Genomic DNA, 113,683 nt, shown 5'->3' with positions numbered 1-113,683 from the left:
GAAGAGCGGTTTTACCGCTGCACGCCTTTTACATAAACTCGGGGCTTTCGTGACGGTCAATGATTCCAAGCCCTTTGAAGAAAACCCTGAAGCCCAGGAACTATTGAATTTGGGTGTCACGGTCATTTGCGGGCGTCACCCGGAAGATTTATTGGATGAAGGTTTTGAGCTGGTCATCAAGAATCCGGGGATTCCTTATCGCAACCACCTGATCCAGAAAGCATTGGAAAAAGGCATCCCGGTATGGACCGAAATCGAACTGGCTTACCGCATCAGCGAAGCGCCGTTTATCGGCATCACGGGGTCGAACGGCAAAACCACGACGACGACTTTGTTATTCCATATGCTCAATCAAGATGGTAAATCACCGCTTATTGCGGGGAATATCGGCACAGTGGCAAGCGGAGTGGCAGAAAAAGCGACAGCTGACCACGTCATTGTCACAGAACTTTCTTCATTCCAACTAAAAGGGACGGAATCGTTCCGCCCGCATATCTCGATTATCACCAATTTATATGAAGCGCATCTTGATTATCATGGATCGCTGGAAGACTATATCGGATCGAAAAAGAAAATCACGGAAAACCAGACGGCTGATGATTATTTCATTTACAATGCCGACCAGCAAATGCTCGTGGACCATGCCAAGACTGTCAAAGCACAAGGCATTCCTTTCACCTTGAAAGGCCGCACCGAAGAAAGCATCAGCGCAGACAGCGACTATATTTATTGGCAAGGCGAACCGCTGATCGAGCGCAAGCGGATCATGCTGGCAGGTGAGCATAATCTTGAGAACATTTTGTCCGCCACTGCGGCAATGCTTCTTTCAGGAGGAACGAAAGAAACCATCATTCGCGTATTGACTTCTTTCACTGGGGTTAAGCACCGTTCCCAATTCGTTGGGGAATGGCAAGGAAGACGGTTCTATAACGATTCAAAGGCAACGAATGAACTTGCCACCAAGAGTGCGCTGGAAGCTTTCAACGACAACATCATTTTGCTTGCGGGGGGACTGGAGCGCCAGCATTCCCTAGAAGAATTGCGTCCCTATATGGACCGCGTGAAAGTGCTCGTCACTTTCGGCGAGACGGCAGACCGTTTTGCTGAATTTGCAGAAAGCTGCCATGTCCCGACGGTCATCAAAGCTGGATTGATGGACGACGCGGTCGAAAAGGCGGTCAGCCACTCCTCTGCGGAGGATACAATCCTATTGTCTCCTGCTTGTGCGAGCTGGGATCAATACGAAAGTTTTGAAGTCCGTGGCGATGCGTTCATCGAAGCGGTACGGAAATATACAGAAGCGAACGAATAAGGCGAAGGAGCGGCGGATATGGACAAAGTTATAGACATCGAAGAACGCATACCAACGCTCCGGGAGCGGCGCAGAAAAAGGTCGAACCGCAAGTTTGCGGCATTATTGACCGTTTTCGTTTCGTTGCTGTTCATTCTTTTATACAGCCAGTCCACTTACAGCGAAATCCGCGACATCAAAGTCACAGGTGCTGAATTGTTCGATGGCGAGAGTTATAAGCAGGCCAGCACTTTGGCTGTGGGGGAATCGATGTGGTCATTTGACAGCGGGGAGATCGAACAAGAAATCGAATCGCTAGAGTGGGTTGAATCGGCAACTGTCGAAAAGAAATGGCTGAGCTCTGTTGAAATCGAAATCGAGGAATTTGTCGAGATGGGGTATTTGGACCAAGGCAATAGCTATCAGGTGGTCTTGTCGAATGGCGTCGTGCTCAATCAGCCAATCAGCGTTGTGGAAGGACCGATCTTTTCGAATTTCGAAGATGAAGCGAAACGGGAAGCGCTGATTGAACAATTGGTCAAAACCGACCCGGAAGTGCAGAATCTCATCTCGCAAGTTATTTTGGATACAGAACAGGAACGTGCGGATTACATCACAATCTATATGAATGACGGAAACGAAATCAAGGCGATTTTATCGACTTTAGCAGAGAAGATAAATTATTATCCGTCTGTTACCGCTCAATTAGAAGACCGCAAAGGCATCATCGACATGGAAGTGGGCATCTATTTCCGTTCCTATAACGATGTGTTTGGATTGGCGGAAGCGGGTGAGGAACTTGAAAATGTCGAAGAACAATGACCGCAAAAGCATCAGCAAGTCGATCATCTTCTCGCTCGTTTTCTTAGTTCTCGGGTTTATCATGGCCTATTCCTATAGTTTATCGAACCAGCGGGAAGCGGAAAATGATTTTACGGGAGCCAGCTTTTTCGAGCAAAAAGAACAATACCGGAAAGAATTAATCGAACAGCAAGAGCGTAATAAAGAATTACGCGCAGAGTTGGATGATAAGCAAAAAGCCGTCCAGGAATTCGAACGGTCAGTGGTGGATGGCGAGGAAAACTATACGGCATACGCCCGGGAAGCAGAAGAATTGAGACGCTTCCTCGGGCTTGTTCCGGTTAAAGGGCAAGGCTTGAAAGTGACTCTCGAGGACGGCGAGTACACGGCTGACCATGTGAACCCGAACGATTATATTGTCCACGAAAGCCATGTGTTTCAAGTAATCAACGAACTCTATATTTCAGGAGCCGAGGCGATTGCGGTGAATGGCCAGCGGATTCACGGCAATTCCCATATAGTTTGTACAGGCCCTGTCATTACAGTCGATGGCATCCAGCATCCTGCGCCTTTTACCATCGAAGCGATTGGGAGTCCGGAAGTATTGGCTGCCTCCATGCAGCTGTCAGGCGGCGTCCAGGACCAGCTCGTCAACGATAACATCATTGTAACGCTTGATTCAGGGCAAGCCATCCGCATGCCGGCACTTTTGTCGGAGTTGGATACAGGGGGATGACGATGAAAAAACGCATTACTGGCCGTTTTACGGTCATTCTTTTTGTCATCGGTTTTATGACTGCAACACAATACAATACTGTGAATACGGATGACAGCCGGGATTCCCGGGATACATGGGAAATCCGTCAGCAATTATCGCGGGAAAAGCAACTTCATTCGGAATTGCTGTCGGAAATCAGCCTACTGGATGAGACACTCGGCAAGTATAGCGATGAAGCGACTCAAGATCCGGAGGCGGTTTTGAAAGAGACGGTCGAAGATTTGCGGATCTCTGCCGGCCTTTCGCAAATGAGCGGGCCGGGAATTGAACTCGAGATCAGCCCTTCGCTTGAAGCGATTGCGCTAGGAACCGAAATAACAGAAATTCCACCGGATTTATTGATCCGCTTGGTGAATGAAATCAACCGCTTTGACGGCATCGAGCTGGCGATTGCTGGGGAGCGTGTCATCAACACGACCGCGATACGCGATATCAATGGCTACACCACAGTGAATACTGAGCCTATCTCGACGCCACCGTTTGTGATTACTATTACGGCAACGAGCATGGAAGAAGCACGGAAACTTTCTAGTTATTTAACGGCTTCTGCAATTCACGATGATTTTTACATAGACGATTTGACGATCACTATTTCGGAGCCGCAGGAAGAATTGACGCTGCCGGCTTTCGATGAAGAAATCAACATAGATCATCTTCAAGCCGAGGAGGGGGAGTAGGAATGTGGATATCGATTCTTGGATTGCTGTTGGGCATTTCGCTCGGCTTGTTGACAGATATCCAAATACCGCCTGAATATGCCAGTTATTTGTCAATAGCAGTGCTGGCTTCACTGGATACGCTGTTCGGTGGTATACGGGCCCACTTGCAGCAAGTTTACGATGATAAAGTGTTCGTTTCAGGTTTTTTCTTTAATATCGTACTGGCTGCAGGCCTCGCTTTTCTCGGCGTCCATTTAGGTGTAGATTTGTATTTGGCAGCCATTTTCGCGTTCGGTGTGCGGCTATTCCAGAATATAGCGGTGATTCGCCGCATTCTGCTTGCGAAATGGGCCGAAAAAAAGAAGCTTGGTGAGGCAAATTGACGAATTGCAGGAAAATTTTCTAAGTTTCGCTATTTTACTTAGACAAGGTGTGTATTTTACAATAGAATGTAATGTAGAGAAGTTTTATAAGGAGGTGCCACGAGTTGAGTCAATCAGAATTATATGTGAGTTTGGATATCGGGTCTTCCTCCGTCAAAGTATTGATCGGGGAAATGACCAATAAATCGTTGCACGTCATCGGCGTTGGCAACGTCAAATCTAATGGAATCAAAAAAGGTGCGATTGTTGATATAGATGCAACTGTCCAGTCCATTAAAAAAGCTGTCGATCAGGCAGAGCGCATGATCGGCAAAGAAATCCATGAAGTCGTGCTGGGAATTCCAGCCAACCAAGTGGCATTACAGCCGGTTAAGGGAATCGTTGCAGTAAACAGCGAGAACCGTGAAATCACGGATGAAGATTTGGAACGCGTTTTGGAAGCGGCACAAGTCATGTCGATCCCGCCAGAACGTGAGCTAGTCAACATCATTCCTGAAGAATATGTCGTCGACCACTTAGGCGAGATCAAAGACCCTAGAGGCATGATCGGCATCCGCCTTGAAATGGATGGTACAATGGTGACGACTTCGAAAACGGTCTTGCACAATGTGCTTCGCTGTGTTGAGCGTGCTGGCCTCGAAATCCGTGAGATTTATGTCCAGCCTCTAGTAGCCGGAAGCTATGCGTTGACGGAAGATGAAAAAAACCACGGAACGGCCTGCATCGATATCGGCGGTGGATCGACTTCAATCGCAGTATTCCGCGATGGCCACTTGCGTGCGGCATCCGTCATTCCAGTGGGCGGGGATCACGTAACGAAAGATTTGTCGATCGTTTTGAAAACGCCGACAGAGCAGGCTGAAAAAATCAAGCTCGAACATGGCCACGCATTCTTCGACGATGCTTCAGAAGAAGAAGTATTCGAAGTGCCGGTGATCGGTTCGGACTCAAGAGAACAATACAGCCAAAAATACATATCTGAAATAATCGGAGTTCGCATGGAAGAACTTTTCGAATTGATTTTGGATGAGTTATATCGCCTCGGCGTCGATGAGCTGCCTGGTGGTGTCGTATTGACAGGCGGAATGGCCAAAATGGATGGCCTTCCAGAACTGGCAAGAAGCATTCTCCAAACGCGTGTGCGCCTGTTCACGCCTGAATTCATCGGAGTTCGCGAGCCGCAGTATACAACAGCGGTCGGATTGATCCAATACGCTTACGCAGAAGATTTGTTCTATGGAAACGTCGGCCATAGTTCAGCAGCAGCACATTCGCAGAAACCTGAGTATGTGGAGCAGCAGCCGAAAAAGCAGAAGCAGCCGAAACAACCGAAACAGGATAACGAAGGTGTCGTAAGCAAAGCCAAAAAAATGTTTGATCGTTTTTTTGAATAAAATCATCATTGTGTCCGGCTTATGTTCAAAAGCTGAGCAATCTTAGGAGGAAAAAAGAATGTTGGAATTTGATACAAATATCGATGCATTAGCCGTAATTAAAGTCATTGGTGTCGGTGGCGGCGGAAACAACGCAGTCAACCGGATGATCGAACATGGAGTTCAAGGGGTGGAATTCATCGCTGTCAACACAGACGCGCAAGCCTTGAACCTTTCGAAAGCGGAAACACGCCTGCAAATCGGCGGAAAATTGACGCGCGGCCTTGGCGCTGGCGCTAACCCGGATGTCGGGAAAAAAGCAGCAGAAGAAAGCAAAGAACAGATCGAAGAAGCTTTGCGTGGAGCCGATATGGTCTTCGTCACTGCCGGTATGGGTGGGGGCACTGGTACGGGTGCGGCACCTGTCATCGCAGGCATCGCCAAAGAACTTGGCGCTTTGACAGTTGGCGTTGTTACTCGCCCGTTCACATTCGAAGGACGCAAGCGTTCGACTCAGGCTATCGGCGGAATCGCGACGATGAAAGAGTCAGTCGATACATTGATTGTTATCCCGAACGACCGCCTACTTGAAATCGTCGACAAAAATACGCCGATGCTAGAAGCATTCCGTGAAGCGGATAATGTTCTTCGCCAAGGTGTACAAGGCATCTCTGACTTGATCGCAGTTCCTGGTCTTATCAACCTTGACTTTGCCGATGTGAAAACGATCATGTCGAACAAAGGATCAGCACTTATGGGCATTGGTGTCTCTTCTGGAGAAAACCGTGCTGCCGAAGCAGCGAAAAAAGCTGTATCGAGCCCATTGCTTGAAGTATCTGTCGATGGGGCGAAAGGCGTCTTGATGAACATTACAGGCGGTTCGAACTTGAGCTTGTATGAAGTGCAAGAAGCAGCCGATATCGTCGCTTCCGCTTCTGATGAAGAAGTGAACATGATCTTCGGTTCCGTTATCAACGACAACTTGAAAGATGAAATCGTCGTTACGGTTATTGCTACTGGATTCAACGAAGAACAATTGAACCCTGCTGGACGTGCACCACGCGGATCTGGATTGAACGCAAACCGTATCCAATCGATCCAGCAGCAAAACCCGGCTCCTTCCATTCGTGAAGCACGCCGCGAAGAACAGTCCCAGCGCCGCGAAGAACAAACTCCTTATTACAACCAGGAGCCTCAGCGCCAGGATAAGCAAAGTGAAGATGCGTTGGACATTCCGACATTCCTTCGCAACAGACAAAAACGCCGTTAATACGAAAGCAGCTGCCAATTTGGCAGCTGCTTTTTTGTTTTTGGAAGGCTGTAGAATTTCTTTTAACGGCGGTTGCCACGGTTCCTTCATAATTTTGTTGAAAAATCGGCGGCTTTATTGTTTTAATGCCAGGCTGAATTGATAAATCAGCTTCGGCTTGGTACAATAAAGTGAACGTCTATAGAAAAGTTGTGAGCAGATGAAAGCGATTAAACCGAAGTTTGAAGAAATGGCCCATACATTAAATCAAATCCATAGCGGCATTGAAATCGTCGCAGTCACAAAACAAGTCGGAATCGATAGAACCCAGGAAGCCGTCGATGCGGGCATCCGCCATCTCGGTGAAAACCGTCCGGAAGGCCTCAAGATGAAGCATGGGGAGATAAAAGGCGATGTCGTTTGGCATTATATCGGTACGCTTCAGTCGCGGAAAGTCAAGGAAGTGATCGGTCTGATCGATTATCTTCATTCGCTGGATCGACTGAGCCTGGCGAAAGAAATCCAAAAACGTGCCGATAAGCCAGTCAATTGCTTTATCCAAGTCAATGTTTCCGGCGAAGATTCCAAGAGCGGCTTTTCTGCTGAGGAAGTTCCCGCATTTATCGAATCCCTAAAGGATTTCGATAAAGTGCATGTGGTCGGTTTGATGACCATGGCCCCGAACACAGAAGATGAAGCTTTATTGAGAGCGACTTTTAAAGGTTTGAAAGACTTGCAGCTGCAAATCGCAGCGAACAACTGGGAGCACGCCCCTTGCACAGAATTGTCGATGGGCATGTCCAATGATTACCTGATTGCGGCTGAAGAAGGCGCGACGTTCGTTCGCGTCGGGACCGCATTGGTAGGGTCGGAAAGTGAGGCGGAAAGATGAGCATGAAAGATAAATTCAAGAATTTCTTTTATCTGGACGAGTACGAGGAAGAGCCCGTCCAGGAAGAACGCAAGCAGCGGCCCGCGCAGCGCTATGAGAAGCCTGCCCCGGCAGCTGCCGAACAGCCGCAGAAGAAAGCACCGAAAGCACCAAAGCCAGTGAAAGAACGCCGTGAGAATTTGGAGGAACCTACCGTGCAGAATTTAGTCAATTTGCAGAATTCATCTGCTTCTTCATCGAAAGTCAGTTTGGCGGAACCGCGCGTCTATGCGGAAGCGCAGGACATTGCAGAAAGCTTGAAAACAAAACAGGCCGTCGTGGTCAACTTGCAGCGCATTGAACGGGACCAAGGCCTTCGGATCATCGATTTCCTGAGCGGCACTGTCTATGCACTAGGTGGGGACATTCAACGTATCGGGACGGACATTTTCCTATGCGTGCCGGACACGGTCGAAGTGGATGGCGCCATCTCCGATTATTATCACGACGATCAACAATAGAAAGGTGCTAAAAATCGAATGTATCTTCTTGTAAATTTATTATTGAGCGCTATTAACATCTACTTTTATATCCTGATTATCAGCGTCTTCATGAGCTGGGTGCCGAGCATCAAGGAATCTGCATTCGGTCAGATGATCTCCCGGATTACCGATCCTTATTTGGATATTTTTCGCCGCTTCATCCCGCCGATCGGCATGATCGATATCTCGCCGATTGTGGCTATTTTCACATTAAGTCTCGCAAGCCAAGGAATCATTACATTGGCTGAGTACCTTCTCTGATAAGAAGCTGAATAAAGAACAGCTGATATAGGAAGACGGAGAATCCATTTCTCTGTCTTTTTTATTTGCGGCAAACTGCGAAAGGGTTTTTCTGCTGTTTGTAGAATGCTTGTTAAACAAAGAACGAATCCAAGAACCGGAGGGAACGGCCTATGGAAGAGATATTCCAGCATTTTCGCAAAGACGAACAACAATTTATCGAGCAGGCATCGGACTGGCTGCGAGATGTAGAAGATATGTATGCGCCGAAGCTCACCGATTTTCTGGACCCGCGCCAGCGCTTTATCGTCAAATCGCTGATCGGCGGCAGGGAAGTGGAAATGGCTGCTTCCGGCTTGTTCAGCCAGGCAGAGCGGCAGCGCGTCTTGCTGCATCCTTCATATTACGTTCCGGAAGAAAGTGATTTCCAAGTGACTATGTTCGAGCTGCGCTACCCTGTGAAATTCGTTACCTTGAAGCATCCCGACATTCTCGGCGCACTCATGTCGCTCGGTTTGGAACGGGGGAAATTTGGGGATATCCGGATCGGTGAAGGCACCGTGCAGCTCGCAGTGATGGAGGAAATAGCGCCGTATTTGCGCGCCAATTTTATCAGCGCCGGCAAAGTGAAAGTCCAGCTCGAAGAAGTGACCGACCCCGCCGACTATCTCCCGGTCATCGAGGAGTGGGCGGAAGAGGCGCATACGGTCAGTTCGCTGCGGCTCGACACGGTCATGAGCTCGGTCTATAAGATTTCCCGCCAGAAAGCAGCCGCATTGATCGGCGGCGGTAAAGTGAAAGTCAATTGGACAGCACAAGAAAGTGTCTCGTTTGAACTGCACGAATCCGATTTGATTTCAGCGAGAGGGCTCGGTCGCGTGCAAATCATCGCAATCGAAGGACGAACGAAAAAGGACAAGATCCGCCTGCAGGTCGGCAAATTGGAACTGAAAAAATAAAACACCTGCGAATGTGGTGAATATTACTGAAATTTCTCGCCATGACAGGTATAATGAGTGTAAACATGCAGAGAGTAAGGAGAGATACGATGCCTTTATCACCATTAGATATACATAATAAAGAGTTCAGCCGCGCATTCCGCGGTTATCAAGAAGATGAGGTCAATGAATTCCTCGAGCAGATCATGAAAGATTACGAAAAAGTCATTAAAGAACGGACTGAAATGGAAGAGCGCATGAAATCCACGGATGAGCGCATGGGCCATTTCACCAATCTGGAAACGACTTTGCAAAAATCGATCTTCGTCGCTCAGGAAGCGTCAGAAGAAGTCCGCCGCAACGCCCAGAAAGAAGCGGATTTGATCGTTCAGGAAGCGGAGAAGAATGCAGACCGCATCGTCAATGAATCTTTGGCGAAAGCGCGCCGCATCGCGACCGAAATCGAAGAGTTGAAAAAGCAGTCGAAGATTTTCCGCAATCGTTTCAAGATGCTGGTGGAAGCGCAGCTTGATTTGATTGAAACGGAAGACTGGAACACCTTACTTGAATACGACCTGGACACGGAGAATATCGACCAGATCGAAAAGAAAGAAGCCGGAAGCGCAGCCAAGGAATAAGCCCGCTCTTGACTGAGGCCCATTCTGCTTCTATAATTACGACATACTTACAAACGCATTGATGGAGACAGTACAAAACGGAAATCCGATCGAGCGAGCCGGGGGCGGTGGAAGCCTGGCGCGGGTCCGTCTTGGAAAATCACTCCTGAGCTGGACCGGTGAACGCAAGTAACCGGGCCCGTCCCCGCCACGTTACGGTGTAGAGTTGGCAGCACACAGCTGCAACAAGGGTGGTACCGCGAGCTTCTCGTCCCTTTCCAGGGATGGGGGCTTTTTATTATGCTTACAGGAGGAATGGAAAATGGATTATAAAGATACATTATTGATGCCAAAAACCGAGTTTCCAATGCGCGGCAATTTGCCGAACCGGGAACCTGAAATGCAAAAGAAATGGGAAGAAATGGACATCTATAAAAAAGTCCAGGACCGCACAAAAGGCCGTCCGTTCTTCGTGCTTCATGACGGGCCGCCATATGCGAACGGCGACCTTCACATGGGACACGCTTTGAACAAAGTATTGAAGGACATGATCGTCCGCTCGCGCAGCATGATGGGCTTCCATGCCCCTTATGTCCCAGGCTGGGATACACACGGTTTGCCGATCGAGCAGGCATTGACCAATAAAGGCGTGAACCGCAAAGAATTGTCACTCGCGGAATTCCGCAAGCTATGTGAGGAATACGCATACGAACAGATCGACAGCCAGCGTTCACAATTCAAACGGATCGGCGTACGCGGTGACTGGGAAAACCCATATGTTACATTGAAGCCTTCTTATGAAGCGCGCCAAATCGAAGTATTCGGCAAAATGGCCAATAAAGGCTATATCTATAAAGGCTTGAAGCCGGTCTACTGGTCCCCATCCAGTGAATCGTCGCTTGCTGAAGCGGAGATCGAGTATCACGATAAAAAATCACCATCGATCTATGTATCCTTCCCTGTTACAGACGGAAAAGGCGTTTTGGATGAAGGCGTCAAGCTGGTCATCTGGACGACGACGCCTTGGACGATCCCTGCCAACCTCGGAATCTCCGTTCATGCGGATCTGGATTACGTGGAAGTCTCTCACGGCGGTTCAAAGTTCGTCGTTGCGAAAGATTTGCTAGAAGAAGTGGCAAAAGAGCTGGAATGGGCGGATTATGAAGTGGTCCGCACAGTGAAAGGCCAGGAACTGGAGCATATCCAGGCGAAACACCCATTGTATGACCGTACGTCACTCGTCATGCTTGGCGACCATGTTACGACCGATTCCGGTACAGGTTGTGTCCATACCGCTCCTGGACACGGGGAAGATGACTTCTTGATCGGCAAAAAATATGGTTTGGATGTATTGTGTCCAGTCGATGAGCGCGGCGTCATGACAGAAGAAGCGCCAGGATTTGCGGGCGAGTTTTACGACAAAGCGAATAAATCGATCACTGAAGCATTAGATGAAGCAGGCGCACTAGAAGCCTTGTCATTCATCACCCACTCGTACCCTCATGACTGGCGTACGAAAAAACCGGTCATCTACCGTGCGACTGCGCAATGGTTCGTATCGATCGATGCGTTCCGCGACCAAATCTTAAAAGCAATCGATGAGACATCGTTCACTCCGGCATGGGGCGAAACACGCCTTTACAATATGCTGCGCGACCGTGGCGACTGGAACATCTCCCGCCAGCGCGTATGGGGCGTCCCGATTCCGGTATTTTATGCGGAAAACGGCGATCCGGTTATCACAGAAGAAACGATCGCGCACATCGCCGATCTATTCCGCGAGCACGGATCAAACATCTGGTTCGAGCGCACGGCAGCGGAATTATTGCCGGAAGGCTTTACGCACCCGAGCAGCCCGAACGGCATCTTTACGAAAGAAATGGACATCATGGACGTTTGGTTCGATTCCGGTTCGTCCCATCAGGCAGTGCTCGATGAGCGCGAAGACCTTCAATACCCGGCTGACCTTTATCTCGAAGGCTCTGACCAATACCGCGGCTGGTTCAACTCCTCGCTTACAACGAGCGTCGCCATCAACGGCATCGCTCCGTATAAAGGCGTATTGAGCCACGGCTTTACATTGGACGGCAATGGCCGCAAAATGAGTAAATCGCTTGGCAACGTCATTGTGCCGGCAAAAGTCATGAACCAAATGGGAGCGGACATCCTGCGCCTATGGGTTTCTTCTGTCGACTATACAGCGGATGTGCGCGTATCGGATGATAACTTCAAGCAAGTATCTGAAGTGTACCGCAAAATCCGCAACACGCTGAAATTCCTTCACGGCAACTTGGCTGATTTCGATGAAACAAAAGACCGTGTAGCGTTTGAAGACATGCGTGAAATGGACCAGTACATGGTCATGAAATTGAATAAATTGATCGAAACAGCAACTAAAGGCTATGAGAATTATGAATTCGCATCTGTCTATTTGGCATTGAACAGCTATTGCGCCAATGATCTCAGCTCGTTTTATCTCGATGTCGCAAAAGACGTCGTCTATATCGAACGCGCTGACCATCCGCACCGCCGCGCGATGCAGACAGTGATGTTCGACAGCTTGATGGCACTCGTCAAGCTTGCATCCCCAATCTTGCCGCATACAGCGGATGAAATGTGGTCGTATCTGGAATCCGCTTCAGAAGAAAGCGTCCAGTTAACCGACTTCCCAGAAGCAGTAGAGCGTCCTGAATTCAAGGATCTTGAAGCGAAATGGAGCCGTTTCATGGATGTCCGCGACGATGTCTTGAAAGCTTTGGAAGAAGCGCGTGCTGCGAAAACGATCGGGAAATCGCTTGAAGCGAAAGTAACGGTCTATGCAAGTGACGAGTTGGCGAACTTATTGCCAGCTATCGATTTCAATCTCGCGCAATTGTTCATCGTTTCTGAATATGAATTCGGCGGTGCGAGAGAACAAGCGCCGGAAAATGCGCTTTCACTCGATGAAGTATCAGTCATCGTAGAAAAAGCACAAGGTGAGAAATGCGGCCGTTGCTGGACGATCTCCAAGCATGTCGGCGAATCGGAAGCACATCCTGAGCTTTGCCCACGTTGTGCAGAAGTCGTTGAAATCGAATACGCTTAAGTTTGAACGGTCCGAAAGCCGGTTATCCGGTTTTCGGACTTTTTTCTTTTTTCGCCCGCTCTGTGTTAAAATGAATAGACTGATGAATGACGGAGGAAATACAAGTGATTTATTATGGGATTGCTCTACTAATTATTGCATTGGATCAATGGACCAAATGGCTGGTCGTCAAAAATATGGAGCTCGGGGAACGGATTCCTGTGCTCGAACCGTATCTGGGATGGCTTTCCCACCGCAATCGCGGCGCGGCTTGGGGAATGTTAGAAGGGCAGATGTGGCTGTTTGCCATCATCACTGTCGTAGTGATCGTGGCGATTCTGTATTATTTCCATAAGCATGCTGGAGGGCAGCCGCTGTTTCAATTGGCGCTGATGGTGCTACTAGGAGGCGCGATTGGTAATTTCATCGACCGGATGTACCGCGGGGAAGTGGTCGATTTTGTCGATGTGCTGATTCCAGTAATCAATTATGATTTTCCGATCTTCAATGTAGCGGATGCTGCATTGACCATTGGTGTCGTCTTAATGGTCATTTACGTGATCATGGATGAAAAACAACAAAAGAAAAAGGTGTCTTAATGGAAGAACTGACGATAAACATTACAGAAGAACAAAAAGGCGAGCGGATCGATAAAGTGATCTCTGCCATCGATGAGGAATGGTCGCGTTCGCAGATCAGCAATTGGGTCAAAGATGGCCATATCAAAGTAAATGGTGAAACGGTGAAGCCGAATTACAAAGTGCGTTTGGAAGATGAGATCCTCATCACGCCGCCACTATTGGAAGAATTGGATGCAGAACCGGAAAACCTGAACCTTGATATCGTTTATGAAGATGAAGACGTGCTCGTCGTCAACAAACCGAAAGGCATGGTCGTCCACCCGGCTCCAGGACATGCGAGCGGGACGCTCGTCAACGGCCTCATGTACCATTGCACCGATCTTTCGGGCATCAATGGCATCGTGCGCCCGGGAATCGTCCACCGTATCGATAAAGATACTTCTGGCTTATTGATGGTCGCGAAAAACGATCTCGCCCATGCATCTTTAGTGGATCAATTGGTCGAAAAATCGGTGACGCGCAAATACATCGCACTTGTCCACGGGCATATCGCCCACGACAAAGGCACCATTGATGCACCAATCGCGAGAGACCCGAAAGAGCGCCAGAAGATGGCTGTTGTCGATAAAGGCAAGCATGCGGTGACGCATTTCACTGTGCTTGAGCGTTTCGGTGATTTCACATTAGTGGAATGCCGACTTGAAACGGGACGCACGCACCAAATCCGTGTCCATATGCGTTATATCGGCTTCCCGCTTGTCGGCGACCCGAAATACGGACCGAGAAAAACGATGGATATCGGCGGCCAGGCCTTGCATGCCGCCGTTATCGGTTTTATCCATCCACGGACGAAGGAATACCTGGAGTTCTCGGCTCCTTTACCGACAGAATTCGAGGAACTTCTCGAGACTCTCCGCTAAGGGGGTTGACAAACGAAATGGCTGTTCTTTATACTTAGACCAGTCAACTGAATACGCATCACCTTTAAGAACAGTCCAGAGAGGCTGAAAAGGGATATTCGCAAAGCCGGAAGTGTGTCTTCCGGAAGGTTTTTTTCTGCGCTTATGCACCCTTCGCCTCTTCGGCGGAGGTTTTTTTTATGCAGAAATTTCGATGCAATCATAAAGGAGTGGAACACATGGCAGAAAAAGCGGTCATTCTCGATGATAAGGCAATCGGACGTGCGATTACACGCATCGCCCACGAAATCATCGAGCGCAATAAAGGAATCGACGGGTGCATCTTAGTTGGGATCAAGACAAGGGGTGCATTCATCGCCAAGCGTTTGGCGGAGAAAATCGAACAAATCGAAGGCAAGCCCATTCTGACAGGGGAACTGGACATCACGCTTTACCGGGATGATTTAAGCCAGAAAAACCCGGGCCAGGAACCGCTTGTCCAGCAAGTCGATATCGAACACAGCATTAAAGACCAGAAAGTCATCCTGGTCGATGATGTTCTCTACACGGGCCGCACTGTCCGAGCAGCAATGGATGCGGTCATGGATCTCGGCCGTCCGGCGCAGATTCAGCTCGCCGTCCTGATCGACCGTGGACACCGGGAGTTGCCGATTCGCTCCGATTATGTCGGGAAAAACATCCCGACCTCGAGTGAAGAACGAATCGTGGTCGAGATGACAGAAAGCGACAGCACCGACCGCGTCACCATCAACGACTAAGAATTACTACAGAGACAGGGGAGAAACAACTTGAGCAATGCCATTCTAGACATACACGATAAACCAAAAACGGGGCAATGGATTTCCCTTAGCCTGCAGCACATGTTCGCCATGTTCGGCGCAACGATCCTGGTGCCGCAGCTAGTTGGCTTGAGCCCCGCGATCGCGCTATTGACGAGCGGCATCGCCACCATCATCTTCGTCCTCATCACGCAATTCAAAGTGCCGGCTTACCTCGGATCTTCATTCGCCTTTATTGTCCCGATACAGATCGCCACGGAAACAGGCGGCATCGGTTCGGCGATGATCGGCGCGATGTTCGTTTCACTCGTCTACGCAATCGTCTCGCTGATCATCTGGAAGACCGGCTACAAATGGCTCATGAAACTCTTGCCACCGATCGTCGTCGGCCCGGTCATCATTGTCATCGGGCTGGCACTGTCCGGCACAGCGGTCGACATGGCCATGAACATCCCGACAGCAGACGGCGGCTCTGAATACAGCCTGCTGCATTTCTCAGCCGCTTTGGTCACGCTCGCCACGGCCATCATCTGCAATATTTACTTCAAGAACATCATCTCGCTTATGCCGATCTTGATTGGCATCATCGCGGGTTACGCTTACTCGGCACTCATCGGCATTATCGACTTTGCTCCAGTGGCAGCGGCTAGCTGGTTCCAAGTACCGGAATTTTTGCTGCCGGGAATTGATTACTCTTTCCAAGTGACACCGACTTTGTTGTTCGTCATGGTGCCAATCGCCATCGTCACAATCTCTGAGCATATCGGACATCAGCTCGTACTCGGCAAGATTGTCGACCGCAACTACATAAAAGACCCGGGACTTCACCGCTCGATTTTGGGCGACGGCATCGGGACGTTCATCTCCTCGCTTGTCGGAGGCCCGCCGAAAACGACTTACGGCGAAAACATCGGCGTACTTGCCATCACGAAAGTGTTCAGCGTCTATGTCATTCTGGGTGCTGCGGTATTCGCCATCCTGTTCTCGTTCTTCGGAAAATTGATGGCAGTCATCGACACGATTCCGACAGCAGTGCTCGGGGGCATCTCGATCCTGTTGTTCGGCATCATCGCTTCGTCCGGACTACGGATGCTGGTCGATAACGGCATCGACTTCGGCAATAACCGCAACTTGGTCATCTCGTCGGTCATCCTGGTCATCGGGATCGGCGGCGCGAAACTCGAGTTCAGCGAATCGTTCGCGATCGAAGGAATGGCGCTAGCCGCCATCGTCGGCGTAATCTTGAACTTAATCCTGCCTGGGCTTGATAAACAGGAATTGGATGATGGAACTGAATAAACTTACCTTTTAAGGAATGTCCAGAGAGGCATGGAAAGGGTTATGGATAGGGGTGCAGTCTACCCTTATTTCCTTACACCTTCCTGCCCCTGGGAAGGTGTTTTTTTGTACAGTCAACGAAAGGGCGTGAGCAAATTGCCGAATCTGTTAACGATGAACAATCTTGAAAACGACAAAATCATGAATTTGCTGAAGCGAGCCGAGCAGTTCGAAAAAGGTGAAAAAGCGTCACTCGAGGGGGCGGTCGTCAATTTATTTTTCGAACCGAGCACACGGACAAAAATGAGCTTTGAGATGGCTGAACATCGTCTTGGGCTATCCGTACTGCCATTCGAAACGGCCTTTTCCAGCATTCTAAAAGGCGAAACGCTCTACGACACGGTGAAAACGATGGAAGCGATAGGCGTCAAGGCGGTCATCATCCGCCACGAGGAAGAAGAATATTACCAGCAGCTAGCAGGCTGCAAAGTAGCGGTCATCAACGGCGGCGACGGCTCGGGCCAGCACCCGACGCAATCGCTGCTCGATCTGTACACGATCCATCAGGAGTTCGGCCGCATCGATGGCATCCATGTAACGATTGTCGGGGATATCGCCCATAGCCGTGTCGCCAAGTCGAATGCAGCCGCACTGAAACAACTCGGTGCGAAAGTCAGCTTCGTGTGTCCGGAAGAGTGGAGCGGCGACTACGACACAACCGATGATTTGGATGCCTTGATCGGCGAAACGGACGTCGTCATGATGCTCCGCGTGCAGCATGAACGGCACGCCGTCTCCGCATTATTTTCCAAAGAACGCTACCATATTAAATTCGGATTGACAGAAGCACGCGAGCGCAAAATGAAAAAAGACGCCATCATCATGCATCCGGCACCAATCAATAGGGGAGTGGAGATCGCGGATTCGCTCGTCGAATGCCAGCGTTCAAGAATCTTCAAACAAATGGAAAACGGCGTTTTCGTCCGGATGGCTGTACTTGAATATGCAATGAAAGGGAGAGAATAAAATGGGATTATTCATTAAGAACGTAAAGATGTTGAACGGGGAACAATTGGAGGAAACGAATATCCGCGTCAAGGATGGCCGCATCGAGGAGATCGGCGCACAGTTGAACGGGCAGGGAGAAACGGAAATCGACGGCAAAGGCCGAATGATCGCACCAGGATTTGTGGACGTCCATGTCCATCTGCGTGAACCGGGGGGAGAAAAAAAGGAAACCATTGAAAGCGGCACGAAATCAGCGGCACGCGGAGGCTATACGACCATCTGCGCCATGCCTAATACACGGCCGGTACCCGACACGAAAGAAAATCTCGATCACGTCAATAGCTTGATCGAAAAAAATGCGCTCATCCGGGTTTTGCCGTATGCATCTATCACGATCCGCGAAGCGGGCAAAGAACGGACCAATTTGAAAGAACTGAAAGAACATGGCGCCTTTGCGTTCACAGACGACGGTGTTGGCATCCAGGAAGCAGGAATGATGCTCGAGACGATGAAAGAAGCCGCAGACCTCGATATGGCTGTCGTCGCACATTGCGAAGACAATAGCCTGATCTACGGCGGCGTCATGCATGATGGCAAGCGAAGCCGCGAGTTGGGCTTGCCTGGAATCCCGTCTGTTGCAGAGTCGGTCCATATCGCGCGCGACATCCTGCTTGCTGAAGCGGCAGGCGCACATTATCACGTCTGCCACGTCAGCACGAAAGAGTCGGTTCGCGTCATCCGCGACGCAAAACGGGCAGGCGTCCGCGTCACGGCGGAAGTGACGCCCCATCATCTATTGCTAACGGAAGATGACATCCCAGGCGACGACGCGAATTACAAAATGAACCCGCCGCTTCGCGCGAAAGAAGATTACGAAGCGCTTCACGAAGGGCTGCTCGACGGCACACTTGATTTCATTGCGACGGACCACGCCCCGCATGCGGCGGAAGAAAAAGCGAACGGCATGGAAAAAGCGCCATTCGGCATCGTCGGATTCGAAACGGCGTTCCCGCTCCTGTATACGGAATTTGTCCAAAGCGGCAAATGGACTCTCGGGCAATTGATCGGCTGGTTGACGAAAAAGCCGGCGGATGTGTTTGGCCTTCCATACGGGACGATTGAGGCAGGACAAGCAGCCGACCTGGTGCTGCTCGACTTGGACAAACAGCAGGAAATCCGCACGGAAGATTTCCTTTCCAAAGGAACGAACACGCCATTTGGCGGACAAACTTGCACCGGCTGGCCAGTAATGACCATTTTCGGCGGTGACATCGCATGGCAGGAGGAAAACTGATGAAACGTTATTTGATCTTAGAAGACGGCACAGTATTCGCAGGGGAAGCATTCGGCGCACAAACGGCATCATTCGGGGAAGTGGTGTTCAACACGAGCATGACCGGCTATCAGGAAATCCTCTCCGACCCATCCTATTGCGGGCAGATTGTCACGATGACTTACCCGCTACAAGGCAATTACGGCATCAACAGCGATGACTTCGAATCGATCGACCCAGCCGTCAAAGGCATGGTCGTCCGGGAAGCTGCTGATTTTCCGTCGAATTTCAGAAGCACCATGAGCTTGAGCGAATTGCTTGAGAAAAAAGGCATCCCGGGCATCGCGGGAATCGATACGCGAAAGCTTACACGATTGATACGCGTCAACGGATCGATCAAAGGCATTTTGACGGCTGCTGGGGAAGAGCCGGATGTGGAACAAGTGGTCGGGAAGCTGAAAGAAACCCCTTTGCCGACTGACCAAGTAGCGCAAGTGTCGATTACACGCCCTTATCCAAGCCCGGGACGCGGCAAGCGCGTCGTCTTGATCGATTACGGCATGAAGCACGGGATTTTGCGCGAGCTGAACAAACGCAAATGCGATGTTATTGTCGTGCCGCATAATACGAGCGCTCAGGAGATCCTTGCTTGGGGACCGGATGGCGTCATGCTGTCAAACGGACCAGGAGACCCGAAAAACGTGCCGGAATGTGTGGATGTTGTCGGAGAATTGCTTGGACAAGTGCCGATTTTCGGAATTTGCCTCGGCCATCAATTGTTCGCAAGAGCTTGCGGCGCCGAGACGTTCAAGCTGAAGTTCGGACACCGCGGCGGCAACCACCCGGTGCGCGATCTTGTCACCGGTAAAATCGAAATCACGTCACAAAACCACGGTTATGCAGTCGATGAAGAAACCTTGCAAGGCACGCGCCTGAAAGTGACGCATACCGCACTCAACGACGGAACGAACGAAGGGCTGGCGCACCTTGATTACCCAGCCTTCACCGTCCAGTACCATCCGGAATCCTCACCGGGACCGGAAGACTCAAACTATCTATTCGACCGATTTTTGGAAATGATGAACGCACAGCGGAAGGAGCAACAACATGCCTAAAAGACAAGATATCAAAAGCATCCTCGTAATTGGTTCTGGCCCGATCGTCATCGGCCAAGCTGCAGAATTCGACTACGCGGGCACACAAGCCTGCCTCGCTTTGAAAGAAGAAGGCTACCGCGTCATTTTGATTAACTCCAACCCGGCGACGATCATGACCGATACCGAAATCGCCGATAAAGTGTATATCGAACCGATCACTTTGGAATTCGTTAGCCGCATCTTAAGAAAAGAACGGCCAGATGCCTTGCTTGCGACTCTCGGCGGACAGACAGGGCTCAACATGGCCATCGAATTGGACGAATCAGGGATTTTGGATGAACTGGATATTGAAATCTTAGGAACCAAGCTGGAAGCGATCCATAAAGCGGAAGACCGCGATTTGTTCCGCACCTTGATGAACGAACTCGGGGAACCGGTACCGGATTCTGATATCATCCACAATATGGAAGAAGCGAAGCGTTTTGTAGAGAGGATCGGCTATCCAGTCATCGTCCGACCAGCCTTTACACTTGGCGGAACGGGCGGCGGCATCTGCCATAACGACGAACAACTGCATGAAATCGTCGCATCAGGATTGAAATACAGTCCAGTGACACAATGCTTGCTGGAAAAATCGATTGCCGGTTTCAAGGAAATCGAATACGAAGTGATGCGCGATGCGGAGGATACCGCCATCGTCGTCTGTAATATGGAAAATATCGATCCGGTCGGCATCCATACCGGCGACTCAATCGTCGTCGCACCGAGCCAAACCTTGTCGGACCGTGAATACCAAATGCTCCGCAACGTATCATTGAAAATCATCCGCGCCTTGAAAATCGAGGGCGGATGCAACGTCCAGCTCGCGCTCGACCCGCATAGCTTCGATTATTACATCATCGAAGTGAACCCGCGCGTCAGCCGTTCCTCTGCACTGGCATCCAAAGCGACTGGCTACCCGATCGCCAAACTGGCGGCCAAAATCGCGGTCGGTTTGACGCTTGGCGAAATGATGAACCCGGTGACAGGACGTACTTACGCCGCATTCGAACCGGCGCTCGACTATGTCGTATCGAAAATCCCGCGCTGGCCTTTTGATAAATTCGAAGCAGCCAAACGTAACCTCGGCACGCAAATGAAAGCAACCGGCGAAGTCATGGCGATGGGCCGGACGTTCGAGGAATCGATGCTGAAAGCGGTCCGTTCGCTCGAAACAGGACAATTCCATCTCGAGCTGAAAAACGGCACGGACATGAGTGATGAATGGATCGAAAAACGCATCCGCAAAGCCGGCGACGAGCGGCTGTTCTTTATCGGCGAAGCGCTGCGCCGCGGGGTGACGATCGAAACGATTCACGACTGGAGCCAAATCGATTTGTTCTTCCTAGAGAAGTTCGACAAAATCGTTCGCTTTGAAGAAGTCTTGCAGCAAAATCCGTTTGATTATGAGACAACGAGAAAAGCAAAACGCATGGGCTTTGCAGATAGAACGATCGCCAAGCTATGGTCATCGGAAGAAGCGAAAGTATACGAGTGGCGCAAAGCACAAGGCTTGATGCCTGTCTATAAAATGGTCGACACATGCGCTGCAGAATTCGAATCGGAAACGCCTTATTTCTACGCCAGCTACGAAGACGAAAACGAATCGATCCTCACCGACAAAGAAAGCGTCATCGTGCTCGGATCAGGCCCGATCCGCATCGGCCAAGGCGTCGAATTTGATTACGCAACGGTCCATTCCGTCTGGGCGATCAAAGAAGCGGGCTACGAGGCAATCATCATCAACAACAACCCGGAGACGGTGTCGACCGATTTCTCTATTTCCGACAAGCTCTACTTTGAACCGCTGACGATTGAAGATGTCATGCACATCATCGACCTCGAACAACCGAAAGGCGTCGTCGTCCAGTTCGGTGGGCAGACGGCAATTAACTTGGCCGACAAGCTCGAGAAAAATGGCGTGAAGATTCTTGGCACGACGCTTGAAGACATCGACAGAGCGGAAAACCGCAATAAATTCGAAGCGGCGCTCCATGAAATCGGCATCCCGCAGCCGCTCGGCAAAACGGCGGTATCGACAGAAGAAGCGGTGGTCATCGCTTCGGACATCGGCTATCCGGTACTGGTCCGCCCGTCTTATGTACTCGGGGGCCGTGCGATGGAAATCGTCTATAACGAAAGCGACTTGATCCACTATATGGAACACGCCGTTGAAGCAAGCCCGGAACATCCGGTATTAGTCGACCGTTATTTGACAGGCGAGGAAATTGAAGTCGATGCCATCTGTGACGGCGAGAATGTCTTGATTCCTGGAATCATGGAACATATTGAACGGGCAGGGGTGCACTCCGGCGACTCGATTGCCGTCTATCCGCCGCAAAATATCTCGCAACAGCAAATCGAGACTTTGACCGATTACACGACACGGCTTGCCAAAGGCTTGAACATCGTCGGCCTGTTGAACATCCAGTACGTCATCTCAAAAGGCGAAGTGTTCGTCATCGAAGTCAATCCGCGGTCAAGCCGCACGGTGCCGTTCCTCAGCAAGATCACCGGCATTCCGATGGCGAACATCGCAACAAAAGCAATTTTGGGGCAGAGTATTATTGACCAAGGCTATACTACGGGGCTAGCGCCGCTGAAAAAAGGCGTCTATGTCAAAGTGCCGGTGTTCTCATTCGCGAAACTGCGCCGCGTCGATATTACGCTTGGGCCGGAAATGAAGTCGACCGGGGAAGTGATGGGCAAAGACGTCACGCTTGAAAAAGCGCTCTATAAAGGATTGGCTGCGGCTGGCATGGAAGTAAAAGACCATGGCACCGTGCTTCTGACCGTCTCGGATAAGGACAAAGAAGAAGCAGTTGGGCTGGCGAAGCGCTTCCGGGACATCGGGTACCAAATTATGGCAACTGGCGGTACGGCTCAAGCTTTCGAATCTGCTGGCATTGCCGTTGCTGAAGTCGGGAAAATCGGTGCGGAAGGCCGTACTTTGCTGGATGTCATCCAAAACGGCGATGCACAAATCGTCATCAACACGCTGACAAAAGGCAAGCAGCCGGAACGTGACGGGTTCCGCATCCGCCGGGAATCGGTTGAAAACGGAGTACCGTGCTTGACTTCACTCGATACAGCGGAAGCGATGCTCAGAGTCATCGAATCGATGACATTCCAGGCAGAGGAAATGGGGGCAGGTGTATGATCAAACAGGAGAAAATGGCGATTGTCTCCCAAACTGAAATCGCAAAAAACATTTTTGAACTGACCGTAGCAGGATCTTTGGTGCAGGAAATGAACGAACCGGGGCAATTTGTCCATGTACGTGTGGCGGACAGCTTTGAACCGCTATTGCGCCGGCCGATCTCGGTGGCGAAAATCGACAAGGAAGCATCGAGCTTCACGATGATCTACCGTTCGGAAGGGCGCGGGACTAGTTTATTGTCTCAAAAGACAGAACGCGACACACTGGATGTCCTGGGGCCGCTCGGACATGGTTTCCCAGTTGAGGAAGCTGGAAAAAAAGCTTATTTGATCGGCGGGGGGATCGGCGTGCCACCGCTATACGAACTGGCATTGCAATTGAATGCGAGAGGTGTGGAAACCGTCCACATTCTCGGCTTCGAAAGCAGTGAAGCGGTGTTTTATGAAGATAAATTCAGGGCTCTCGGCGATACGCACATTGCAACAGTCGACGGTTCGCACGGGACGGAAGGTTTCGTGACCCATATTTTGAATGGCTTGCCGAATGACTTTGATACCTATTATTCCTGCGGGCCGACGCCGATGCTCGAAGCGGTGCAATGGGCGTACCCGGAGAAAAAAGGGTTTTTGTCTTATGAACAGCGCATGGGTTGCGGCATCGGGGCATGCTTTGCGTGCGTCTGCCGGACAACTAGAAGCGAAACAGATTACATCAAAGTATGTTCCGATGGCCCCGTATTTCCAGCAGGGGTGGTGATTTCATGACAGATTTAAGCGTGAAATTGCCTGGACTCGACTTGAAAAACCCGATCATGCCGGCATCCGGCTGTTTCGGATTCGGGAAAGAATACGCCCAGCTCTATGATTTATCGAAACTCGGCTCGATCATGATCAAAGCGACAACTGCCGAGATGCGTCTGGGAAATCCGACACCGCGCGTTGCTGAAACTTCATCCGGTATGCTCAATGCCATAGGGCTGCAAAACCCGGGGCTTGAAAAAGTGTTCGGCGAGGAATTGCCGTGGCTCGATCAATTCGATGTGCCGATCATTGCCAATGTCGCCGGGTCGCTCGCAGAGGACTATGTCGAAGTGGCAAAAACCATTTCCAAGGCACCGAATGTCCACGCGCTGGAATTGAATATTTCCTGCCCGAATGTCAAGCAGGGCGGCATCACATTCGGGACGGACCCGAACGTCGCAAAAGAATTGACACGCATGGTAAAAGACGTATCGGACGTGCCAGTTTACGTGAAATTATCGCCGAACGTCACCGATGTCGTCCAGCTCGCCAAAGCGGTCGAAGAAGGCGGGGCGGATGGGATCACGATGATCAATACACTGCTCGGCATGCGGCTAGACCCGAAAACGGGACGTCCTGTCATCGCCAATATCACAGGCGGCTTGTCAGGCCCCGCGATCAAACCGGTCGCTCTTCGCATGGTTTACGAAGTGCGGCGCCATACAAAGCTGCCGATCATCGGAATGGGCGGCGTCGCGGAAGTGGATGACGTCATCGACTTTCTGTCAGCGGGAGCGAATGCTGTCGCAGTGGGAACGGCGAACTTCGTCAATCCGTTCGTATGCCCCGAGCTGATCGACAAGCTGCCGGAACGCTTGCATGAACTGGGCTATGAATCCGTTCAAGAACTCACCGGAAGGAGCCATCGCTTATGACCAGCAAACCGATCATTGCACTCGATTTCCCGTCGAAGCTCGATGTGGAAGAATTTTTATCGGAGTTCACAGAACCACTGTTTGTGAAAGTCGGAATGGAATTGTTCTACCAGGAAGGGCCGGAACTCGTCCATACATTGAATCGCTACGGCCATGATATTTTCCTGGATTTAAAATTACACGATATCCCGAATACCGTTGAAGCTGCCATGCGCCGCATCGCAGAACTCGGCGTTGATATGGTCAATGTCCACGCAGCAGGCGGCCTTGCCATGATGGAAGCCGCAAAACGCGGGCTCGCCGGTAGTGGGACAAAATTGATTGCGGTGACGCAATTGACTTCGACGAGCGAAGAACAGATGCAACAAGAGCAATTGATTTCGGTGAGCCTGGAACAATCGGTCGTGCATTATGCGAAACTGGCGAAACAGGCGGGGCTTGATGGTGTCGTCTGTTCGGTCCATGAAGCGAAAGCAATTGGCGTGGCATGTGGCGACGATTTCCTGCGTGTCACACCGGGCATCCGCCCGGCTGCATCGGAGAGCCATGACCAAAAGCGCATCGCGACACCAAGCGATGCAAAAGCACAAGGTTCGACCCATATCGTCGTCGGGAGAGCCATCACCCGCTCGGAAAACCCGCAAAAAAGCTATGATTACATCAACGGAGAATGGAGCGGTTGTTCATGAAAAAGCAAATCGCACAACAGTTATTATCCATCGGGGCAGTCGAGTTGCGCCCGAACGATCCATTTACCTGGGCATCAGGTGTCAAATCGCCGATCTATTGCGACAATCGGCTGACGATGTCTTATCCAACCGTCCGCAAGGCAATCGCTGATGGGCTCGCGGAAACGATTCGCAGGGAGCATCCGGACGCGCAAGTGATTGCGGGAACCGCGACGGCGGGCATCCCGCATGCGGCGTGGGTGGCCGAACGCCTGGATCTGCCAATGGTCTATGTGCGTTCGAAACCGAAAGGCCACGGACAATCGAATTTGATCGAAGGAAAAATCGAGCCAGGCCAAAAAGCCGTCGTCATCGAAGACTTGATCTCTAAAGGCGGATCCGTACTGCAGGCGGCACAAGCCTTGCAAGATGCCGGCTTTGAAGTGGCGGGAATTGCCGCGATCTTCACTTACGGGCTGCCTCAAGCACAGCAAGCGATACAGGAAGCGGGCTTTACCTTCCACACCTTGACGGATTTCCCGGCACTGGTTGAACAAGCCAGGGAAAGCGGAGCGATAGCGGCAGAGGATTTGCCGATGCTCAGCGAATGGCACGAAAAACTGAAAGCCGGCGCATTGACTTCATAAGAAAACCTTCGCACATCGACAGGATGTGTGAAGGTTTTTTCATCTGCTTAAGGAAATAAAGAAAGCAAAAAGGGGTATGGTACAACTAACGATAAGGAGGCGGTAGACATGGGACTTACCAAACATGAAATCCACAAATGGACGGATGAACATCCGCTGATGGGGGATTTGCTCGACTTGAAGCCGGTCGTCTGGCTAAACCCGAAACGCAGGGAAATGAATCAGGTACAAGGCTTGCCGGTGACAATGCATGATTTGGAGGAGGCAGAACAATTATGGCTGCGCTTCGCCCCGTATTTGATGAAAGTGTTCCCCGAGACGGTTGAAACGGGAGGAATCATCGAATCGGAATTGCGGGAAGTTAGCCGCATGCGACGTCAACTGGAAGTGTATTACGGCGAGCAGCTGCCAGGGAAGTTATTCGTTAAATGCGACAATGAACTGCCTGTTGCAGGATCGGTGAAGGCGCGCGGCGGATTTTTCGAAGTGTTGCGCTATGCAGAAACGCTGGCGCTGGAAGAAGGGCTTGTCACGCGGGAGGATTCCTATGAATGGTTTGCAACGGACGAAGCTAAAAAGTTCTTCGGACACCATTCCATCGGCGTCGGCTCGACCGGGAATTTAGGCTTGAGCATCGGCATCATCAGCGCAGAGCTTGGTTTCAAGGTCTCCGTCTATATGTCGGCGGACGCCAAAGAGTGGAAAAAAGAGCTGCTTCGGCAAAAAGGCGTCCGCGTCGTCGAATTCAGTGGGGACTTCAGTGAAGCGGTCATGGCAGGGCGCGAAGAGACGCTCCATCTGCCTAACGGCTATTTTGTCGATGACGAGAAATCCCGCGAATTGTTTCTCGGATATAGCGTTGCGGCACTTCGTTTGAAACAGCAATTGGAACAAAATAAAGTTCCTGTAGACAAAGAGCATCCGCTATTCGTCTACTTGCCATGTGGTGTCGGCGGGGCGCCAGGGGGCATCGCATTTGGGCTGCGACACCTATTCGGCGATCACGTCCACCCGGTGTTCATCGAACCGACGCATTCACCTGCCGTCTTGCTCGGTCTCATGACAGGTTTGAAGAGCGGCATCTGCGTCCAGGATATCGGTATCGACAATAGGACGGAAGCGGACGGGCTCGCAGTCGGCAGGGCATCAAGCTTCGCGTCCGCAAGTTCTGAACAATTGATATCGGGCATTGCGACGGTCGAAGACGAAGAGTTGTTCCCGCTGCTCGCCATGCTGAAAGATAGTGAAGGGATCAAAATCGAACCTTCCGCAGCAGCCGGGTTTGCCGGGCCATTTATGATGGCAGCGACAAACTACGCTGAAGAACATGACATGGATGCGGAAAAAGCGACACACATCGTCTGGCTGACAGGAGGGGCACTCGTGCCCGAGGAAGAGATGGATGGATTTTATGCAAGAGGGTTGAAGAAACTGAAACGATAGGGAGGATTTTCAGTTCATTCCACGAATAGAAGAGTGAACGATAAACGAAAAAGAAGGGAAGCGGAGACATGGCCATTCAAGCGAACCAGATTTTCGTTAATTTGCCGGTCAAGGATTTGGAAAGATCGATGAAGTTTTTTGGCGAAATGGGCTTTGATTTCGATGAACGGATGACGGATAATAACGCCACTTGCATGATCATCGGCCAAAATATGTACGCCATGCTGCTGGTAGAAGACTTCTTCAAAAGTTTCACCCATAAAGACATTGCCGACACATCCAACAGCGCAGAGGCAATCATTGCCTTATCGGCGTCTAGCCGGGAGGCCGTTGATGAATGGGTGGAAAAAGCGATGGCAGCCGGTGGCAGTTCCGCGAACGAGCCGATGGACAATAAGTTTATGTATTCCTGGAGTTTTCACGACCCTGACGGCCATTTATGGGAAGTCATGTATATGGAAGATGAGGCATTCGAATAAAAAAACCGCACCGGATAAAGTTCCGGTGCGGTTTTAGTTTTATAAGTATTCAGCATAGCGTTTTTCCAGGTAGTTCTGAAGCACGGTCATGACTGTGCAGATGGCCCAGTGGATGAGCGCGACCAGGATGAGCAATGTCAACAGGTCGTATTCACGTGCGCCGACAATGCGCGCTTTCTGGAAAATCTCCGGGACCGTGATCATGGCCGCGAGCGACGAGGCCTTGATCAGGTCCAAATAGACATTCGATAAGGGTGGCACCGCAATGCGCACCGATTGCGGCAAGATGATCCGGCGCATGGTCTGCCAATAGCTAAGGCCAAGTGCGGTGGACGATTCCCATTGGCCTTTGTCGACAGAGGCAAGAGCCGAGCGGAACACTTCCGCGATATAGGCGGCGCTATTGATGGTGAAGCCGATGAGCGCTGCTTGCAAGGCGGTGAATTCGAGGCCGATGACAGGAAGTGCGAAATACAGCAAAAACAAGATGACGAGAATCGGCACACCGCGCATGAATGATATATAAAGGCGCGCCGGCAGATGGAGCAGCGGCTGTTTTGACGTTCTGGCGAGCGCCATGAAAAAGCCGATGACCAGTCCGCCGAGCATGCTGCCCATCGAAATCAACAGCGTCAACCAAATGCCTTCAAGCACATAGGGCAAGGAATTGATGGCAAGTTCGGGATCGAACAACAGCCCCCATTCGATATCGCTCATACAGATGGCCCTCCTTTAATTTGCCTCTTCGACATCCGGTTCGACGGAAACGTCCGCCCCGTCGAAGAATTCGGCTGAGATATCACTGATGGTGCCATCGGAAAGCATTTCCTCAAGTGTGGTATTGACTTGTTCGAGAAGTTCTTCATTGTCTTCATTGACGACCAGCCCGACTTCAGATGGTAGGTATTTGATATCCGGATGGATGGTGATGTTCAATTCCGGAAAAGCGGCCACGCCGAATTTCGACAAATAATAATCATTCAAAATGACATCGGTCCGTCCGATAGAGACATCACGCAAATAGATTTCATTTGTCGCATTGTCATACGTCACTTCTTCCGCCCCGTAATCGCGGGCGATCTGCATATAGACGGATGTCGAGACGCCGGCTGCTTTTTTGCCTTCCAAGTCTTCGAGTGATTCGATTCCGGACAGGTCGTCTTTACGTACGACGGCGGTGCCGTAGGAATATTTGATCGGTGTAGAAAACAGGAATTGATCGGTCATTTCTTCCGTCACTTCGATATCGTTCGCTGCCATATCGAGCTGTCCTGTGCTGACGCTTGTCAGCATTTCGTCGAATCCGAGTTCGCGGAATTCGATGTCAAGATCCAGGCGTTTGCCGAGTTCCCGTACGACTTCTACTTCAAAGCCCGTCAATTCGCCGCTTTCTTCGTCGCGGAATGAAGTTGCCAACAGTGTGCCGGATGTACCGACAGTCAAGACGCCTTCCTCCTGGATGCGGTCCCATTCTGACGGCTGTTCGGTTTCAGCAGCTTCATTTCCGCAAGCTGATAATGCAATTGCTGCCGTCCCGAATAGGGCGGCAGTTATGTATGTTCGTTTCGTCATGATATTCAATGATAGGCCCCCTTAATTGATGTCCTATAAAAAGATAGCATTAACTATAGCTTGGGGCAATGCTTTGCCGCATTATTTATTTTATAATATTATTATGTAAACTTGATTTGTAGTAAGAAAAAACCCGCACTGCAAAAGCCAGTACGGGCATGTCCAAACTTATTTTTTCAATTTCAACACCAGGTCTTCATCCGGCGTGACGTAGACGGTTTTCTGTTCGAAATAAATCACGAAACCGGGCTTGGCGCCGCTCGGTTTTTTCACTTGGCGGACTTCGGTGTAATCGACCGGGACGGAGGCCGATTCGCGCGCTTTGCTGAAATAAGCGGCGATGCTGGCAGCTTCTAGGATGGTGTCTTCATCCGGTTCTTGCGAGTGGATGATGACATGGGACCCCGGAATGTCTTTCGTGTGCAGCCATGTATCGGATTTAGATGCAACCTTGAAGGTCACATAATCGTTTTGCTTATTGTTTTTGCCGACAGAAATCGGAATGCCGGTGCTCGATACATAATGCTCGACATTCGGTTTTTGCGGCTTTTTCTTTTTCTTCGATTTCTGTGCTTTCATATAGCCTTGTTCCGCCAATTCCTCGCGGATCTCTTCGATATCGGAAAGCCCGGCTTGCTGCACTTGTTGCATGAGCAATTCGAAATAGCGGATGTCTTCTTCCGTCTTTTCGATTTGTTCATGCGTTTTAACAACCGCTGTTTTGGCTTTTTGGTAACGCGAGTAGTATTTCTGGGAATTCTCGATCGGTGTCTTGCGCGGGTCGAGAGTGATCGTCACTGTTTCTTCATTATAATAATTGACGACTTCCGCTTGTTTCATCCCCTTTTTGATGGTGTGCAGATTGGCCATGATCAATTCGCCGTTCAATTGCAATTGGTCGCGTTTTTGGGCTTGGTCCTGTTCTTTCTGAAGCTTTTTGAGCTTTAATTTCAATTTGGCGATTTCATTTTGAAGCCAGCGTTCCAAATCGCCTGCCTGCTGCTTGACGCGGTCGCGTTCGGCCTTGGCGTAATAAATCCGGTCGAGCAGTTCGGATAAATTGTCAAAACGCATATTGTCCTGCCCGAGGTGCGTCAATTCAGTTGCGGAAAAATAGCTTTTTCCTTGCTGTTCGACGTAATAGCCAGTCGGTTCCGGATCATTGAAGTCCTGCAAAAAGGCAGCAGCGCTATTAGGATTCCGTTCAAGCCGGTAGTTCAACTCTTTCGCCGTCAGTGGGGAAAAACCGGCAAACTGTGAGACGATTTCCTTGTCGGTAAGCCCGCTGAAGTCAGCATCCGCCGCAAATGGATCTTGTTTGTCTTGGGAAGGCGGGAAAATATAATCCTGGCCCGGTAAAATCGTCCGATAGGAGTTGACGCTTGGCGGCAAATGCTTGAGGCTGTCGAGAATCATGTCGCGCTCGGCGTCGACTAAAATTATATTCGAATGCCGGCCCATCATTTCGACATGGAGCTCGCGTTCGATTTCGTCGCCGATTTCGTTGCGTGCGCGGATGCGCAGGATGATCAGCCGGTCGGAGCCGTGCTGATCGACGCCCGTGATGACGCCGCCTTCAATGTGTTTGCGGAGCAGCATGCAGAACATCGGCGGTTCCGATGGGTTGACGTTTGCCGTGTTGGTCAAATGGATCCGTGAATAGGACGGGTGGATCGAGATGAGCAATTTATGGTTTTTTCCTTGTGCGCGCACGTGCAGGAGCAGTTCGAGCTGATTAGGCTGATGAACTTTTGAAATCCTTCCGGTGATGAGCTGTTGCAATTCGCTCGTCATCGCTTTCGTAAATAATCCATCAAATGCCATGAAAAATCCCTCTTTCAAATCGTTTTGTTCCATCTTATCATTTTCACGGAAGAATATGATATAATAAGACAGTTAGTTTTAAGCGTGAATATATTACTTGAGCATCAATGGCGGTGAGGAAGATGAAGAGAAAGCCGAAGTTCATATCCATCGGGGCGGGCAATGCGGTGTCAGTGAACCGCATCGTGTCGATGATCCAGCCGGACTCGGCGCCTTCCAAGCGCTTGATGCAGGAAGCGCGCAGCAAAGGCTTGCTCGTCGATGCGACAGGCGGCAAGAAGACCAAGTCGATCTTTATCATGGATAGCGATCATGTGGTCATTTCCGCCTTGTCGGTCGAGACGGCCCTTGCGCGGATTGAAGAAAATGATGATGAGGCAAGCGAGGGATAAAATGAGAAAACATCGTGGACTGCTCATCGTGCTGTCCGGGCCTTCGGGCGTCGGCAAAGGCACGGTGCGAAAAGAGCTGTTCCAACAGCCGGATACAAATTATGAATATTCCATTTCCATGACGACGCGCTCACCGCGTGAAGGGGAAGTGGATGAAGTCGATTATTTCTTCAAGACCCGTCATGAGTTTGAAGAACTGATCGACCAGGGACAATTGCTTGAATATGCCGAGTACGTCGGCAATTATTACGGCACGCCGCTCGAATACGTCAATAAAATGCGCGATGCCGGGCGTGATGTGTTCTTGGAAATCGAAGTGCAAGGGGCAGCGCAAGTGCGCGATAAAGTGCCGGATGGCTTGTTCATCTTCCTTGCGCCGCCTAGCCTCTCAGAACTCGAAGAGCGCTTGGTCGGCCGCGGCACGGAGTCGGATGAAGTGATTGCTTCCCGCATCCATGCCGCCAGGAAAGAACTCGAGATGATGAACCTGTACGATTACGTCGTCGAAAATGATGAAGTCGAACACGCATGCGACCGCATCAATGCCATCATCATCGCAGAACATTGCAAGCGGGAACGCGTCGAAAAAAGATACTTAGATATGCTAAAGGAGAATGCCTGATGTTATACCCATCCGTTGATAAACTGAAAAGCCGCATCGATTCGAAATACTCCCTGGTCGCTTTGGCGTCCAAGAGAGCCCGTCAATTGCACGAACATGGCGATGAAAAACTTGATTCCTACGTATCCCACAAAGCGGTTGGAAAAGCGCTTGAAGAGATTGCAGCTGGTGCATTGACGCCGGTTCAGCAAGATGCATCCGCGATTTACGAAGACGAAATTTAACTTATGATCTCAATTGACGACTCCCAGAGCGAACCTGTTCTTTGGGAGTTTGTTGTTTAGAAAGGGTGTTTAGCGGTGTTGGCAAATCGAAAAATCCTATTATGTGTAAGCGGCGGCATCGCCGTCTATAAAGCGGTCGCCCTCGTCAGCAAATTGTCCCAGGCAGGGGCGGAAGTGAAAGTCATCATGACAGAATCAGCGAAGCAATTCGTCCAGCCTTTATCGTTCCAGGTCATGTCCAGAAACGATGTCTATTTTGATACATTCGACGAAAAAGATTCTTCAGTCATTGCCCATATCGATTTGGCGGACTGGGCAGACCTCGTGATCGTCGCGCCTGCTACCGCCAATATGATCGCTAAAATGGCGAATGGCTTAGGCGATGATATGGTCTCGACGGTATTGCTTGCGACGACAGCACCGATTTGGGTCGCGCCTGCGATGAATGTCCATATGTACGACCATCCCGCAGTCAAGCGCAATATCGACCGTTTGCATCATGACGGCATCCGTTTCATCGAGCCGTCTGAAGGCTTTTTGGCCTGTGGCTATGTAGGCAAAGGGCGTTTGGAAGAACCAGAGAAAATCACTGAACTGGTGGCCGGCCATTTCACGAAAAACAAGCCGTTAAAAGGCAAAAAAGTGGTCGTGACGGCTGGGCCGACTCGGGAACGAATCGACCCGGTGCGTTTTTTGACGAACTTTTCAAGCGGCAAGATGGGCTATGCCATGGCAGAAGCGGCAGCGGAACTCGGCGCTGAGACAATTTTGATTAGCGGCCCGGTGTCATTGCCGTTGCCAAGCGGTGTCAAACGCATTCAAGTCGAAAGTGCACAGCAGATGCTAGAAGCAGTGCTTAGTGAATACGACAGCGCAGACTTGGTCGTCAAGACAGCAGCTGTCGCTGATTACCGCCCGGCGGCCATCGCGGGGCAGAAGGTTAAGAAAAAAGAAGGCAATTCGGTCCTTGAGCTGGAGCGCACGGTAGATATCCTGCAGCAGCTCGGCCAACTGAAGGGCCATCAAATCCTGGTCGGCTTTGCGGCAGAGACCGATCATGTGGCGCAATATGCCAAAGATAAACTCGAGCGGAAAAATGCTGATTATATCATCGCCAACGATGTCAGTGCGGATTCGGCGGGCTTTGACCATGACACGAATGTAGTGACGGTCTACGGCCGCGGAGAATTCGAAAGGGCATTCCCGGTCATGCCGAAAAAAGCGCTTGCGCTCGATTTGTTAACGCTTATCACTGAAAAGGAATTTGCAAAATGATTGCCGAAGTCATCGTCGATGTTGCCGCACATCCGATTGACCGGCCGTTCGATTATGCAGTGCCGGAAAAATTCCAGGCACTCACCGAGCCGGGCATGCGCGTCAAAGTGCCTTTTGGCAACCGCAAAGTGCTCGGCTTTATTACAACTATCAAAGACACATCTGAATTTGACCCAAAACGGCTCAAGCCGATCCACGAATTGATGGATGTCGTGCCCGTATTGAACGGAGAAATGCTCGAGCTTGCACAATGGATGAAACGCCAGACGGTGTGTTTTGAAATCGATGCCCTGCAAGTCATGGTGCCAGCAGCACTTCGCGCCAAATACGAGAAGCGGTTCGTGTTGAATGCTGCTATCGACGAGCTGCCGAAAGAGCTACATCCGTATTTCGGCACACGTGACTTTGTCCGTGCCCAGGAAGCGGAAGCGGTCTATGGGCTTATGAAAAAGGAAATGGATAAAGGTACGGTGCTTGCGGATACGAACATCCAGCAGAAAACCGGCGTGAAAAAAATACGCATGGTCCATATTACAGATTCTGCAGAAGATATAGAAAATATTTCCATAAGAGCGAACGCCAAGCAGCAATTGAAGCTGCAGGAATTTTTCTTGAAACACGTGGGCCAAAGCTTTGAATCTTCCCAACTGCAAAAGCAAGCTGGTGTTTCGCTTCCGACGGTCAACGCTCTGGCGGAAAAAGGCTTGGCCAATTTTTCGTCCATGGAATCGTACAGGGACCCTTCACTTCTGACCGCTATTGAACAAAAGATCGCCTTGGATTTGACGGATGAACAGCAAACGGCATTCGATGCTATCCAATCCTCGCTCAACACGGAAAAAACTTTTTTGCTTCACGGCATCACCGGCAGCGGAAAAACGGAGATCTATTTGCAGACGATCGCCCAAGTGCTTGAAGAAGGCAAGGAAGCGATCATGCTCGTCCCGGAAATTTCCTTGACGCCACAGATGACCATCCGCTTTAAGGAGCGTTTCGGCGATTTGGTCGCCGTGCTGCACAGTGGCTTATCAGCAGGGGAAAAATACGATGAATGGCGAAAAATCCAGCGTGCGGAAGTGAAAGTCGTCGTAGGGGCCCGTTCAGCGATTTTTGCGCCGTTTCAAAATCTCGGCTTAATCATCCTCGACGAAGAGCATGAATCCAGCTATAAACAAGACGACTCACCCCGCTACCACGCACGGGATGTGGCGATTTGGCGCAGCCAGCAGCATCAATGCCCCGTCATCCTTGGTAGCGCGACGCCATCACTTGAATCGTATGCGCGCGCCCAAAAAGGCGTCTATGAATTACTCGCGCTGAAAAACCGGGCGAAAAACCAGCCGCTGCCTGAAGTTCATATTGTCGATATGCGCGAAGAGCTGCGCACCGGCAACCGGTCGATGTTTTCCGTGGAATTGGCGGAAGCGATACGCGAGCGCCTGGCACGGAAAGAGCAAGTCGTGCTGTTTTTGAACAAGCGCGGCTACTCGTCATTCGTTTTATGCCGCGATTGCGGGACGGTGCTGCAATGCCCGAACTGTGATATTTCGCTAACCTATCACCGGGCGAGCGAACGCATGAAATGCCATTATTGTGGCTACGATGAACCCGTGCCGACGACTTGCCCGGAATGCGAAAGCGACCATATCCGCTTTTTCGGCACAGGGACCCAAAAAGTTGAAGAGGAACTGGCGAAGCTCGTGCCGGATGCGCGCGTGTTGCGGATGGATGTCGATACGACCCGCAATAAAGGCGCACATGAAAAGATCTTGTCAGCGTTCGGCGAAGGCAAGGCCGATATTCTCCTCGGCACGCAAATGATTGCCAAAGGCTTGGATTTCCCGAATATTACATTGGTCGGTGTCTTATCAGCGGATACGACTTTGCATTTGCCGGATTTCCGGGCAGCCGAGAAAACCTATCAATTATTGACGCAAGTGAGCGGTCGTGCAGGACGCGACGTATTGCCGGGGGAAGTGTATGTGCAGACCTATACGCCGGAGCATTATGCGATCACGCTCGCAAAAGACCAATTATACGAACCGTTCTATGAGCAGGAAATGGCTATGCGGCGGGCGAGCGGATACCCTCCGTATTATTATGTCGTCAATATCCAGTTCACCCATGAGGATTTGATGACGGTGTCGGGCTATGCCCAGCAGATGACCGAATACCTGCGCCACCGCCTGTCGCCCAAAACCATTATTATCGGCCCTTCCGCATCGCTCATCGCCCGTGTGAACAATAGATATCGCTATCAATGTTTGATAAAATACAAAAATGAACCGAAGCTGGCTGAAGTGCTGCAGCAATTGATTAAAATCTATCGCAGCGACTGGATCAAAACGGGTGCGACTTTGTCCATCGACATGAATCCAACAACAGTCATGTAGCAGAAATGAGGAATAGAAATGGCAATCCGTGAAATTGTGAAACACCCGAATGAAGTATTAGAAACCCCGTGCAAGTCGGTCACTGAATTCGACCGTCAGATAGCTGTTTTATTGGACGATATGCACGAGACAATGATTGAAGCGGACGGTGTCGGCATTGCCGCACCACAAGTGGGTGTCTCACTGCGCGTCGCGATCGTCGATTTCCAAGAAGGGCAGGAGCCGATTGAAATGATCAATCCGGAACTCGCGCTATTCGAAGGGAAAGAGACGGATATCGAAGGCTGTTTGAGCTTCCCGGGTATTTTCGGGGAAGTCGAGCGCCACGGCCGCATCAAAATCAAAGCCCAGGAACGCGACGGCTCGTGGTATGAACTGGAGGCAGAAGGTTACGAAGCGCGTGCCATCCTTCATGAAATGGACCATTTGGACGGCGTGCTGTTCACGAGCAAAATCGAGAAATATGTCACCCAAGAAGAATTGGATGAACTGATCCGCCAGCAGGAAGAGGAGGATTCGCTTTGACCAAAATTGTTTTCATGGGAACGCCGGCATTTTCGGCTCCAATCCTGAAGATGCTTGCCGATGAGGGATACGACATCGTTTCGGTCGTCACACAGCCCGACCGCCCTGTCGGCAGAAAGAAAACCCTGACGCCGACGCCAGTGAAAGAGCAAGCATTGGAACTTGGATTGCCGGTCTACCAACCGGAAAAACTGAAAGATCCCGAACAAGCGCAAAAAATTCTCGACTTAAAGCCGGATTTGATTGTGACAGCGGCATTCGGGCAAATCTTGCCGACATCGGTACTCGAAGCCCCGAAACTGGGCGCCATCAACGTGCACGCCTCACTGCTTCCGGAATACCGTGGAGGTGCGCCGATCCACCAGGCGATCATTGACGGCAAAAAAGAAACCGGCGTGACGATCATGTATATGGTGGATCGTCTGGATGCAGGGGATATCATTTCACAAAAATCGGTACCGATCGAAGAAACGGACCATACCGGCAGCATGTTCGAGAAATTAAGTGCGGCAGGAATGGAGTTGTTGAAAGCAACCTTGCCGTCGATCATCGACGGGACCAATGAGCGAATTCCACAGGACGAAGAACGCGTCACGTTTGCGCGCAATATTTCACGGGAGCAGGAACGCATCGACTGGAACAAATCCGCACGCGAAATCTATAACCAAGTGCGCGGGTTGCATCCATGGCCGGTCGCGTTCACAACTTTAGCAGACGCCAATGTCAAATTGTGGTGGACGGAAATTGCCGACAGCCAGAAAACCGGCGCGCCGGGTGAAATCATCGAATTGACAAAAGATGCCATTATCGTCCAAACCGGCGAAGGCGCACTTGCCATCAAAGAATTGCAGCCGGCTGGGAAAAAACGCATGACGGCTGAAGATTATTTACGTGGGCCGAAATTACAGGCAGGGGACCGATTCGAATGAAAAACAAAAAAATCCACGGCAATGTAAGAGATGCAGCATTGTCGATTCTCTATGCCGTGGAAAACAAACAGGCATATAGCAACCTCTTATTGAATACAACAATGGACAGCTACGGCATTTCCGCCAAAAACAAAGGCTTGTTGACGGAAATCACTTATGGCACGCTGCAGCATCAAATGACCTTGGACTATTATTTAGAACCGTATATCAAAAGCAAGCTCGATCCATGGGTGCGGACGCTTCTGCGCTTATCGCTCTATCAAATCGTTTACTTGGACCGCATCCCGTTCCATGCCGTCATCAACGAAGCAGTGGAAATCGCCAAACGGCGCGGGCATGGCGGCATTGCGTCTGTCGTTAACGGCATTCTGCGTTCCGTCCAGCGTACAGGCGTGCGTTCATTCAATGAAATTGCCGACCCAATCGAAAAGATTTCCATCGAAACGAGCCACCCGGCTTGGATGATCAAGCGCTGGTCGGAACAATTCGGCATGCAAAAAGCCCGCGAAATGGCGCTCGAGAACAATAAAGCGCCGCTCCAGACGGTGCGTGTCAATACCGTTCAGGCGACGCCGGAACAAGTGATCGAAATGCTTGAATCGGAAGGGCTGACTGCCGAACCAAGCAAGATTATCCCTGAATGCCTTGTCGTCACGGGCGGGCAACCGGTGCGCACGCAAGCATTCGAAAAAGGCTTCATCACCATACAAGATGAAAGTTCGATGCTGCCGGCTTATGCGCTGCAAGTGGAACCTGGCATGACCGTGCTCGATATGTGCGCGGCGCCTGGCGGGAAGACGACCCACATCGCCGAAAAGCTTGAAGGACATGGGGCGGTACTGGCGATGGATTTGCACGCCCATAAAGTCAAATTGATTGAAGAAACCGCAAAACGCTTGGGCCACCAGACAATCGAAACCACAGTCGGAGACGGCCGTGAAAGCAGCGAGCGCTTCGGTGAAGAAAAATTCGACCGGATCCTGGTGGACGCACCTTGTAGCGGGCTTGGTGTCATCAAGCGCAAGCCGGATATCAAATACACGAAAACGCCGGATGATTTCGGGCGCTTGCAGACGATTCAGCTTGCGCTTCTCGATGAAGCGGTGAAGCTGTTGAAGCCAGGCGGCATTCTCGTCTACAGCACGTGTACGGTCGATACCGAAGAGAACCGGGGAACTGCCGAGAAGTTCATGAACACACATCCGCAAATGGAACAGATCCCTGCTGAATTGCCTGCCGCGTTCAAGAGCAAAGGCAAAGGATTTGTCCAAGTCTTCCCGCAGGATTTCGGGAGTGACGGATTTTTTATCGCAAGCTTCAGAAAAACCGACGGCCAAGTTGCCGAAAGCTAAAAAGCGGGGTGTCCACTATTGTTTCAGTATGTAATTGAAAGCGATACCGGTAGAAAAAGGGAAGTCAATGAAGACCGCGTCGCTGTGCTCAAACGCCCCGGCGGATTATTGCTCGCGCTTGTCGCAGATGGCATGGGCGGCCATAATGCAGGAGACGTTGCGAGCCGGATGGCGGTTGATGAACTCGGCAGAAGGTTCATGGAAGCGGACGAAGAAACGTTTGAAACGACAGAAGAAAAGACGGCCTGGCTATCTGGCCAAGTGTTGCAAGTCAACCGGCTTGTTTATGAACATTCCATCACCCATAGCGAATGCAAAGGGATGGGAACGACTCTAATCGCCGCATTGATTGAAGAGGATGATTGTGTGCTATGCCATATCGGCGACAGCCGTGCGTATGTCATCGGCCCGTCGATGGCGCAAGTGACGCGTGATCATTCCTATGTCAACGTGCTAGTCGATAACGGGGAAATTACCCAACAGCAGGCGGAAGACCATCCGAAGAAAAACTGGATCCTGCGCTCACTGGGCACGGAACCTGATATCGAGCGGGAAATGCATCATTTTTCTCTCGCTGGCACTTCTTATTTCCTGATATGCACCGACGGATTAAGCAATAAATTGAATGAGCGGGACATTTCGTCGATTGTCCGCTCGAAAGCTTCACTGTCTCAAAAAGGCAAAGCCTTGATTGCGCTGGCCAATGACCTCGGCGGAGAAGACAATATTTCATTTGTATTGTTGACGGCGCTTGGTGAGGAGGTGTAGCGATGTTAGTTGGAAAACGAATCAACGGCCGCTATAAAGTGCTTGAGGCGATCGGCAGCGGAGGCATGTCCAATGTTTATTTGGCACATGACATGATCCTTGACCGTGATGTCGCCATCAAAGTGCTGCGCTACGACTTCAGCAATGAAGAGGAATTGCGCCGCCGCTTCAAACGGGAAGCGCTGTCTTCGACAAGCCTTGGCCATCCGAACATCGTCAGTATCTTCGATGTCGGGGAAGACAATGACTTGCCATATCTCGTCATGGAGTATGTACCTGGTGATACGTTGAAAGAATACATCATCAAACATTCCCCGGTTGAACCGGAACGCGCCGTGGAAATCATGAAGCAATTGGCATCTGCCCTTGCGCATGCCCACCACAACCATATTGTCCACCGGGATATCAAGCCGCAGAACGTGCTGGTGGATGAAGACGGCAACGTCAAAATCTCGGATTTCGGCATTGCCATGGCATTGAGTGCCACTTCCTACACACAGACCAATTCGGTGCTCGGGACTGTTCATTACTTGTCTCCCGAACAAGCGAGAGGCGGCACCGCCAATAAGAAATCCGATATTTATTCGCTCGGCATCGTCATGTATGAATTGTTGACTGGAAAGCTGCCGTTTTCAGGTGAATCGGCTGTGGCTATCGCCTTGAAGCATCTGCAAACGGAAACGCCTTCATTGAAAGAAACCGTACCGGACCTGCCGCAAAGCCTTGAAAATATCGTATTGAAAGCGACTGCCAAGAATCCGCAATACCGTTATGCCTCGGCGGATGAAATGGCAGAAGACCTTTCGACGGCGCTCACTCCGGAACGAATCAATGAACCGAAATTTGCCGTGCCGGTAGACGAAGGGGAAACACGCGCCATGCCGGCGATCAAAGATACGGGTACGTACGAACAGGCCGATGCGACCAAAACGATGGCGCTTCCTGTCAAAGAGGATAAAAAAGAGAAGAACAAGCCGCCTGAGAAGAAAAAACGAAAGAAAACGCCGATTGTCTTGGCGATTTTCGCCGCCTTGATCTTGATCGGATTAATCACGGCCTTTGCGTTCCCGGGATTGTTTGAGCCTAGGCAAGTGGCCGTGCCGGATGTTTCCGGGATGGAAAGAGAAGCGGCACACGAAGAGCTGACCGCTGCTGGCTTTGTTGTCGCAGAAGAGTCGGAACAGTTCTCTGAAGATGTCGAAGAGAATCATGTGATTCGTACCATACCGGAAGCAGGAAAGATGCGCGATCCAGAGTCGAGCATCAGCCTATTCATTAGCAGGGGCAAAGAAACGGCCGAGTTTGGTGATTATGTCGGCACGTCACTTGACCAGGCACAGCGTATGTTGGAAGGTTCGAATTATGCATCGGTCGATTCGCGGGAAGAGTTTTCCGATGAAGCGCCCGGCACGATCTTGAGCCAAAGCCCTGAAGCGGGAACCGAGGTCACCATCAGCGAGACCGCTGTCGAATTCGTCGTCAGCAAAGGACCGGACATGCGCGAAGTGGAAGATTTGACCGGCTATGGAGAAGCACAATTAAATGAGTATGCCCGTTCATCGGGATTCAATATCCGCATCGTCCGTGAAGAAGAATCCGATTCCGTAGAAGCAGGGTTGGTGCTGTCGCAAAACGTTGCGGGCGGAGAGATGCTTGAAGTCGGAAGCACGATTGAAGTCGTGTTGTCTTCTGGCAGTGCGGAACTTCCGGTGAATACCTACGTCGAAACAGTGGAAATCCCTTATGAGCCGGCAGAGCCTGCAGGAGAAGGTGAAGACCCGGTCGAGCAGACCATCCGCGTCTATATTCAGGACCAGAACCAAAGCATGGTCGAACCGGTCGAGGAATTCACAATCACGGAAACGACCGAACACCAGATTGAAATGCAGATTGTCGAAGGCGCAAGCGCTTCCTACCGTATCGTCAGGGATGCCACGATCATCCTGGAAAAGACAGTGGACTATGAGAACGCAGATTAATACAACTACAATGAATGGATAAGGAGTGGTGCTATGCCGAAAGGTCAGATCAGAAAAGCGTTGAGCGGCTTCTATTATGTATTGGATGATGACGGTGAACGTTACACCCAGTGCCGGGGCCGTGGAGTTTTCCGCAACCGCCAAATCACGCCGCTTGTCGGGGATTTTGTCGAGTACAAAGCGGATAACGATCGCGAAGGGACGATACTGGATATTGATGAACGCAAAAATGAACTGGTGCGCCCCCCCATCTCCAATATTGATCAGGCGATTTTAGTGTTTTCAGCCAAGCAGCCCGATTTCCATCCGCTGTTATTGGACCGTTTCCTGGTAGCGGTTGAATCGTTTGATATTCAGCCAGTCATTTGCTTGACGAAAATCGATTTATTGTCGGATGCGGAGCGCGAAGAACTGGACCGTTATGCCGATGATTACCGGACAATCGGATACGATGTCATTGAATCTTTCATAGACGACCCGACATTGCAGGAAAGGCTGATGCCGGTCCTCGAAGGCAAGACAAGCGTTCTTGCCGGGCAGTCTGGCGTCGGGAAATCAACTTTGCTGAATACGATTTTGCCGTCGCTGAAGTTGAAGACCGATGACATCTCGCAAGCCTTGAACCGAGGCAAGCATACAACGCGCCATGTGGAATTGATCGAAGTGAATGGCGGTTTGCTGGCGGATACGCCAGGATTCAGCTCGTTCGACTTTGAACAGCTCGAGAAAGAACAATTGTCGGCATGCTTCCCGGAAATGGAACAACGCGCAGGCGGCTGTAAATTCCGCGAATGCCTGCATTTGAATGAACCAAAATGCGCTATCAAAAAAGCGGTTGAGACAGGGGACATCCCTGAATACCGCTATAAGCACTACTTGAAATTTTTGGAAGAAATAATGAATCGAAAGCCGAGGTATTCACATGATTAAAATTGCACCGTCTATTCTAGCAGCAGATTTTGCAAAACTTGGACAAGAAGTACAGGAAGTCGAAAAAGCCGGAGCCGATTGGATCCATATCGATGTCATGGACGGCCATTTCGTCCCGAATATCACGATGGGGCCGATTGTGGTCGACGCGCTGCGCCCGTTGACACAGCTTCCGCTCGATGTCCATTTGATGATCGAGAACCCGGACCGTTACATCGAGGATTTCGCCAAGGCTGGTGCGGATTATATTACCGTCCATGTCGAAGCGTGCCCGCATCTTCACCGCACCATCCAATTGATCCGTTCGTTCGGCGTCAAACCGGGTGTCGTCTTGAACCCGCACACGCCGATCGAAACGATCCAGCATGTTTTGGAAGATATCGATTTGGTGCTGTTCATGACCGTTAACCCTGGATTTGGCGGACAGAAGTTCATCCATTCAGTCGTCCCGAAAGTTGCGGCATTGTCGCAATTGATCAAAGACAAAGGCTTGTCTGTCGATATCCAAATCGATGGCGGCATCAATGAAGAAACGATTGTTCCTTGCGCGCAAGCAGGGGCGAATGTGTTCGTGGCCGGGTCAGCCATTTTCGGCAAACAAGACCGCACGCAAGCTCTGCAGGCGATCAAAAAGGCGGGGCAAGGAGTTATCTCGTGATTATCGTAATCACAGCAGGAGGTCCGGCAGACGAACTGCCGGACCTTTCTTCATATGAAGGGGCATCCTATATCGGGGTGGATGCAGGGGTCATGACGCTGCTTGGGCTCGGCATTGAACCAGTGGAAGCGGTCGGGGATTTTGATTCGGTGACAGACAGCGAGTATGAAAAAATCCGCTCAGCATTTCCGTCACTTGAACGGTCGCCGGCGGAAAAAGATGAATCGGATACGGAACTTGCCTTGAAGAAAGCGATGCATTACAATCCGGACACTGTCATTGTTACCGGTGTGACCGGCGGCAGGCTCGACCATTATATGGCTGCCTTGCACATCGTCTTAGCCTACCAAAGAAGCTATCCGTATATCGATTTCATGATCGTGAACAAGCAGAACCGCATCCGGTTCATGGAGCCCGGAACATATCCTATGGAAGCCGATCAAGCTTTCAAATACGTCTCCTTTTATCCATTCGCGGAAGAAGTGAGCGGCTTTACGATAGAAGGATTCAAGTATCCGGTGAACGATGAGCGGATTCCGTTCGGTTCGACGCGCTTTATCAGCAATGAATTAGTACAGGATGGAACGGTTGAATTCACGGGCGGTCATCTAATCGTCATCGAAAGTTCCGATTGAACGCACGAAAAAATGCCAGGCTGACAATTGTCAGACCTGGCATTATTCATGAGCGGTTTAGACGCGCTCAACTTTTCCTGATTTCAATGCTCTCGCGGAAACCCATACACGTTTCGGCTTGCCGTCTACAAGGATGCGAACTTTTTGAAGGTTTGCTCCCCATGTACGTTTTGTCGAGTTCAACGCGTGTGAACGGCTGTTTCCTGCACGAGCTTTACGTCCAGATACTGCACATACTTTTGGCATGTAAGTCCCTCCTCACAAGTGAAGCTGAAAATTATAATAGAATTTCAGTTCGTTTTTCGTTTCACATACTTTAATAATTTACCATAGAAAAAAGACAGGCGCAAGTGAAATTCACAGCCTTTCAAGAAAAAAACCTTTACAGGCTAAAACGTTGGCTTTTCTTATAAAGGGCTTTCATGTAGAATGAAAAGAGTGAAATAGGACTCGAGGAGGAATTTTAATGTCGATTGAGTTGAATAATGAATATGGTCAAATCGATATTTCCAATGATGTGATAGCCCAAATAGCCGGCGGTGCTGCGATCGAATGCTACGGCATCGTAGGAATGGCAACGAAACACCAGATCCGCGACGGCCTCACGGACATTCTCCGCAAAGAGAACTTTGCCAAAGGAGTCCTTGTGCGCCAAGAAGATGGCGATTTGGTCATTGATATGTACGTAATCATCAGCTACGGAACGAAAATTTCGGAAGTGGCGTATCAAGTCCAATCCAAAGTGAAATATACAATTACAAAAACATTGGGCATGCCGGTTAGTGCGGTAAACATTTATGTCCAGGGCGTTCGTGTGACGAACCCGTAAGAGGAGGAAAATTCGGTTATGAAGTCATTAAACGGAGTGAAATTCGCTGAAATGGTGCAGATGGGTTCGCACCATCTATACCAAAATGCGGATTATGTAGATGCATTGAACGTCTTCCCAGTGCCAGACGGCGATACTGGGACGAACATGAATTTATCGATGACATCCGGTGCAAAAGAAACAGAAGCCCATACACAAGAACATATCGGGAAAACAGCAAGCGCTTTATCAAAAGGCTTGCTCATGGGCGCGCGCGGCAACTCAGGAGTCATTTTGTCCCAATTGTTTCGCGGATTCGGCAAATTTATCGCCGATGAGCCGGAACTATCCGCGAAAAAATTGGCAGAAGCTTTTCAGCATGGGGTCGAGACAGCTTATAAAGCGGTCATGAAACCGGTCGAAGGCACGATTCTGACGGTCGCGAAAGATGCAGCGGCTAAAGGAATGAGCCTAGCAGACAGTGAAGAAGATATCATCGTATTGTTCGAAGCGATTGTCACAGAAGCAAAAGCATCGCTTGAGAGAACACCGGACCTGTTGCCGGTGCTGAAGGAAGTTGGAGTTGTCGACAGCGGCGGGCAAGGCCTCGTCTATGTCTACGAAGGATTTCTTGCATCATTGAAAGGCGAAGCATTGCCGGAGAAGCATGTCGATAATTCAATGGATGACCTAGTCAGTGCCGAGCACCATAAGAACATCGCCGGCTTCATGAACACCGAAGATATCGAATTCGGCTATTGCACGGAATTCATGGTCAAATTTGAAGACGGCAAGCGCTCATTCAATGAAGCCGCGTTCCGTACAGATTTGAGCGCTTACGGTGATTCACTTCTGGTCATTTCAGATGATGAAATCGCGAAAATCCATATCCACTCCGAAGAGCCTGGGAAAGTCCTTACATACGGCCAGGAATACGGAAGCCTGATCAGCATGAAAATCGAGAACATGCGCCAGCAGCATACCGACATTGTCGGCGAAGGCCATAAGAAGACTGCGGCAGTTGAAGAAGCGAAGCATCCATATGCGATCGTCACGGTCGCAATGGGCGAAGGCGTAGCGGAATTGCTCCGTTCAATCGGCGCTTCTTACGTCATCGAAGGCGGCCAGACAATGAACCCGTCAACGGAAGATATCGTCAATGCGGTCCGTTCGATCGGCGCAGAGCGCGTGCTGATTTTGCCGAACAATAAAAACATCATCATGGCAGCGGAACAAGCGGCAGAGCTTCTTGATATCGAAGCAGCCGTCGTTCCTACAAAAGATGTCCCACAAGGCATGTCGGCACTTCTCGCTTTCAATCCCGAAGCCGCCGTCGCAGACAACCAACAAGCGATGGGGGATGCAATCAAGCACGTCAAATCGGGATCGGTGACTTTTGCGGTGCGCGATACATCGATCGATGGTGTCTCCATCAAGAAAGACGATTTCATGGGAATTTCAGAAGGCAAGATCGTCGTGTCGGATGAAAGCCTTGAAAAAGTAACTGAAGAACTATGCAAAAAGCTGGTCGATGCAGATGCAGAGATTGTCACGATCCTCTTCGGCGAAGATGTCAGTGAAGCGGATGCCGAAAAGCTCGGCGCGTTCATCGAATCATTGAACGGCGACGTCGAAGTGGAAATCCACAACGGCAAGCAGCCGCTCTATCCATATATTCTGGCAGTTGAATAATGTTAGGCGGAGGTCCGGGAACAAGACACCGGGCCTCCGCTTTTTTATTTTCCCACAATAGAAAAGCGCCGTGTGAAGGACAGAATGATGCAAAACAAGTTAAGCCTTGGCGGATAGCGGGAAAAACCCACGGTTAAGACAATGTATGCGCTTTATTATTTTTGTTTCCGCGGCGCTTTTCATGTAAAATGAAATTATACGAGACGGAAAGTGAGGGGTTTGAGCATGAAGTTCAAATCTGTTTTTGATATAATCGGCCCGGTAATGATCGGTCCATCATCTTCGCATACTGCAGGTGCCGCGCGCATCGGCAGGGTAGCGCGCGACCTGTTCGGCAGGCAGCCGGCATGGGCGAAGATCCATTTATACGGATCTTTCGCAGAAACCTATAAAGGGCATTCGACCGATGTGGCGATTGTCGGCGGCTTACTGGATTACGATACATTCGACGAGCGCATCAAAACCGCTTTTGAAGAAGCGGAAAAGCTCGGCATGAGCTATGAGTTCATTCCGGAAACGGGGAATGTCGATCATCCGAATACGGCGCGCATCGTCATCGGGGATGAAAAATCCGAAATGTCGATGATGGGAATTTCCATCGGCGGAGGCAAAATCGAAATTACGGAACTGAACGGTTTCCCGCTCAGGTTATCCGGCAACCACCCGGCGATCCTCGTCGTCCACGACGACCGCTCGGGCTGTATCGCAAACGTAGCGAATTGTTTATATAAATACGACATCAATATCGGCCATATGGAAGTATCCCGCAAAGAGCGCGGGGACATGGCGTTGATGGTCATCGAAGTCGATCAGACGGTAGATGTAGAAGTAATGGGCGAATTGCGCGAGTTGCCGAATATTACGCAAGTCACACGCATCGCCGACTAAACAGGAGGTAAGAGAAATGGATGTTCTATTCCGAAACGTAAGGGAGCTCGTAGAACGGGCAGAAAAAGAAGGCAAGCTCATTTCCGAGATCATGATCGAACAGGAAATGCTCATCACAGACCGTTCGCGGGAAGATATCATGCAGCAGATGGAGCGCAATTTGACTGTCATGGAAGAAGCGGTCGAAAAAGGCTTGCAAGGCGTTCATTCCGTTTCCGGCTTGACGGGTGGCGACGCGGTGCTGCTGCAAAAATACATGCAGCAAGGCAATAGCCTATCCGGCGATCTGCTGCTCGATGCCGTCAGCAAAGCCGTCGCGACCAATGAAGTGAACGCGGCGATGGGCACGATCTGTGCGACACCGACCGCAGGATCTGCAGGGGTTGTCCCAGGCACCTTGTTTGCCGTCAAGAATAAATTGAACCCGACACGTGAACAGATGATCCGTTATCTGTTCACGTCCGGAGCGTTCGGCTTTGTCGTGGCCAATAATGCCTCGATTTCCGGAGCTGCTGGTGGATGCCAGGCGGAAGTCGGCTCTGCAGCGGCAATGGCTTCTGCTGCCATCATCGAAATGGCAGGGGGCACGCCTCAGCAAAGTTCTGAAGCTTTTGCCATTACCCTGAAGAATATGCTCGGCCTAGTCTGCGACCCTGTGGCGGGGCTCGTGGAAGTGCCATGCGTGAAGCGCAATGCGATGGGTGCATCCAATGCGGTCGTTGCTGCCGATATGGCGCTCGCTGGCGTTACCAGCCGCATCCCATGCGACGAAGTCATCAGCGCCATGTTCGAAATCGGGCAAGCGATGCCTAGCGCGTTCCGCGAAACGGCGAAAGGCGGATTGGCTGCGACACCGACCGGCAAATGGCTAGAATCGAAAATCTTCGGCGGGTCGGTAGTCGGCAGTGGACAATAAAGCACCCGTCTCTTCATTGAAGGGGGTCGGGAAGCAAGCGGCTGAAACCTTGCGGGACATGAAAATCGAAAGTCTTGAAGACTTGATCATGACCTTCCCGTATCGCCACGAGGATTTCCAGCTCAAAGATCTGGCTGAAACGCCCCATAATGAACGGGTAACGGTGGAGGGAAGGGTCGAAAATGAACCTTCCGTCCTTTTTTTAGGAAAAAATAAATCGCGGACGACTGTGACGGTGCTCGTCGGTCGCCATCTCGTCAAAGCGGTATTCTTCAACCAGCATTATGTGAAAGCCAAACTCCAAATCGGCGCGATTGTCACTTTGACTGGCAAATGGGATCGTGGCCGCCAATTGATCACGGTTTCCAGCCATTCGATCGGCCCGCGGACAGATGGCGCGGATTTCGAGCCGGTTTACAGCCTGAAAGGTTCTATGCACCAGAAAACGTTCCGCAAACTGATGCGGCAAGCGCTAGATGCCACAAAAGGCGGCCTCCAGGATTGCCTGCCCGCTTCCATCCGCGAAGAATACCAGCTGCTGCCGTTTGAAGAAGCGCTCGAAACCGTCCATTTCCCGGAAGATGCCGCTTCGCTCAAGCAGGCGCGCCGGCGTTTTGTGTATGAAGAGCTATTGCTGTTTCAATTGAAGATGCAGGCGCTGCGCAAGAAGAACCGGGAAGCGGAGGGCGGTTCGTTCATCGATTATGATTTGAATCGTTTGAAAGCGTTCATCGATGCATTGCCGTTCGATTTGACCAGTGCCCAAAAACGCGTCGTCAATGAAATTTGCCGCGACATGAAAGAACCGTTCCGGATGAACCGCCTATTGCAGGGGGATGTCGGTTCCGGCAAGACTGTCGTCGCCGCAATCGCTTTGTATGCCGCCGTAACAGCAGGCAAACAAGGGGCGCTCATGGCACCAACAGAAATCCTCGCTGAGCAGCATGCCAATACGCTCGAGGAATGGTTCCGTCCTTTTGGCGTCAGCGTCGCCTTATTGACGGGATCCGTTAAAGGCAAGAGACGCAAGGAAGTATTGAAGCGTCTAGTGGATGGCGAAATCGACATTTTGATCGGCACCCATGCATTGATCCAGCCGGAAGTCTTGTTCAAAAGCCTAGGATTGGTCATCACCGATGAGCAGCACCGCTTTGGTGTGGACCAACGGCGTGTGCTGAAAGATAAAGCCTTAAACCCGGATGTCCTGTTCATGACCGCGACCCCAATTCCACGGACGCTCGCAATTTCGGCTTTCGGTGAAATGGATGTCTCGATCATCGACGAAATGCCGGCCGGGCGAAAAGAAATCGAAACCTATTGGATGAAAAAAGAGATGTTCGGCAAAATTGTCGGCCGCATGGAAAAAGAACTTCTCGCCGGGCGGCAGGCATATGTCATCGCACCGCTGATCGAAGAATCCGAAACCTTGGAATACCAGAATGCGGTCGAGCTGTACCAGCAATTGACGGTGTATTTCGAAGGCCGCCATACCGTCGGGTTGATGCACGGACGCCTGCATCCGGATGAAAAAGAGCAAACGATGCGTGAATTTGCAGAAGGAAAGATCGCGGTGCTGGTGTCGACGACTGTGGTCGAAGTCGGCGTCAACGTCCCGAACGCGTCGTTCATGCTGATTTATGACGCTGAACGCTTTGGCTTGTCGCAGCTACACCAATTGCGCGGGCGTGTTGGCCGTGGCAGCGACCAATCCTATTGTGTGCTGCTGGCAGACCCGAAAACGGAGATCGGCAAAGAGCGCATGAATTCGATGACGGAAACGAACGACGGCTTTATCCTAGCTGAAAAGGATTTGGAGCTGCGAGGGCCGGGTGATTTCTTCGGCCGCAAGCAAAGCGGCATTCCGGAGTTCCGCATGGCGGATCTGGTCCACGATTACCGTGCGCTTGAAGCGGCGAGAAAAGACGCGGAGGCGTTAATCGCAAGCGAGTCGTTCTGGATCTCGGACGAAACGAAATGCCTGCGGGCGATGCTTGAAGAGTCCGGCATTCTCGAAGGCGGAAGGCTTGATTAGGATGCAGGGAGACCGATTTTCCTTGCATTCTTTTTTTGTTGTTTATATACTCATATTAGTACCAAGTGCTAATAGCGGGCGGTGACATAGTGAGAAAACCTAAAAAAGAGCGGCAGGCTGCGCTGAAATCCTCGATCAAAGATAATCCGTTCGTGACCGATGAAGAATTGTCGGCAGAGTTCGGTGTCAGTGTCCAGACCATCCGTCTCGACAGGATGGAGCTTTCGATTCCTGAACTTCGGGAGCGCATCAAGCACGTAGCCGAGAAGACCTTTGACGATGAAGTGAAATCCTTGCCGATTGACGAAGTGATCGGTGAAATTATCGATATAGAATTGGACAATAAAGCCATCTCGATTTTTGATGTCAAACCGGAACACGTTTTCCAGCGCAATAGAATTGCCAGGGGGCACCATCTGTTCGCGCAGGCGAATTCCTTGGCGGTAGCGGTGATGAACGAAGAATTGGCGTTGACAGTGAAATCGGAATTGCAATTTTTGAAGCCGGTTAAAGCCGGGCAGCGGGTCGTCGCGAAAGCGCAAGTGACCGACAGGCAGCCGCACAAGCACCGCGCGTTCGTCAAAGTGGTGTCGACGGTTGACCAGGCAGTAGTTTTTATCGGGACATTTGAAATGTACCGCATGACTGAACAAAGTGAAGGTGACAATTCGTGAAAATAGCGATCGATGCAATGGGCGGGGACAACGCCCCGAAAGAAATTATCGAAGGTGTCAAACAAGCACTCGAAGCGTTCAGCGACGTGGAGATTTTGCTTTACGGGCAACAGGACAAAATCGATGAATACATAAAACCGCAAGACCGTTTGACGATTATCCATTGCACTGAAGTGATCGAATCGGAAGACGATCCGGTCCGTTCGGTGCGCCGCAAAAAAGATGCATCGATGGTCCGTATGGCCGAAGCGGTCAAAGAAGGTACCGCGGATGCGGCAGTATCCGCAGGAAACACAGGAGCCCTTATGTCAGCCGGCTTGTTTATCGTCGGCCGCATCGACGGTGTCGACCGCCCGGCGCTTGCGCCGACTTTGCCGACGATGGACGGAAAAGGTTTTCTCATGCTGGACCTCGGCGCCAATGCCGATGCCAAGCCGGAGCACCTTGTGCAATACGCCATCATGGGCAGCATCTATGCCGAAAAAGTACGCGGCGTCCAAAATCCGACAGTCGGTTTGCTGAATATCGGGACAGAAGAGAAAAAAGGCAATGAACTGACGAAAGCGGCATTTCCGCTGCTTAAAGAAGCGCCTGTCAACTTCATTGGCAACGTGGAGTCGCGCGACTTGCTGAACGGCGCTGCTGATGTAGTCGTCACGGACGGTTTTACCGGCAATATGGTCTTAAAGACGATCGAAGGGACGGCGATGAATGTATTCGCGATGATCAAAGATGTCTTTATGGCTTCAACTAAAACTAAAATAGCGGCGATGCTCGTGAAAAATGATTTGAGCGCGTTAAAAGGCATGCTGGATTACAGCGAATACGGCGGTGCTGGATTATTCGGGCTAAAGGCGCCGGTCATCAAAGCGCACGGTTCATCCAACGGCACTGCATTCTATAACGCGATCCGCCAAGCGCGGACGATGGTCGAGCATGATGTGGCCGGCAAGATTTACAGCACCTTGAAGGAGGAACAATCGTCATGAGAAAGCAAATCGCATTTATTTATCCAGGGCAAGGCTCACAGGCAGTGGGCATGGGCGAAAGCTTTCTGGAAGATGACAAGAGCCGCCAGTTTTACGACAGCGCAGACCAAGTGCTTGGGATGGGTTTGTCGAAATTGATGCTCGAAGGCCCGCAGGAAGAATTGACCTTGACTTATCACGCGCAGCCGGCACTTTTGACTGTCAGCTCGATGATCACGGAACGATTGATCCGTGCAGGCATCCGACCGGATTATACAGCGGGGCACAGCCTTGGTGAATACAGTGCACTTGTCGCATCGAATGTCTTGGAATTTCCGAAAGCTGTGGAAGTGGTCCATAAGCGCGGATTATTCATGAATGAAGCAGTGCCTGCAGGTGAAGGCGCAATGGCCGCTATTCTGGGGATGGATGCAGACAAGCTGGAAGAAGTGACGGATGATGCGACCAATAGCGCAGGAGTCGTCCAATTGGCCAACTTGAACTGCCCGGGGCAAATCGTTATTTCCGGAACGAAAGCGGGAGTGGAAAAAGCGTGTGAACTGGCAAAAGAGCGCGGCGCAAAACGTGCCATCCCGCTTGACGTCAGCGGCCCGTTCCACTCGGAATTGATGCGTTCCGCGTCACATGACTTGGCAAAAGTGCTAAGTGATTCATTCCTGCTCGATGCGAAAGTTCCTGTCGTGACAAATTTCAGGGCCGAACCGGAAACGAACGCGACGCAATTGCAGGACATGTTAATCCATCAATTGTACTCCCCTGTTTTGTGGGAGCAATCCGTGCGGAAGATGATCGAACTAGGCGTCACCACTTTTGTCGAAGTCGGACCTGGAAAAGTGCTGAGCGGCTTGGTGAAAAAAATCGACCGTTCAGTCACTGTTATTCCGGTCCATGACCTGGCGTCATTCGAAAAAGCGGTAGAGGAGTTGACAACATGAGCAAATTAACTGGAAAAACAGCCATCGTTACAGGGGCATCCCGCGGCATTGGGGCAGCCATTGCCCGCCGTTTTGCTGAAGAAGGCGCAAATATCGTCGTCAATTACAGCGGCAGCCAGGACAAGGCGGAAGCCGTCGTAGCTGAAATCGAACAAGCGGGCGGCAAAGCCATTGCCGTCAAAGCCAATGTCGCAGATGCCGATGCGGTAAAAGTGATGGCGGATACAGCGATGAAGGAATTCGGCTCGATCGACATCCTTGTCAATAATGCCGGCATCACACGCGACAACTTGATGATGCGCATGAAAGAAGACGAATGGGATGATGTTATCAATACGAACTTGAAAGGCGTTTTCCTGTGCACCAAAGCAGTAACCCGCCAAATGATGAAACAGCGCGCAGGGCGCATCGTCAATATCGCGTCGATCGTGGGCGTCATGGGCAATGCAGGACAAGCGAATTACGTGGCGGCAAAAGCGGGCGTCATCGGTTTGACGAAGACGACGGCGAGAGAACTTGCAAGCCGTGGGATTACGGCAAATGCGGTAGCCCCTGGATTCATCACGACCGACATGACAGAAAAGCTCGGCGATGATGTACAATCGAGCATGCTTGCCCAAATTCCGCTCGCCCGTTTCGGCGCGCCGGAAGATGTGGCGAATGCGGCATTGTTCCTGGCTTCCGACGAAGCAAGTTATGTAACCGGCCAGACTTTGCATCTGGACGGCGGCATGGTCATGTAGTTCACAATTATGTATACTGATTTGAGGGGAGGTGACGGCATTGTCAACAGTATTGGAGCGAGTAACCAAAGTAATCGTAGATCGTCTTGGTGTGGAAGAGAGCGAAGTGAAACCTGAAGCATCTTTCACAAACGACCTTGGGGCAGACTCATTGGATGTAGTTGAATTGGTCATGGAGCTAGAAGACGAATTCGATATGGAAATTTCCGATGAAGATGCAGAAGGAATGTCAACGGTAGGCGACGCAGTAACTTACATCGAAAAAAAACAAGCTTAAGTTGAATAAACGGGATCCGTCCCAGCTTGATAGCACAAACAATTGACGCACAGCCTAGCTGTGCGTCAATTCTCTTTTTGCACAATGCCAGAAAAACAGGTAAAATCAACAAGAGAACAATAGAGGAAGGCAGATAAAAATGGCGATGAAACGAAAACCGAAACACACCAAACAAATGGCGCTGAAAGAAAGCGCGAAACAGGCATTTGAGCAATTGCAAAAAGAGCTGGATATCCAGTTTGAACAACCTGCCCTTCTGCAGCAGGCATTTACCCATTCATCTTATGTGAATGAGCATCGAAGAAGACAATTCACGGACAATGAGCGCCTGGAATTTTTAGGCGACGCCGTATTGGAATTGTCGGTATCGCATTTCCTCTATATGAAATACCCCGAAATGGCTGAAGGCGAACTGACCAAACTGCGCGCATCGATCGTCTGTGAGCCGTCCCTTGTGCTATTTGCCAACGAACTGGATTTTGGCAAATACATTCTACTCGGCAAAGGCGAGGAATTGACAGGGGGCAGAACGCGACCGGCACTTCTTGCGGATGTCTTCGAATCATTCGTCGGAGCGCTTTATCTGGATCAGGGGCTTGAGAAGGTCGTGGCCTTTTTAGAGGTAGTGCTATTCCCGAAAGTGGAAGTCGGTGCTTTTTCTCATGCGATGGATTATAAAAGCCAATTGCAGGAGCTGGTGCAGCAGAAGAATACCAGCACCTTGAATTATGAAATCATCGAAGAAAAGGGTCCTGCACATAGCCGTATTTTTGTGACGCGCGTTTCCTTGGGCGACCAGGAACTGGGCCTAGGCGACGGGCGCTCCAAAAAAGAAGCGGAGCAGAAGGCAGCGCAGCTTGCCATCCTTAAATTGCAGGAAACAGCGGAGGATTGAACATGTTTTTGAAAAGATTGGAAGTAATCGGGTTTAAATCGTTCGCCGACCGTGTCGGCATCGATTTCGTCCCTGGCGTCACCGCCGTTGTCGGGCCGAATGGCAGCGGCAAAAGCAATGTAACCGATGCGATCCGTTGGGTCCTCGGCGAGCAATCCGCAAAATCGCTGCGCGGAGCGAAAATGGAAGATGTGATTTTTGCCGGAAGCGATTCGAGGAAAGCGCTTAATTTTGCGGAAGTCACATTGATATTGGATAATACGGACGGCAAAGCCCCTCTCGATTACAGCGAAATCAGCGTAACGAGAAGGGTTTTTCGCAGTGGCGAAAGTGCATATCTCTTGAACAAGCAGCCGTGCCGATTGAAGGATATCACCGATCTGTTTATGGATTCGGGATTAGGAAAAGAAGCGTTTTCCATCATTTCCCAAGGGCGCGTGGATGAAATCCTCAATAGCAAAGCGGACGAGCGGCGTTCCATTTTTGAAGAAGCGGCCGGAGTGTTGAAATACAAACAGCGTAAACGGAAAGCCGAATTCAAATTGAACGAAACGGACGAAAACTTGAACCGTGTGCTCGATATACTGCACGAACTCGATGGGCGGATGGAGCCGCTGCAGATGCAAGCATCCGCAGCGCGCGATTACCTCGATATGAGCGCCCAATTAAAAGATGCGGATATTGCGCTATTGGCATACGATGCGAATGCTTTGAAGGCACAACTATCAGAGCTGTCGCAAGAAGCTTTGCAGCACGCAGAGGAAGAGCAGCGTCTGGCGGGCGAAATTTCGGAAACGGAACAATTGATTGCGGCTTCGAAGCGGTCGGTGCATGCGCTGGATAAAAAAATCGACACAGCACAAGCGGCGCTCGTTGAAGCGAGTTCGGAAGCCGAAAAATGGGAAGGCCGCAAATTGCTGATGCACGAGAAAAAGCATAATGCAGACCGCCAGCGCCAGGCATTGGAAGAGTCGATCAAGGCTGAGCGTGAAGAAACTGCCAAGCTCGAACAGCGCCATGCAGAACAAGGCGCTTCCCTCGAACAGCAGAAAATGGATCAGCAGAAGACCCGCAAGTCAATTCAGCAGCTAGAAGCGCAATTGAATTTGACGCCTGCCGATATCGACAATGAAATTGAAGCGAAGAAATCCCTCTATATCGAATTGATGAACGAACAGGCAGGCTTGAAAAATGAACTGAAAAACATCGATTTCCAACAGCAGCAAATGACGGAATCGAGCGGCCGCATTGCCGCGCAACAACAATCGTTTGAAAAAGAACTTGCACGCCTATTGAAAGAAAAGCAACAAGCGGAAAAAGCGTATGAAGAAATTCATGCGGATCTTGACCGCAAACGCCAGCATTTCAAACAACAGGAAACCGGTGCAAAACAATTAGCCGCGGATTACGATCACAAGAAATCCCTATTATTTCAGGCGTACCAATCCCATAAACAACTATCTGCACGCATCGAGACCTTGCAGGATTTAGAAGCCGATTACTCAGGATTCTTCCATGGGGTGCGCGAAGTATTGCAGGCAAGGGAGCGCAACGAACTAAATGGCATCATCGGCGCTGTGGCAGAATTGGCGGATGTCCAAAAGCCATATGCCAAAGCGATCGAAACCGCATTTGGCGCAGCTAGCCAGCATATCGTCACGAGCGATGAAAAAAGTGCCAGTGAAGCGATCCGTTTTTTGAGAACCAAACGCGCAGGACGTTCTACGTTCCTCCCGATGACGGTCATGAAACCGAGACAGATCTCCCAGCAAGTAGTGCAATCAGTTTCGGCACATCCTTCGTTTGTGGATATCGCCTCACAGCTTGTCAGCTATGACGAACAGTACGCGATGATTTTCCAAAACCTGCTCGGCAATGTCCTAGTGGCAAAAGATCTCGAGGGCGCGACATCGATAGCCAAAGCAATCGGCCATCGGTACCGTGTTGTGACATTGGATGGTGACGTCATCAATGCCGGAGGTTCCATGACAGGCGGCGCGACGAAAAACCAGGCCTCCTTCTTTACGAGAAAGGCAGAACTGGAGCAATTGCAGCAACAGGCTGCTGAACTTCAAAGCACTATTGAGGAAGCCGAACAGAAAGTCCACGAATTGCAATCGCATGCAGAGGTTGCAAAAGAACAGCTAGAACATCTTCGCTCAGAAGGAGAGCGTTACCGAGAACTTGAGGCGGAAAGCGCGATGCATCTGCGGGAAATCGAAGCGGTGTGGAAAACGACCGATAGCCGATTTGCGCTATTCCGTGCAGAACAGCAGAACAAGCAGGATCTCTCTGGCCTTGCTTCACGCAAGGAAGAGGCGGCTGGCCGCATGGACGCTATCGCCAGTGAGCTGACGGGATTGAACGGTGAAATTGAAGAATTGACCGGATTCAAGCAGCAAAAAGAAACAGCCAGAGGTGAATTGCTGGCGAAACTCGCCGAATTCAAATCAGACATGGCAGTCCGCAAAGAGCGCATCGGGCAGCTCACTGGGCAGGTGGATGAATTATTGGAACGCCGCACAGCCAGCCGCAACAGACTCGGTGAGCTTGAACGCGAGCTGGAATGGATTCAATCGGAAGAAGCGGCCAAAAACTTTTCAGACGAAGAAATCGAGTCAGAAATCCAAAGATGGTCCGATGCACGACAGTCAGCGAACGACACCGTCGATGCTTCCCGCAAAGAGCGCCACACATTGCAGCAATCGCTCGATGCGGAAGAACAGCAGCTGCGTGAACAAAGCCGCATCCATAAAGGTTTTACAGAAGCTGTGCGCATCTGTGAAGTGAAGGCGACGCGCCTTGAAGTGCAATTGCAGGGGATTCTCGGACAGCTCGAAGATCATTACGAAATGGATCTTGAAGCGGCAAGCCGCTACCCACTGGAAGGGGAGGAAGCCGCTGTCAGAAAGCAAGTGAAGCTTCTGAAACAATCGATTGAAGAGCTCGGCAGCGTCAATATTGGCGCCATCGAGGAATATGAACATGTAGCAGAGCGCCATCGCTTCTTGAGCGAGCAGCGGGATGATCTGAATGAAGCGAAAGACACGCTTCGCACCTTGATCGCAGAAATGGATGAGGAGATGACTTTGCGTTTTGACGAAACCTTCCATGCCATCCGCAGCCACTTCCGCCATGTGTTCCGTGAATTGTTCGGCGGCGGTTCTGCGGATCTGGTGTTGACCAAGCCATCGGACTTGCTCATGACAGGCGTCGATATCATTGCACAGCCGCCAGGCAAGAAGCTGCAGAATTTGAGCTTGTTGTCCGGCGGGGAGCGGGCACTCACGGCAATCGCCTTGCTGTTCGCCATCTTGAAAGTGCGCCCCGTGCCGTTCTGTGTTCTTGACGAAGTCGAAGCGGCGCTTGATGAATCAAATGTCGTGCGTTACAGTCAGTACTTGAAAAAATTCAGTGAAGACACACAGTTTATCGTCATCACCCATCGCAAAGGCACGATGGAAGGCGCTGATGTGCTATATGGCATCACGATGCAGGAATCCGGTATTTCCAAACTGGTTTCCGTAAAATTGCAGGAAGACATCAAATAAGGAGTGAGTCGATGAGTTTCTTTAAGAAATTAAAAGATAAATTCAGCAACAATGTAGAAGAAGAACAATCAACCGAGAAATACCGCGAAGGCTTAAGCAAAACGCGGACCGGCTTCACGTCGAAGATCAATGACTTGGTCGCCCGTTACCGCAAAGTCGATGAAGACTTTTTTGAAGAATTGGAAGAAGTGCTATTGCAGGCAGACGTCGGCTTTGAGACGGTCATCGAACTGATGGAAGAACTGCGTTATGAAGTGCAGCGACAGAATGTCAAAGACACTTCCAATGTACAGTCGGTCATTTCTGAGAAACTTGTCGAAATCTACGAAGCAGGCGATCAGGAATTGAGCGAATTGACCTTTGCCGAATCGGGCCCGACTGTCATCTTGATGGTCGGCGTCAATGGCGTCGGCAAAACGACAACCATCGGAAAATTGGCGCAGCGCCTGAAAAATGAAGGTAAGTCGGTCATGCTCGCAGCAGGTGACACGTTCCGTGCCGGAGCGATCGACCAGCTCGATGTTTGGGGGCAGCGCGTCGGCGTTGAAACCATCAAACAAAGTGAAGGCTCCGACCCGGCAGCGGTCATGTACGACGCCGTGCGGGCCGCGAAATCGCGCAATATCGATGTCTTGATCTGCGATACGGCAGGCCGCCTGCAGAACAAAGTCAATTTGATGAATGAATTGCAGAAAGTGCATCGCGTTATTGCCCGTGAAATTCCAGGGGCGCCTCATGAAGTGCTGCTTGCACTTGATGCGACGACAGGGCAAAACGCCATGATTCAAGCCCAGACCTTTAAAGAAGTGACGGAAGTGACGGGCATCGTCTTGACGAAACTCGACGGTACCGCAAAAGGCGGAATTGTCCTGGCGATTCGCAACAAGCTCAATATCCCGGTGAAATTCGTCGGGCTGGGTGAAAAACTCGATGACCTTCAGCCGTTCGACCCGCAGAAATACGTCTACGGCTTATTTGCCGAAGGCTTGGACCGGGAAGAGCAGGAAGAAATGGGCTCAGACAAGTAAAATTACTTGACGGAGGCTTCGGGATTCAGTATGGTATACAGGAGTATGAATGGGGTGAGCGTCATTGATGGGACTGGAAAAAACGACAAGAATGAACTATCTTTTTGATTTCTATCAGGAGCTGCTGACGCCCAAACAGCGCAGCTATATGAGCTTGTATTATCTGGACGACCATTCGCTCGGCGAAATTGCCGAAGAATATGAAATCACCCGCCAAGCGGTGTACGACAATATCCGCCGGACCGAAGCGATGCTTGAAGAATATGAGGAGAAGTTGCAGCTGTTCGAGAAATTCCAGCGGCGCCAGCAACTCGTCTCGACTTTTGAAAAACAGCCATTCACAGATGACAATGTCCAGAAATTTTTGGACGAGTTGAAGGAATGGGACTAGGAGGCGGTATATAGTGGCATTTGAAGGATTATCTGAACGCCTGCAAGGAACGATGACCAAAATTAAAGGCAAAGGGAAATTGTCCGAAGCAGACGTAAAAGAGATGATGCGCGAAGTCCGCTTTGCCTTGATCGAAGCGGATGTCAACTTGAAAGTCGTCAAATCGTTCATCAAGAAAGTTAGCGAACGCGCTGTCGGCCTTGAAGTGATGGAAAGTTTGACACCAGGCCAGCAAGTCGTAAAAATCGTCAAAGATGAACTGACTGAATTAATGGGCGGCGAACAAAGCAAAATTGAATTTGCGACACGCCAGCCGACTGTCATCATGATGGTCGGTTTGCAAGGGGCAGGTAAGACAACGACGACCGGTAAGCTTGCAGGCGTGCTCCGCAAAAAGAACAACCGCAAGCCATTGCTCGTCGCAGCGGACGTTTACCGCCCGGCTGCGATCAACCAGCTTGAGACAATCGGCAAGCAATTATCGCTGCCGGTGTTCTCCAAAGGTACGGAAGCAAACCCTGTCGATATCGCCCGTGAAGCGATCGAACATGCTAAAGCGGAACATCTCGATACAGTCATCATCGATACGGCAGGCCGCCTGCATGTCGATGAGCAATTGATGCAGGAATTGAAGGACATCCGTTCGATCAAAGAGCCGGATGAAATTTTCCTCGTCGTCGATGCGATGACCGGTCAGGATGCAGTCAATGTCGCGCAGAGCTTCGATGACGCAATCGGCATCACAGGTGTCGTCTTGACGAAACTTGACGGCGACACGCGCGGCGGTGCGGCATTGTCAATCCGTGCCGTCACCGAAAAACCGATCAAGTATATCGGGACAGGCGAGAAGATGGACGCGCTTGAACCATTCCACCCAGAGCGCATGGCTTCCCGCATACTCGGCATGGGCGATATGCTCTCCTTGATCGAAAAAGCGCAAACGAACGTCGATGAGGCCAAGGCGAAGGAATTGGAAGAGAAATTCCGGACGTCTTCGTTCACATTCGATGATTTCCTTGAGCAATTGGATCAAGTGAAGCAAATGGGGCCGCTCGATGAAATTTTGAAGATGCTCCCAGGCGCGGGTAAAATCAAAGGCCTTGAAAACGCCAAAGTGGACGAGAGCCAAATGGGGCGCGTCGAAGCGATCATCCGCTCGATGACGATCCAGGAGAAGACGACTCCCGAAATCATCAATGCAAACCGCAAAAAACGGATTGCACGCGGTTCCGGAACGTCCATCCAAGACGTCAACAGGCTGCTCAAGCAGTTTGAAGACATGAAGAAAATGATGAAACAAATGTCCGGAATGGCCGGCAAAAAGGGCAAGAAAAAGATGTCGATGCCAGGCCTGGACTCGCTTTTCAAGTAAATTTGGTAGTGTTAAGAAAAAATACTTTACAAACCTTTTAAAGCTTGCTAATATAATATCTTGTGTGAAACTATTCGGAGGTGCTTTATAAAATGGCAGTAAAAATTCGCTTAAAACGTATGGGAGCTAAAAAGTCTCCTTTCTACCGTATCGTAGTCGCTGATTCACGTGCTCCACGTGACGGCCGTCAAATCAAAACAGTAGGTACTTACAACCCGCTGACAGTTCCAGCTGAAGTTAAAATCGACGAAGAATTGGCGTTGAAATGGCTTCATGATGGCGCTAAACCATCTGACACAGTACGCAACTTGTTCTCTCAGAACGGCATTATGGAGAAATTCCATAACGAAAAACTAAACAAGTAAGGGAGCGTTCTTATGGAGCAGCTGATTGAAACGATCGTCAAGCCGCTAGTTGATTATCCGGAAGCAGTTCGTATTGAAAAAGACGAAAACACTAACCGAGTCGTCTACAAGCTTTCCGTGCATCAAAGCGATACAGGGAAAGTGATCGGCAAGCAAGGACGTGTGGCGAAAGCTGTACGCTCTGTCGTCTATTCAGCAGCAGGGAATTATCATAAGAAGAAAACGTACCTTGATATTGTGGATTGAAAGGAAGGAGCCCCGGTTCCTTCCTTTTTTTTCAGGAAAAAATACAGGAAGGGTGTTTATGCGTGGAATGGTTTAACGTAGGAAAAATAGTCAATACCCACGGGATCCGCGGTGAAGTGCGCGTGATGTCCCGTACCGATTTCCCGGAAGAACGGTTTGCGATCGGCAATAAGCTTGGCTTGTTTACAGCGGGTGCGAAAAAGCCGATCATGGTGAAAGTGGCGAGCCATCGTACACATAAAAACTTCAATCTCCTATCTTTCGAAGGCTATCCGAACATCAATGATGTCGAACCGTTCAAGGAAGGATATCTGAAGATCGCTGAACACGACCTCGGCGATTTGGAAGAAGGCGCTTTTTACCATCACGAAATTCTCGGCTGCCAAGTGTTTTCAGTTGAAGGTGAAGAGATCGGAAAAGTAACGGAGATTTTGGAGACAGGCGCCAATGATGTCTGGGAAGTAACGCCGGCAAAAGGCAAAAAGCATTACATCCCTTATATCGAAGACGTGGTCAAAGAAGTCGATATCGATGAAAAGAAAATCACCATCGATGTTTTGGATGGCTTGTTATCATGATGAACATCCAAGTGCTATCTCTTTTTCCGCCTATGTTCGAAGGGGTGTTCCAGCATTCGATCATGAAAAAAGCACAAGATAAAGGTGCGGTAACTTTAGGGGTTGTTGACATCCGCGAATTTGCCGACAACAAGCGCCAAGTGGATGATTACCCGTTCGGCGGGGGCGCTGGCATGGTGCTGAAACCCGAACCAGTGTTCAATGCGGTCGAAAGCATTACAAATGACGGCAAGAAACCGCGTGTCATCTTGATGTGCCCACAAGGCGAGCGCTTTACACAGCAGAAGGCGGAAGAACTTGCCTTTGAAGAGGAACTGGTGTTCATTTGCGGCCATTACGAAGGCTACGATGAACGCATCCGGGAACATTTGGTCACTGACGAGATCTCCATCGGCGATTTCGTATTGACCGGCGGGGAGCTGGCGGCCATGACCGTGATCGACAGCGTTGTAAGGCTGTTGCCGGGTGTGCTTGGCAATAGCGATTCACCGGTCCGCGATTCCTTTTCGACCGGCCTCTTGGAGCATCCGCATTACACGCGTCCAGCGATCTATAGAGACATGGCCGTCCCGGACGTATTGACTTCTGGCAACCACGCTAAAATTGAAGACTGGCGCGAAGAGCAAGGCTTGAAGCGCACGCTCGAACGCCGTCCGGACCTTCTCGACCATGTCGAACTTAGCGATAAGCAGAAAACCATATTGGCTCGTTTACAAGCCGAAAAATAAATCACGATAGCTCTTGCAGCCAGACGCATGAAGTGGTAGTATGGAGAATGTACTTTTATGTAAAGTACACGAATCACGGTGTTCCGCTGCAAAGATTACGGATTGCAAGAGCATCTGTAGAAGGAGAGAAAAAACATGCAAAACATCATTGCTGAAATCACTAAAGAACAACTTCGTGCGGATCTTCCAGATTTCCGTCCAGGAGATACTGTTCGCGTCCACGTGAAAGTTGTCGAGGGAACTCGCGAACGTATCCAGGTATACGAAGGAGTCGTTATCAGCCGTCGCGGAGGCGGAATCAGTGAATCATTTACTGTCCGTAAAATCTCGTACGGTGTAGGTGTTGAACGTACATTCCCTGTACACACACCGAAAATCGCTCAGCTTGAAGTTACTCGCCGTGGTAAAGTACGTCGTGCTAAATTGTACTACTTGCGCAACCTACGCGGTAAAGCAGCTCGTATCAAAGAAATCCGTTAATATCGCAAACAGGGAAGAAGGCTTAATGCCTTCTTCTTTTGCATTTAAAAGGCCCGGGCTTATCGCCTGGGCCTTTTAATATGCTGTTTACAGGGCGTAAAGAGCATAGTAAATGCAGGGTGATAGCTTTTCTTTTCTTTGCTAAACACCTTGTTTCGCTGTACAATTAAAGCATTAAGCGCGGGGAGGAACACGCATGGAAGCTGAAGGGAAACAGAAAAATGAAGTGTGGGAATGGTCCAAAGCTCTATTGATCGCGTTCGGCCTTGCGGCAATTATCCGGTTTTTCCTATTCACCCCCATTGTGGTGGACGGGGAATCGATGATGCCGACTCTTGAACACGGCGACCGGATGATCGTCAACAAAATCGGCTATAATATCGGCGAACCGGATCGATTCGACATCATCGTTTTTCATGCGCCGGAACAAAAAGACTATATCAAGCGGGTCATCGGATTACCGGGCGACCATGTTGCCTATGAGGAAGACCAGCTCTTTATAAATGGAGAAGCAGTGGAAGAACCTTATCTTGACCAGTACAAGACAGGCATTACCGGCACCTTGACAGAAGATTTTGTGCTTGAGGATATCACCAGCTATTCCACCATCCCGGACGGCTATGTATTCGTCATGGGGGATAACCGCAGGGCGAGCAAAGACAGCCGCCATATCGGGCTGGTGCCGATCGATGAAGTGATCGGCAATACGAATTTCGTTTTTTGGCCGGTGGATGAAGCCGGCATCGTAAAATAAGGAGTGGTAGCATGACGATTCAATGGTTTCCCGGACATATGGCAAAAGCGCGCCGGGAAGTAACAGAAAAACTGAAGTTGGTGGATATCATCTTCGAATTGGTGGATGCACGCTTGCCGTTGTCATCGCGCAACCCGATGATCGACCAAGTAATCCAGCAAAAGCCCCGCCTCATCATTCTCAATAAAATGGATATGGCAGACGAGCGGGAAACAAAGAAATGGATCGAGCATTTCGAACGAGAAGGGACACGCGCCGTGGCGATCAATTCCTTGGAAGGAAAAGGGCTTCAGGCAGTCACGAAAGCTTCGAAGGAGATCCTTAAAGAGAAGTGGGACCGCATGGAAGCGAAAGGCATCAAGCCGCGCGCCATACGGGCCATGATCGTCGGAATCCCGAACGTCGGGAAATCGACGTTGATCAACCGCCTCGCCAAGAAAAGCCTAGCGAAAACGGGCAATATGCCAGGCGTCACGAAAGCACAGCAATGGATCAAAGTCGGCAAGGAAATCGAATTGCTCGATACGCCAGGGATCCTCTGGCCGAAATTCGAGGATCAGGAGACCGGGCAGAAACTTGCGGTCACGGGGGCGATCAAAGATTCGGTCATCCAAATGCAGGAACTGGCGATTTATGCGCTGAAGTTTTTGGAAAAGCGCTATCCGGACCGTTTGATGGACCGTTACGGCATTGACCATATCGATGAAGACTTGGTGAAGACCTTCGACCATATCGGCAAAAAACGCTATATAATCGGACCGGATAACGAAGTCGATTATGAAATGACAGCCGAGATCATCATCCGCGATATCCGCAACCAGCATCTCGGGCGCATCACATTCGATTACCGGGATGAAATGATTGTGGAACAAGACGAATTGGCATAACACAGCGGGTCCTCAAACAGGGCTCGCTATTTCTTTGTGAAAAGGAAGTGGCTACTTGGAGACGACAGCATCAATCAAGGAAAAATTATTGCAGGCAGAAACATTCGAACCGTGGATGGAGGAGTTGAAAAGCGATTCGCGCAAAAGCGTCCAGCAATTGCTCGCCTCCTGGCAGCGCCGTTTCGACAAAAAGCTTTCTTTGCTGCGGGACTTGGAAGACAAGCAAAGCTTTGATCGGCAGTTCAAGAAACATCCGGCTTCGCTCGTTGCCGGCATCGACGAGGCAGGGCGCGGTCCGCTTGCCGGCCCGGTCGTAACGGCAGCCGTCATTTTGCCGGAAGATTGCAGCGCATTCATCGGATTGGACGATTCAAAAATAATAGCGAAAGCGAAGCGCAACGAATTAGCGCAGCTCATCAAGCAACAGGCGATCAGTTGGTCAGTCCATATCCAGCCGCCTGAAGCCATCGACCGGCTGAATATTTTCCAAGCGACAAAACAATCGATGGAAGCAGCAGCAAACAATTTGGGCACGCCACCTGATGTGGTGTTGGCGGATGCCATGAAGTTGACGCTTTCGATGCATTCTGAAGCGATCATCAAAGGCGATGCGAAAAGTTTATGCATCGCCGCTGCATCGATCCTGGCAAAGACCGGCCGCGATGACCTAATGGATGACTACGCCGAGATGTATCCACAATACGGGTTTTCGAAGCATGCGGGATACGGTACGAAAGACCATCTCGCGGCGCTTGAAGCGCATGGCCCATGCCCAATCCACCGCAAGAGCTTTGAGCCAGTAAAATCGATGGCTGAAAGACCGTAAGAGACGGAAAATTCGAAGTTTTATGCAGAGTGGCTGTCAGCTGTGGACATTCTGTGGCAACTTTAATACAATGGTAGAGGCAATAAAATTAAGAGACAGATGTTTGATTGGAGGATGACAGATGAATATCCATGAATATCAGGGAAAACAGGTCCTGAAACAATATGGCGTATCAGTACCAGAAGGCCATGTTGCTTTTTCACCTGAAGAAGCAGTCAAAGCAGCGAAAGAACTTGGTTCGGATGTTGTCGTTGTTAAAGCCCAAATCCACGCAGGTGGACGAGGCAAGGCAGGCGGCGTCAAGCTGGCGAAAAACTTGGACGAAGTGCGTGAATATGCGAAGGAATTGCTTGGCAAGGTCCTCGTAACGCATCAGACAGGCCCAGAAGGCAAAGAAGTTAAACGCCTTTACATCGAAGCGGGCAGCAACATCGAGAAGGAATACTATCTTGGATTGGTTCTTGACCGTGAAACTTCCCTAGTCAACTTGATGGGATCAGAAGAAGGCGGCATGGACATCGAAGAAGTGGCAGCAAACACACCGGAGCGTATCTTCTATGAAGCTATCGATCCTGTTGTCGGTTTGACTGGCTTCCAGGCTCGCCGCATGGCATTCAACATGAACATCCCGGCTAAGCTTGTCAACAAAGCCGCGAAATTGATGCTAGGCCTTTACCAGGCTTATGTGGAAAAAGACGCAGCAATCGTTGAAATCAACCCATTGGTTGTTACAGGCGACGGGCAGGTAGTAGCTTTGGATGCGAAGTTCAACTTCGATGCAAACGCTCTTTACCGTCATCAGGACATCATGGAAATGCGCGATTATGATGAAGAAGATGCTAAAGAAATCGAAGCTTCCAAGTATGACTTGAGCTACATCTCTTTGGACGGAAACATCGGCTGTATGGTTAACGGTGCCGGCCTTGCTATGGCAACAATGGATACGATTAACTATTACGGCGGCTCACCCGCTAACTTCCTTGACGTTGGGGGCGGTGCCACCGCTGAGAAAGTAACAGAAGCTTTCAAGATCATTCTTTCTGATAAGAATGTCAAAGGAATCTTCGTTAACATTTTCGGCGGAATCATGAAGTGCGACATCATTGCGGAAGGCGTTATCCAAGCGGCTAAAGAAGTCAGCCTGGAAGTGCCATTAGTCGTCCGTCTTGAAGGCACAAACGTAGAAATTGGTAAAAAACTGCTGAACGAATCAGGTCTGAACATCGTAGCTGCTGGCACTATGGCAGATGGCGCGAAACAGATCGTAGAACTTGTAGGCTAAAGAAGGGCAGGGACAAAAATGAGCGTATACATTAATAAAGACACAAAAGTGCTTGTACAGGGAATTACAGGGTCAACTGCCCTTTTCCACACAAAGCAAATGCTTGAATACGGAACGAAAATCGTTGCGGGTGTAACACCAGGCAAAGGCGGAACTGAAGTTGAAGGCGTACCTGTCTTCAATACAGTTCAAGATGCCGTAGAAGCGACAGGTGCCAATGTATCTGTAATTTATGTGCCGGCTCCTTTTGCTGCTGACGCAATTCTTGAAGCAACAGAAGCTGAGTTGGATATGGCAATCTGCATCACTGAACACATTCCAGTATTGGACATGGTAAAAGTGAAGCGCTATATGGAAGGCAAGAAAACACGTCTTGTTGGACCGAACTGCCCGGGTGTCATCACTCCGGACGAATGTAAGATCGGCATCATGCCTGGCTACATTCACAAAAAAGGACATGTCGGCGTCGTATCGCGCTCTGGTACTTTGACGTATGAAGCGACTCACCAACTGTCTGAAGAAGGCATCGGCCAGTCAACTGCTGTCGGTATCGGCGGAGACCCGGTCAACGGCACGAACTTTATCGATGTATTGAAGGAATTCAATGAAGATGAAGATACGTACGCGGTTGTCATGATCGGCGAAATCGGCGGAACAGCTGAAGAAGAAGCTGCACAATGGGTGAAAGAGAACATGACGAAACCTGTTGTCGGCTTTATCGGCGGCCAAACAGCTCCAGAAGGAAAACGCATGGGCCACGCCGGTGCGATCATTTCTGGAGGCAAAGGTACTGCTGCAGACAAGATCAAAGCAATGAACGCCGCTGGAATCGAAGTTGCAGACACACCTTCTGTAATTGGCGAAACTTTGATCAAAGTGATCAAAGAAAAAGGCCTTTACGACGCTTGTAAAACTCATTAATCTATAAATTAAGCCTGAAACGTTGATACAGCAGCGTTTCAGGCTTTTTTATTTTGTCTTTTTTTCCTTACTCGCACAAAACTCGCACATCAGGCATCGAAAAACTTCCCGAAGATTTCCCCGTAATGAATTTTAAGTTGGTTCGGAGCATTTCGTTTCATTCGCTTCGTGACATGCGTATAAATGTTTTTCGTCGTCTTGGCATCCGAATGGCCAACCCGATTCATGATCGTGTCCAGGTCGATGCCGGCTTCTGTCAGCATGGTGATATGCGTATGGCGGAGAAGGTGAGGGCCGTCTCGTTTCCCGATGCCCGACTTCTCGCAGATCCGGAGATAGCGACGGTAAATGAATTTGGCCGAGTACGGATAGCCGGTCGTCGGCCGGCAGAACACAAAGTTCATGTCGTGGTAATTGTCTGTTGCTTTTCGATATTTCAGCCGGTTCTCCATCTGCCTAACTTTCAAGCGTCTTAGCAGGTTCAAGGTGTCACTTTCGATATCGACCACTCGAATGGATTGATGCGACTTAGGTGGCGTCAATTCATATTCCTCTACGGCTCCTGGACTGTCCATTGTTTTGGTGATGCGGATACGGCTTTCCTCAAAATCAATGTCTGACCACTTTAATGAACAGACTTCACCAGCTCGCATCCCCGTAAAGGCAATCAGATAAAACCATTCCTCATCAAAGATCAAGCCGATGTCTCGCGCTGCATTTAGAAAGGTTGTCAGTTCTTCGCGCTCGAAATACTTCTCTTTGATTTCTACACTCTCGATTTCCTCTACTGTTCGCCGTCGCTTCGGCATAATAACCAGGTTCACCGGATTGTCCAGCCGCAGCCGTTGCTTCTGAGCATGCACAAAGACAAAGTTCGCCGTGACTTTTACATGCGTAATCTGGGACTTCGATGCGCCTTTGCGGTGAAGATCCATCAGCATGTCCTGGATGTGTTGGTGCGTAATTCTGCCAATCAGCATATCGCCTATGTAACGATTAATTAGCTTCACCGTCGAATCCCGGCTGCGCAGCGTGCTCTTTTTTACGCCGGAATGAGCATAGACTTCAAACCATTCTGCAGCCGTTTCCTGGAAGAAAACGCGGTTTGCTGTCCGGCCATCGATTCCGGATTCCAAAATCTTTAAGGATTCCTTCACCTTGATTTGCGCAGCCGTTTTGCTTTTTGCCTGTTTGCGGATGGGGTTCCGTTTATTCGTGTACGGATCCCGCGGTCCTTCTTCGTAACATTCCCAATTGCCATTGGGCAGTTTTCTACATTTCATTGCACACACTCCCTCATGCTCACCGTATCATGCAGCAGCTACACCCACCGGTACAGGTTTTCCTCTCGTTCGATAGCCGTTGGTATTCTTTTAACCCATCGGACTGTCTATCGGTACATTAAGTTTTGCAGGTACTGATGCAGCCGTTTCAGTGCAAATTCTCTCGTAACTTTGAACATTTCCATGATGGACCACACAGCTTCATTTTCCGTTGCCGGCAATTCCATGCGCTCGAGCATAAAGGTGGGGATGCAGACATATTGTGCAAAGTTGATTGATTTGTGCTCTTGATAGACTTGAAAGGGCATGGGCATCGTCAGTTGATTTCCCGCATGCCAGAGGGCGTGACAAAGCTCGTGCCCGAAGTCTTCCCATTGCTCAGCGTCCGACACTCGACTGTCGAGAATGATGCCGGCACCGAGATTCATTGACTCACACGGTCGATAGAAAACAGAAATGCCATTTCGAGAGGATAGTGTATCGATGCTTAGTTGATGTGGATGATAGATGCCAATAGCTTTGCACATGTTGTTGACGTATTGTTCGCTCCAGTTGTATGTATAGCTCACGTGACCACTCCTAAATAGAACATATGTTCTTTTTGAGATTGAAAGAAAAGCCCAGCTTGTAGCCGAGCTTCTTTATCTTATCTTAAATCAATCATACCCGTTTCAGTTCCGAATAAGCCACTTTGTACTTGCAATTGCAAGTCTTCGCTTTCAGCAACATCAGGGTTAACGTCGAATACGACTTTACCAGTCACTTCAGAATCAGGATTAATTTCTTCTGCCAAGAAAGCATTTTGAATCGTTCCGTCTTCTTGCTGGTTTCCTGAGATACTAGCCATTGCGTCAGCTTCGTATGTTTTCTCACCAAGTTTTAGTTTAAAGAATGAAGTATCAACCATTACAGCTTCGTTGCCACCATTGGTATAAGTTACATCAAGCACCACATATTTACCAGAAGCTGTTTCTGGCAGCATAGACGGCCCAACTTGATCAGCAGTTTCGATGCTATTGATAATGAACGTTGCATCTCCTACTTGAACTTCTTCGCCAATTCCAGCAACTTTCACTTCTTCTGTATCTGCGGTTTCTGTCGCTGGAGCCGAACTATCGGTTTCCGTAGATGTTGTCGACGATTCGTCGCCTCCACCAAATGCGACTGCTGCGATGATCACTAGTACAACGAGACCAATGATCCCCAAGCAACCGATTTTAAAGACTTTCTTCATACATATTGCCCCCCTACTTCTATTATCTTACTCCTATATTCTAGCAAATATTGGAGGGAAAGCGATACCTTTTGTGAAAATTAACCAATCATTTGTTATTTTTCTTCCGTTTTTTCATGACCTTGTCCACTTCATAGGCGATTTCTATACGCTCTATCATGTCCATGATGTCATCGGATTTATTTTTAAACTGAAGGTAATCATTGTTTGCGGCCCAGTTAAGAGCTTCTTGCTGGTAGGCAGTGAGGGACTCGAATTCATCTCGATCTAATCCGAGCTGCAGGTAAACTGAAGGCTCTTCTTTTGAAACTCCATGAGCGTATTCATTTCTTCCAAGCAGATAGTCGGTTGTAACCTCGAAGTAGTCAGCTATTTTAATAAGTGTTTCGAAATCTGGTTGTCTATGACCGCGTTCATAGTTGGCATATGTACCTCTATTGATAGAAAGCCTGTTAGCGAGCTCATCTTGAGTCATTTTTTTAGATTTACGTAAGCTTTGCAGTTTCTTATTGAACATAGTTGAGCACCTCCATTAACTATAATTATAACGTTTCATTTTGAAACAAAATATAAATGTTTCGAAAAGACGATTTTATTGTTGATTTTGTTTCATTTAGACGATATTATAAATTCAACACCACAAAACGAAACAAAAGGAGGTTCGAAAATGGAACGCAAATGGCTCATCGAGAAGCGCGGGGAACTAACCCAGCAAGAAGCAGCAGATTTAGTAGGTATCTCCCGGGGAGCATACGCCAATATTGAAATTGGTAACCGAAACCCTTCAGTAAAAGTCGCAAAGAAAATCGCTGAAGTCTTCGGTTTTCAATGGACAAATTTTTTTGCTGAAGAAGTCGTCGAAACGAAACAAAAGCGAGTGGCGGTCTAAGAGAGGAGTTTTGTCTTGCTTACCAAGCAAGACAAAACTCCTGAGGAAAAATTAAACAAGTTGCAGGGTCTGTGAGGGTTTTAAATTAGCAGGTTTTTGAAAGAGGTGAGAACGATGACAAAAAAGACTGTCTATAGTCAATTAGTTGAACTAATTGAAGTTAAAATTGAAGACTTTTCAAAAAGAGATACAAGTCCAGAAGAGTTAGTGGCTCTTACTGAACTTGTAAAAGTATCTCTTGAAATCAGAAATCACATGTAATCAATCAATTGGATTCGCTACTGCCTTATAAATTTCTTTAAAAGCGTTTTGTATGGATTCAATGTTTTTTGTATCCGCGTCTTTAGTGTAAGTTGACGAATACTTAGCGACATAACCATGTTCCATAGCCTTTATAAGGATATCTTTCGTTATTTCTTCATAGTTCGACATGTTTTCACCTCCCATCTATATCAGATAGGAAAATTATAACAAAGAAAAGAGGAGTTCTAATGAAGAATCTGTTAATTATGCACAATCAGCAAGCGGTAACTAGTTCATCGAACATCGCGGAGACATTCAGCAAGGAACATCACAACGTAATTAAAGCTATTGAAACTCTAAAAAAAGATGTCGTTAATTTTAACGCCATGTTTTTCGAAACAACAGAACCAGACAGTTACAGCCGCGACCGTCGTATCTACTTAATGAATCGAGACGGCTTCACTTTACTCGCAATGGGCTTCACTGGATCGAAAGCATTGCATTTCAAATTAGAGTACATCAATGCATTCAATCAAATGGAAAGACGAATGATGCAGCAGCCAAAATCACAAGCCGAACTGATTGCCATGATGGCGCAGAATAACGTAGAGCAAGAGCGCCGCTTGTCACTGGTTGAACAAGAACAAAGAAATACTCGTGAAATTCTAGCGCTTACCAATACCGACTGGCGCAACAAAGTAAATGCCATTCTGAACGGCATCGCCTTAAAGCTCGGCGGCGGACAGTATTACTCGGACATTAAAAACGAAAGCTATCAACTGCTCGAAGATCGCGCTGGTTGCTCCATTAGCATTCGCTTGAACAACCGTAAAGCAAAGATGGCACTACGTGGATCATCGAAGTCGGCGATCAACAAAACAACGGCTCTCGACATTATTGCTGAAGACAAGAAACTAATCGCAGTTTACATCACAGTCGTGAAGGAACTGGCTGTGAAATATCAGTTAAACATCGCACGCCATGGATTGGAAGAAGAATTGGAGGCATTGAGTTTATAAAGAAAAAAGGCGCGAGGGAGCGCCCGTGAGGAGTGATAAACGTGGAAACCATGCTCGTGACATTAACCGTCGAGGATTTACGGCAAGTCTTGCAAGAGGAAATTCGTTCGGAAGTACAGGCGGCCTTGAAAGACTTAGCTCCGAGGGAGGAGCTACCGCACTTTCTAACAGTGGAGGAAGCGAAGGCGTTGCTGAGAGTCAGCCATTCGAAGATGTATGAGCTGATGGGCCGTTCAGACTTTCCAGTCTGCCGAGAGTTCGGAACAAAAATCTACACAGACAAGCTTTTCAAGTGGATTGAGGATAATACACCGGCGCTCCAGAAGAGGAAGCGTTCCTTGTCTGTAATTTAAGTATAAGCGTTTCAACAAGTTATATTGGTACGCCTGAATAGAAAATTCAATGCAAATGGGACACAGGAGGATGATGACAATGACAAAGAACCGACTAACGCAAGCCATGCGCGAAATGCGCGGCGATGAAACACAGCAGCAAATGGCGATGGAGTTGAACGTATCACGAGAGGCTGTCACGAAATATGAAGGCGGTGCTCGTAACATTCCGCAAGACATCGCACAAAACCTGATGGCGAAGCACGACAACCCACGGTTCGCTCTTGCTATACGAAGCCAGTACACAAAAACCGGCCCGATGTGGCTGGATGGCCCAAACGTGGATCTGCATCGCTCGGCGGTGAAGGAGAAGACGCTGGAAGAAATCAAAGAGGCCTATGAGGCGATTAAAGCATTCAGCTTTGCTCAGCCATTCACGAGCCTATCCGCCTGGCACTCGCCGGAAGTCGAAAAGGTATTGGAAGAGGCAGTAGAGGCCATCACATCATTAGAGCATTTGGTCGTCGTGGTCTGTGAGGAAGCTTCCATCAGTTACAACGAAACCTGGCACAAGCATCATCTTCAACTGCGATCGAAAGGTTATCTGCAATGATTCAAGCCGGCGAAGCACTACACACGCTCATCGCTACTGGCCTTTTGGGATTCCTTTGTTTCTTAGTTGGTACGCAGTTCGGTTCTATAAATGCACAAAAAAACGACGACTGAGTTAGAGCTCAGCCGCCGAAATAAAAGTAAGGTTACTTCGATTATAGCGAGAGCTTTGGCTCTCGTCAATCAGCCCAGGAATGTTCCCCCGTTTCCGTTCCTGGTCTGATTGATGGGATTCCACCATCAGAGGGAGGTGAAGAGAATGAATCATCCAGACGTAGAACGCTGCATGCTGACAGGATACCCAGTTACAGACGCACGCTTCGAGAAATCGGAAATCTCTATCGAGGTCGAGAACGATTATCCGATTGAAGATCACTTCGGTTCGGAGATCCAGACAGGCGACACGTGGTTTGAAGACAAGGCAGGTCGCGTAGTGCTTCAAGACAACATGGAAGACTACTTAATCGAAGTCGTCGGCGCTGAATTCTTCAAGGCACTAAAATAGCCAGCTGCTTAAAAAGCAACCGGCTACACAGACCCATTGGCGTGGGCTGAAAAAACAACTTATATCGATATTTTAGCACAGAAAATGGAGGGATATCAATGCGAGCATTATTACTTGCTGATACGCGGGATCTAAGCCGCGAAGATTGGCTCGAGCAACGTAAGAAGGGCATTGGTGGCAGTGACGTGTCAGCCATTGCCGGATTGAATAAATGGAAGTCTCCTGTTGGAGTCTACCTTGATAAGACCGGTCAATCACCGGAAGAAGACACGGCCGGCGAAGCCGCGTACTGGGGGAATGTCATGGAAGACATTGTCGCCCAAGAGTTCTCAATTCGTACAGGCATTCGAGTCCGAAAGCGCAACGCCATTCTGCAGCATCCCAAGCATCCTTTCATGCTGGCGAACGTTGACAGGCTGATTGTTGGGAAAGAAGAAGGGCTTGAATGCAAAACAGCTTCTGAGTACCTGAGAGGCCAATGGGAAGACGAAGAAGTCCCAGCAGCATACTTGCTTCAATGCCAGCATTATATGGCTGTCACGGGATACAAAGCATGGCATATCGCGGTATTAGTCGGAGGAAACAAGTTCATCCATAAGAAAATCGAACGGGATGAAGAGTTGATCCAGTACCTTATCGATATTGAAGAGGATTTCTGGAACAATCACGTTCTTGCTGAAATTCCACCAGCATTCGACGGATCAGACGCCTCGACAGACTTGTTGAAAGCGATGTATCCCGAAGAACAGCCTTCCACTGAAATCAAACTGGGGAATGATGTCGAGCAGATGCTAGAGGCTATGGATCAACTGACAGAAGATATCAAAGACTTCACTACCAAGAAGAAAGAATATGAAAACCGAATTAAAGCCATCCTGGGCGAAAAAGAAAAAGGCCATACACTGAATCGAATTGTCACTTGGAAGAGTTATGAAACCAACAGAATCGATTCCAAGCGCTTGAAAGCTGAACAGCCGGATCTATTTAAAAAATACACAAACACGACAACCGCACGTCGGTTCACCGTGAAATAGGAGGAAATCATTCATGGCAACAAACGAAGCAGTCAAAAACCAATTAGCAAATCTGAACAAAAACAGCGTGGCGAACAAAGAAGTGAAGCCAGAGCAAACGCTGAATGCTCTACTCAAACGGATGGGCCCCGAGATTCAGCGGGCTCTCCCAAAGCATATGGATGCGGATCGCATCGCTCGTATCGCTTTAACAGCCGTTCGCACTACACCAAAGCTTCTGGAATGTGACCAAACATCTTTCTTAGCAGCTATCATGCAATCGGCACAGCTCGGCGTGGAGCCAAACACAGGACTTGGCCAGGCTTACCTGATTCCTTATGGCAAGCAAGTGCAGTTCCAGCTGGGTTACAAGGGTCTCATCGACTTAGCGGTGCGCAGCGGTCAATACAAAGCGATTTACGCCCATGAGGTTTATGAAGACGATGAGTTCGAATTCAGCTACGGCTTAATCAAAGACTTGGTCCACAAACCGGCAGCCATTCCTACCGGCGAACCAATCGGCTATTACGCGGTCTATCATCTGCAAAATGGCGGATATGACTTCGTGTACTGGACGAGAGAACGCATTGATCATCACGCCAAGAAATTCTCGCAGGCTGTTCAAAAAGGATGGACCAGCCCATGGAAAACCAACTACGACGCTATGGCCAAGAAAACGGTCTTGAAAGAAGTTCTGAAATACGCACCGAAGTCCATCGAGCTGCAGAAGACGGTCGAAGCTGATTCAACAATTAAGACTGAGCTAAGCCAAGATATGAGCGATGTGATTGATGTGACGGACAACACGGTCATGGATGATCCAGAAACCACTGAGCCGGAAGTGACGGAACAGAAGAAAGAAGAGAAGCCTAAAAAGCCAAGTGCACACGAACAAACTTTGGTTTAAGTAAATAGGGAGAGTTGAGGGACTCTCCTTTCATTTTTAGAGGAGGAAGAAGGATGAGCAAATATCGGCAAGTGCAAGTTGGTTATTGGCAAGATGGGTTTGTTTTGGATCTAACCCCAGAAGAAAAGTATTTCTATATATATTTGATGACCAACAGCAAGGCATCGCAAATCGGTATTTACGAGCTGCCAAAACGAATCATCGAAACAGAAACCGGCTACAACCGTGAGACGGTAGAAAAACTACTACAGCGGTTCGTTGATTACGGAAAGATTGATTATAACGATGATACAAAAGAAATTATGCTTCTTAACTGGGCTCGACATAATTGGAATAACAGTCCGAAAGTAGTTGCTCGAGTGGAAGAGGAATTACGCTCAGTCAAACACGTTCCTTTCGCTTCAAATTATCTCGACATAGCAAATACAATAAAAGCAGATACTGTATCGATACAGTATCCATACAGTACAGATAGTCTATGCAAACAAGAGATAAGAGATAAAGAGAAAGATAAGGATAAAGATAAAGAAAAAGAACAACATCATCAAGGGCCAGATCCAAAACCGGTTGTTGCGGATGCTGGTAAAGCATTCCGTTTCTATGAACAAAACATCAGCCACTTAGTTCCCCATATTGCCGAACGAATTTCCATCATGATTGATGAATCATCTGAGGAGTTGGTTCATGAGGCATTGAAACGTTCGGTGGAAGCGAATGCGCGGAACAAGATGAATTATGCGGACACGATATTAAGAGCATGGAGCGATCAACGCATCACTACCTTGTCAGCGGTCTTAGCTGCCGATAAGGAAACCGAACGACGGAAGCGAGGGAACGCGAATGGAACCAATCGAAAAAATCATGGAGGACCTGACGACGAAGAATGGGACGGAATCTCACTCTGAGGGCGTTGTGTGTGAACACTGTGGCGATCTGGTCCCGCCGATGGAAGTCGAAGTTCTAGGCAGAACGCGCTGGGTACAGCCAGTGTGTAAATGCGAAGCTGATATTCGTAAAGAAGAAATCGTAAAATATCAGAACGTTCAACGCGAAAGGGAAGTTCGAGAGCTATTCTCCATCAGCGACCTGGGTGAACGCTTTCAGACATCCAGCTTCGAAAATTTCAAAATGCGAACCGGCGCCGAAAACGCAGAGAAGATATCCAGATACTACGCTGACAACTTTGACGAGTTCGGACTTGAGTCCATTCTGCTATGGGGCGTGTCGGGAAACGGAAAATCACACTTGGCCGCAGCCGTTCATAACAAACTCCACGCAAAAGGCAAAGTCGTTGTCTATATATCAATGCCGGATCTACTCAAAAAAATAAAGTCGACATTCGGACAAGGTAAGACCGAAAGTGAAGAACAAATTCTCAAAGCGCTCAACATCTGCGACTTGCTCATTATTGATGACATCGGTGCTGAGAAAACGAGCGAATGGGTGGAAGAAATCATCTTCCTGATCATCGACAATCGCTACCGACGCAACAAACCGATTATGGCCACTTCAAATTTGGAGCCAAAAGAGTTGTCCGGAAAAATCGGGAAGCGTGCATACGATCGAATGCTTGAAATCTCTCAACCAGTTGAAAACAAAGCGACAAGTTACCGCCGAGAATTGGCGAAGGGCCGCATGTCTAAATTTGACCACTTACTAAATTAACGAGGAGGACGAAGGGATGGAATACACAAAACACCGCCAGTATTTACTCAATCAACTGATTTTGGTGCTCGGGGCATGGAAAGCCCGGGGCCAGAACGATGAAAGTCTTGAGCAGGAGTTTATGAATCTCTTGAAGCAATTGCATCCGAACACGCAAACGGCTATCTCGATTTTGGAGAAGCACATGGAGATGGAAGTCGCAGCATAAAGGAGGAAGGGGAATGTCGGTACCGAGAATTTTGCATTATCCCGGCAGCAAGTGGAGTATGGCCGATTGGATTATTCACCACATGCCGGAGCATAAAACCTATTTAGAGCCATTCTTTGGATCCGGCGCAGTCTTCTTCAAAAAAGAGAAGTCAGGAATCGAAACCATTAATGACATGGACAGCAGCATAGTGAATTTGTTTAAAGTCATTCGCGATCATCCAGAAGAACTGGCCAGAAAAATTGAATGGACACCATTCTCCAGGGAAGAGTACTACGCTTCCTACGAATTTGAAACGGGGAATGAAATCGAAGATGCTCGCAGATTTTTGGTTCGGTGCTGGCAGGCAATTGGAGCAAAGACTAGCGATCGGACTGGATGGCGAAGCTTAATTTCTTCTAATGGACCAGATGTGGCTAAAGAATGGAGCAAGCTTCCTGAAAAGATACTGCAGGTAACGGACAGGCTGAAAGAAGCTCAAATTGAACATCAACCAGCTGTGAAGTTGATTGAACGATATAACCGCAGCAACGTGCTCATTTATGCAGATCCACCATACATCATTGAGACGAGAACGAAGCGCCATTACAAACACGAAATGGCGCTTGATGACCATATGGAATTATTGGAGGTATTGGATGCCCATCCAGGACCGGTGCTCTTATCCGGATATGCCCATCCGATATACGATGAAAGATTAAAGTATTGGCAGCGACAGACGCTCGATGTAGCAGCAGAAGCTGGTGCTCGCCGGCAGGAAGTTCTTTGGGTAAACGGAGTAGCTGCAAGTACAGGTTACTTCCAGGAATCGCTTTTTAATTAAAGGGGAGGCGAAGGGGATGAAACACAACGCGCACATTCACATGAAGAACTGGATCACCGAGTTGAGGGGCTACGGGATCCATAAGGGGCCAGGCGGCCAAGCATTGGAAGAGATGGACTATTACGATATTCGCTCGATGGTTGTGAAAGCACAGATGCAACGTAATCTCGAAGTCAAATCGAGCCCGTGGTTCCCATGAGCAAAGCCAAGTGGACGTTTCTATGGCGCTACGACCACGGACATATCGTAACCATCTACGAACCTTTGCGGCCTTCTGCTGTCAAAATATTACGCAAGAAGGGTTGGAAATTACTATGACGGAAGATGAAAAATATCAGACGGTGATTGAGGCGCTGCCGAAATGGCAGCCGTCTCGCACTGATCGCCGGTTCGGACTTACGTCCATCAAATCAATTGTGAAATGCACGTTGAAAGAGGCGCTGGAAATCAGAGACCGCCTTGCTTACGAAGATGCGATACCTACAAGGACTTGGAATGATTGAGGTCATTCAGTTCCTATGGGGAGCGTCGCTTGTTACTACGGCCATTGTGGGCATCTTGAGCATTATATTGGTGCCGGATAAAAAACTAGGTGAGCGATTGGAGGAAGTCGAATGATTGACGTTGTAGGCGCACCATTCCCGAACGTACTTCGGACGCCAGAATGCGAATATGAGCAGATCAAACAAAGGCTGTTGAAGAAAATCGAATGGCTGGAAGAAGAAAATGCTGCCTTAAAAAAAGAGAATCAAGCGAACATCCAGCGTGGGGATCAATGGCGTGACGAGAAGCTCGCGCAGCAGAAAGAATCGGACGAAATCATCAGTCATCTAAGAGAGGAAGTCCAGCGGCTAACAAATGCGCTGGAGCTTCACGCAGAGGACGAAAAACTGCTATTCGGGCTTAGTGGGAAATTATCGCAAGTTGGCGGGCGGCTTTAGTTGTGGCGCCGTTGACGGAAACACTAAAACAAAACTAGGAGGAAAGCCCATGAGAAAAAATTCAGTTTTACTGTCAGAACTTCCAAACGAAACGGAATTAAGTGTTGAAGAGTCAGGCTACACGATTACTGCTGGTGAACTTCGCCGCGACTTAGAAAGAGACGGAGACTTAGACCAAGCGAATGATAATTGGTGCACTATTCAGCGTAAACGGTGGAAGCCTAGTGCGGAGCGCATGGTCGTTGCCTACATCGAACAGGAATACGATGAAATGTACGAAGACTGGGACGACCGAGCGATGGAGTGCCTAAAAGATGAGCACTATCAAAGGATTCAGGAAGTCCTCGATGAAGCCTTTAAAGGTGACAGCGCAACAGAATACTGGAGCTACGAAAAGGACGTAATCATCGACACGGCAATCAAAGGTCAATGAGCCGTCCGATACAAAAGCGCAACAAATAGAAAGGTGTGAGGAGATGGAAGTCTCTGTTGGAATGAAATTTGGTTTTCTTGAAGTGGTAGCTTTGAAAAACGCCCACCACTTCGGAAACTCATGGATTTGCAGGTGCGTATGCGGAAAAGAATTCAAAATCTATGAAGCGAATCTTTTTGATCAAAAAAATAGGAGAGCCACAAAGAGTTGTGGTTGTAAAAAGAAATCACAAAACGGATCAACTGTAACTCAAAACGAACTGTACATGAAATGGTTCGATATGAAAAGGAGATGCTATCAGAAAACAAACGCCAGTAAGCAATACTATCAAACAAAAGGCGTTGAAGTTTGCGATGAATGGAAAGACGATTTTCAAGCATTTGCGGAATGGTCAATTGAAAATGGCTATAAAAAGGGATTATCTCTCGACCGCATCGATTCTGATGGCGATTACTCTCCTTCTAACTGCCGATGGACTACTGCAATGGTTCAGTCACAAAACAGAGGGGTGCACAAAAACAATACTTCGGGCGCGAAGGGTGTTTTTAAGAATTCAGGTGGCCGATACAAGGCGTATATCACTAGAGAATTAAAACGCTATAACTTAGGGGCTTATGACAGTTTTGCTGAAGCAGCCTATGTAAGAAAGCAAGCAGAGGATTATTACGAAGAGCATAAGACTCTTGAAACATTTAATCCTGAATGGAAACGACTACGAAAAAGTCGCAAAAATGAGGACGCAGAATGACCACAATCATATTTCTCGGCATCGCGCTCGGTTGCATCATGATGCTCAGCAGGTTACTTAAAACAAAAGGATGAAGGAGGAAATCGTATGTTGGGAATTTTAATCGGCGGCATGATGGTCGCGTTGGTCACAGGGATGTTGGCAGGGATGGAGATCCAGCAACTACGTCAGGAAGAAAAACGAGGTGAGGTTGAATGAAAAAGAAATCCATCATCCTCATTGCAGCTGTATCGGCCCTAGCACTCGCTGGGTGCCAGGAGCCAAACATCAAATACAACGGGCAGCTCATGCCAGTAAGCGAAGCCGAGGAGCGCATCGCAGACGAACTGGAAGTCGAGAATCCGGATTTGGACTTGGAAGTCATGATCAGCGAGGAATCTGATGATTAAGGGGAGTGTTCACGTGGGAATCAGCAATCTATTTGAGAAGCAACGGCAACTGGATGCAGAAATTACAGAAAAGCATCCGGCACAGCCGGGTGAAGATCGGTTGAAGAAAAAGATGCTGGCATTAGGCGTTGAGTTAGGCGAATGTGCAAACGAGCAGCGGTCGTGGAAGTTCTGGAGTACGGATCAGGAGCCGCGCACAGAAGTTCGAGAATCTATTATTGGCCATGAAGAAAATGGCGAAGTGTTCGGTAGCTATGAAATTAAAAATCCATTACTAGAAGAATTCGTCGATATCCTTCACTTCGTTTTATCGATCGGGAACGAAATGAATTTCACCGAGTATCACTTGCTCGGCAACTACTTCCAAGGGCAGCTTACTGACGGGGAACCCGATGTGACGGATGCATTCCTGATCGTCAATGAACAACTGGCGCTCTTGAGCAAGACTTACCGCATGCAAAGGAAGCATCATTCAGCACTGACCGTCTATTATGCACTGCTGCTGGAATCGTTCCTGGAGCTTGGAAATGTGCTTGGCTTCACGGAAGAACAAATCGTGGAAGCTTACGAGCAAAAGAATCAGATCAATTGGGAAAGACAAGCGCATGGCTACTGAGTACAAGCCAGGCGACAAGCTCTCATTCAACGGCGAAGTCCTGAAAGTCAAAAACGGAAGCCCGACCCTCATCTTGATTGATGGGGTCTGCTACCGGAAGGACGTCGCGGCCACGGAGAAAGAAAACAACCGGCACAATCTCACGGTTAAGCAGCGTACGCATCGGCTGCGGCAAATGGACCGGATTTAGGAAAGGAGCATAACGATGAACGAAGAAGATCGCCAAGGCATGATTACCACGCTGTCTGTGATGACTGGAAAGCCTGAAAGCTACTTTGAGGATATGGAAGAACGGAGGCTCGTTCAAGAGTATGATCGACTGCTGCAGATTAATTAAGGGGGAGTAGGAATGGATATTGTACATCAGTTTGAACAAATGCAAGCAGTTTTAAGAGACTTTTCTCCACTGCTATGGACTTACTACTTAGAACTGCAAGCGCAAGGATTCACTCAACAGCAAGCATTCGAATTGGTAAAGAATTATCAGAACACAACATTCGGAGCGAAACAATGAACCAAATCGCATTCGAAATAGTCGGACAACCAGTCGCCCAGGGTCGTCCCCGAGCCGGAAAAAGCTTCACGGGCAAAACGGTTCTCTACGATCCGGTGAAATCCCGGGACTTCAAACAATACGTAAAGCTCATCGCATCCCAGCACAAGCCACAGGAGCTTATTCGAGGCCCGATACACTTGGAGCTGACATTCTATCAGCCGACACCGAAGAAGTATCAGACGCGCCCGAAACAGGAGCTTATTGCCGCAGGGTTATTACTGCCGATTACAAAGCCCGATGTCGATAATCTAGCGAAGGGTGTGAAGGATGGACTGTCCAAGATTATTTGGCAGGATGATAGCCAAGTGGTCAGCATGACGGTGAAGAAACTATACAGCATGACGCCGAGGGTCGTTGTGCTGATTAATTACTAAGCGAAGAGTTAGAGGATGGAGGGGTCCAATGCGCTTGCAAGATGTTAAAATTTCGAAGACAGGAATGTTAGAATTGGATATAATGGAATTACCTAAAAGTTGTGTTCTCCTGATTTCTGAAGGAAAGGTGAAAATCGGTGAGCTTCCACCATTTGCTCAAACGACCATCAAGACACACGACGGGCAGGTGAAACGTGTGAATTTTGATGAGGGGGAAGAGTTCTGAGTATTTTAATTACAGTGGCGGGAAGCGTGGCAGGTGCAGTTTTAGGTTATTTAGCAAAATCGAAGTTAGAAAAGAAAGATAAAAAAAATATTGATAAAAGTAAGTCGATTAATGAAATTAAAAAAGCAGCTAACTTAATATCTGCTAAAGAGTTTAGTTTAATGAAGGACTTGACTTGGTATGAATATTACGGCAAGTCTCTTTATAAACTAGAGGAACTTTCAAGTCCTTGGCCAGAAAAAGACGAAGAACTCTATAATTTAGCGAAAACTAGAATAAGTGATAATTGTCAAGAGCTTATTAAGCTGGATGTTAAAATAGATGACGAAGATTTAGAGTATTTAGAAGACAAGATAAACTCTTACGTTTTTACTTGTAAAAACCTTAAAAGAATTATTGAATTGAAAGGTTTTGATCAAGATAAGGTAAGTTTAATAAAAATGGTAGAAAAAGAATTAGAAGACAAATACACAGATTTAATGTCTTCTATAAACTCTATTTATAAATAAGCCCCACTAGCCAACCGGGAGATATATTGCAGAATAACCGCTGTTTTGTGTCCTTTTTATATAATGTGACAAAATCTGGAGGCAAGGATTCTTGGGTTGGATATAATGGAATAACCGGGAAGCCATGTGCTTTTGATCTCTAATGGCAAGGCTAAACTCGGTGCGCTACCACCTCATGCAGAGAGACGCATCAAAACGCACGATGGTCAGGTTAGGCGTGTGAATTTTGATGAGGGGGAAAGAGTTTTGAATAATATTATTATAATTGCACCTTTGTTAACTTCATTGGTTGCACTTGGAACGCTTTGGAATGTTTCAAGACAAAGAATTATTTCAAATAGACCTGATATACACTTTAAGCCGAAAGATATAATTATCAAGTTTGATGAAAAAGATAAGTTGCCGTATGTAGAAAGTAAAAACGATGATTCTTTAGAATCTGCAATATTCAATATAGGTCTAGGTACAGCTAAAAATATAAAGGCTAAATGGGTAATTGATGAAAAAAACTTTGATAAGCTCAAAGAATTTGATGACAAGGATGAATATATATTTGAAAAAATCAGCGGTGGAGACCGTATGTTTTATAGTATAAAGAAAATTCGAAGTAATGAAGAAGCGATGGTAAGACTTTCTTACACGCATGATTTTGATTTTATATTACCTTATAAGACTAACGAAGAACCCGAAGAATTCTTAGAACCAAGTGCTTCAATTAGATATATTTATGGTATCTATTCGGAACTTCTTTTTAATCGATTAGAAGAAGGTCAAGATCTTGATTTAGAAGAGGATTTTAATTGTAGATTGGAAATAAGTTATCAAGATATAAGCGGAAAGAAGTATAACGACATTTTTAAAATGAAGCTTGAATATAAGCATTTAGGTTCTCATGGAGCTAACGCCTATTATCAACTAGTCAAAATCTGACACTAATAGTCCCACCAGCCAACTGGAGGACACATGACAGCATAACCGCTGTTTTGTGTCCTCTTTTTTTATTTCCAAAATCAGGGGAGGTTCTTCGATGAAAGTATGGGCAGACGAACTATTACACGAATACAGCATTCACAAAAAAGACCTGGAGCGACGTCGGGACCGATTGGATCGTAACGACTTTCATAGCAAACAGGACCTCACACAGATCAACAGCATGATTGAAAGCATGAACTTCTCGATGGAGTGGCTCGAGACCGGCAGACAGCCTGGGACATTCAAAGGCATTGACAAGAAGAGCATCTACCAGCACCAATCCTTCTCGAATATGGATTTCATCCCGGACATCACCGAGCAGCTAGAAGAAGGACCGAAACAATTGTATATGACGGCCGAAGAGAAGATTATATTGGCTGATATTTTTGCATCGTTATCGCTGCGTGAACGGCAGTGTTATATCTTGCATTACGCTGGTGGCATTAGCTGGGCAAAGATAGCTGAGGAAATCGGGGTAAGCAAAGGAACGGTTCAGGGTTACATCAAAAGAGCCCAAAAGAAAATCAATGAAAAGATTTCCTTGCCTTCCGATTGACTTCCGAATTCATCTGTAATGAAGGGGAGAATAAAAGAGGGGATGCACGGGCAACTGGCACATCCCTCCACAGCCCCACTACTAATTATGAGCAACAAAAAAACTCCCCCCTTTACAGGAGGAAGCCCGTTGTAAAGGCCGCCAACAATCTTATGATGGCTGGTGACACCTCGATGGTGATTGTTACCTTCACAACTAACACCCCCCATCTATCCAGGAAAACCTGAATCCAATGCCGGGTGTTCACAGCGTCGGACGCTAGAGAAGGGTGCTTAAAAAGATTATAGCATATGTAAATTTAGTAATGACGAGAATAAAAATAGCAATTAGCGCGAAAGTTGGTGATATATGGTGAGGTTTACAGCGAAGCAACAGATGTTCATCGATGAGTACCTGGTGGACCTAAACGGCACTCAGGCGGCGATTCGTGCAGGGTACAGTGAAAAAACAGCGAGGACTACAGCAGCAAAGTTGCTAGCAAAAGGAAACATCCGCGCGCGTATAGAGGAACTAAAGAAAACACGAGCTGATCGATTGGAGCTTGATGCTTATTGGGTGCTGAAACGCTTGATGGATATATCAGACCGAGCAATGCAGCAAGAACCTGTGATGGAATTTGATTATGTGGAACAGCGACTGGTTCCAACAGGTGAATACCAATTCGACAGCAGCGGCGCGAACAAAGCAACAGAACTGATCGGGAAGCATCTCGGCATGTTCAAGGAAACCGTGAAGCATGAAGGTGAATTGAATGTAACCTTCGTGGACGATATCGGTGGTGGAGACGATGGTTCGTAAGCTATCCGAATTCATCCCTACAGCGTTTCATCCGGTTTGGAAGGCTACGATGTCCAGCGACATTTTAAACATCGTCTGCAAGGGCGGGCGTGGTTCTGGGAAGTCTTCAGACATTGCGCACATTTTTGTGCAGCTGCTGATGCGTCTCCCGTTGAACGGTATCGGTATCCGGAAAGTCGACAACACGCTTGAGCTTTCCATCTTCGAACAGATCAAGTGGGCGATATCTGAGCAAGGCGTTTCCCATCTGTTCAAAGTCAACAAGTCTCCGATGCGGATTACGTATCTGCCGAGAGGCAATTACATGGTCTTTAAGGGTGCCCAGGAACCGGAACGCATCAAGTCCTTGAAGTCGGCAAACTTCCCCTTCGCGCTAGCTTGGGTGGAAGAACTGGCAGAGTTTAAAACTGAAGAAGAAGTCACGACCATCACCAACTCCTTACTACGTGGAGAATTGGCTGATGGCCTTTTTTATAAGTTCTTCTTCAGCTACAACCCACCGAAGCGCAGACAGTCATGGGTGAATAAGAAATACGAATCATCCTTCCAGCCGGCGAATACTTTTGTGCATCATTCCACGTATCACGACAATCCGTTCATCTCCAAGCAATTCATCGAAGAGGCATTGGCAGCCAAAGAGCGCAATCCTAAACGATATGAGTGGGAGTATGAAGGCAAGGCGGTCGGCTCGGGCGTGGTGCCATTCGATAACTTGCAAATCGAAGCTGGCTGCATCACAGACGATATGGCCAAAAGCTTCGACAACATTCGCAACGGACTCGATTACGGCTATGCATCAGATCCACTGGCATTTGTTCGTTGGCATTACGACAAGAAGCGCAATGGCATCTACGCAATCGACGAGCATTACGGCGTAAAAATCAGCAACCGCAAGCTGGCTGAATGGATTACCAAGCGTGGATATGCGCATGAGGAGATTTTCGCAGAGGTTGAGCCGAAGAGTAATGACGAAATGCGCTTAGAGCACGGCATACAGCGATTGAAGCAAGTGAAGAAGGGGCCGGACAGCGTAGAGTATGGCGAGAAATGGCTGGATGACCTTGATTTCATTTGCATTGATCCATTACGAACGCCGAACATCGCCAGGGAATTCGAGAACATCGATTACCAGACGGACCGCGACGGCAATCCAAAGCCACGCTTAGAAGACAAAGACAATCACACGATCGACAGCACGCGCTATGCATTTGAGCGAGATATGCGCAAGTCGTCACTAACATTCTTAACGTAAAGAGGTGAATACATGTATCCAAGCGACACGACACATACAGAAGAACTGAACGAAATTATCCGTCTGAACAAGCCAATGACGGAGGATATCGTGAAAGAAATGATTGAAGCGCATGAGTCTGCAGCTATTATCGAAGATGGCCATAGGTATTACATGGGCGAAAATGATATTCAGAATCGCATAATCAATACTTATGTGAACGACCGGCCGGTTGAAGATAAGGATGCAAAGAATAATAAAGTGTCATCCGGCTTTCATAAATTGCTGGTTGATCAGAAGGTTGCCTATCTCGCTGGCAAGCCGGTGACAGTTGGTTCTAAGGGTGACGATAACGAGTTGCTGGAGATGGTCACAGACACACTGTCTGATGACTTTGAGGACATCATTCCCGAGCTTATCAAGAACGTATCGAACAAAGGCCGCGAGTGGCTGCATCCGTATATCGATGAAGATGGACTGTTCGACTATATCCGCATCCCGAAAGAAGAAGTCATTCCGATCTATGACCGGTCGAAGCAAAAGAAACTGCTGTATATCATCCGTTTCTACGCGGTGGACGATACTACAACCAAAGTAGAAATGTGGGATAAGGAGCAAGTGACCTTTTACGAAATCATCGATGGCGATATCTTCTTTGACGTTTCAGAGGACATCAATCCAGCGTCCCATTTCTACTACAACGGTTCCGGTTACGGCTGGGGCGAGGTGCCGTTCATCGAGTTCATGAACAATGAAGAACGCGTCGGGGACTTGACGTTCTATAAGGGCTACATCGATGCATACGACCTTATTGTTTCCGACACCTTGAACACACTTGAAGACATGCAGTCGCTCATTTATATCCTGAGAGGCTATGAGGGCACAGACCTAAAAGGCTTCAACGCCAATCTCAAGCGCTTCAAGGCCATTAAGGTTAGCGGTGAAGATGGCAGCGGCGTTGATACCAAGCAATCGGAAGTGCCGGTGAATGCGGTCGACAGCCAATTGGATCGATACACCAAGAACATCTTTCACTTCGGCCAAGGCGCAGACGTCTCCATGGATAAGTTCGGCAATGCGCCGTCCGGGGTCGCCCTTCGGCAGTTGTTCCAGCTGCTGGACATGAAAGCGAGTGTCATGGAACGGAAGTTTACGAAGGGCCTCAAGCACTTTGCGTGGTTCCTGGTCGAATACATCAACATCACTGAGAAAAAGGACCACGACTATAAGGATCTGACGTTCACGTTCAACAAGTCGATGCTCACCAATGAGGCCGAGCAAATCGAGATGGGGCAGAATTCAGTTGGCAATGTCAGCAAACAAACCATTCTCGAAAACCATCCGTGGGTGAATGATGTCGAACTGGAGATGCAGCGACTGGAAGAAGAGGCCATACGTTTTGGCGAGTCGCTTCCTCCGCTGAATGAGGACGACGAGCTAAACGGTGGCACCAGTTCATCAAGCGCTCAAGAGCAAGCAGATGGAAATGACGAGTTTCCTTGTCCGGAGTGTAACGGTGACGGCAAGATAACGAGCCCGGCAACAGCCAAACAGATTCAGTGTCCTTCCTGTAAAGGAACGGGCGTGAGGAAGCGATGAACCAATTCGACATCGAGGATCTACTCGATAAGAAGCTGATGGAAGCTGAGGATGATTTAGAGCGCGTCTTTAACCGGCGCCTTAAGACCATCCTGGACCAACTATCCCGTATGTTTGAGAAATACGAGAAGGATGGCAAGCTCACATCGACTGAAATGGTGAAGTACAACCGATTCGACAAGGAAATGGCACGGATCACACAGATGCTAACGGATGACTATCGGCAGATTGTGAAGGATATGCGAGCCCTTCAGGAGACGCAGTACCTGGAGAAGTATTTGCTCTCAGCTTATTTGATTTCACAGGTGCAGCCACCAGCCGCGCAAGGATTCAGCTTACCCTCACCGGCAACGGTCAAGGAAGTGTTGCTAAATCCGATTGCTGAGCTCACCTTGCCAAAGATCTTGCAGCAACATCGAAACGAGACGGTGCGGAAAATCAATATCGAGCTCGCTCAGGGCATTCAAGCCGGCGAAAGCTATTGGGTTATGGCGAAGCGATTAAAGCGAGTCCTCGGCTTCTCAAGCAACAAAGCACGTACAGTCGCCAGGACAGAGGCAGGACGCGCCCGGAGCATTGCTGGAGAGAAAGTATTCGAAGAAGCATCAGCGTACAGCAAAGCGACCAAGGTGTGGACGTCATCACTCGATACCCGGGTGCGGAAATCCCACCGGAAACTCGATGGCCAGGATGCAGACAAGAACGGCGTCTTTCATTACAAATCGAATTACACGCTCGCTCCTCGCTTATGGGTCGGCATCGATGCGGCATCGCTCTCCATCAATTGCCGGTGTGTTGTGATTTACAAAATCAACGGGAAGCTGCCGGAATATCGTCGGGGTCGTGATTACATGGACGACCAGTATCAGCAGAAGCTCGCAGACCGCATTGAGCAGTATATGGCTGACGAGAGCATGACGTATAAGCAAGCCGTCAAGAAGACGACGAAAGAGCTGCAGCCGCCGAGCACGGTCATTCCGTTTGTGACGTATGAGGAATGGTATAAGGAGTTTGCGGCGTGAGGGGAGTGATTTCTCGTGGAACCTGTTTCATTAATGGCTTGGGAAACAGTCGAGTTTCCTTGGGGTGTCGCGGTTCGGCATCGCAAAGGAGTTTGGGAAACGTTGTTGTTCCCGGACGGCCAAGAGATGGATGTAAGGAAGATGAACGTCATTTTGCATGACAACGGCATTGAATTTGTAGAAGGAGAGTGAAAGCCATGCCAGTGACAGAAGAAGTGAAGTATCTCAAATCGATTGACGGCACGCTGAAGGATATTCTCAAGGAATTGAAACGGCAGGGGCGGGAGAATCGCGTAATTGAGATTGATGGGAAAGTCGTTGCTCAAGCAATTGCTCCTGACTTGGAAATGATGAACCGAGCTCAGAAAGCCATGAGAGGCTATCAGCCATCTTAATGCATCAGCAGCTTTGAAAGGGGTGATGGATTGTGCTTGACCCTAAGTCAAATTCGAGAAAGGTTTGGTGATCCATCATCTGCGAGCTATCGCTTAAATAGCAACCCTCGCCCTGCTGAATGGCGTTAAAAGGCAGAACTCAATCCTATCGTGTCGATCACGTTAAAAACGTACAGGAGGCTATTATGAAAGAATTACTCGAAAAGCTCGCGAAAGGCGAATCCACTGTTGATGAGGTTCTAACAGCAATTGAAGAATCCGATAAAGAGAAAGTGCCACGCTCTCGATTGAATGACAAAATCGCAGAAGTGAAGGACTTAGAGGGCCAATTGAAGGACCGCGACAAGCAACTGGACGACCTGAGCAAGACGGCGAAGGACAGCGCTGATCTAACCGCTGAAATCAATCGCTTGAAAGACGAAAACGCTACTCAAGCCACAGAATATCAAACCAAACTTCAGCAGCAAGCACTCGACGCTAAGTTAAACGAAGCGCTGCATGGAGCAAAGGCGAAGAATCCACGAGCTGTCAAAGCGCTCTTGGACGCTGAACAAATCAAACTGGATGGAGAAAAGCTTCTCGGTCTCGACGATCAACTGAGCGCACTCAAAGAGAGTGACGCTTATTTATTTGCCGAAGAAGAGACGCCAGCAGGACTCAAGGGCCGCAATCCGCACGTTCCGCCAGGCAGTGAAGTCCCATCCGGCCAGAAAAACCCGTGGAAGAAAGATTCATTCAATCTCACTGAGCAAGGTCGCCTGATGCGGGAAGATCCGACACTTGCACAAAAATTACAGGCGCAAGCCTAAGGAGGAAGATTAATCAATGGCAAAAACACTTATTTCGGACGTTATCGTCCCTGAAGTATTCAATCCATATGTAGTCAATCGCACCATGGAGCTCTCGGCTCTTTATCAGTCCGGTATTATCGCAACAAACGACGAATTGCAGGTATTAGCAAGCGGAGGCGGACGTACCCTGAATATGCCGTTTTGGAATGATCTTGACGGGGACGACGAAGTTCTGTCCGATACCGTCGCATTGACGCCGGATAAAATTGACGCTGGTCAAGATGTGGCTGTTAAATTGCTCCGTGGTAAAGCATGGGCGGCAAACGACTTGGCGGGAGACCTTGCAGGCTCTGATCCAATGGCAGCAATCGGTAACCGTGCAGCTGATTACTGGACACGCCGTATGCAAGCAGCAACAATCGCGACTTTAGGAGGTGTGTTCTCATCTGCTTCTATGGCAAATAACCAAATCGACTTCACAGAAGGCGGCACAAACACTGAAGCGAAGGCTGATGGCAAGACTATCATCGAAGGCTCTCAGCTTCTTGGTGATGCCCAGGGTGGCCTAACGGCTATCGTCGTTCACTCTCGCGTTTATTCTAACTTGAAAATCTTGCGTTTGTTGGAATACAAAGTGGATCCGGCTACAAATACAGAGTTTGCTACATTCGATGGCAAGCGTGTAATCGTAGACGATGGTGTTCCGGTCTCTGGCGGTCAGTACACATCTTACCTTTTCGGTCCAGGCGCTCTTGGATATGCTGACGGCACACCATCTGATGTTCAAACAGAAACAGACCGCGATAAATTGGCCGGGGATGACATCCTGATCAACCGCAAACACTTCATCTTGCACCCACGTGGCATTGCATTCACTTCAGCACAAGTTGCAGGTAAATCACCAAGCAATGCTGAATTGGCGACTGGCTCAAACTGGAATCGCGTATACGATCGAAAACAAATCCGAATCGTGAAAATGATTACGAACGGTTGATGATTTGGAGGGGCGATTCGCCTCTCTTTTTTATATTCGTGAGAGGAGGCAGGAAGAGTGGGAGCAACAACATTTCAACGTATGCGCCGTGAACAAGCGAAAACAAAGAACACGGAAATGAAAGACAATACGCAAAACGTGGAAATCCTAAAAGGGAAAACCCGCGTGGCAGACATTGAATCGAAGGAGGACGACAACGTGGCAAAATATTCAAAAGGTGCAGATCGCACACGTACACCTGTAGAGCCAAAGGCAGAAGAAGCTCAAGTGGAAACGAAAGAAACGGTGGCAGCAGAAGAAGCAGCTGATTATTCAACGTTCACTGAAGCAGAGCTTAAGAAAGTGAAGAACGATGACCTGAAGGTTTACCTGGACGCAAAAGGCGTAGAGTACAAATCTGACGCGGTTAAAGAGGACTACGTAAAAGCAATCCTCGGAGAGTAGGTGGACTGAATGGAAGTCGAATTCATTCCCGAGCAAGAAGATGTAAATGAAATCAAAGCGATCATGCAGATGCCCGAAAGCGACACTAGCAAAGATGCGTACATCAAAACGATGCTGCCTTTGTTCCTGGAATCAGTAATGGCGCACACGAATAATCAATTCAGCTATACGGCAGAAGGCAAGTTGCGAATCCCGGGCGGCGTGAAAATTTATCTGGCCAAGGCAATCGAACGGAACACCATGAAGACGGGGCTGAAATCCCGTTCAATGGGGACGGTTTCCTATTCTTACGATACGTCGGTACCGGAAGAACTGAAAGGTCACTTGGCGCCCTATCGGAAGGTGAAATGGGATGCATGAGGAATTTCCGCATCACATCGAGTTTCAGACTCTCGGCAAGGTTCCAGACGGCGGTGGTGGCTACAAAGAAGACTGGGTAACGGTCCTAGACTTCAATGGATTTCTTGATACACCGACCAGCCAAGAGCTATTCCAAGCGCAGCAGCTGAATTACACGCTGGATCGCAACCTGTTCTATCCGTATCGCACGGATGTAAAAGAGCAAATGCGCTGCCTCTATCGCTATGACAGCACCGTCGAGACATATGAGCTCGTATCAAAGCCGCAGGACCAAGGCGGCCAAAGAGAAATCATGAAGCTCATGCTCAAGCTGGTGCCGAATGGGTAGGGGGCGCGTGAAGATTGGCAATCGTAAATTGCAGTCGGCCGTTGCAGAGTTTGGCGATCAGATTCTGGAAGAAGTCCGGCGCATCGTTGTTGAAACGGCTCAGCTCATCCAATCAGAAGCCAAAGCACGCGCCCCGGTCGATAGCAGCAACTTGCGAGATTCTATTGAGATGGAGATCTTTGATGGCGGGTTAAAGGCGGTTGTCCGAGTGACGGCCGAATACGCCATTTACGTGGAGTATGGTACCGGCATTTATGCGGAAGGCCCCGGAGGCAGTCGTGCTAAGAAGATTCCCTGGTCTTATTTCAGTCCGAAGCTCGGGAAATGGGTAACGACTTCCGGTATGCCTGCACAACCCTATTGGAATCCAGCTGTTGACGCCGGAGAGCGTTATTTCCGCAGAGAAATGAGGAGGTTAGGCAAATGATTCAAACGAGCTTATGGCTGTTACAAAAGGCGATATTTCAACGCCTATCCAACGATGCTGCGGTTATGGCGATTGCAACTGGCGTTCATGACGCGGTAGAGGATGGGCTGGTGCATCCGTATATCACGATTGGCGCACCGACCACAGATCCACTCGCCACAAAGAATACGTTCAACGAAGAAGTCTCGGTGGTTATTCACGCTTGGTCCACGTATTCCGGAAAGAAAGAAGCGCAGGAAATGCTGAATACCATCATGCAAGCAATTGGCAAGGGGCTCTCAATCGAGGGCCCTTTTAAATTGGTTTCGGTGAGTTATCCGTCCCTTCAAGTCATCGATGACATTGATCCGCGGATTAAGCATGGACTGGCGAGCTTTACATTTACGATCAAAAACACATAAGGAGCGTGAACATTCATGCTAAGAGGAAAAGATCGAATTCTGATGTTTCAATCGGTTGATGCGGTACTGGGCGAGGACGCTGTAGTATTCGGCAATTCAACTGAACACACATGGAGCACAGAAAACGAATTGGTTGATGAACAAACAAAACAAGGCCGCGTTCTTGGGTATGGCGATAATTCCGAGTCAACCGATTGCACAGCCTATGTAGACACAAGTGATGCGGGACAAAACGTTATTGCCAATGCGATTCGTGATCATAAACAAATCAAGGTATGGGAAGTCGACTTGCCTTTGAATGCAGACGGAGAGCACAATGCTCGTTTTGCGTATGCATTGGTTGAGAGTATTGAAGAAGCTGCAGGAGAAGGATTTGTTGAGCTCTCTGGCACACTTCAAGTATTCGGGAAGTCTCAGCGCGGCACATTGCCAGCACTCCCGCCAGAGGTAATCGAGTTCGCACAATACGGATTCGAAACTCCTGGCCAAACAACGGGAGAATTTACAGGCGAAGAAGCACCAGTAACACCAGTAACACCAGCAACATAACCAAGAGGCAGGGATAACCTGCCTCTTTTTCTATACACAAATTTTGAATTTCATAGGAGGAATAGGAAATATGGCAATTCTTACAGTGAACGGAACGGACTTTGAAGGTAAATGCAATTTTAGATTCAGCAAATTGGCTGACAAAAAGTATTCGAAAAAGAAAGATGACGCTGATCCAGATAACGGCTTCGACACAGTCTTCAACGGCTTGATGCAGTTCGACAATGACGCACTTGTAGCTTTCTGGGATTGCGCACTGGACTATGATCCTAAAAACAAGCCGAAAGTTGCTGAAATCGAAGTAGCGCTCGAAGAACGATTCGAAGAAGACGGCGATACAGAGGCTGCCTTCAAAGAAGCATACGAGGCGATTGATGAATCGTCTTTTTTCAAGAAAAAAGTTCAGAAATACTGGAAAAATATCGAGCTCATGAAAGACTTTGGCAAGAACGACGAGGAGCGAGAGATGAACAAGAAGTCGTATCTCTTCATGCAAGAAGCGAAGAAAGAAATCGAGGCATAGACTACGACCAAATCTTAATCGATGCGGCTCAATATCTTGGCGTATACGATGCCGATCTAATCTTTTCCTGGACTCCTCGGGAATTCAAAAACTTTGTGAAGGGTGCTAGGTTGCGTGAAGTCGATAAGTATGAATTGCATGCAGCCAACGCTCTATTTACAGCAAGAGCTCAGAATAGCCGAAAGAAAGTCAGTCTTAAGGATTTATACGATGGTGACAAAGTTCGGAAGCAATTGCTTTCGGATGAAAATGGTAAAGAGAAAACATTTGATCCAACATTACACCGCAAGGCCGTAAAGTCCATGAGAAATTGGGGACGGCAGAAGGAGAAAGGAGAAGTCACATGAGCGAACGTTTTCAAGCCGATATAGGAGCAAACATCCGCGACTTTCAGCGAAAGCTCAAACAAGTGGATGCGCAAATTCGTAAATCGGCCAGTGGGGCTGATGTGCAAATCTCGGCTAATATCCGGAACTTTCTCGCCAAAGTCGCAGCGATTGACGCGAAGAAAAAAGAGATTCAAAAAGGCGACACCGAAGTCACCATTACTGCAGCGATTCAAGGTTTTATGCGTGGTGCAGCTCTAGTTAAAGCTCAAGCGCTCGCCTTAGGCAAGAAGCGCATTGTGATTCCAATTCGTGCAAGATTTGATAACTTCCGCAACGTGATGGGCAGCATCGCCAACTTCCAGCGAAACTTTGATGAAATTACAGGTTCAATGGGTCGTGGAGGTTTAATGCTACTGAGTCCTGCTATGGTGCCGGTTATCGCATCGACTGTCGGCCTGCTCGGTCAACTCGGCCCGATGCTCGGCACGATACTCGGATCAACCTTCGCACTCGCGACTTCATTCGGCGCAGCCGGAATTGGCGCGGCGGGATTTGCAGCAGTTGCAATACCAGCGCTCAAAGGTGTATTCGACAAAGCGAGTGAAATCACCGATTTAGAAATGAAAATAGCTGATGCAAAAGCAGCCGGTGATATTGAAAAAGCGAATGAACATCTTGCAGAAATGAATCGCATCTTCAAGGATATGAGTGGTCCACAGTTAGAGGCGCATTCCGCACTGCGTGACTTCCAGGAGACGTTCCGTAAGTTAGTGAAGGATATGGAGCCTGGCGTCTTAACGGCATTTAGCGGAGGGCTCACGGGTCTTACTGGCGTATTTAATTTGGCGCGTCCGATGATTGAGAATGTCGTGACGTCTGTGAACAACTTGATGGATTCATTCAATCGCAGTTTGGAAGCGCAAGACGTGAAAGACTTCTTCAGCTTCTTGGGAGACTTTGCAGGACCGGCACTCGAAACCATCACGCAAGCGGCTGGCAACTTCGTCATGGGTCTATTCAATATGATGGAGGCGTTTGGTCCGCTAGCCACAGAAACACAAAACAGCTTCTTGAAAATGTCCGAATCGTTCCGGCAATGGGCGGACGGATTAAGCGAAAGCGAGAAGTTCCAATCGTTTGTGAATTATGTGAGCGAGAACATGCCGAAAATCCGGTCGATTTTCAGTGATGCGATCCAAGGTATCATCAATACCTTTGCGGCGTTCGCGCCATCTTCAGCAACAATGATGACAGGATTGCAAGACTTGATGGAACGCTTTAAGAACTTCTCATCCACACTTAGCGAGAATCAAGGTTTCCAGAACTTTGTGGATTACGTCAAAACCAACGGTCCAGTCGTAGTATCGACCATCGGCAGCTTAATTACTTTCATCGTTAATTTGGGCATCGCTTTGGCGCCTATTGGAGCGAAGATGCTAGAAATGGTGAATACCTTCCTTCAGTGGTCTAACTCCATGCTGCAGGCGCATCCGTGGATAGGCAAGATTGCAGCCGGTGCATTCGTCTTAATTGCCGGTTTAGTGGCTATTGCTCCAGTAGCAATACTGATCAACTCTGTATTCAGCGGCCTTATCCTGATGATGGCAAAAGTCGTTGCGAAGTTGGCGGTTACAGCAGTGCTCTGGACAGCCAAATGGGCGCTCATGGGCGCTCAGGCGTTACTGCACGCAGCAAGAATGGCCGCAGCTTGGTTCATTGCGCTAGGTCCAGTCGGATGGATCACCGGAATTATCGTCGGTTTGGCGATTCTCGTGATTGCGAACTGGGACAAAATTTCTGCGTGGACATCCAAAACCTGGTCAGCCATTTCTAACTTTGTAGTCGGTGCTGTAACGGTTCTCATGAGCCTTATTAGCTCTCGCTTTCCGGCTCTGTATTCGATCATTTCCTCTTACATGACAATGGCGCAGTCGATAATTTCTGCGGTCTGGTCATTTATAAAGGGCACCTTCTCCAATACCCTAGCTTTTTTGAAGGCACTGGTGAAGGGCGACTTTTCCGGAATGCGCACAGCCATTCAAAATCAGATGGAGTTGGCAAAATCTACAATTCAGCGAATCTGGGATGCTGTGAAGGGCTATCTGACTACGTTGCTTGGCGTTTTGCTTGCTAAGTTCGGCGAAATGTTCGCCAAAATCGTTTCGAAAATCCGAGAGAAGATGGGCGAAGCAGTGCAAGAGGTAGCGAAATTTGTCGGCCAAATGCCTGGCAAAGTGCTTGAATTTGTGGGCGATATGGTCTCGGCGGGCGCTGATTTAGTAGGTGGCGTAATTTCCGGTATCAAGTCTAAGATCTCTGAAGGGCTGGGCGTTATCGGTGGATTGGCAACAAGTTTGATCAGTCGATTCAAGAAAGATACCGATACACACTCGCCTTCCCGTGCCTTTGCGAACGTAGCTAAGTGGTTCGCACCAGGTATTGTTCAGGGGATTAATAAGACCAGTGGACAGGCGTTCCGAGCCGTGACTGAGCTATCCAGCGGATTGAGCAATGCTTTTAGTCCTCAATTGGCGATGGCTGACATGCGCGCCTCTGCACAGCTCGACACATCGCTCAACCGAGCAGATATGGGAGTTGTGCGTAAGTCTTTCGCTGCGGAAATCGAACCGGTGGAAGTCTACCAAGGCGATACCGTGTTTAATATCAACGGGCGCGAATTTGCGCGCGCTACAGCGGACGACATGAAAGATGAAATGGATCGCAATTCATATCAACGGAATGCGACCAGCAGAAGAAGGGGGACAAATTAATGTGGATCACACGTGAAATGCGGGAGCACTTAGTTGTGTTCCCCATTTTTTTTAATGGAATTGATTTGTCTGAATACGTTATTCCGGGAATGGACGATGGCCGCGAGTTGTTGGATCGGTCAATCGAAATCTTGCAAGTACCCGGTCAGTACGGCGGTTATGTACAAGAGATCAAGTATCCCCCACGGAAAATCAATCAAGAAATCCTAATCGCTGCAGAATCCAAAGAAGAGCTGCAGAAGGTAATCGAACAGCTGAACAAGCTACTGAACACGAAAGAAGAAGTGCCCATCAAGTTTGGCGATGAGCTCGACCGTACATATTACGGCTTCTATGCCGGGGTGACGCCGAGCTACAAGAAAGAAGGATTTTACAAAGCGACGATCAGCTTTCTTTGTCCACGGCCATTTAAATTTTCTGAACCGGGGACATATCCAATTAAAGATGGTGTGGCTACTCTTTACAACAATGGCGCAGAAGAAACGCCACCCTATGTGAAAGTCTTGGTAAAAGAGCCTATTACGCACCTGGACGTCTTCAACGACCAGGAGTACAAGCGAATCGGCCGCCAGTTGGACGAATCAGATATGGCAGTGGATCCGGAAACAATCATCTTGAACGATCCGATGGCTTCCAAGGTCGGATGGACGGAGACAGATGCTTTTGTTGATGGAGGATTGAAAGGTGGTTCGATTGAAGCCAATGGCTATTCTTTCCGAGCAGTGTCTTTCGGTACTGGCGAGGACTGGCACGGGCCGGCTGAAAAGATGAGCTTGTCCGAACCTCTAGTTGATTTCCTTTTAGAAGTGAAGATTATCTTCAAGAATCCATCCATTAAAGCGAGAGGTAGGCTGGAATGGTATTTGCTTGATGACCAAGGGCAATTCGTGGGGAAATTGGCAATGAAGCGAATTGGCTCTGGAGCTTACGGGAACCGCGTTGAAATTCGTCTCGGTGATGCGTCGGGAGAATTCATCCTGTCATCTGCCGGTCAAAAAGGCATTGAATGGCGCGACTTCGAAGGCGTTCTTCGGATGGGGCGCATCGGAAACAAATGGGTCGGGTATGTGGCGCGAGTCGACAATGTGACCGGCCGGCATACTGCTCGTGCATCAGTTACTTACATCGATGCAGATTACAAGTTCACTCGCAATTTCTCCCAGCTACAGCTCCATTTCGGTCAATCAGGAACTACCGAGGTGACCGACATGTATGCCATGCATGCCAAAGTTGTGCGCATTAATCCGGAACCAGAAGGCGTGCCCTATATCGCCCGGCAAGATGATGTCATCGAGATGGATTTCGACACGGGGCTGATATTGATCAACGGAGAGCCGGTCGAAGTCGAAGAGGATTTCGGCGGTGATTTCTTCGATGTGCCGACCGGTCAATCCAATCTGCTATTCGAGCCAGCGGACAAACTGGACTTCACGCAATCGCACGTCGTATTGAGGGAGCGTAATTTCTAATGAAAAAACCAAAGAAAATATTGTTCTTTCACCAGAATACTGGCAAGTATCTCGGAACCTTAGATAACCGAGGAAATCGCCGGTTCTGGGGCGATGAGCATGTCCAGGATGCAGAAGATGGCACGAATTACTTTAACTTCTTCATGCCGAACAATATTCCTCTGGCTGAAAAGGTTGTAGGGCGCGTTCGTGTGCTCATTCCTCATGAAGATATTGGCTGGCAGGAGTTCATTGTTCATAGTGCCGAAGATGAAGGACCGAACCGAGAAGTGCGTACAAATGGTGCGGAAGTCGACTTGAATAAGTTGAAGATTGTCGAGCCGGACGAAGACAAGTCGCTCACAGCCTTTCAATATCTTGAGCTGGTGACAACCGGTACCAAGACATTCGAGCCAGGGATTGTTGAATTTAAAGGCAGCGAAATAATAGATCTCAGCCGTCCACGGGGTGGCTATGACTTTCTAGGTATGGTCGAGACGGCCTTTAACCTTAAAGTTCGCGTTAGAACCCAAACTAAAGGCGGGTGTATTACACGTCGTTTTATAGATCTACTGGAGCGCATTGGCGATGATCGGTCACTGACAGTCGAATATGGCAAGGACCTCGTCGGTTTTCGCAAGTTCGTCGACTCTTATGCAGTCGTGACATCGCTTTATTGCCAGACGCCTGAAAGGGAAGATGGTACGCGCCTATATACGACCGTGACACACGCCGAAGCCTTTCAAGAATGGAACTGGCAAGGCACACATCTGACGGCTATCTACGAGCCGGAGAGTGACAATCAGGAGATGACTGTCGAAGAGTTACGCGAATATGGAACTAAGGCGCTCAATAAGCTTGTCGCTTCTATCTTTGAATACGATGTCGAAGCTATTTCGCTCGAGCATTTGTTTCCGCATAAGAAAGTGCGGCTGGGTGACCGAATCAATGTGAAGAACAAAGATGTAAAGCCAGCTATTTATGCTCGGGCTCGGGTGCTTCGCATGATTCGCAGCATCAGCAATCCAGTCTCCAAACGATACATTATCGGAGAAATCCGTGAAAAGAGCGAAGAGGAAGTCCGCAAGGTGTTTCGCGAGCTTCAAGCTATATACAGCACCCGAATCATTAAGCAGCCGAATAAACCACCACTTCGAAAGAATGCAATCTGGATTCAAACCGATCCGGAAAACCCAAGTGGATTCGAGATTTCCCATACAGCCGATATGGAACTCGGTGATTGGGTGCGCACCACCGCGATCTATCCGTTTGAAATCGGCGCAGAACCTGAAATTCCTGAGGGCCCAACGCCACCGAATCCAGCGACCACGAAAAAGTGGGTAGATACGTCAGGCATTATTCCAGAGTTGAAGATGTGGGACGGAGCCGCTTGGACAGCGGTCAAAGGACCAAAAGGCGAGGACGGCTATACGCCTGTGAAGGGTACCGATTATTTTGATGGGAAAGATGGCCAAGACGGAAGCGACGGAACCTCATCCTTTATTTGGGTTCGCTATTCGCAAAATGAGGATGGCAGCGGAATGGTCGATGATCCGACAGGTGCTAAGTATATCGGTGTTTCAACCACTGAAATTGCAAGCGCGCCGTCAAACCCATCTGCCTATCAATGGTCATTGATTAAAGGCTCAGATGGCGTGCCTGGGGAACCGGGCGACGATGGCCGGACATCGTATCTCCATATCAAATACTCGAATGATGATGGCAGCACATTTACCACGAATTCAGGCGAAACAGTTGGCGAGTGGATTGGCACATATGTAGACTTCACGCAAGCTGATAGCGCTTCTCCTGCTGCGTATACGTGGAATAAGGTGAAAGGCGAGCGTGGGGAGCCCGGCGAAGACGGCTACACGCCAGTCAAAGGCGTTGACTATTTCGATGGTGTCGATGGTCAGAATGGCATTTCATCATATATGTGGGTGAAGTACTCCCAATATGCTGATGGCAGCTTCATGACGGACGATCCAACCGATGCAAGATACATCGGTGTAGCGACTACGCAAACGGCCTCTGCGCCGTCTGAGAAAAGCGCTTATCAATGGACTTTGATTCGAGGAAGCGATGGTATACCTGGAGAGCCTGGTGCTGACGGTAGCAGCTCATTCCTCCACATCAAGTATTCAAACGATGGCGGCTCAACGTTCACGGCCAACAATGGCGAAACAGCCGGAGAGTACATCGGGCAATACGTTGATTTCACTCAGCAAGACAGCTCCAATCCAGCTGACTACACATGGAATCGAGTGAAAGGCGAACAGGGCGAGCAAGGGCCGAATATCGTGGATTCAACGACTCAAATTGAACACGATGTCGTAAAGGCGAATCATATTGATGTTTCTAATCTTTCGGCCATTAAAGCGAACCTAGGCGAAGTAACGGCTGGGATTTTCCGAAATACCACAAGTTCGAACGTTATCAATATGGATACTGGCGTAATCAACTTCGGCAACGGGAAGTTTGTGGTGGATGACGGCGACGTCAGGTTCTCTGGCGTACTCAGCGGCGCAAGCGGTACGTTTAGCGGCGAAGTCAATGTTGGAGGATTGAACGATCTTGGAGAGGGTCAGCAAACCCTCATTTCAGGAGGGCGTTTTCATCAAGAAACAGCGAACAACGAACTGGAAATCGACGCACACGGTATTCGAATCCATTCCCTGAACAGCACAGCTGATGAACGTTACACATTTTGGAATAACAGTGGACTGGCTTTCAATAGTGTAGAAGCAGGCGTGCAGCACGGCGTCAATTATGGAGCGAATCTGGTAAATGGAATCACTTACGGTCGAATCTATTCAGATAATGAATTCACGATCGATACCGACGATCAAATTACTTTTGCTACGAATGGCGGAACAGATACATTCGAGTTCTCCAACGTCGAATCCTTCCGTCACGCGCTGATGAAGTTCGGAAAAGGCGCTCTGAAATCATTGAACGGATCTGTTGCGGGAGTTCAAGTACGAAACTCTGCAGACACGGCATTCATTCCGATTTCTGCATCGAATATCGAAGTTGCTTCCGACCGGAAATTCAAAAAGAATATCGAGAAATTCGAAGGAACGGCTTTATGGGATGTGTTGAACACACCAGCTCACGCATATCATCTGGTGCAACAAGAAGATAACGAACCAAAGGTCATCGGCTTGCTTGCGGATGAATCGCCCGAAGTCATGCGGATTCGTGACGAGACTGGCGATCGTATCAGCTTGTATGCACAGAACACGTTGCTGTGGAAAGCGATGCAGGAGCTATTTGAATTGCTCGTGGATACCAAAGCGGTGAACTTGAATAAGGTGAAGAAGAAAGGGTGAGGAAATGAAGTCACAAGCACAATTCGTGGTCGACTATCTATCGCAGCGCGTCAGTCAATTAGAAGTCGAAAAGGCTTCCCTATTGCATCAGCTCGATGATGCTACCAGGCAAGTAGAGGAATTGAAGTCGGAAGCGGAGGGGGATTCAGATGACGTATAAATTTCATACACGCCTTGACCTAATTAATGGCGGTAACATTTTTCGGCAAGACGATAAAATTACACTGGGTTATATTGCACGCAATTCTAATGGCGAAGCTATTGATTTCAGCGGAAAAGAAATCATGGGAACGATCTATAATCGTCGGGCGGGTATCATGTTCGAAGCCGAAGCCAGTTTTGATGCGGAGTCTCAAAAAATCATTTTCACCATTACGCAAATGCTTGATCACGGCACCTTTGAAATCGAATTTGTCGTTACAGATCCGGGCAATGCAAACTATCGTGTCGTGGTTCCTTCTGACGAGTACTCAGGAAGGCTTGATATTAAACCATCCAGCGCGAACATCGAAGTAACTGGGGTTCGGATGGTAACGGTTGAGCAGTTACGATCGGAGCAACAAGCAGCTCAAACTGCGTACGAGTCATCGGTGGATGGAAAGCTTCAGGATTACCAAACGGACTTTACAACATATAAAGAAGAAGTCGAAGAGGTGCTCGACGCCCATCAGCGCCAAATCATTGATGAGTTTTCGGGATTCAAAGACAGCGTGACAAAAGGAAAAGTGTTTGGGACCGTGGACGATCGGTTTGAGGATCTTGAAAAAGATTCTTTCTTCCCCGCGAAGAATATTCTTCCTAAGGACGGTTTTCTTAATAATAGTGGATGGTCGGCAAACTTTTCCACGCTCAACGCGGACGGAGACGGTTGGATAGTAACGGGAGATGGAACTGCCACGTTCCCCAATGTCTATGCTGGATCAAGAATAACTGGTAATAAATATTATAGTCGCGCACTAGTGACCGTTTTGGATATAGTCCCTAAATTAGAGCTTATTGTTGGCGCAGTTAAGAATAAAACGATTTTTGATCCAGTAGTAAATCAAGAGTATTCATTATTAGGAGTAGAAACTGCTCCGACCACAAGTACTTTAGCATCTATACAAATAGGATTAAACTTCAATACTTCATCCGACAGTCTTGGAAAAAGGTTTAAAGTCCGGAAGAGGCTGTCTTTAAATCTTACACAAGCGTTCGGCGCCGGCAATGAGCCGACAGTTGAAGAGATGGATTCATTATTGGCCTTTTATCCCGAGAGCTGGTTCGATGGCACAGTCAATCTGGCAGAGAATAAAAAGTTCGTGAAATTCTTGTTAAATCAAGTACGCGGGAAAGCGAACAAGCATCAGGAAGGATGGATTACACCGACTTTATTAAATGGATGGACAGGAGAAGTGAAGTACCGGAAGAATCAGTTTGGGGTTCTTGAAGTATATCTCAAGGGCGTTTCGGGTGGAGCTCTGGCAAAGCCGCTCTTTAATTTAATTGCTTCACATCGCCCTCCTTTCTTCAAGCACTTTCCCATATTAACTAATTACGTAATTGGTAGAGGCTGGATAGAAACTGGCGGTAACTTTGTTATTTATTCTTCTGCTAATACTGATGTTCACGGTGATTTGCAATTTTATATCTAAGGAGGTGTTATTATGTTACTCGGTAAAATTGACGTCTTAACGGGAATGTTTGTAGAAGATATATTACTAGAATCTATTCCCATCGATGAAGAGGGAATCCCAGATCCGCAATACATCGCTAAGCCGGTTCCGCAAGGCTTCTACTGGCCAAAATGGAACGGTACCGAATGGGTGGAGGGCGGAACAGCGTCCGAGCTTCAACCGGCCACTCCCTCCGAAGTCGAAATTCTGCAAGCTCAGGTCAAAGCATCCGATGACCGGGCAGACTTCCTGGAAGAATGCTTGGTGGAAATGGCGCAGCTGGTGTACAAGTGATACTCAAAATACTGATGTTCTTGACGGGAGGTGAAATCATGATGGCGATGTTGATGGCACAACGTGTAATTTTGGAGAAGATGACGTTCGCGGAAGTACCGGCTATGTTGCAGCCGCAGGTAAAAGAGATTTTGGTGGATAGCGGTATGGGTTTTATGGCTGAATAAAAAAGAATATCAACCAAAATATAGAATGAGGGGGGGAATTGTTGATTAAGAAGGTTTTAAACTGCGGAAGGAATCCGTTTCTGCTTTGTTGAATATATTATATTACAACAAATTAGGGGGTTAATATATGGGTTTTTTTGATGACAAGGGCAGTGAAGGTAAAACAAAGGAAGAATTGAACCGTATAAAAAAAGAAGTTAAGGAACTTTATACAAGGTATCTAAACACTTATAAAGAATTAACAAGGAAAGTTGGTTATCGAACAAAGCTTGAAGAGTTTAAAAAGAATATAATCAAAGACTCAACCACTTACTTCCAAGAAAAGGGTTTTGAAGTTACTCATATTAAAGGCTCAACTTATGGTATGGAAGCTATTGCTGATAATACAAAGTTCCGCTTAGATTTTGAAGAGAATACTGGCATTGCAATATCTATTCCTGCAACTTGGTTTGAGTATCTATCAATTTCTGATAAGAAAGAAAAAGCGAATAATTTCCAAGGAACTGTGCGTGAGGGTGGGATTACTGTAAGGGGAAAATCAGAAGTGGGATATAAAGATCTGCTAGAAGTAAAGAAAAATATAGAGGCAGATATTAGTGAATTAGAAGAAAAAATGAAAAGTGGGTACTCTCCTGAATTACATCTCGTTGCTAATGAACTCGATTCGACGTTCGATAATATAAATGAGTATCTTGAAGCTTTAAATAAACATCTTGATAAATAACATCAAAGAGTGTCCAACAGGACGCTCTTTTTGTTTTGTAAAGATAATGAAACCTATTTCCTCTTTTACCGTATTACGGATAAAGAGAGAGGGGAAGTTTATGTCAAGGTTTAGTTGGCTATCTAATATCAATATGGATAAATTCTTTAAGAGTAGATTGATGTTGGTGATAATATTTTCTTTTATTGCCCTTGCCGTGCTTAATACAGCTATCACTGTACCTGGTGAAGATTTGAAAGATACTCTTCAAAATTCTGCTCAATTAACTATTACGGTAGCATTAGGAATCAGTGCATTGGTATTTGCTTTAAACGTTCAGAGAAATCGAAACCGAAAATCATTAGAACTGTTGGAAGAAATGATTGCTTTTATACTGCTAAGCTTATTAAGTTACTATTTATCCTTTTCTGATACGGATTATGTGCAGAGGCTCTACATTGGCCTTGGCGGGTTAATGCAACTTGCAATAATCGCGCGAGTTTATAGTGTAGCGTTAGATAAACCAGCAAGACGAATGAAACCATCACGACAGACAAGATGAGATATTGTTAAAAATCTTAAGAGCACCTATATGGATGCTCTTTTTATTTTGCCTAAAAAAGAGAAAACGTGTTTAGGGGGTCCATTTTAAAAATTGAAAGGAAGGTTATAATGGACAATTTATTGTTATTAAATCTCGGAGGTGCTGATTTGGAACATTTGGAAGTAGCGCGTATGTATTTGTTTGGACCGGTAAAATATTTGGATTTTCTCATGGTGTTGATGGCGTTCGATATTTTGACGGGGATTTTCAAAGCGATAAAAAACGGAAACTTGTGGTCGAGAAAGAGCCTGTTCGGCTACGCTCGGAAGATTCTTATTTTTGGTGTGATCATTGTGGCCAATATCATCGATCAGATTTTGGGTTTGAACGGGGCGATTACTTACGCGACTGTCATTTTCTACATCGCAAATGAAGTATTATCGATTACAGAAAACCTAGCAGAAATCGGCGTACTGGTGCCGAAAGAGCTTGCCGAGAAGTTGAAGGTGATGCAGCCAGGAGAGAATGCTTCGCTGGGCAGCCAATTGAAAGAAGAAATGGCCGGAAGCAAAGTGGATGAAGAACTTCAAAAAGTGAAGAAGAAGGAGGGTAAGTAAAGATGCCGAAAATCATATTTTTTGCAGGACATGACCACGATACATGGGAGAAAACAGGCGGCAAGGGCGTCCGCACCAATTTAGAAGCTGACGGTGTTTACGAGGAATTTGATACCAATTATATCATCGCCAAAGGTGCAGTCGAACTGCTGCAGAAACAGCCTGGATTCACAGTCCTTTTCCCGCAGCAAGATAAACGCCGGATGACGTTGAAAGAGCGTGTCGCTTACGCCAATGCACACGGCGCTGATCTAATGATTGATGTCCACAGTAATGCATCGGCCAGCCGGACAGCTACAGGCGCAGCGGCCTTCTATTGGTACAACAGTGCCGCCGGTAAAAAGGTGGCAGACATCTTCGCTAAGCATATTAAAGCAAACGGGCTGCCGACATGGTCCGGAGGCACATACGCATCACAGGCGACCGGCTGGTCGTCTTTTTATATGCTCAAATACTCGGAAATGCCGGCAGTTCTCACGGAAAGCTTTTTTTTCACAACGCGCTCGGACTTGGAAAACTACTTACTCAATCCAAAGGTTCAGAAAGTGCTCATGAAGATTCACGCGAACATCGCCCTGGAGTTCTTCGGCAAGAAAGCACTTGACACGGCACTCGATTCCGTCGTGCTTCCTGATGGGCGAGAAGTTGTGAAGATTGGCAGTCGCGGAGCCGATGTGAAGTATGCTCAAATCGCTCTCGGCAGACATGGGTTTGAAACCGATGTCGACAGCATCTTCGGCAAAGACACGGATCAGAAAGCAAAGGCTTTCCAGGAAGCAAAAGGCCTTGTAGTAGATGGAATTATCGGTGCAGCTACATGGGCCGAGCTTGAGAAAAAACCGCAGCCCAAACCAGTAGTCAGTAAACCAGCACAAAAGGAGGAAGAAGATATGGAACAAACAGCAGTAGTAATCAACGGAACAGCAGATGCAGGCACAGCCACGCTCTTGGCATTTCAACTCGGATGCGGAGTATTCTTCCGCAAAGATGCCGAGAAGCGCCAAGTAGCCAAAGAAATCTATATCGCGGGCGGCGGTAAAGGAAAGATCAAAGGCGACAAGCTCATCGATCTATCTGGCAAGACACGCAGCGACACAGCTAAAAACGTGATAGCGAAATTGAAGTAAGAGTAGAGAAAGAATCAGGTAACTATAATATTACACAAAAGCCCCGCAGTGAGATTGGAGTCCTCACTTGTGGGGCTTTTTTTATGCTATAATTAATTTATTCTTGGCCACATCTTTTTTGCATCGTAGTGTGTAATGGAGTGCCAAAAGGAATCATAAAAAATTCAATCTTAATAATATTAAATTAAATGAAAGTTTTGTATTATTTATTATTTAGGAGGCTCTTTCTTTTGACTAACAAAATCGGGCACATAATAGCATGTGCAGAAGCATTCAACACACCGAATGGAGAAATGGTTCTAAAACAACCTCTGAATACTATCAATTTACTCTCTTTACCGAGTTACTATACTTTTGTTGTTGCGGTGGGAATGATTCACTTAACTCCGCAAAAGTATAATTCAATTGTGAAACTAACAAGCCCTTCTGGTAAAGAACTAGCAGTTAATAATATGGAGTTTGAAGTAGAAGCTTTATTAGAGGGAGGACCTCCAGGTGGGGATGGGGGATTTAACGTCAACTTTCGAAATTTGGTTTTTGAAGAAGAAGGAGATCACGTTATTTCTGTAGAACTAAACGAGGATAGAAAAACTTTGATATTACCGGTATTTAAGAAAAACCTTTAGACTACAAATAGTAGGTGGTAAAATGGCAGAATCTACAGTTACTTCAACAAGGGGAGCAATCAAGTGGAACTCTCATCACGACAAAGAACTTGAAGCTCCACAGGATTTACTTAAGTTGATGGAAAAGCATCAAGAAGCTAAAATTGATGGCTTTATTTATGGCAATAATGCTGTGAAAATGAAGCATCCAGAAACCGAAAATATTAATTCATCGATTCAGAGTTACTTTCATAGAGGAAATGATTCAGTAGTGAATAAAGGGGATGAAACAATGAATAACCATGATTCTACAGACACCCTCTTTAAAGAATTAAAAATTGATATGCGAGAACGTGAAGAAAGATCAAGAAAAGAAATTTCTGACCGTGAAGAACGATATGAACGCCAACTTGAAAGATTTGCTCAAGAATCTCAACAAAGAGAAGAACGTATTAGGCAAGAAACCAAGGAGAGAGAAGAGCGAATCGAAAAGATGATAAATGGAGTTAACTCAAAAGTTGAAGATCACGCTAAGTATTTTGAAAGCATTAAAAATCAAAACTTTTGGGGAAACATCACGGTTTTTGTGGCTCTGGTAGCTATTTTGGTTACTTTGATGTTGGCTTTGTTTAATCAATAAACACATTTCGACTTAAATAATATAAGCCCCTCGCGTCGAGCATAAAATAGTCGATGTTGAGGGGCTTAATTTATTTTTCAAGATATATGTAAACGTTAGTCGAATGTCTATAGGTGTCGTAAGCAAATTTAAAACCTGCGATCAACTCGGGACCGGCACCAGCTGTGAATTTCAAGTAATGGTATACTTTGTCGAACTCTCTTGTATCAGGAAAATCTGCACCGCAGTAGGCATACCTGGCAAGAGTACCGACTCGAAAATCATCATTTTTAAATTGGTAAAGCCACTCCCTAAATGTAACGTCCATCAAACTATCCCCTTTGCATGTTATAAGGATAGTATATCAATAGCAAGTACTTTTGATACAGTTATTTTTCATTTTATAGGTTATTTTACTCAAGTAGCGTGGTATAGTAAGAACAAGTGTTCTTATTAGGGGTGATGGAAATTAGTATTAACAGAGATCGTAAAATGGTAGGAGACGTCCAAGACAGAGGAGCGTTGAAGTGGACGGCCCTTATGCTGCCGGAACACATTCGAATGCTCAGGGAATGGAAGGAAGAAGATAACCGTGTTCCGAAACCCGAACTGGACGAATTTGATTTGCAAGCGCTCCAAGAGAATATCGAGTTGGCACTCGTCCGCAGATGCCAAGCTGAAATTCAAATGTGGAAGGATCATCAATATCGTTACTATGTGGGGACCATCACAGAAGTGGACTTGCACACTCGCACAATCGTATGCGATGATTCACTAAAAGCAAAACGCCTTTCCGTTGACATGATTACTTCTGTACAATTAATCGACTGAGCGATAATCTCGCACACATTTTCGCACATACAGATAAAACAAGAGCGTACAAATCTTATCGTTTTTTTGAGTTTCTACTATATAATAGGCGCGTATGTATAAACGATAGAATACATCAGAAAACAGAGAAAGAATCTGCATTGCTTACGACGCTTGCAAAACGCATTAATACACGAATCCCTGAAGCATCTTTTTAGATGTTTCGGGGATTTTTTTGTTTTCCGGCAATCAAAAGAAAAAATCGAGCGAATTTGCAGCGGTTTTTGCCAATCCTCATCTATAATGGAATGAATAGCATCATGCGCAAGTAGGAGGGCACGGAATGGAAGCTGAATGGGTCTTGGGGATAGCGGCAGGGGCAATCGCTGCGGCCTCTGGAATGAAGATTGCGAACAATAGGACGAAAAGCAAGAAGCAGGAATTAAAAGAACAGACGATCATGGATGAATTCGTCGTGCCGTTTCTACCGGACGTAATGGGGTTTTACCATTTGGAAGTGTTGGGAAAAGATACGCTTTCAGCTATAGACAGGGAAAAGTTGGTGGAGGGGATTTATCGACAGAGCCTCGTCGAGGAATATCGCCGTTTTGACCGCCATGATGCGCTGGACCAGTTACAGGATTTGGCGCCAGCTGCACAAAACAGCCAGCAGGAGCTGCTCAAGTTTTTGTTTTGGTACCTTGATTTTTCGAACGCCATATTAAAGGATGTGCTGGCTCAATCGAACCCTTTGCTGCGGGAAACCAGGCTGCTTGAGAAACAATTGGCGGTGTGGTGTATTTGCCATGAGGAATTACAGGCCGATGCGCCAGGCAGCGTCCTTGAATTGATCCATCATAGTTCCTATTTTTCCAGTGCATTGAGAGAAATTGAAGCCGGTGTGTTCCGTGAAATGATGGCAGATGATGAATTGCGCAGTGAGCGACGGGGGAATTTTGTCCGCATCATTTTCCAGGCATTCGAAAAGGAAGCGCAAGGGGAAGTGGAGCTGAAAGCAGTCGAGCAATTCCATGAACATTATAATAAACGGTATACTCATCGCAATAAAGGGCAAATCCGTTTTTAAAAATATTTACGGATTGTGACTGAAGCTCTATGATAAGTGTAGACGCAGCTTTTTTGCGCGGACCTTTAATGGAGGAGGACTGTCATGAACGATGAATTCACTCAACGTTTGCTTGCCTTGCATTATGTGTACCCAAAGCCTTTGAACCGCTTGGCCCCCTTGATGAAAGATGATCCGGACCTGGAATACCTGCGTTTTCGAAGCCCTGTCGATCTTGCAGAAACGATGCAAATCCCCTTGGAGAAAGCGAATGCCTTGAAGCGCTCATATCTCCATTATGCAAATACCCCTTTCCTGAAAATCTACGGCCACCAACGAATACGCCCCCTTATTTATCGTGATCCCCTTTATCCATCCTCTTTGCACGATTTGATCGATCCGCCTGCTGTACTTTACTTGAAAGGTGATGCCGCTTTACTAGATGCGCCAGAGAAAATAGCGGTTATCGGTTCGCGAAAAGCCGAAATCTATTCGCAATCGGTTATCCAACAATTGCTGCCGCCTTTACTGGCGGAAGGCTTTGTCATCGTCAGCGGCTTGGCTAAAGGAGCTGATGCAATGGCGCATCGGTGTGCCATCGATTCGGGCGGCAAAACCATTGCTGTCATAGGGAGCGGCTTTTTGCATCGCTACCCAAAAATCAACGATGGGCTGTCTTTTATAATAGAAGAAACTCAATTGCTGGTGAGTGAATACCCGCCGTATATGCCCCCTAGAAAGTGGAATTTTCCGATGCGCAACCGCATCATCAGTGGATTGTCGAAGGGGGTCATCGTCACACAGGCGGAAGTGAAAAGCGGAACTTTAAGCACCATTGAGCACGCGTTGGACCACGGAAAAGATATCTTCGCCGTTCCTGGGGATATCTTTTCCCCGCTTTCCGCCGGTCCACATAAATTAATTGCAGAAGGCGCAAAACCCGTCTGGAACGGGGCTCAAGTGCTGGAAGAATACCGCCAATTGAGAAGCTGAAAACTCGCGGTTCGACGAAAAGCCTTGCAATCAGCCAAAAACTGTTATACATTTTGCATCAGGTGATTCTTTACACAATTTGAAGAGACCTCTATGAGGAGGAGTATGAATGGCGGATTATTTGGTGATTGTCGAATCGCCCGCAAAGGCGAAGACAATTGAACGGTATTTGGGAAAAAAGTATAAAGTGAAAGCCTCTCTCGGCCATTTGCGCGATTTGCCGCGCAGCCAGATGGGGGTAGATGTCGAAAACAATTACGAGCCCCGCTATATCACGATTCGCGGAAAAGGCCCGATTCTACAGGATCTGAAAAAAGAAGCGAAAAAAGCGAAAAAAGTCTTTCTCGCGGCTGACCCCGACAGAGAAGGCGAAGCGATCGCCTGGCATTTGGCGAACGCGCTCGGAGTGGACGTCGATTCGGATTGCCGTGTCGTGTTCAACGAAATTACAAAAGACGCAGTAAAAGATGCATTCAAGCAACCGCGCAAATTGGATATGGATTTGGTCGATGCCCAGCAGGCGCGACGCATCCTAGACCGTCTTGTCGGGTATAGCATCAGCCCAATCCTATGGAAAAAAGTGAAAAAAGGCTTGTCGGCCGGCCGTGTTCAATCGGTTGCACTTGGCCTGATCATCGACCGCGAGAACGAAATCAAGAATTTCGAACCGGAAGAATATTGGTCGATTACAGGCGAGTTCGAAAAAGCGAAAAAAATATTCGAGGCCCAGTTTTACGGAACGCCCGAAAAGAAACTGAAGCTCTCCAATGAAGAAGATGTCAAAGCCGTATTGGCTACGATGAAAGGCAAGGATTTCCTTGTGAAGAGCGTTGTCAAAAAAGAACGCAAACGCAATCCTTCCCCATCTTTCACCACATCCTCTCTCCAGCAGGAAGCAGCGCGCAAGCTGAATTTCCGTGCCAAGAAAACGATGATGCTCGCACAGCAGCTCTATGAAGGGATCTCGGTCGGAAAAGAAGGCGTAACCGGGTTGATCACCTACATGCGTACTGATTCCACACGGATTTCCGAATCGGCCAAGCAAGATACGATCGGTTTCATCCTTGATAAATATGGCGAAGAATATGTGACGCAGAAGCCTGCAGCCAAACAATCCCAGAAGTCACAGGATGCCCACGAAGCTGTCCGCCCGACTAGCGTCCACCGCACGCCGGAATCGCTGAAGAGCATTTTGTCCCGCGATCTTTACCGCTTGTACAAATTGATCTGGGACCGTTTTGTAGCGAGCCAGATGTCACCCGCTGTCCTGGATACGGTGATGGCCGAGCTGCAAAACGGCGAAGCGATTTTCCGCGCCAACGGTTCTCAAGTGAAGTTTCCTGGTTTCATGAAGCTTTATATTGAAGGGACCGACGATAAGAAAGAAGAAAAAGACAATATTCTCCCTGAAATGAAGGAAGGCGACAAAGTCAAAGCGACTGAAATTACGCCGAACCAGCATTTCACCCAGCCGCCTCCGCGTTATACGGAAGCGCGCC

135 protein-coding genes, 1 pseudogene and 1 other annotated feature (2 of these 137 cut by a window edge) are annotated in these 113,683 nt (G+C 48.5%); of the genes and pseudogenes, 126 read left to right on the top strand and 10 right to left on the bottom strand.

Annotation, left to right across the window (positions count from 1 at the left end; translation table 11 throughout):
- The 27 genes from murD to DFR62_RS01685 all read left to right on the top strand — a co-directional run.
- Positions 1–1,312, top strand: the 3' portion of a protein-coding gene (gene murD / locus DFR62_RS01815; protein ID WP_121297761.1) for a UDP-N-acetylmuramoyl-L-alanine--D-glutamate ligase. Its footprint begins 53 nt before the window's first position; the window shows 1,312 of its 1,365 coding nt (coding positions 54–1,365); its start codon lies off the left edge, out of view; it ends in the stop codon at positions 1,310–1,312.
- Positions 1,313–1,330: 18 nt separating this feature from the next.
- Entirely contained in the window at positions 1,331–2,113 is a 783-nt protein-coding gene (locus DFR62_RS01810) for a cell division protein FtsQ/DivIB (RefSeq protein ID WP_121297760.1), read from the top strand.
- A complete protein-coding gene (locus DFR62_RS01805; RefSeq protein WP_421958177.1) occupies positions 2,097–2,828 on the top strand; it encodes a DUF881 domain-containing protein in 732 nt (243 codons plus the stop codon). Before DFR62_RS01810 ends, DFR62_RS01805 begins: the two co-directional genes overlap by 17 nt.
- Positions 2,829–2,830: 2 nt before the next feature.
- On the top strand, positions 2,831–3,547 hold the full coding sequence (locus DFR62_RS01800) for a DUF881 domain-containing protein (protein ID WP_121297758.1): 717 nt from the start codon (positions 2,831–2,833) through the stop codon (positions 3,545–3,547).
- Between the two features lie 2 nt (positions 3,548–3,549).
- Positions 3,550–3,912, top strand: a complete 363-nt coding sequence (locus DFR62_RS01795) for a small basic family protein (RefSeq protein WP_121297757.1) — start codon at positions 3,550–3,552, stop codon at positions 3,910–3,912.
- 104 nt (positions 3,913–4,016) lie between these two features.
- Entirely contained in the window at positions 4,017–5,306 is a 1,290-nt protein-coding gene (gene ftsA, locus DFR62_RS01790) for a cell division protein FtsA (protein WP_068462961.1), read from the top strand.
- 58 nt (positions 5,307–5,364) lie between these two features.
- Positions 5,365–6,555 (top strand): cell division protein FtsZ, encoded by a 1,191-nt coding sequence (gene ftsZ, locus DFR62_RS01785; RefSeq protein WP_058383516.1) that lies wholly within the window; start codon positions 5,365–5,367, stop codon positions 6,553–6,555.
- A 199-nt stretch (positions 6,556–6,754) separates the two neighbouring features.
- A complete protein-coding gene (locus tag DFR62_RS01780) occupies positions 6,755–7,426 on the top strand; it encodes a YggS family pyridoxal phosphate-dependent enzyme (RefSeq protein WP_121297756.1) in 672 nt (223 codons plus the stop codon).
- Entirely contained in the window at positions 7,423–7,926 is a 504-nt protein-coding gene (locus DFR62_RS01775) for a cell division protein SepF (RefSeq protein WP_121297755.1), read from the top strand. The genes DFR62_RS01780 and DFR62_RS01775 overlap by 4 nt, the downstream gene beginning before the upstream one ends.
- An 18-nt stretch (positions 7,927–7,944) precedes the next feature.
- Positions 7,945–8,208 carry a YggT family protein gene (locus tag DFR62_RS01770; protein ID WP_121297754.1) on the top strand — a complete coding sequence of 88 codons (264 nt, stop codon included), beginning with the start codon at positions 7,945–7,947 and terminating at the stop codon, positions 8,206–8,208.
- Positions 8,209–8,360: 152 nt separating this feature from the next.
- Entirely contained in the window at positions 8,361–9,146 is a 786-nt protein-coding gene (locus DFR62_RS01765) for a YlmH family RNA-binding protein (RefSeq protein ID WP_121297753.1), read from the top strand.
- An 89-nt stretch (positions 9,147–9,235) separates the two neighbouring features.
- Positions 9,236–9,763 (top strand): DivIVA domain-containing protein, encoded by a 528-nt coding sequence (locus DFR62_RS01760; protein WP_058383521.1) that lies wholly within the window; start codon positions 9,236–9,238, stop codon positions 9,761–9,763.
- Positions 9,764–9,812: 49 nt separating this feature from the next.
- Positions 9,813–10,021, top strand: a binding site (T-box leader).
- Between the two features lie 43 nt (positions 10,022–10,064).
- Positions 10,065–12,827: an isoleucine--tRNA ligase gene (gene ileS / locus DFR62_RS01755; protein ID WP_121297752.1), complete on the top strand. Its 2,763-nt coding sequence runs from the start codon at positions 10,065–10,067 to the stop codon at positions 12,825–12,827.
- Between the two features lie 104 nt (positions 12,828–12,931).
- Entirely contained in the window at positions 12,932–13,405 is a 474-nt protein-coding gene (gene lspA, locus DFR62_RS01750) for a signal peptidase II (protein ID WP_175578498.1), read from the top strand.
- Positions 13,405–14,307 carry an RluA family pseudouridine synthase gene (locus DFR62_RS01745; RefSeq protein ID WP_121297751.1) on the top strand — a complete coding sequence of 301 codons (903 nt, stop codon included), beginning with the start codon at positions 13,405–13,407 and terminating at the stop codon, positions 14,305–14,307. Before lspA ends, DFR62_RS01745 begins: the two co-directional genes overlap by 1 nt.
- A gap of 218 nt (positions 14,308–14,525) precedes the next feature.
- Positions 14,526–15,065 (top strand): bifunctional pyr operon transcriptional regulator/uracil phosphoribosyltransferase PyrR, encoded by a 540-nt coding sequence (pyrR, locus tag DFR62_RS01740; RefSeq protein WP_058383525.1) that lies wholly within the window; start codon positions 14,526–14,528, stop codon positions 15,063–15,065.
- A 30-nt stretch (positions 15,066–15,095) separates the two neighbouring features.
- Positions 15,096–16,385 carry a solute carrier family 23 protein gene (locus DFR62_RS01735; RefSeq protein ID WP_112231388.1) on the top strand — a complete coding sequence of 430 codons (1,290 nt, stop codon included), beginning with the start codon at positions 15,096–15,098 and terminating at the stop codon, positions 16,383–16,385.
- Between the two features lie 135 nt (positions 16,386–16,520).
- The gene (locus DFR62_RS01730; RefSeq protein ID WP_121299450.1) at positions 16,521–17,390 is read left to right on the top strand and encodes an aspartate carbamoyltransferase catalytic subunit; all 870 of its coding nucleotides are present in this window, start codon (positions 16,521–16,523) and stop codon (positions 17,388–17,390) included.
- Between the two features lies 1 nt (position 17,391).
- A complete protein-coding gene (locus DFR62_RS01725) occupies positions 17,392–18,666 on the top strand; it encodes a dihydroorotase (protein WP_121297750.1) in 1,275 nt (424 codons plus the stop codon).
- A complete protein-coding gene (locus DFR62_RS01720) occupies positions 18,666–19,760 on the top strand; it encodes a carbamoyl phosphate synthase small subunit (protein ID WP_175578499.1) in 1,095 nt (364 codons plus the stop codon). Before DFR62_RS01725 ends, DFR62_RS01720 begins: the two co-directional genes overlap by 1 nt.
- Positions 19,753–22,941: a carbamoyl-phosphate synthase large subunit gene (gene carB, locus DFR62_RS01715; protein WP_121297749.1), complete on the top strand. Its 3,189-nt coding sequence runs from the start codon at positions 19,753–19,755 to the stop codon at positions 22,939–22,941. Before DFR62_RS01720 ends, carB begins: the two co-directional genes overlap by 8 nt.
- Positions 22,938–23,705 (top strand): dihydroorotate dehydrogenase electron transfer subunit, encoded by a 768-nt coding sequence (locus tag DFR62_RS01710; RefSeq protein ID WP_121297748.1) that lies wholly within the window; start codon positions 22,938–22,940, stop codon positions 23,703–23,705. Before carB ends, DFR62_RS01710 begins: the two co-directional genes overlap by 4 nt.
- Complete coding sequence (locus DFR62_RS01705; RefSeq protein ID WP_121297747.1) at positions 23,702–24,616, top strand: dihydroorotate dehydrogenase; 915 nt, start codon at positions 23,702–23,704, stop codon at positions 24,614–24,616. The genes DFR62_RS01710 and DFR62_RS01705 overlap by 4 nt, the downstream gene beginning before the upstream one ends.
- On the top strand, positions 24,613–25,305 hold the full coding sequence (gene pyrF, locus DFR62_RS01700; RefSeq protein WP_121297746.1) for an orotidine-5'-phosphate decarboxylase: 693 nt from the start codon (positions 24,613–24,615) through the stop codon (positions 25,303–25,305). The genes DFR62_RS01705 and pyrF overlap by 4 nt, the downstream gene beginning before the upstream one ends.
- Positions 25,302–25,931: an orotate phosphoribosyltransferase gene (pyrE, locus tag DFR62_RS01695; RefSeq protein ID WP_121297745.1), complete on the top strand. Its 630-nt coding sequence runs from the start codon at positions 25,302–25,304 to the stop codon at positions 25,929–25,931. Before pyrF ends, pyrE begins: the two co-directional genes overlap by 4 nt.
- A gap of 108 nt (positions 25,932–26,039) precedes the next feature.
- On the top strand, positions 26,040–27,374 hold the full coding sequence (locus tag DFR62_RS01690; RefSeq protein WP_121297744.1) for a D-serine ammonia-lyase: 1,335 nt from the start codon (positions 26,040–26,042) through the stop codon (positions 27,372–27,374).
- 68 nt (positions 27,375–27,442) lie between these two features.
- Positions 27,443–27,853 carry a VOC family protein gene (locus DFR62_RS01685; RefSeq protein WP_121297743.1) on the top strand — a complete coding sequence of 137 codons (411 nt, stop codon included), beginning with the start codon at positions 27,443–27,445 and terminating at the stop codon, positions 27,851–27,853.
- Positions 27,854–27,892: 39 nt separating this feature from the next.
- Here the strand turns inward: DFR62_RS01685 and DFR62_RS01680 are convergent, their stop codons facing one another.
- From DFR62_RS01680 to DFR62_RS01670, 3 genes are all read right to left on the bottom strand, one after another.
- A complete protein-coding gene (locus DFR62_RS01680) occupies positions 27,893–28,570 on the bottom strand; it encodes an amino acid ABC transporter permease (protein WP_121297742.1) in 678 nt (225 codons plus the stop codon).
- Positions 28,571–28,585: 15 nt separating this feature from the next.
- Positions 28,586–29,425: a transporter substrate-binding domain-containing protein gene (locus DFR62_RS01675; protein ID WP_121299446.1), complete on the bottom strand. Its 840-nt coding sequence runs from the start codon at positions 29,423–29,425 to the stop codon at positions 28,586–28,588.
- A 168-nt stretch (positions 29,426–29,593) separates the two neighbouring features.
- Complete coding sequence (locus tag DFR62_RS01670) at positions 29,594–31,249, bottom strand: Rqc2 family fibronectin-binding protein (RefSeq protein ID WP_121297741.1); 1,656 nt, start codon at positions 31,247–31,249, stop codon at positions 29,594–29,596.
- 122 nt (positions 31,250–31,371) lie between these two features.
- Here DFR62_RS01670 and DFR62_RS01665 point away from each other — a divergent pair, with 122 nt between their 5' ends.
- The 13 genes from DFR62_RS01665 to DFR62_RS01605 all read left to right on the top strand — a co-directional run bounded on the left by DFR62_RS01665 (position 31,372) and on the right by DFR62_RS01605 (position 43,931).
- Positions 31,372–31,641: an extracellular matrix/biofilm biosynthesis regulator RemA family protein gene (locus DFR62_RS01665; RefSeq protein WP_121297740.1), complete on the top strand. Its 270-nt coding sequence runs from the start codon at positions 31,372–31,374 to the stop codon at positions 31,639–31,641.
- 1 nt (position 31,642) lies between these two features.
- Complete coding sequence (gene gmk, locus DFR62_RS01660) at positions 31,643–32,263, top strand: guanylate kinase (RefSeq protein ID WP_058383539.1); 621 nt, start codon at positions 31,643–31,645, stop codon at positions 32,261–32,263.
- Complete coding sequence (gene rpoZ, locus DFR62_RS01655) at positions 32,263–32,487, top strand: DNA-directed RNA polymerase subunit omega (protein ID WP_101190551.1); 225 nt, start codon at positions 32,263–32,265, stop codon at positions 32,485–32,487. Before gmk ends, rpoZ begins: the two co-directional genes overlap by 1 nt.
- 75 nt (positions 32,488–32,562) lie before the next feature.
- A complete protein-coding gene (coaBC, locus tag DFR62_RS01650) occupies positions 32,563–33,762 on the top strand; it encodes a bifunctional phosphopantothenoylcysteine decarboxylase/phosphopantothenate--cysteine ligase CoaBC (RefSeq protein WP_121297739.1) in 1,200 nt (399 codons plus the stop codon).
- Positions 33,759–36,155, top strand: a complete 2,397-nt coding sequence (gene priA / locus DFR62_RS01645) for a primosomal protein N' (RefSeq protein WP_121297738.1) — start codon at positions 33,759–33,761, stop codon at positions 36,153–36,155. Before coaBC ends, priA begins: the two co-directional genes overlap by 4 nt.
- 18 nt (positions 36,156–36,173) lie before the next feature.
- On the top strand, positions 36,174–36,680 hold the full coding sequence (def, locus tag DFR62_RS01640; RefSeq protein ID WP_121297737.1) for a peptide deformylase: 507 nt from the start codon (positions 36,174–36,176) through the stop codon (positions 36,678–36,680).
- Positions 36,677–37,609, top strand: coding sequence for a methionyl-tRNA formyltransferase (gene fmt, locus DFR62_RS01635; RefSeq protein WP_121297736.1), 933 nt, complete (start codon positions 36,677–36,679; stop codon positions 37,607–37,609). Before def ends, fmt begins: the two co-directional genes overlap by 4 nt.
- Positions 37,606–38,961, top strand: a complete 1,356-nt coding sequence (rsmB, locus tag DFR62_RS01630; RefSeq protein WP_121297735.1) for a 16S rRNA (cytosine(967)-C(5))-methyltransferase RsmB — start codon at positions 37,606–37,608, stop codon at positions 38,959–38,961. Before fmt ends, rsmB begins: the two co-directional genes overlap by 4 nt.
- 18 nt (positions 38,962–38,979) lie before the next feature.
- Positions 38,980–39,729: a Stp1/IreP family PP2C-type Ser/Thr phosphatase gene (locus DFR62_RS01625; RefSeq protein WP_121297734.1), complete on the top strand. Its 750-nt coding sequence runs from the start codon at positions 38,980–38,982 to the stop codon at positions 39,727–39,729.
- 2 nt (positions 39,730–39,731) lie between these two features.
- A complete protein-coding gene (pknB, locus tag DFR62_RS01620; protein ID WP_121297733.1) occupies positions 39,732–41,708 on the top strand; it encodes a Stk1 family PASTA domain-containing Ser/Thr kinase in 1,977 nt (658 codons plus the stop codon).
- Positions 41,709–41,741: 33 nt separating this feature from the next.
- On the top strand, positions 41,742–42,638 hold the full coding sequence (rsgA, locus tag DFR62_RS01615) for a ribosome small subunit-dependent GTPase A (RefSeq protein ID WP_121297732.1): 897 nt from the start codon (positions 41,742–41,744) through the stop codon (positions 42,636–42,638).
- Positions 42,631–43,296 carry a ribulose-phosphate 3-epimerase gene (rpe, locus tag DFR62_RS01610; protein WP_121297731.1) on the top strand — a complete coding sequence of 222 codons (666 nt, stop codon included), beginning with the start codon at positions 42,631–42,633 and terminating at the stop codon, positions 43,294–43,296. Before rsgA ends, rpe begins: the two co-directional genes overlap by 8 nt.
- Positions 43,293–43,931 carry a thiamine diphosphokinase gene (locus tag DFR62_RS01605; RefSeq protein WP_121297730.1) on the top strand — a complete coding sequence of 213 codons (639 nt, stop codon included), beginning with the start codon at positions 43,293–43,295 and terminating at the stop codon, positions 43,929–43,931. Before rpe ends, DFR62_RS01605 begins: the two co-directional genes overlap by 4 nt.
- Before the next feature lie 57 nt (positions 43,932–43,988).
- Here DFR62_RS01605 and rpmB read toward each other — a convergent pair whose 3' ends face one another.
- The gene (gene rpmB, locus DFR62_RS01600; RefSeq protein ID WP_058383551.1) at positions 43,989–44,177 is read right to left on the bottom strand and encodes a 50S ribosomal protein L28; all 189 of its coding nucleotides are present in this window, start codon (positions 44,175–44,177) and stop codon (positions 43,989–43,991) included.
- Positions 44,178–44,397: 220 nt separating this feature from the next.
- Here rpmB and DFR62_RS01595 point away from each other — a divergent pair, with 220 nt between their 5' ends.
- The 25 genes from DFR62_RS01595 to sucD all read left to right on the top strand — a co-directional run bounded on the left by DFR62_RS01595 (position 44,398) and on the right by sucD (position 68,189).
- Positions 44,398–44,760, top strand: a complete 363-nt coding sequence (locus DFR62_RS01595; RefSeq protein ID WP_058383552.1) for an Asp23/Gls24 family envelope stress response protein — start codon at positions 44,398–44,400, stop codon at positions 44,758–44,760.
- An 18-nt stretch (positions 44,761–44,778) separates the two neighbouring features.
- Positions 44,779–46,431 (top strand): DAK2 domain-containing protein, encoded by a 1,653-nt coding sequence (locus DFR62_RS01590; protein WP_121297729.1) that lies wholly within the window; start codon positions 44,779–44,781, stop codon positions 46,429–46,431.
- A gap of 225 nt (positions 46,432–46,656) precedes the next feature.
- A complete protein-coding gene (gene sdaAB / locus DFR62_RS01585) occupies positions 46,657–47,319 on the top strand; it encodes an L-serine ammonia-lyase, iron-sulfur-dependent subunit beta (protein WP_058383554.1) in 663 nt (220 codons plus the stop codon).
- Positions 47,320–47,335: 16 nt separating this feature from the next.
- Positions 47,336–48,235 (top strand): L-serine ammonia-lyase, iron-sulfur-dependent, subunit alpha, encoded by a 900-nt coding sequence (gene sdaAA, locus DFR62_RS01580; RefSeq protein ID WP_058383555.1) that lies wholly within the window; start codon positions 47,336–47,338, stop codon positions 48,233–48,235.
- Positions 48,225–50,267, top strand: coding sequence for an ATP-dependent DNA helicase RecG (recG, locus tag DFR62_RS01575; protein WP_121297728.1), 2,043 nt, complete (start codon positions 48,225–48,227; stop codon positions 50,265–50,267). The genes sdaAA and recG overlap by 11 nt, the downstream gene beginning before the upstream one ends.
- 89 nt (positions 50,268–50,356) lie before the next feature.
- Complete coding sequence (fapR, locus tag DFR62_RS01570) at positions 50,357–50,941, top strand: transcription factor FapR (RefSeq protein ID WP_058383557.1); 585 nt, start codon at positions 50,357–50,359, stop codon at positions 50,939–50,941.
- Positions 50,938–51,930, top strand: a complete 993-nt coding sequence (gene plsX / locus DFR62_RS01565; RefSeq protein ID WP_121297727.1) for a phosphate acyltransferase PlsX — start codon at positions 50,938–50,940, stop codon at positions 51,928–51,930. Before fapR ends, plsX begins: the two co-directional genes overlap by 4 nt.
- Positions 51,927–52,865, top strand: a complete 939-nt coding sequence (fabD, locus tag DFR62_RS01560) for an ACP S-malonyltransferase (protein ID WP_121297726.1) — start codon at positions 51,927–51,929, stop codon at positions 52,863–52,865. The genes plsX and fabD overlap by 4 nt, the downstream gene beginning before the upstream one ends.
- The gene (fabG, locus tag DFR62_RS01555; protein ID WP_121297725.1) at positions 52,862–53,608 is read left to right on the top strand and encodes a 3-oxoacyl-[acyl-carrier-protein] reductase; all 747 of its coding nucleotides are present in this window, start codon (positions 52,862–52,864) and stop codon (positions 53,606–53,608) included. The genes fabD and fabG overlap by 4 nt, the downstream gene beginning before the upstream one ends.
- Positions 53,609–53,648: 40 nt before the next feature.
- Complete coding sequence (locus tag DFR62_RS01550) at positions 53,649–53,885, top strand: acyl carrier protein (protein WP_058383561.1); 237 nt, start codon at positions 53,649–53,651, stop codon at positions 53,883–53,885.
- A 139-nt stretch (positions 53,886–54,024) separates the two neighbouring features.
- The gene (gene rnc / locus DFR62_RS01545) at positions 54,025–54,780 is read left to right on the top strand and encodes a ribonuclease III (RefSeq protein WP_121297724.1); all 756 of its coding nucleotides are present in this window, start codon (positions 54,025–54,027) and stop codon (positions 54,778–54,780) included.
- Between the two features lie 2 nt (positions 54,781–54,782).
- Positions 54,783–58,331 carry a chromosome segregation protein SMC gene (gene smc, locus DFR62_RS01540; RefSeq protein ID WP_121297723.1) on the top strand — a complete coding sequence of 1,183 codons (3,549 nt, stop codon included), beginning with the start codon at positions 54,783–54,785 and terminating at the stop codon, positions 58,329–58,331.
- A gap of 11 nt (positions 58,332–58,342) precedes the next feature.
- Positions 58,343–59,359, top strand: a complete 1,017-nt coding sequence (gene ftsY, locus DFR62_RS01535) for a signal recognition particle-docking protein FtsY (RefSeq protein WP_058383564.1) — start codon at positions 58,343–58,345, stop codon at positions 59,357–59,359.
- Between the two features lie 67 nt (positions 59,360–59,426).
- Entirely contained in the window at positions 59,427–59,750 is a 324-nt protein-coding gene (locus tag DFR62_RS01530) for a putative DNA-binding protein (RefSeq protein WP_058383565.1), read from the top strand.
- A gap of 13 nt (positions 59,751–59,763) precedes the next feature.
- Positions 59,764–61,122: a signal recognition particle protein gene (gene ffh / locus DFR62_RS01525; RefSeq protein WP_121297722.1), complete on the top strand. Its 1,359-nt coding sequence runs from the start codon at positions 59,764–59,766 to the stop codon at positions 61,120–61,122.
- Between the two features lie 92 nt (positions 61,123–61,214).
- Positions 61,215–61,487, top strand: coding sequence for a 30S ribosomal protein S16 (gene rpsP, locus DFR62_RS01520; protein WP_058383567.1), 273 nt, complete (start codon positions 61,215–61,217; stop codon positions 61,485–61,487).
- Positions 61,488–61,499: 12 nt separating this feature from the next.
- Positions 61,500–61,733, top strand: coding sequence for a KH domain-containing protein (locus tag DFR62_RS01515; protein WP_101190532.1), 234 nt, complete (start codon positions 61,500–61,502; stop codon positions 61,731–61,733).
- A 62-nt stretch (positions 61,734–61,795) separates the two neighbouring features.
- Positions 61,796–62,311, top strand: coding sequence for a ribosome maturation factor RimM (gene rimM / locus DFR62_RS01510; RefSeq protein ID WP_121297721.1), 516 nt, complete (start codon positions 61,796–61,798; stop codon positions 62,309–62,311).
- On the top strand, positions 62,311–63,039 hold the full coding sequence (trmD, locus tag DFR62_RS01505) for a tRNA (guanosine(37)-N1)-methyltransferase TrmD (RefSeq protein ID WP_121299444.1): 729 nt from the start codon (positions 62,311–62,313) through the stop codon (positions 63,037–63,039). Before rimM ends, trmD begins: the two co-directional genes overlap by 1 nt.
- Before the next feature lie 135 nt (positions 63,040–63,174).
- On the top strand, positions 63,175–63,519 hold the full coding sequence (gene rplS, locus DFR62_RS01500) for a 50S ribosomal protein L19 (protein WP_058383570.1): 345 nt from the start codon (positions 63,175–63,177) through the stop codon (positions 63,517–63,519).
- Between the two features lie 196 nt (positions 63,520–63,715).
- A complete protein-coding gene (gene lepB / locus DFR62_RS01495) occupies positions 63,716–64,273 on the top strand; it encodes a signal peptidase I (RefSeq protein WP_121297720.1) in 558 nt (185 codons plus the stop codon).
- An 11-nt stretch (positions 64,274–64,284) separates the two neighbouring features.
- Positions 64,285–65,160, top strand: a complete 876-nt coding sequence (ylqF, locus tag DFR62_RS01490; RefSeq protein WP_121297719.1) for a ribosome biogenesis GTPase YlqF — start codon at positions 64,285–64,287, stop codon at positions 65,158–65,160.
- Between the two features lie 55 nt (positions 65,161–65,215).
- Positions 65,216–65,986 carry a ribonuclease HII gene (locus DFR62_RS01485; protein ID WP_121297718.1) on the top strand — a complete coding sequence of 257 codons (771 nt, stop codon included), beginning with the start codon at positions 65,216–65,218 and terminating at the stop codon, positions 65,984–65,986.
- A 121-nt stretch (positions 65,987–66,107) separates the two neighbouring features.
- Entirely contained in the window at positions 66,108–67,268 is a 1,161-nt protein-coding gene (gene sucC, locus DFR62_RS01480; protein WP_058383573.1) for an ADP-forming succinate--CoA ligase subunit beta, read from the top strand.
- Positions 67,269–67,286: 18 nt separating this feature from the next.
- The gene (gene sucD / locus DFR62_RS01475; RefSeq protein ID WP_121297717.1) at positions 67,287–68,189 is read left to right on the top strand and encodes a succinate--CoA ligase subunit alpha; all 903 of its coding nucleotides are present in this window, start codon (positions 67,287–67,289) and stop codon (positions 68,187–68,189) included.
- An 89-nt stretch (positions 68,190–68,278) separates the two neighbouring features.
- On the opposite strand, the gene DFR62_RS01470 is transcribed toward sucD, so the two are convergent.
- From DFR62_RS01470 to DFR62_RS01455, 4 genes are all read right to left on the bottom strand, one after another.
- Positions 68,279–69,472: a tyrosine-type recombinase/integrase gene (locus DFR62_RS01470; protein ID WP_121297716.1), complete on the bottom strand. Its 1,194-nt coding sequence runs from the start codon at positions 69,470–69,472 to the stop codon at positions 68,279–68,281.
- 107 nt (positions 69,473–69,579) lie between these two features.
- Complete coding sequence (locus DFR62_RS01465; RefSeq protein ID WP_241663104.1) at positions 69,580–70,041, bottom strand: ImmA/IrrE family metallo-endopeptidase; 462 nt, start codon at positions 70,039–70,041, stop codon at positions 69,580–69,582.
- A gap of 77 nt (positions 70,042–70,118) precedes the next feature.
- Positions 70,119–70,706, bottom strand: a complete 588-nt coding sequence (locus tag DFR62_RS01460; protein WP_121297715.1) for a DUF4352 domain-containing protein — start codon at positions 70,704–70,706, stop codon at positions 70,119–70,121.
- An 88-nt stretch (positions 70,707–70,794) separates the two neighbouring features.
- On the bottom strand, positions 70,795–71,223 hold the full coding sequence (locus DFR62_RS01455; protein WP_121297714.1) for a helix-turn-helix domain-containing protein: 429 nt from the start codon (positions 71,221–71,223) through the stop codon (positions 70,795–70,797).
- A 150-nt stretch (positions 71,224–71,373) separates the two neighbouring features.
- Here DFR62_RS01455 and DFR62_RS01450 point away from each other — a divergent pair, with 150 nt between their 5' ends.
- On the top strand, positions 71,374–71,595 hold the full coding sequence (locus DFR62_RS01450) for a helix-turn-helix transcriptional regulator (protein WP_121297713.1): 222 nt from the start codon (positions 71,374–71,376) through the stop codon (positions 71,593–71,595).
- Between the two features lie 114 nt (positions 71,596–71,709).
- Entirely contained in the window at positions 71,710–71,856 is a 147-nt protein-coding gene (locus DFR62_RS17320; RefSeq protein WP_158290808.1) for a hypothetical protein, read from the top strand.
- Here DFR62_RS17320 and DFR62_RS17315 read toward each other — a convergent pair whose 3' ends face one another.
- Positions 71,857–72,027: a hypothetical protein gene (locus DFR62_RS17315; protein WP_158290809.1), complete on the bottom strand. Its 171-nt coding sequence runs from the start codon at positions 72,025–72,027 to the stop codon at positions 71,857–71,859. It abuts the gene before it with no gap.
- Between the two features lie 59 nt (positions 72,028–72,086).
- On the opposite strand from DFR62_RS17315, the gene DFR62_RS01445 reads away from it, so the two are divergent.
- The 55 genes and pseudogenes from DFR62_RS01445 to DFR62_RS01210 all read left to right on the top strand — a co-directional run bounded on the left by DFR62_RS01445 (position 72,087) and on the right by DFR62_RS01210 (position 109,336).
- On the top strand, positions 72,087–72,857 hold the full coding sequence (locus DFR62_RS01445; protein WP_121297712.1) for a Rha family transcriptional regulator: 771 nt from the start codon (positions 72,087–72,089) through the stop codon (positions 72,855–72,857).
- A 50-nt stretch (positions 72,858–72,907) separates the two neighbouring features.
- Entirely contained in the window at positions 72,908–73,210 is a 303-nt protein-coding gene (locus DFR62_RS01440) for a glutamine--fructose-6-phosphate aminotransferase (protein ID WP_083509231.1), read from the top strand.
- Between the two features lie 79 nt (positions 73,211–73,289).
- Positions 73,290–73,802: a helix-turn-helix domain-containing protein gene (locus DFR62_RS01435; RefSeq protein ID WP_241663105.1), complete on the top strand. Its 513-nt coding sequence runs from the start codon at positions 73,290–73,292 to the stop codon at positions 73,800–73,802.
- A gap of 258 nt (positions 73,803–74,060) precedes the next feature.
- On the top strand, positions 74,061–74,306 hold the full coding sequence (locus DFR62_RS01430) for a YqaI family protein (RefSeq protein WP_158290810.1): 246 nt from the start codon (positions 74,061–74,063) through the stop codon (positions 74,304–74,306).
- A gap of 98 nt (positions 74,307–74,404) precedes the next feature.
- A complete protein-coding gene (locus DFR62_RS01425; protein WP_121297709.1) occupies positions 74,405–75,340 on the top strand; it encodes a YqaJ viral recombinase family nuclease in 936 nt (311 codons plus the stop codon).
- 13 nt (positions 75,341–75,353) lie between these two features.
- On the top strand, positions 75,354–76,226 hold the full coding sequence (locus tag DFR62_RS01420; RefSeq protein WP_121297708.1) for a recombinase RecT: 873 nt from the start codon (positions 75,354–75,356) through the stop codon (positions 76,224–76,226).
- A gap of 53 nt (positions 76,227–76,279) precedes the next feature.
- Positions 76,280–77,131, top strand: a complete 852-nt coding sequence (locus DFR62_RS01415; RefSeq protein ID WP_121297707.1) for a DnaD domain-containing protein — start codon at positions 76,280–76,282, stop codon at positions 77,129–77,131.
- Positions 77,067–77,891, top strand: a complete 825-nt coding sequence (locus DFR62_RS01410; RefSeq protein WP_241663106.1) for an ATP-binding protein — start codon at positions 77,067–77,069, stop codon at positions 77,889–77,891. Before DFR62_RS01415 ends, DFR62_RS01410 begins: the two co-directional genes overlap by 65 nt.
- Before the next feature lie 16 nt (positions 77,892–77,907).
- The gene (locus DFR62_RS01405) at positions 77,908–78,099 is read left to right on the top strand and encodes a hypothetical protein (RefSeq protein ID WP_121297706.1); all 192 of its coding nucleotides are present in this window, start codon (positions 77,908–77,910) and stop codon (positions 78,097–78,099) included.
- Positions 78,100–78,112: 13 nt separating this feature from the next.
- Positions 78,113–78,922: a DNA adenine methylase gene (locus tag DFR62_RS01400; RefSeq protein ID WP_121297705.1), complete on the top strand. Its 810-nt coding sequence runs from the start codon at positions 78,113–78,115 to the stop codon at positions 78,920–78,922.
- A 16-nt stretch (positions 78,923–78,938) separates the two neighbouring features.
- Positions 78,939–79,121, top strand: a complete 183-nt coding sequence (locus DFR62_RS01395) for a hypothetical protein (protein ID WP_121297704.1) — start codon at positions 78,939–78,941, stop codon at positions 79,119–79,121.
- Between the two features lie 296 nt (positions 79,122–79,417).
- Entirely contained in the window at positions 79,418–79,540 is a 123-nt protein-coding gene (locus DFR62_RS17555; protein WP_277751599.1) for a hypothetical protein, read from the top strand.
- A complete protein-coding gene (locus DFR62_RS01385) occupies positions 79,537–79,863 on the top strand; it encodes a hypothetical protein (RefSeq protein WP_121297702.1) in 327 nt (108 codons plus the stop codon). The genes DFR62_RS17555 and DFR62_RS01385 overlap by 4 nt, the downstream gene beginning before the upstream one ends.
- A gap of 49 nt (positions 79,864–79,912) precedes the next feature.
- Positions 79,913–80,296: a hypothetical protein gene (locus DFR62_RS01380; RefSeq protein ID WP_121297701.1), complete on the top strand. Its 384-nt coding sequence runs from the start codon at positions 79,913–79,915 to the stop codon at positions 80,294–80,296.
- Between the two features lie 43 nt (positions 80,297–80,339).
- A complete protein-coding gene (locus tag DFR62_RS01375; RefSeq protein WP_121297700.1) occupies positions 80,340–81,044 on the top strand; it encodes an AP2 domain-containing protein in 705 nt (234 codons plus the stop codon).
- 194 nt (positions 81,045–81,238) lie between these two features.
- Positions 81,239–81,433: a hypothetical protein gene (locus tag DFR62_RS01370; protein WP_121297699.1), complete on the top strand. Its 195-nt coding sequence runs from the start codon at positions 81,239–81,241 to the stop codon at positions 81,431–81,433.
- Between the two features lie 13 nt (positions 81,434–81,446).
- A complete protein-coding gene (locus DFR62_RS01365; RefSeq protein ID WP_158290811.1) occupies positions 81,447–82,049 on the top strand; it encodes a dUTP diphosphatase in 603 nt (200 codons plus the stop codon).
- Entirely contained in the window at positions 82,039–82,239 is a 201-nt protein-coding gene (locus tag DFR62_RS01360) for a hypothetical protein (protein ID WP_121297697.1), read from the top strand. The genes DFR62_RS01365 and DFR62_RS01360 overlap by 11 nt, the downstream gene beginning before the upstream one ends.
- 15 nt (positions 82,240–82,254) lie before the next feature.
- Complete coding sequence (locus DFR62_RS17550) at positions 82,255–82,386, top strand: hypothetical protein (protein WP_277751600.1); 132 nt, start codon at positions 82,255–82,257, stop codon at positions 82,384–82,386.
- A gap of 12 nt (positions 82,387–82,398) precedes the next feature.
- The gene (locus tag DFR62_RS17310) at positions 82,399–82,563 is read left to right on the top strand and encodes a hypothetical protein (protein WP_158290812.1); all 165 of its coding nucleotides are present in this window, start codon (positions 82,399–82,401) and stop codon (positions 82,561–82,563) included.
- Positions 82,560–82,979, top strand: coding sequence for a RusA family crossover junction endodeoxyribonuclease (locus tag DFR62_RS01355; RefSeq protein ID WP_121297696.1), 420 nt, complete (start codon positions 82,560–82,562; stop codon positions 82,977–82,979). The genes DFR62_RS17310 and DFR62_RS01355 overlap by 4 nt, the downstream gene beginning before the upstream one ends.
- A gap of 28 nt (positions 82,980–83,007) precedes the next feature.
- Positions 83,008–83,205: an XtrA/YqaO family protein gene (locus tag DFR62_RS01350; protein WP_121297695.1), complete on the top strand. Its 198-nt coding sequence runs from the start codon at positions 83,008–83,010 to the stop codon at positions 83,203–83,205.
- Between the two features lie 26 nt (positions 83,206–83,231).
- A complete protein-coding gene (locus DFR62_RS01345) occupies positions 83,232–83,714 on the top strand; it encodes a DUF4476 domain-containing protein (RefSeq protein WP_135449469.1) in 483 nt (160 codons plus the stop codon).
- Positions 83,715–83,840: 126 nt separating this feature from the next.
- Positions 83,841–83,945: pseudogene (locus DFR62_RS17545) on the top strand (XtrA/YqaO family protein); the annotation flags it as partial.
- A gap of 15 nt (positions 83,946–83,960) precedes the next feature.
- Positions 83,961–84,644 (top strand): hypothetical protein, encoded by a 684-nt coding sequence (locus tag DFR62_RS17305; protein ID WP_244201649.1) that lies wholly within the window; start codon positions 83,961–83,963, stop codon positions 84,642–84,644.
- 55 nt (positions 84,645–84,699) lie between these two features.
- Positions 84,700–85,242 (top strand): sigma-70 family RNA polymerase sigma factor, encoded by a 543-nt coding sequence (locus tag DFR62_RS01340; RefSeq protein WP_277751601.1) that lies wholly within the window; start codon positions 84,700–84,702, stop codon positions 85,240–85,242.
- 348 nt (positions 85,243–85,590) lie between these two features.
- Positions 85,591–86,040, top strand: coding sequence for a terminase small subunit (locus tag DFR62_RS01335; protein WP_121297692.1), 450 nt, complete (start codon positions 85,591–85,593; stop codon positions 86,038–86,040).
- Positions 86,030–87,292 carry a PBSX family phage terminase large subunit gene (locus DFR62_RS01330; RefSeq protein ID WP_121297691.1) on the top strand — a complete coding sequence of 421 codons (1,263 nt, stop codon included), beginning with the start codon at positions 86,030–86,032 and terminating at the stop codon, positions 87,290–87,292. Before DFR62_RS01335 ends, DFR62_RS01330 begins: the two co-directional genes overlap by 11 nt.
- A 12-nt stretch (positions 87,293–87,304) precedes the next feature.
- Positions 87,305–88,870 carry a phage portal protein gene (locus tag DFR62_RS01325; RefSeq protein WP_121297690.1) on the top strand — a complete coding sequence of 522 codons (1,566 nt, stop codon included), beginning with the start codon at positions 87,305–87,307 and terminating at the stop codon, positions 88,868–88,870.
- Complete coding sequence (locus DFR62_RS01320) at positions 88,867–89,892, top strand: phage minor head protein (protein WP_121297689.1); 1,026 nt, start codon at positions 88,867–88,869, stop codon at positions 89,890–89,892. The genes DFR62_RS01325 and DFR62_RS01320 overlap by 4 nt, the downstream gene beginning before the upstream one ends.
- Before the next feature lie 15 nt (positions 89,893–89,907).
- Entirely contained in the window at positions 89,908–90,084 is a 177-nt protein-coding gene (locus DFR62_RS17300; protein WP_158290813.1) for a hypothetical protein, read from the top strand.
- Positions 90,085–90,089: 5 nt separating this feature from the next.
- Positions 90,090–90,287 (top strand): hypothetical protein, encoded by a 198-nt coding sequence (locus tag DFR62_RS01315; RefSeq protein ID WP_121297688.1) that lies wholly within the window; start codon positions 90,090–90,092, stop codon positions 90,285–90,287.
- Positions 90,288–90,472: 185 nt separating this feature from the next.
- Positions 90,473–91,096 (top strand): phage scaffolding protein, encoded by a 624-nt coding sequence (locus DFR62_RS01310; RefSeq protein WP_158290814.1) that lies wholly within the window; start codon positions 90,473–90,475, stop codon positions 91,094–91,096.
- 175 nt (positions 91,097–91,271) lie between these two features.
- Positions 91,272–92,072, top strand: a complete 801-nt coding sequence (locus DFR62_RS01305) for a major capsid protein (protein WP_208640405.1) — start codon at positions 91,272–91,274, stop codon at positions 92,070–92,072.
- 57 nt (positions 92,073–92,129) lie between these two features.
- The gene (locus tag DFR62_RS01300; protein ID WP_121297685.1) at positions 92,130–92,516 is read left to right on the top strand and encodes a hypothetical protein; all 387 of its coding nucleotides are present in this window, start codon (positions 92,130–92,132) and stop codon (positions 92,514–92,516) included.
- Between the two features lie 9 nt (positions 92,517–92,525).
- Positions 92,526–92,876 carry a phage head-tail connector protein gene (locus DFR62_RS01295; RefSeq protein ID WP_121297684.1) on the top strand — a complete coding sequence of 117 codons (351 nt, stop codon included), beginning with the start codon at positions 92,526–92,528 and terminating at the stop codon, positions 92,874–92,876.
- The gene (locus tag DFR62_RS01290; RefSeq protein WP_121297683.1) at positions 92,869–93,204 is read left to right on the top strand and encodes a phage head closure protein; all 336 of its coding nucleotides are present in this window, start codon (positions 92,869–92,871) and stop codon (positions 93,202–93,204) included. The genes DFR62_RS01295 and DFR62_RS01290 overlap by 8 nt, the downstream gene beginning before the upstream one ends.
- Positions 93,197–93,631, top strand: coding sequence for an HK97-gp10 family putative phage morphogenesis protein (locus tag DFR62_RS01285; protein WP_121297682.1), 435 nt, complete (start codon positions 93,197–93,199; stop codon positions 93,629–93,631). The genes DFR62_RS01290 and DFR62_RS01285 overlap by 8 nt, the downstream gene beginning before the upstream one ends.
- Positions 93,628–94,032: a DUF3168 domain-containing protein gene (locus DFR62_RS01280; protein ID WP_121297681.1), complete on the top strand. Its 405-nt coding sequence runs from the start codon at positions 93,628–93,630 to the stop codon at positions 94,030–94,032. Before DFR62_RS01285 ends, DFR62_RS01280 begins: the two co-directional genes overlap by 4 nt.
- A 15-nt stretch (positions 94,033–94,047) precedes the next feature.
- Positions 94,048–94,581, top strand: coding sequence for a phage major tail protein, TP901-1 family (locus DFR62_RS01275; RefSeq protein WP_121297680.1), 534 nt, complete (start codon positions 94,048–94,050; stop codon positions 94,579–94,581).
- Between the two features lie 70 nt (positions 94,582–94,651).
- Positions 94,652–95,104 (top strand): tail assembly chaperone, encoded by a 453-nt coding sequence (locus DFR62_RS01270; RefSeq protein WP_121297679.1) that lies wholly within the window; start codon positions 94,652–94,654, stop codon positions 95,102–95,104.
- A gap of 110 nt (positions 95,105–95,214) precedes the next feature.
- Positions 95,215–95,451 (top strand): hypothetical protein, encoded by a 237-nt coding sequence (locus DFR62_RS01265; protein ID WP_121297678.1) that lies wholly within the window; start codon positions 95,215–95,217, stop codon positions 95,449–95,451.
- Positions 95,448–98,204, top strand: coding sequence for a phage tail protein (locus DFR62_RS01260; protein WP_121297677.1), 2,757 nt, complete (start codon positions 95,448–95,450; stop codon positions 98,202–98,204). The genes DFR62_RS01265 and DFR62_RS01260 overlap by 4 nt, the downstream gene beginning before the upstream one ends.
- Positions 98,204–99,673, top strand: a complete 1,470-nt coding sequence (locus DFR62_RS01255) for a distal tail protein Dit (RefSeq protein ID WP_121297676.1) — start codon at positions 98,204–98,206, stop codon at positions 99,671–99,673. The genes DFR62_RS01260 and DFR62_RS01255 overlap by 1 nt, the downstream gene beginning before the upstream one ends.
- Positions 99,673–102,984: a phage tail spike protein gene (locus DFR62_RS01250; protein ID WP_121297675.1), complete on the top strand. Its 3,312-nt coding sequence runs from the start codon at positions 99,673–99,675 to the stop codon at positions 102,982–102,984. Before DFR62_RS01255 ends, DFR62_RS01250 begins: the two co-directional genes overlap by 1 nt.
- Before the next feature lie 4 nt (positions 102,985–102,988).
- Positions 102,989–103,144 carry a hypothetical protein gene (locus tag DFR62_RS17295; protein ID WP_158290815.1) on the top strand — a complete coding sequence of 52 codons (156 nt, stop codon included), beginning with the start codon at positions 102,989–102,991 and terminating at the stop codon, positions 103,142–103,144.
- Positions 103,134–104,618 (top strand): hypothetical protein, encoded by a 1,485-nt coding sequence (locus tag DFR62_RS01245; protein ID WP_121297674.1) that lies wholly within the window; start codon positions 103,134–103,136, stop codon positions 104,616–104,618. The genes DFR62_RS17295 and DFR62_RS01245 overlap by 11 nt, the downstream gene beginning before the upstream one ends.
- A 12-nt stretch (positions 104,619–104,630) precedes the next feature.
- Positions 104,631–104,933: a hypothetical protein gene (locus DFR62_RS01240; protein ID WP_121297673.1), complete on the top strand. Its 303-nt coding sequence runs from the start codon at positions 104,631–104,633 to the stop codon at positions 104,931–104,933.
- A gap of 38 nt (positions 104,934–104,971) precedes the next feature.
- The gene (locus tag DFR62_RS17540) at positions 104,972–105,100 is read left to right on the top strand and encodes a CD1375 family protein (RefSeq protein ID WP_277751602.1); all 129 of its coding nucleotides are present in this window, start codon (positions 104,972–104,974) and stop codon (positions 105,098–105,100) included.
- A 127-nt stretch (positions 105,101–105,227) separates the two neighbouring features.
- Positions 105,228–105,824: a hypothetical protein gene (locus tag DFR62_RS01235; protein ID WP_121297672.1), complete on the top strand. Its 597-nt coding sequence runs from the start codon at positions 105,228–105,230 to the stop codon at positions 105,822–105,824.
- Between the two features lie 160 nt (positions 105,825–105,984).
- Complete coding sequence (locus DFR62_RS01230; protein WP_135449471.1) at positions 105,985–106,365, top strand: hypothetical protein; 381 nt, start codon at positions 105,985–105,987, stop codon at positions 106,363–106,365.
- 110 nt (positions 106,366–106,475) lie between these two features.
- Positions 106,476–106,964 carry a phage holin family protein gene (locus DFR62_RS01225; RefSeq protein WP_121297670.1) on the top strand — a complete coding sequence of 163 codons (489 nt, stop codon included), beginning with the start codon at positions 106,476–106,478 and terminating at the stop codon, positions 106,962–106,964.
- Between the two features lie 2 nt (positions 106,965–106,966).
- Positions 106,967–108,091 carry an N-acetylmuramoyl-L-alanine amidase gene (locus DFR62_RS01220; protein ID WP_121297669.1) on the top strand — a complete coding sequence of 375 codons (1,125 nt, stop codon included), beginning with the start codon at positions 106,967–106,969 and terminating at the stop codon, positions 108,089–108,091.
- Positions 108,092–108,321: 230 nt separating this feature from the next.
- A complete protein-coding gene (locus DFR62_RS01215) occupies positions 108,322–108,717 on the top strand; it encodes a DUF6941 family protein (protein ID WP_121297668.1) in 396 nt (131 codons plus the stop codon).
- Between the two features lie 22 nt (positions 108,718–108,739).
- On the top strand, positions 108,740–109,336 hold the full coding sequence (locus DFR62_RS01210) for a hypothetical protein (protein WP_121297667.1): 597 nt from the start codon (positions 108,740–108,742) through the stop codon (positions 109,334–109,336).
- A gap of 70 nt (positions 109,337–109,406) precedes the next feature.
- Here the strand turns inward: DFR62_RS01210 and DFR62_RS01205 are convergent, their stop codons facing one another.
- Positions 109,407–109,643 (bottom strand): YozE family protein, encoded by a 237-nt coding sequence (locus tag DFR62_RS01205; RefSeq protein WP_121297666.1) that lies wholly within the window; start codon positions 109,641–109,643, stop codon positions 109,407–109,409.
- A gap of 164 nt (positions 109,644–109,807) precedes the next feature.
- Here DFR62_RS01205 and DFR62_RS01200 point away from each other — a divergent pair, with 164 nt between their 5' ends.
- The 4 genes from DFR62_RS01200 to topA form a co-directional block, all read left to right on the top strand.
- Positions 109,808–110,146 carry a YolD-like family protein gene (locus tag DFR62_RS01200; protein ID WP_158290816.1) on the top strand — a complete coding sequence of 113 codons (339 nt, stop codon included), beginning with the start codon at positions 109,808–109,810 and terminating at the stop codon, positions 110,144–110,146.
- A gap of 322 nt (positions 110,147–110,468) precedes the next feature.
- Complete coding sequence (locus tag DFR62_RS01195) at positions 110,469–111,212, top strand: hypothetical protein (RefSeq protein WP_121297664.1); 744 nt, start codon at positions 110,469–110,471, stop codon at positions 111,210–111,212.
- Positions 111,213–111,296: 84 nt separating this feature from the next.
- A complete protein-coding gene (gene dprA, locus DFR62_RS01190) occupies positions 111,297–112,184 on the top strand; it encodes a DNA-processing protein DprA (protein ID WP_121297663.1) in 888 nt (295 codons plus the stop codon).
- Positions 112,185–112,293: 109 nt separating this feature from the next.
- Positions 112,294–113,683, top strand: partial view of a type I DNA topoisomerase gene (gene topA, locus DFR62_RS01185; protein ID WP_058380452.1) — the 5' portion only. 680 nt of this gene lie beyond the right edge of the window; the window shows 1,390 of its 2,070 coding nt (coding positions 1–1,390); its start codon is at positions 112,294–112,296; its stop codon lies off the right edge, out of view.

This window comes from Planococcus citreus (genome assembly GCF_003664125.1).
Classification (GTDB): domain Bacteria; phylum Bacillota; class Bacilli; order Bacillales_A; family Planococcaceae; genus Planococcus; species Planococcus citreus.
This window is presented reverse-complemented; position numbering and strand designations above follow the sequence as displayed.

Bases quoted from the DNA above. Each gene is read 5' to 3' on its own strand.
- DFR62_RS01375 (WP_121297700.1), top strand. From the start codon at position 80,340: ATGGAAGTCTCTGTTGGAATGAAATTTGGTTTTCTTGAAGTGGTAGCT.
- rpmB (WP_058383551.1), bottom strand. From the start codon at position 44,177: ATGCCAAAAGTATGTGCAGTATCTGGACGTAAAGCTCGTGCAGGAAAC.
- rpoZ (WP_101190551.1), top strand. From the start codon at position 32,263: ATGTTATACCCATCCGTTGATAAACTGAAAAGCCGCATCGATTCGAAA.
- DFR62_RS01235 (WP_121297672.1), top strand. From the start codon at position 105,228: ATGGGTTTTTTTGATGACAAGGGCAGTGAAGGTAAAACAAAGGAAGAA.
- rsmB (WP_121297735.1), top strand. From the start codon at position 37,606: ATGAAAAACAAAAAAATCCACGGCAATGTAAGAGATGCAGCATTGTCG.
- DFR62_RS01260 (WP_121297677.1), top strand. From the start codon at position 95,448: ATGAGCGAACGTTTTCAAGCCGATATAGGAGCAAACATCCGCGACTTT.
- ileS (WP_121297752.1), top strand. From the start codon at position 10,065: ATGGATTATAAAGATACATTATTGATGCCAAAAACCGAGTTTCCAATG.
- DFR62_RS01780 (WP_121297756.1), top strand. From the start codon at position 6,755: ATGAAAGCGATTAAACCGAAGTTTGAAGAAATGGCCCATACATTAAAT.
- DFR62_RS01290 (WP_121297683.1), top strand. From the start codon at position 92,869: ATGCATGAGGAATTTCCGCATCACATCGAGTTTCAGACTCTCGGCAAG.
- DFR62_RS01445 (WP_121297712.1), top strand. From the start codon at position 72,087: ATGAAGAATCTGTTAATTATGCACAATCAGCAAGCGGTAACTAGTTCA.
- DFR62_RS01460 (WP_121297715.1), bottom strand. From the start codon at position 70,706: ATGAAGAAAGTCTTTAAAATCGGTTGCTTGGGGATCATTGGTCTCGTT.
- DFR62_RS01725 (WP_121297750.1), top strand. From the start codon at position 17,392: ATGGGATTATTCATTAAGAACGTAAAGATGTTGAACGGGGAACAATTG.
- DFR62_RS01200 (WP_158290816.1), top strand. From the start codon at position 109,808: ATGGTAGGAGACGTCCAAGACAGAGGAGCGTTGAAGTGGACGGCCCTT.
- DFR62_RS01245 (WP_121297674.1), top strand. From the start codon at position 103,134: ATGACGTATAAATTTCATACACGCCTTGACCTAATTAATGGCGGTAAC.
- pknB (WP_121297733.1), top strand. From the start codon at position 39,732: ATGTTAGTTGGAAAACGAATCAACGGCCGCTATAAAGTGCTTGAGGCG.
- ftsZ (WP_058383516.1), top strand. From the start codon at position 5,365: ATGTTGGAATTTGATACAAATATCGATGCATTAGCCGTAATTAAAGTC.
- DFR62_RS01355 (WP_121297696.1), top strand. From the start codon at position 82,560: ATGAACCAAATCGCATTCGAAATAGTCGGACAACCAGTCGCCCAGGGT.
- DFR62_RS01195 (WP_121297664.1), top strand. From the start codon at position 110,469: ATGGAAGCTGAATGGGTCTTGGGGATAGCGGCAGGGGCAATCGCTGCG.
- DFR62_RS17315 (WP_158290809.1), bottom strand. From the start codon at position 72,027: ATGTCGAACTATGAAGAAATAACGAAAGATATCCTTATAAAGGCTATG.
- DFR62_RS01205 (WP_121297666.1), bottom strand. From the start codon at position 109,643: ATGGACGTTACATTTAGGGAGTGGCTTTACCAATTTAAAAATGATGAT.
- DFR62_RS17320 (WP_158290808.1), top strand. From the start codon at position 71,710: ATGACAAAAAAGACTGTCTATAGTCAATTAGTTGAACTAATTGAAGTT.
- DFR62_RS01685 (WP_121297743.1), top strand. From the start codon at position 27,443: ATGGCCATTCAAGCGAACCAGATTTTCGTTAATTTGCCGGTCAAGGAT.
- DFR62_RS01350 (WP_121297695.1), top strand. From the start codon at position 83,008: ATGCGCTTGCAAGATGTTAAAATTTCGAAGACAGGAATGTTAGAATTG.
- sucC (WP_058383573.1), top strand. From the start codon at position 66,108: ATGAATATCCATGAATATCAGGGAAAACAGGTCCTGAAACAATATGGC.
- DFR62_RS17555 (WP_277751599.1), top strand. From the start codon at position 79,418: ATGATTGAGGTCATTCAGTTCCTATGGGGAGCGTCGCTTGTTACTACG.
- DFR62_RS01395 (WP_121297704.1), top strand. From the start codon at position 78,939: ATGAAACACAACGCGCACATTCACATGAAGAACTGGATCACCGAGTTG.
- pyrR (WP_058383525.1), top strand. From the start codon at position 14,526: ATGGCAGAAAAAGCGGTCATTCTCGATGATAAGGCAATCGGACGTGCG.
- DFR62_RS17550 (WP_277751600.1), top strand. From the start codon at position 82,255: ATGAACGAAGAAGATCGCCAAGGCATGATTACCACGCTGTCTGTGATG.
- DFR62_RS01440 (WP_083509231.1), top strand. From the start codon at position 72,908: ATGCTCGTGACATTAACCGTCGAGGATTTACGGCAAGTCTTGCAAGAG.
- DFR62_RS01405 (WP_121297706.1), top strand. From the start codon at position 77,908: ATGGAATACACAAAACACCGCCAGTATTTACTCAATCAACTGATTTTG.
- DFR62_RS01515 (WP_101190532.1), top strand. From the start codon at position 61,500: ATGGAGCAGCTGATTGAAACGATCGTCAAGCCGCTAGTTGATTATCCG.
- DFR62_RS01305 (WP_208640405.1), top strand. From the start codon at position 91,272: ATGCCGTTTTGGAATGATCTTGACGGGGACGACGAAGTTCTGTCCGAT.
- DFR62_RS01675 (WP_121299446.1), bottom strand. From the start codon at position 29,425: ATGACGAAACGAACATACATAACTGCCGCCCTATTCGGGACGGCAGCA.
- DFR62_RS01330 (WP_121297691.1), top strand. From the start codon at position 86,030: ATGGTTCGTAAGCTATCCGAATTCATCCCTACAGCGTTTCATCCGGTT.
- DFR62_RS17310 (WP_158290812.1), top strand. From the start codon at position 82,399: ATGGATATTGTACATCAGTTTGAACAAATGCAAGCAGTTTTAAGAGAC.
- DFR62_RS01425 (WP_121297709.1), top strand. From the start codon at position 74,405: ATGCGAGCATTATTACTTGCTGATACGCGGGATCTAAGCCGCGAAGAT.
- DFR62_RS01385 (WP_121297702.1), top strand. From the start codon at position 79,537: ATGATTGACGTTGTAGGCGCACCATTCCCGAACGTACTTCGGACGCCA.
- def (WP_121297737.1), top strand. From the start codon at position 36,174: ATGGCAATCCGTGAAATTGTGAAACACCCGAATGAAGTATTAGAAACC.
- DFR62_RS01325 (WP_121297690.1), top strand. From the start codon at position 87,305: ATGTATCCAAGCGACACGACACATACAGAAGAACTGAACGAAATTATC.
- lepB (WP_121297720.1), top strand. From the start codon at position 63,716: ATGGAAGCTGAAGGGAAACAGAAAAATGAAGTGTGGGAATGGTCCAAA.
- DFR62_RS01435 (WP_241663105.1), top strand. From the start codon at position 73,290: ATGACAAAGAACCGACTAACGCAAGCCATGCGCGAAATGCGCGGCGAT.
- DFR62_RS01250 (WP_121297675.1), top strand. From the start codon at position 99,673: ATGAAAAAACCAAAGAAAATATTGTTCTTTCACCAGAATACTGGCAAG.
- DFR62_RS01370 (WP_121297699.1), top strand. From the start codon at position 81,239: ATGAAAAAGAAATCCATCATCCTCATTGCAGCTGTATCGGCCCTAGCA.
- smc (WP_121297723.1), top strand. From the start codon at position 54,783: ATGTTTTTGAAAAGATTGGAAGTAATCGGGTTTAAATCGTTCGCCGAC.
- DFR62_RS01450 (WP_121297713.1), top strand. From the start codon at position 71,374: ATGGAACGCAAATGGCTCATCGAGAAGCGCGGGGAACTAACCCAGCAA.
- DFR62_RS01320 (WP_121297689.1), top strand. From the start codon at position 88,867: ATGAACCAATTCGACATCGAGGATCTACTCGATAAGAAGCTGATGGAA.
- rplS (WP_058383570.1), top strand. From the start codon at position 63,175: ATGCAAAACATCATTGCTGAAATCACTAAAGAACAACTTCGTGCGGAT.
- DFR62_RS01795 (WP_121297757.1), top strand. From the start codon at position 3,550: ATGTGGATATCGATTCTTGGATTGCTGTTGGGCATTTCGCTCGGCTTG.
- DFR62_RS01225 (WP_121297670.1), top strand. From the start codon at position 106,476: ATGGACAATTTATTGTTATTAAATCTCGGAGGTGCTGATTTGGAACAT.
- sdaAA (WP_058383555.1), top strand. From the start codon at position 47,336: ATGGATGTTCTATTCCGAAACGTAAGGGAGCTCGTAGAACGGGCAGAA.
- DFR62_RS01220 (WP_121297669.1), top strand. From the start codon at position 106,967: ATGCCGAAAATCATATTTTTTGCAGGACATGACCACGATACATGGGAG.
- DFR62_RS01210 (WP_121297667.1), top strand. From the start codon at position 108,740: ATGGCAGAATCTACAGTTACTTCAACAAGGGGAGCAATCAAGTGGAAC.
- DFR62_RS01240 (WP_121297673.1), top strand. From the start codon at position 104,631: ATGTTACTCGGTAAAATTGACGTCTTAACGGGAATGTTTGTAGAAGAT.
- DFR62_RS01315 (WP_121297688.1), top strand. From the start codon at position 90,090: ATGCCAGTGACAGAAGAAGTGAAGTATCTCAAATCGATTGACGGCACG.
- gmk (WP_058383539.1), top strand. From the start codon at position 31,643: ATGAGAAAACATCGTGGACTGCTCATCGTGCTGTCCGGGCCTTCGGGC.
- sdaAB (WP_058383554.1), top strand. From the start codon at position 46,657: ATGAAGTTCAAATCTGTTTTTGATATAATCGGCCCGGTAATGATCGGT.
- DFR62_RS01470 (WP_121297716.1), bottom strand. From the start codon at position 69,472: ATGAAATGTAGAAAACTGCCCAATGGCAATTGGGAATGTTACGAAGAA.
- DFR62_RS01595 (WP_058383552.1), top strand. From the start codon at position 44,398: ATGTCGATTGAGTTGAATAATGAATATGGTCAAATCGATATTTCCAAT.
- dprA (WP_121297663.1), top strand. From the start codon at position 111,297: ATGAACGATGAATTCACTCAACGTTTGCTTGCCTTGCATTATGTGTAC.
- DFR62_RS01410 (WP_241663106.1), top strand. From the start codon at position 77,067: ATGGAACCAATCGAAAAAATCATGGAGGACCTGACGACGAAGAATGGG.
- DFR62_RS01590 (WP_121297729.1), top strand. From the start codon at position 44,779: ATGAAGTCATTAAACGGAGTGAAATTCGCTGAAATGGTGCAGATGGGT.
- DFR62_RS01420 (WP_121297708.1), top strand. From the start codon at position 75,354: ATGGCAACAAACGAAGCAGTCAAAAACCAATTAGCAAATCTGAACAAA.
- sucD (WP_121297717.1), top strand. From the start codon at position 67,287: ATGAGCGTATACATTAATAAAGACACAAAAGTGCTTGTACAGGGAATT.
- DFR62_RS01295 (WP_121297684.1), top strand. From the start codon at position 92,526: ATGGAAGTCGAATTCATTCCCGAGCAAGAAGATGTAAATGAAATCAAA.
- rsgA (WP_121297732.1), top strand. From the start codon at position 41,742: ATGCCGAAAGGTCAGATCAGAAAAGCGTTGAGCGGCTTCTATTATGTA.
- DFR62_RS01805 (WP_421958177.1), top strand. From the start codon at position 2,097: ATGTCGAAGAACAATGACCGCAAAAGCATCAGCAAGTCGATCATCTTC.
- DFR62_RS01810 (WP_121297760.1), top strand. From the start codon at position 1,331: ATGGACAAAGTTATAGACATCGAAGAACGCATACCAACGCTCCGGGAG.
- rpe (WP_121297731.1), top strand. From the start codon at position 42,631: ATGATTAAAATTGCACCGTCTATTCTAGCAGCAGATTTTGCAAAACTT.
- DFR62_RS01230 (WP_135449471.1), top strand. From the start codon at position 105,985: ATGTTGGTGATAATATTTTCTTTTATTGCCCTTGCCGTGCTTAATACA.
- DFR62_RS01705 (WP_121297747.1), top strand. From the start codon at position 23,702: ATGACAGATTTAAGCGTGAAATTGCCTGGACTCGACTTGAAAAACCCG.
- fabD (WP_121297726.1), top strand. From the start codon at position 51,927: ATGAGAAAGCAAATCGCATTTATTTATCCAGGGCAAGGCTCACAGGCA.
- DFR62_RS01710 (WP_121297748.1), top strand. From the start codon at position 22,938: ATGATCAAACAGGAGAAAATGGCGATTGTCTCCCAAACTGAAATCGCA.
- DFR62_RS17295 (WP_158290815.1), top strand. From the start codon at position 102,989: ATGAAGTCACAAGCACAATTCGTGGTCGACTATCTATCGCAGCGCGTC.
- DFR62_RS01360 (WP_121297697.1), top strand. From the start codon at position 82,039: ATGGCTACTGAGTACAAGCCAGGCGACAAGCTCTCATTCAACGGCGAA.
- DFR62_RS17540 (WP_277751602.1), top strand. From the start codon at position 104,972: ATGATGGCGATGTTGATGGCACAACGTGTAATTTTGGAGAAGATGACG.
- DFR62_RS01335 (WP_121297692.1), top strand. From the start codon at position 85,591: ATGGTGAGGTTTACAGCGAAGCAACAGATGTTCATCGATGAGTACCTG.
- DFR62_RS01430 (WP_158290810.1), top strand. From the start codon at position 74,061: ATGAATCATCCAGACGTAGAACGCTGCATGCTGACAGGATACCCAGTT.
- DFR62_RS01270 (WP_121297679.1), top strand. From the start codon at position 94,652: ATGGCAATTCTTACAGTGAACGGAACGGACTTTGAAGGTAAATGCAAT.
- DFR62_RS01380 (WP_121297701.1), top strand. From the start codon at position 79,913: ATGAGAAAAAATTCAGTTTTACTGTCAGAACTTCCAAACGAAACGGAA.
- DFR62_RS01745 (WP_121297751.1), top strand. From the start codon at position 13,405: ATGGAAGAACTGACGATAAACATTACAGAAGAACAAAAAGGCGAGCGG.
- fabG (WP_121297725.1), top strand. From the start codon at position 52,862: ATGAGCAAATTAACTGGAAAAACAGCCATCGTTACAGGGGCATCCCGC.
- DFR62_RS01720 (WP_175578499.1), top strand. From the start codon at position 18,666: ATGAAACGTTATTTGATCTTAGAAGACGGCACAGTATTCGCAGGGGAA.
- DFR62_RS01280 (WP_121297681.1), top strand. From the start codon at position 93,628: ATGATTCAAACGAGCTTATGGCTGTTACAAAAGGCGATATTTCAACGC.
- ylqF (WP_121297719.1), top strand. From the start codon at position 64,285: ATGACGATTCAATGGTTTCCCGGACATATGGCAAAAGCGCGCCGGGAA.
- DFR62_RS01415 (WP_121297707.1), top strand. From the start codon at position 76,280: ATGAGCAAATATCGGCAAGTGCAAGTTGGTTATTGGCAAGATGGGTTT.
- DFR62_RS01680 (WP_121297742.1), bottom strand. From the start codon at position 28,570: ATGAGCGATATCGAATGGGGGCTGTTGTTCGATCCCGAACTTGCCATC.
- trmD (WP_121299444.1), top strand. From the start codon at position 62,311: ATGAACATCCAAGTGCTATCTCTTTTTCCGCCTATGTTCGAAGGGGTG.
- DFR62_RS01690 (WP_121297744.1), top strand. From the start codon at position 26,040: ATGGGACTTACCAAACATGAAATCCACAAATGGACGGATGAACATCCG.
- pyrF (WP_121297746.1), top strand. From the start codon at position 24,613: ATGACCAGCAAACCGATCATTGCACTCGATTTCCCGTCGAAGCTCGAT.
- rnc (WP_121297724.1), top strand. From the start codon at position 54,025: ATGGCGATGAAACGAAAACCGAAACACACCAAACAAATGGCGCTGAAA.
- DFR62_RS01285 (WP_121297682.1), top strand. From the start codon at position 93,197: ATGGGTAGGGGGCGCGTGAAGATTGGCAATCGTAAATTGCAGTCGGCC.
- rpsP (WP_058383567.1), top strand. From the start codon at position 61,215: ATGGCAGTAAAAATTCGCTTAAAACGTATGGGAGCTAAAAAGTCTCCT.
- DFR62_RS01765 (WP_121297753.1), top strand. From the start codon at position 8,361: ATGGAAGAGATATTCCAGCATTTTCGCAAAGACGAACAACAATTTATC.
- DFR62_RS01530 (WP_058383565.1), top strand. From the start codon at position 59,427: ATGGGACTGGAAAAAACGACAAGAATGAACTATCTTTTTGATTTCTAT.
- DFR62_RS01670 (WP_121297741.1), bottom strand. From the start codon at position 31,249: ATGGCATTTGATGGATTATTTACGAAAGCGATGACGAGCGAATTGCAA.
- DFR62_RS01665 (WP_121297740.1), top strand. From the start codon at position 31,372: ATGAAGAGAAAGCCGAAGTTCATATCCATCGGGGCGGGCAATGCGGTG.
- DFR62_RS01775 (WP_121297755.1), top strand. From the start codon at position 7,423: ATGAGCATGAAAGATAAATTCAAGAATTTCTTTTATCTGGACGAGTAC.
- DFR62_RS01255 (WP_121297676.1), top strand. From the start codon at position 98,204: ATGTGGATCACACGTGAAATGCGGGAGCACTTAGTTGTGTTCCCCATT.
- DFR62_RS01310 (WP_158290814.1), top strand. From the start codon at position 90,473: ATGAAAGAATTACTCGAAAAGCTCGCGAAAGGCGAATCCACTGTTGAT.
- DFR62_RS01770 (WP_121297754.1), top strand. From the start codon at position 7,945: ATGTATCTTCTTGTAAATTTATTATTGAGCGCTATTAACATCTACTTT.
- DFR62_RS01800 (WP_121297758.1), top strand. From the start codon at position 2,831: ATGAAAAAACGCATTACTGGCCGTTTTACGGTCATTCTTTTTGTCATC.
- DFR62_RS01760 (WP_058383521.1), top strand. From the start codon at position 9,236: ATGCCTTTATCACCATTAGATATACATAATAAAGAGTTCAGCCGCGCA.
- DFR62_RS01400 (WP_121297705.1), top strand. From the start codon at position 78,113: ATGTCGGTACCGAGAATTTTGCATTATCCCGGCAGCAAGTGGAGTATG.
- ftsY (WP_058383564.1), top strand. From the start codon at position 58,343: ATGAGTTTCTTTAAGAAATTAAAAGATAAATTCAGCAACAATGTAGAA.
- DFR62_RS01455 (WP_121297714.1), bottom strand. From the start codon at position 71,223: ATGTTCAATAAGAAACTGCAAAGCTTACGTAAATCTAAAAAAATGACT.
- DFR62_RS01275 (WP_121297680.1), top strand. From the start codon at position 94,048: ATGCTAAGAGGAAAAGATCGAATTCTGATGTTTCAATCGGTTGATGCG.
- carB (WP_121297749.1), top strand. From the start codon at position 19,753: ATGCCTAAAAGACAAGATATCAAAAGCATCCTCGTAATTGGTTCTGGC.
- priA (WP_121297738.1), top strand. From the start codon at position 33,759: ATGATTGCCGAAGTCATCGTCGATGTTGCCGCACATCCGATTGACCGG.
- pyrE (WP_121297745.1), top strand. From the start codon at position 25,302: ATGAAAAAGCAAATCGCACAACAGTTATTATCCATCGGGGCAGTCGAG.